This is a genomic window from Cronobacter sakazakii (assembly GCF_000982825.1).
In the GTDB taxonomy this organism is placed as follows: Bacteria; Pseudomonadota; Gammaproteobacteria; order Enterobacterales; family Enterobacteriaceae; genus Cronobacter; species Cronobacter sakazakii.
In genome coordinates, this window is record NZ_CP011047.1 from 399,168 (window position 1) to 514,510 (window position 115,343).

General features: G+C 54.3%; 99 protein-coding genes, 1 tRNA gene and 12 pseudogenes (2 of these 112 cut by a window edge). 55 read left to right on the top strand and 57 right to left on the bottom strand.

The features are described from left to right. From CSK29544_RS01860 to CSK29544_RS01885, 5 genes are all read right to left on the bottom strand, one after another. On the bottom strand, positions 1 to 560 hold the start of the coding sequence (locus CSK29544_RS01860; RefSeq protein ID WP_007891252.1) for a DEAD/DEAH box helicase. Its footprint begins 1,285 nt before the window's first position; 560 of the gene's 1,845 nt are visible here — the first part of the coding sequence; the start codon lies at positions 558 to 560; its stop codon lies beyond the left edge, outside the window. 1,255 nt (positions 561 to 1,815) lie between these two features. Beyond that, positions 1,816 to 2,391 (bottom strand): recombinase family protein, encoded by a 576-nt coding sequence (locus CSK29544_RS01865; protein WP_007891253.1) that lies wholly within the window; start codon positions 2,389 to 2,391, stop codon positions 1,816 to 1,818. 917 nt (positions 2,392 to 3,308) lie between these two features. Continuing rightward, positions 3,309 to 4,079 (bottom strand): DUF3800 domain-containing protein, encoded by a 771-nt coding sequence (locus CSK29544_RS01875; protein ID WP_029039484.1) that lies wholly within the window; start codon positions 4,077 to 4,079, stop codon positions 3,309 to 3,311. An 81-nt stretch (positions 4,080 to 4,160) separates the two neighbouring features. Then, on the bottom strand, positions 4,161 to 4,733 hold the full coding sequence (locus tag CSK29544_RS01880) for a hypothetical protein (protein ID WP_029039485.1): 573 nt from the start codon (positions 4,731 to 4,733) through the stop codon (positions 4,161 to 4,163). A gap of 537 nt (positions 4,734 to 5,270) precedes the next feature. Beyond that, positions 5,271 to 5,354 (bottom strand) — tRNA-Leu (locus CSK29544_RS01885). 214 nt (positions 5,355 to 5,568) lie between these two features. Between CSK29544_RS01885 and ahr the strand changes: the two genes are divergently transcribed. Beyond that, entirely contained in the window at positions 5,569 to 6,588 is a 1,020-nt protein-coding gene (ahr, locus tag CSK29544_RS01890) for an NADPH-dependent aldehyde reductase Ahr (protein WP_007891258.1), read from the top strand. Positions 6,589 to 7,051: 463 nt separating this feature from the next. Here ahr and CSK29544_RS01895 read toward each other — a convergent pair whose 3' ends face one another. The 5 genes from CSK29544_RS01895 to lptF all read right to left on the bottom strand — a co-directional run bounded on the left by CSK29544_RS01895 (position 7,052) and on the right by lptF (position 13,648). Next, entirely contained in the window at positions 7,052 to 8,716 is a 1,665-nt protein-coding gene (locus CSK29544_RS01895) for a DnaJ-like cysteine-rich domain-containing protein (protein WP_007891260.1), read from the bottom strand. Between the two features lie 514 nt (positions 8,717 to 9,230). After that, a complete protein-coding gene (locus CSK29544_RS01900) occupies positions 9,231 to 10,874 on the bottom strand; it encodes a dihydroxyacetone kinase subunit DhaK (RefSeq protein ID WP_029039486.1) in 1,644 nt (547 codons plus the stop codon). A gap of 60 nt (positions 10,875 to 10,934) precedes the next feature. Then, complete coding sequence (locus tag CSK29544_RS01905) at positions 10,935 to 11,402, bottom strand: hypothetical protein (RefSeq protein ID WP_029039487.1); 468 nt, start codon at positions 11,400 to 11,402, stop codon at positions 10,935 to 10,937. A gap of 64 nt (positions 11,403 to 11,466) precedes the next feature. Beyond that, positions 11,467 to 12,549, bottom strand: a complete 1,083-nt coding sequence (gene lptG, locus CSK29544_RS01910) for an LPS export ABC transporter permease LptG (protein WP_007891268.1) — start codon at positions 12,547 to 12,549, stop codon at positions 11,467 to 11,469. Further along, positions 12,536 to 13,648 carry an LPS export ABC transporter permease LptF gene (lptF, locus tag CSK29544_RS01915; RefSeq protein WP_007891270.1) on the bottom strand — a complete coding sequence of 371 codons (1,113 nt, stop codon included), beginning with the start codon at positions 13,646 to 13,648 and terminating at the stop codon, positions 12,536 to 12,538. The genes lptG and lptF overlap by 14 nt, the downstream gene beginning before the upstream one ends. 269 nt (positions 13,649 to 13,917) lie before the next feature. On the opposite strand from lptF, the gene pepA reads away from it, so the two are divergent. The 3 genes from pepA to CSK29544_RS01930 all read left to right on the top strand — a co-directional run bounded on the left by pepA (position 13,918) and on the right by CSK29544_RS01930 (position 19,009). Then, positions 13,918 to 15,429, top strand: a complete 1,512-nt coding sequence (pepA, locus tag CSK29544_RS01920; protein WP_007780838.1) for a leucyl aminopeptidase — start codon at positions 13,918 to 13,920, stop codon at positions 15,427 to 15,429. 260 nt (positions 15,430 to 15,689) lie between these two features. Beyond that, positions 15,690 to 16,151: a DNA polymerase III subunit chi gene (locus CSK29544_RS01925; protein ID WP_014729699.1), complete on the top strand. Its 462-nt coding sequence runs from the start codon at positions 15,690 to 15,692 to the stop codon at positions 16,149 to 16,151. A 2-nt stretch (positions 16,152 to 16,153) separates the two neighbouring features. Then, positions 16,154 to 19,009, top strand: a complete 2,856-nt coding sequence (locus CSK29544_RS01930; protein WP_007891278.1) for a valine--tRNA ligase — start codon at positions 16,154 to 16,156, stop codon at positions 19,007 to 19,009. Positions 19,010 to 19,125: 116 nt separating this feature from the next. On the opposite strand, the gene CSK29544_RS01935 is transcribed toward CSK29544_RS01930, so the two are convergent. Further along, positions 19,126 to 20,328, bottom strand: coding sequence for a YjgN family protein (locus CSK29544_RS01935; RefSeq protein WP_029039488.1), 1,203 nt, complete (start codon positions 20,326 to 20,328; stop codon positions 19,126 to 19,128). A gap of 194 nt (positions 20,329 to 20,522) precedes the next feature. Between CSK29544_RS01935 and CSK29544_RS01940 the strand changes: the two genes are divergently transcribed. Then, the gene (locus CSK29544_RS01940) at positions 20,523 to 21,026 is read left to right on the top strand and encodes a GNAT family N-acetyltransferase (protein WP_015387054.1); all 504 of its coding nucleotides are present in this window, start codon (positions 20,523 to 20,525) and stop codon (positions 21,024 to 21,026) included. Positions 21,027 to 21,072: 46 nt separating this feature from the next. Here CSK29544_RS01940 and CSK29544_RS01945 read toward each other — a convergent pair whose 3' ends face one another. From CSK29544_RS01945 to rraB, 3 genes are read right to left on the bottom strand one after another with little or no spacing between them, the layout of a single operon-like run. Then, entirely contained in the window at positions 21,073 to 21,879 is an 807-nt protein-coding gene (locus CSK29544_RS01945) for a hypothetical protein (RefSeq protein ID WP_007891287.1), read from the bottom strand. 44 nt (positions 21,880 to 21,923) lie between these two features. After that, positions 21,924 to 22,688, bottom strand: a complete 765-nt coding sequence (miaE, locus tag CSK29544_RS01950) for a tRNA isopentenyl-2-thiomethyl-A-37 hydroxylase MiaE (RefSeq protein WP_007854271.1) — start codon at positions 22,686 to 22,688, stop codon at positions 21,924 to 21,926. A gap of 47 nt (positions 22,689 to 22,735) precedes the next feature. After that, positions 22,736 to 23,155 (bottom strand): ribonuclease E inhibitor RraB, encoded by a 420-nt coding sequence (rraB, locus tag CSK29544_RS01955; RefSeq protein ID WP_007854269.1) that lies wholly within the window; start codon positions 23,153 to 23,155, stop codon positions 22,736 to 22,738. Positions 23,156 to 23,318: 163 nt separating this feature from the next. Between rraB and argF (CSK29544_RS01960) the strand changes: the two genes are divergently transcribed. Continuing rightward, positions 23,319 to 24,323, top strand: coding sequence for an ornithine carbamoyltransferase (argF, locus tag CSK29544_RS01960; protein ID WP_007891291.1), 1,005 nt, complete (start codon positions 23,319 to 23,321; stop codon positions 24,321 to 24,323). 334 nt (positions 24,324 to 24,657) lie between these two features. Here the strand turns inward: argF (CSK29544_RS01960) and CSK29544_RS01965 are convergent, their stop codons facing one another. Further along, on the bottom strand, positions 24,658 to 25,110 hold the full coding sequence (locus CSK29544_RS01965; RefSeq protein ID WP_007891293.1) for a NanQ anomerase/TabA/YiaL family protein: 453 nt from the start codon (positions 25,108 to 25,110) through the stop codon (positions 24,658 to 24,660). Between CSK29544_RS01965 and CSK29544_RS24130 the strand changes: the two genes are divergently transcribed. The 9 genes from CSK29544_RS24130 to ridA all read left to right on the top strand — a co-directional run bounded on the left by CSK29544_RS24130 (position 25,090) and on the right by ridA (position 33,186). Then, a complete protein-coding gene (locus CSK29544_RS24130) occupies positions 25,090 to 25,413 on the top strand; it encodes a hypothetical protein (RefSeq protein ID WP_076722181.1) in 324 nt (107 codons plus the stop codon). The two genes, CSK29544_RS01965 and CSK29544_RS24130, sit on opposite strands and share 21 nt — an antisense overlap. 368 nt (positions 25,414 to 25,781) lie before the next feature. Next, the gene (arcA, locus tag CSK29544_RS01970) at positions 25,782 to 27,002 is read left to right on the top strand and encodes an arginine deiminase (protein ID WP_029039489.1); all 1,221 of its coding nucleotides are present in this window, start codon (positions 25,782 to 25,784) and stop codon (positions 27,000 to 27,002) included. A 10-nt stretch (positions 27,003 to 27,012) separates the two neighbouring features. Further along, positions 27,013 to 27,924 carry a carbamate kinase gene (gene arcC, locus CSK29544_RS01975; protein ID WP_007891303.1) on the top strand — a complete coding sequence of 304 codons (912 nt, stop codon included), beginning with the start codon at positions 27,013 to 27,015 and terminating at the stop codon, positions 27,922 to 27,924. 36 nt (positions 27,925 to 27,960) lie between these two features. After that, complete coding sequence (gene argF, locus CSK29544_RS01980; RefSeq protein ID WP_029039490.1) at positions 27,961 to 28,965, top strand: ornithine carbamoyltransferase; 1,005 nt, start codon at positions 27,961 to 27,963, stop codon at positions 28,963 to 28,965. 48 nt (positions 28,966 to 29,013) lie between these two features. Continuing rightward, on the top strand, positions 29,014 to 30,417 hold the full coding sequence (locus CSK29544_RS01985; protein WP_029039491.1) for a YfcC family protein: 1,404 nt from the start codon (positions 29,014 to 29,016) through the stop codon (positions 30,415 to 30,417). Between the two features lie 168 nt (positions 30,418 to 30,585). Continuing rightward, positions 30,586 to 31,065, top strand: coding sequence for an arginine repressor (locus tag CSK29544_RS01990; protein ID WP_007780604.1), 480 nt, complete (start codon positions 30,586 to 30,588; stop codon positions 31,063 to 31,065). A 253-nt stretch (positions 31,066 to 31,318) separates the two neighbouring features. Continuing rightward, complete coding sequence (pyrB, locus tag CSK29544_RS01995; protein WP_004388681.1) at positions 31,319 to 32,254, top strand: aspartate carbamoyltransferase; 936 nt, start codon at positions 31,319 to 31,321, stop codon at positions 32,252 to 32,254. 10 nt (positions 32,255 to 32,264) lie between these two features. After that, positions 32,265 to 32,726, top strand: coding sequence for an aspartate carbamoyltransferase regulatory subunit (pyrI, locus tag CSK29544_RS02000; RefSeq protein WP_007891315.1), 462 nt, complete (start codon positions 32,265 to 32,267; stop codon positions 32,724 to 32,726). Between the two features lie 73 nt (positions 32,727 to 32,799). Continuing rightward, positions 32,800 to 33,186 carry a 2-iminobutanoate/2-iminopropanoate deaminase gene (ridA, locus tag CSK29544_RS02005; protein WP_004388683.1) on the top strand — a complete coding sequence of 129 codons (387 nt, stop codon included), beginning with the start codon at positions 32,800 to 32,802 and terminating at the stop codon, positions 33,184 to 33,186. Positions 33,187 to 33,238: 52 nt separating this feature from the next. Here the strand turns inward: ridA and CSK29544_RS02010 are convergent. From CSK29544_RS02010 to CSK29544_RS02025, 4 genes and pseudogenes are all read right to left on the bottom strand, one after another. Next, positions 33,239 to 34,234 (bottom strand): annotated as a pseudogene (locus tag CSK29544_RS02010) (radical SAM protein); the annotation flags it as partial. Between the two features lie 114 nt (positions 34,235 to 34,348). Continuing rightward, a complete protein-coding gene (locus CSK29544_RS02015) occupies positions 34,349 to 34,678 on the bottom strand; it encodes a hypothetical protein (RefSeq protein WP_000140246.1) in 330 nt (109 codons plus the stop codon). Positions 34,679 to 34,882: 204 nt separating this feature from the next. Further along, positions 34,883 to 36,391, bottom strand: a complete 1,509-nt coding sequence (locus tag CSK29544_RS02020) for a hypothetical protein (RefSeq protein ID WP_046622973.1) — start codon at positions 36,389 to 36,391, stop codon at positions 34,883 to 34,885. An 88-nt stretch (positions 36,392 to 36,479) separates the two neighbouring features. Continuing rightward, positions 36,480 to 37,448, bottom strand: a complete 969-nt coding sequence (locus tag CSK29544_RS02025) for an IS5-like element IS903B family transposase (protein WP_022649395.1) — start codon at positions 37,446 to 37,448, stop codon at positions 36,480 to 36,482. 153 nt (positions 37,449 to 37,601) lie between these two features. Here CSK29544_RS02025 and rclA point away from each other — a divergent pair, with 153 nt between their 5' ends. The 11 genes and pseudogenes from rclA to CSK29544_RS22275 form a co-directional block, all read left to right on the top strand. Further along, positions 37,602 to 38,927 carry a reactive chlorine resistance oxidoreductase RclA gene (gene rclA / locus CSK29544_RS02030; protein WP_007896426.1) on the top strand — a complete coding sequence of 442 codons (1,326 nt, stop codon included), beginning with the start codon at positions 37,602 to 37,604 and terminating at the stop codon, positions 38,925 to 38,927. Between the two features lie 177 nt (positions 38,928 to 39,104). Continuing rightward, a pseudogene (locus CSK29544_RS22270) lies at positions 39,105 to 39,800 on the top strand (IS1 family transposase). Between the two features lie 370 nt (positions 39,801 to 40,170). Next, on the top strand, positions 40,171 to 40,692 hold the full coding sequence (gene fecI / locus CSK29544_RS02040; protein WP_016151347.1) for an RNA polymerase sigma factor FecI: 522 nt from the start codon (positions 40,171 to 40,173) through the stop codon (positions 40,690 to 40,692). Beyond that, positions 40,689 to 41,642 carry a ferric citrate uptake sigma factor regulator FecR gene (gene fecR, locus CSK29544_RS02045; protein ID WP_004118237.1) on the top strand — a complete coding sequence of 318 codons (954 nt, stop codon included), beginning with the start codon at positions 40,689 to 40,691 and terminating at the stop codon, positions 41,640 to 41,642. Before fecI ends, fecR begins: the two co-directional genes overlap by 4 nt. 86 nt (positions 41,643 to 41,728) lie before the next feature. Next, entirely contained in the window at positions 41,729 to 44,053 is a 2,325-nt protein-coding gene (gene fecA, locus CSK29544_RS02050; protein ID WP_007898891.1) for a TonB-dependent Fe(3+) dicitrate receptor FecA, read from the top strand. A 44-nt stretch (positions 44,054 to 44,097) separates the two neighbouring features. Next, complete coding sequence (gene fecB / locus CSK29544_RS02055; protein ID WP_007898890.1) at positions 44,098 to 45,000, top strand: Fe(3+) dicitrate ABC transporter substrate-binding protein FecB; 903 nt, start codon at positions 44,098 to 44,100, stop codon at positions 44,998 to 45,000. Next, complete coding sequence (gene fecC / locus CSK29544_RS02060) at positions 44,997 to 45,995, top strand: iron-dicitrate ABC transporter permease FecC (protein WP_004118243.1); 999 nt, start codon at positions 44,997 to 44,999, stop codon at positions 45,993 to 45,995. Before fecB ends, fecC begins: the two co-directional genes overlap by 4 nt. Continuing rightward, positions 45,992 to 46,948: a Fe(3+) dicitrate ABC transporter permease subunit FecD gene (gene fecD, locus CSK29544_RS02065; protein ID WP_004118246.1), complete on the top strand. Its 957-nt coding sequence runs from the start codon at positions 45,992 to 45,994 to the stop codon at positions 46,946 to 46,948. The genes fecC and fecD overlap by 4 nt, the downstream gene beginning before the upstream one ends. Next, a complete protein-coding gene (gene fecE / locus CSK29544_RS02070) occupies positions 46,949 to 47,716 on the top strand; it encodes a Fe(3+) dicitrate ABC transporter ATP-binding protein FecE (protein WP_004152282.1) in 768 nt (255 codons plus the stop codon). A gap of 53 nt (positions 47,717 to 47,769) precedes the next feature. After that, the gene (tnpB, locus tag CSK29544_RS02075; protein ID WP_028018554.1) at positions 47,770 to 48,108 is read left to right on the top strand and encodes an IS66 family insertion sequence element accessory protein TnpB; all 339 of its coding nucleotides are present in this window, start codon (positions 47,770 to 47,772) and stop codon (positions 48,106 to 48,108) included. 49 nt (positions 48,109 to 48,157) lie between these two features. Then, a pseudogene (locus tag CSK29544_RS22275) lies at positions 48,158 to 48,416 on the top strand (IS66 family transposase); the annotation flags it as partial. A 22-nt stretch (positions 48,417 to 48,438) separates the two neighbouring features. Here the strand turns inward: CSK29544_RS22275 and CSK29544_RS22280 are convergent. From CSK29544_RS22280 to CSK29544_RS02090, 4 genes are all read right to left on the bottom strand, one after another. Next, positions 48,439 to 48,717 carry an EAL domain-containing protein gene (locus CSK29544_RS22280; protein WP_007898884.1) on the bottom strand — a complete coding sequence of 93 codons (279 nt, stop codon included), beginning with the start codon at positions 48,715 to 48,717 and terminating at the stop codon, positions 48,439 to 48,441. A gap of 113 nt (positions 48,718 to 48,830) precedes the next feature. Continuing rightward, positions 48,831 to 49,256, bottom strand: a complete 426-nt coding sequence (gene arsC / locus CSK29544_RS02080) for a glutaredoxin-dependent arsenate reductase (RefSeq protein WP_007898882.1) — start codon at positions 49,254 to 49,256, stop codon at positions 48,831 to 48,833. Between the two features lie 12 nt (positions 49,257 to 49,268). Next, the gene (locus CSK29544_RS02085) at positions 49,269 to 50,558 is read right to left on the bottom strand and encodes an arsenic transporter (protein WP_007898880.1); all 1,290 of its coding nucleotides are present in this window, start codon (positions 50,556 to 50,558) and stop codon (positions 49,269 to 49,271) included. A gap of 44 nt (positions 50,559 to 50,602) precedes the next feature. Next, positions 50,603 to 50,923 carry a transcriptional regulator gene (locus CSK29544_RS02090; protein ID WP_022649397.1) on the bottom strand — a complete coding sequence of 107 codons (321 nt, stop codon included), beginning with the start codon at positions 50,921 to 50,923 and terminating at the stop codon, positions 50,603 to 50,605. An 85-nt stretch (positions 50,924 to 51,008) separates the two neighbouring features. Between CSK29544_RS02090 and arsH the strand changes: the two genes are divergently transcribed. Next, the gene (gene arsH / locus CSK29544_RS02095; RefSeq protein WP_007898876.1) at positions 51,009 to 51,707 is read left to right on the top strand and encodes an arsenical resistance protein ArsH; all 699 of its coding nucleotides are present in this window, start codon (positions 51,009 to 51,011) and stop codon (positions 51,705 to 51,707) included. 128 nt (positions 51,708 to 51,835) lie between these two features. On the opposite strand, the gene CSK29544_RS02100 is transcribed toward arsH, so the two are convergent. The 3 genes from CSK29544_RS02100 to CSK29544_RS02110 form a co-directional block, all read right to left on the bottom strand. After that, positions 51,836 to 52,141, bottom strand: coding sequence for a PadR family transcriptional regulator (locus CSK29544_RS02100; RefSeq protein WP_004206574.1), 306 nt, complete (start codon positions 52,139 to 52,141; stop codon positions 51,836 to 51,838). Between the two features lie 10 nt (positions 52,142 to 52,151). Next, complete coding sequence (gene chrA, locus CSK29544_RS02105; protein WP_004206572.1) at positions 52,152 to 53,357, bottom strand: chromate efflux transporter; 1,206 nt, start codon at positions 53,355 to 53,357, stop codon at positions 52,152 to 52,154. A gap of 175 nt (positions 53,358 to 53,532) precedes the next feature. Next, positions 53,533 to 54,111 carry a recombinase family protein gene (locus tag CSK29544_RS02110; protein WP_016151342.1) on the bottom strand — a complete coding sequence of 193 codons (579 nt, stop codon included), beginning with the start codon at positions 54,109 to 54,111 and terminating at the stop codon, positions 53,533 to 53,535. 158 nt (positions 54,112 to 54,269) lie between these two features. Here CSK29544_RS02110 and CSK29544_RS02115 point away from each other — a divergent pair. Further along, positions 54,270 to 55,997, top strand: a pseudogene (locus CSK29544_RS02115) (Tn3 family transposase); the annotation flags it as partial. Positions 55,998 to 56,356: 359 nt separating this feature from the next. Here CSK29544_RS02115 and CSK29544_RS02120 read toward each other — a convergent pair. Further along, positions 56,357 to 57,366 (bottom strand): annotated as a pseudogene (locus CSK29544_RS02120) (zinc-binding alcohol dehydrogenase family protein). A 352-nt stretch (positions 57,367 to 57,718) separates the two neighbouring features. Here CSK29544_RS02120 and lacI point away from each other — a divergent pair. From lacI to CSK29544_RS22285, 4 genes and pseudogenes are all read left to right on the top strand, one after another. Then, positions 57,719 to 58,801 carry a DNA-binding transcriptional repressor LacI gene (gene lacI, locus CSK29544_RS02125; protein WP_007851507.1) on the top strand — a complete coding sequence of 361 codons (1,083 nt, stop codon included), beginning with the start codon at positions 57,719 to 57,721 and terminating at the stop codon, positions 58,799 to 58,801. A 121-nt stretch (positions 58,802 to 58,922) separates the two neighbouring features. Further along, positions 58,923 to 61,997 carry a beta-galactosidase gene (gene lacZ, locus CSK29544_RS02130; RefSeq protein ID WP_007894989.1) on the top strand — a complete coding sequence of 1,025 codons (3,075 nt, stop codon included), beginning with the start codon at positions 58,923 to 58,925 and terminating at the stop codon, positions 61,995 to 61,997. Positions 61,998 to 62,048: 51 nt separating this feature from the next. Next, entirely contained in the window at positions 62,049 to 63,302 is a 1,254-nt protein-coding gene (gene lacY / locus CSK29544_RS02135) for a lactose permease (protein WP_003846917.1), read from the top strand. 65 nt (positions 63,303 to 63,367) lie between these two features. Then, positions 63,368 to 63,508: pseudogene (locus CSK29544_RS22285) on the top strand (maltose acetyltransferase domain-containing protein); the annotation flags it as partial. A 14-nt stretch (positions 63,509 to 63,522) separates the two neighbouring features. Here CSK29544_RS22285 and CSK29544_RS22290 read toward each other — a convergent pair. Together CSK29544_RS22290 and CSK29544_RS02145 are read right to left on the bottom strand one after the other, a co-directional pair. Further along, positions 63,523 to 64,218 (bottom strand): annotated as a pseudogene (locus CSK29544_RS22290) (IS1 family transposase). 165 nt (positions 64,219 to 64,383) lie between these two features. Beyond that, complete coding sequence (locus CSK29544_RS02145) at positions 64,384 to 65,517, bottom strand: glutathione-independent formaldehyde dehydrogenase (RefSeq protein ID WP_017384068.1); 1,134 nt, start codon at positions 65,515 to 65,517, stop codon at positions 64,384 to 64,386. Positions 65,518 to 65,948: 431 nt separating this feature from the next. On the opposite strand from CSK29544_RS02145, the gene CSK29544_RS22300 reads away from it, so the two are divergent. Both CSK29544_RS22300 and CSK29544_RS02150 read left to right on the top strand, forming a co-directional pair. Next, on the top strand, positions 65,949 to 66,275 hold the full coding sequence (locus CSK29544_RS22300; protein ID WP_022649401.1) for a four-helix bundle copper-binding protein: 327 nt from the start codon (positions 65,949 to 65,951) through the stop codon (positions 66,273 to 66,275). Between the two features lie 464 nt (positions 66,276 to 66,739). Further along, positions 66,740 to 67,336, top strand: a pseudogene (locus CSK29544_RS02150) (LysR substrate-binding domain-containing protein); the annotation flags it as partial. A 41-nt stretch (positions 67,337 to 67,377) separates the two neighbouring features. Here the strand turns inward: CSK29544_RS02150 and CSK29544_RS02155 are convergent. The 6 genes from CSK29544_RS02155 to CSK29544_RS25140 form a co-directional block, all read right to left on the bottom strand. Next, positions 67,378 to 68,037 (bottom strand): SDR family oxidoreductase, encoded by a 660-nt coding sequence (locus tag CSK29544_RS02155; RefSeq protein ID WP_007897903.1) that lies wholly within the window; start codon positions 68,035 to 68,037, stop codon positions 67,378 to 67,380. Between the two features lie 294 nt (positions 68,038 to 68,331). Then, positions 68,332 to 69,168, bottom strand: coding sequence for a helix-turn-helix transcriptional regulator (locus CSK29544_RS02160; protein ID WP_017384067.1), 837 nt, complete (start codon positions 69,166 to 69,168; stop codon positions 68,332 to 68,334). Positions 69,169 to 69,243: 75 nt separating this feature from the next. After that, on the bottom strand, positions 69,244 to 70,095 hold the full coding sequence (locus tag CSK29544_RS02165) for a DMT family transporter (protein WP_007897905.1): 852 nt from the start codon (positions 70,093 to 70,095) through the stop codon (positions 69,244 to 69,246). A 109-nt stretch (positions 70,096 to 70,204) separates the two neighbouring features. After that, a complete protein-coding gene (locus tag CSK29544_RS02170) occupies positions 70,205 to 71,080 on the bottom strand; it encodes an MBL fold metallo-hydrolase (RefSeq protein WP_017384065.1) in 876 nt (291 codons plus the stop codon). An 82-nt stretch (positions 71,081 to 71,162) separates the two neighbouring features. Next, entirely contained in the window at positions 71,163 to 71,735 is a 573-nt protein-coding gene (locus tag CSK29544_RS22030) for a LysR substrate-binding domain-containing protein (RefSeq protein ID WP_255212330.1), read from the bottom strand. Next, positions 71,689 to 72,141: a LysR family transcriptional regulator gene (locus CSK29544_RS25140; RefSeq protein WP_071524141.1), complete on the bottom strand. Its 453-nt coding sequence runs from the start codon at positions 72,139 to 72,141 to the stop codon at positions 71,689 to 71,691. The genes CSK29544_RS22030 and CSK29544_RS25140 overlap by 47 nt, the downstream gene beginning before the upstream one ends. A 217-nt stretch (positions 72,142 to 72,358) precedes the next feature. Between CSK29544_RS25140 and CSK29544_RS02180 the strand changes: the two genes are divergently transcribed. Together CSK29544_RS02180 and CSK29544_RS02185 are read left to right on the top strand one after the other, a co-directional pair. Continuing rightward, positions 72,359 to 73,483, top strand: a complete 1,125-nt coding sequence (locus CSK29544_RS02180) for an alkene reductase (RefSeq protein ID WP_017384063.1) — start codon at positions 72,359 to 72,361, stop codon at positions 73,481 to 73,483. A gap of 95 nt (positions 73,484 to 73,578) precedes the next feature. Next, the gene (locus CSK29544_RS02185; RefSeq protein ID WP_032622084.1) at positions 73,579 to 73,887 is read left to right on the top strand and encodes an ArsR/SmtB family transcription factor; all 309 of its coding nucleotides are present in this window, start codon (positions 73,579 to 73,581) and stop codon (positions 73,885 to 73,887) included. A gap of 546 nt (positions 73,888 to 74,433) precedes the next feature. On the opposite strand, the pseudogene CSK29544_RS23705 reads toward CSK29544_RS02185, so the two are convergent. The 5 genes and pseudogenes from CSK29544_RS23705 to CSK29544_RS02210 form a co-directional block, all read right to left on the bottom strand. Then, positions 74,434 to 75,122, bottom strand: a pseudogene (locus CSK29544_RS23705) (IS3 family transposase); the annotation flags it as partial. 90 nt (positions 75,123 to 75,212) lie between these two features. Further along, positions 75,213 to 75,641, bottom strand: coding sequence for a hypothetical protein (locus tag CSK29544_RS02195; protein ID WP_017384060.1), 429 nt, complete (start codon positions 75,639 to 75,641; stop codon positions 75,213 to 75,215). A 3-nt stretch (positions 75,642 to 75,644) separates the two neighbouring features. Next, a complete protein-coding gene (locus CSK29544_RS02200; RefSeq protein WP_007897918.1) occupies positions 75,645 to 77,762 on the bottom strand; it encodes a hypothetical protein in 2,118 nt (705 codons plus the stop codon). Continuing rightward, the gene (locus tag CSK29544_RS02205; protein ID WP_007897920.1) at positions 77,750 to 79,516 is read right to left on the bottom strand and encodes a hypothetical protein; all 1,767 of its coding nucleotides are present in this window, start codon (positions 79,514 to 79,516) and stop codon (positions 77,750 to 77,752) included. Before CSK29544_RS02205 ends, CSK29544_RS02200 begins: the two co-directional genes overlap by 13 nt. Beyond that, the gene (locus tag CSK29544_RS02210) at positions 79,503 to 80,750 is read right to left on the bottom strand and encodes a tyrosine-type recombinase/integrase (RefSeq protein ID WP_007897923.1); all 1,248 of its coding nucleotides are present in this window, start codon (positions 80,748 to 80,750) and stop codon (positions 79,503 to 79,505) included. The genes CSK29544_RS02205 and CSK29544_RS02210 overlap by 14 nt, the downstream gene beginning before the upstream one ends. Positions 80,751 to 81,363: 613 nt before the next feature. On the opposite strand from CSK29544_RS02210, the gene CSK29544_RS02215 reads away from it, so the two are divergent. Continuing rightward, positions 81,364 to 81,999, top strand: coding sequence for a hypothetical protein (locus CSK29544_RS02215; protein ID WP_012477419.1), 636 nt, complete (start codon positions 81,364 to 81,366; stop codon positions 81,997 to 81,999). A gap of 135 nt (positions 82,000 to 82,134) precedes the next feature. On the opposite strand, the pseudogene CSK29544_RS02220 reads toward CSK29544_RS02215, so the two are convergent. After that, positions 82,135 to 83,304 (bottom strand): annotated as a pseudogene (locus CSK29544_RS02220) (YgiQ family radical SAM protein); the annotation flags it as partial. 123 nt (positions 83,305 to 83,427) lie between these two features. Then, complete coding sequence (locus CSK29544_RS02225; protein WP_007897928.1) at positions 83,428 to 84,192, bottom strand: siderophore-interacting protein; 765 nt, start codon at positions 84,190 to 84,192, stop codon at positions 83,428 to 83,430. Between the two features lie 239 nt (positions 84,193 to 84,431). On the opposite strand from CSK29544_RS02225, the gene CSK29544_RS02230 reads away from it, so the two are divergent. Then, positions 84,432 to 84,965 carry a PadR family transcriptional regulator gene (locus tag CSK29544_RS02230; RefSeq protein ID WP_007888414.1) on the top strand — a complete coding sequence of 178 codons (534 nt, stop codon included), beginning with the start codon at positions 84,432 to 84,434 and terminating at the stop codon, positions 84,963 to 84,965. 35 nt (positions 84,966 to 85,000) lie between these two features. Here CSK29544_RS02230 and CSK29544_RS02235 read toward each other — a convergent pair whose 3' ends face one another. The 5 genes and pseudogenes from CSK29544_RS02235 to CSK29544_RS25205 all read right to left on the bottom strand — a co-directional run. After that, positions 85,001 to 86,548, bottom strand: coding sequence for a methyl-accepting chemotaxis protein (locus tag CSK29544_RS02235; RefSeq protein WP_007888407.1), 1,548 nt, complete (start codon positions 86,546 to 86,548; stop codon positions 85,001 to 85,003). Between the two features lie 444 nt (positions 86,549 to 86,992). After that, positions 86,993 to 88,516, bottom strand: a complete 1,524-nt coding sequence (locus tag CSK29544_RS02240) for a methyl-accepting chemotaxis protein (RefSeq protein ID WP_004385797.1) — start codon at positions 88,514 to 88,516, stop codon at positions 86,993 to 86,995. Positions 88,517 to 88,707: 191 nt separating this feature from the next. Continuing rightward, a pseudogene (locus CSK29544_RS02245) lies at positions 88,708 to 89,469 on the bottom strand (diguanylate cyclase domain-containing protein); the annotation flags it as partial. Between the two features lie 11 nt (positions 89,470 to 89,480). After that, positions 89,481 to 90,178 (bottom strand): IS1-like element IS1B family transposase gene (locus CSK29544_RS23710; protein WP_095033700.1). Its coding sequence is split into 2 segments (ribosomal slippage): positions 89,481 to 89,929 and positions 89,929 to 90,178, totalling 699 coding nucleotides; the frame shifts between segments, so codons are not numbered across the junction. 56 nt (positions 90,179 to 90,234) lie between these two features. Further along, positions 90,235 to 90,372, bottom strand: a pseudogene (locus CSK29544_RS25205) (diguanylate cyclase); the annotation flags it as partial. Positions 90,373 to 90,782: 410 nt separating this feature from the next. Here CSK29544_RS25205 and ygjG point away from each other — a divergent pair. Together ygjG and CSK29544_RS02260 are read left to right on the top strand one after the other, a co-directional pair. Beyond that, positions 90,783 to 92,180 (top strand): putrescine aminotransferase, encoded by a 1,398-nt coding sequence (gene ygjG / locus CSK29544_RS02255; protein ID WP_007891219.1) that lies wholly within the window; start codon positions 90,783 to 90,785, stop codon positions 92,178 to 92,180. 178 nt (positions 92,181 to 92,358) lie between these two features. Then, the gene (locus tag CSK29544_RS02260; RefSeq protein WP_029039666.1) at positions 92,359 to 94,377 is read left to right on the top strand and encodes an NADPH-dependent 2,4-dienoyl-CoA reductase; all 2,019 of its coding nucleotides are present in this window, start codon (positions 92,359 to 92,361) and stop codon (positions 94,375 to 94,377) included. A 453-nt stretch (positions 94,378 to 94,830) separates the two neighbouring features. Here CSK29544_RS02260 and rlmG read toward each other — a convergent pair whose 3' ends face one another. Then, a complete protein-coding gene (gene rlmG / locus CSK29544_RS02265; RefSeq protein WP_004385805.1) occupies positions 94,831 to 95,961 on the bottom strand; it encodes a 23S rRNA (guanine(1835)-N(2))-methyltransferase RlmG in 1,131 nt (376 codons plus the stop codon). A gap of 85 nt (positions 95,962 to 96,046) precedes the next feature. Here rlmG and CSK29544_RS02270 point away from each other — a divergent pair, with 85 nt between their 5' ends. The 5 genes from CSK29544_RS02270 to sstT all read left to right on the top strand — a co-directional run bounded on the left by CSK29544_RS02270 (position 96,047) and on the right by sstT (position 101,134). After that, positions 96,047 to 96,559 (top strand): M48 metallopeptidase family protein, encoded by a 513-nt coding sequence (locus tag CSK29544_RS02270; RefSeq protein ID WP_007891214.1) that lies wholly within the window; start codon positions 96,047 to 96,049, stop codon positions 96,557 to 96,559. Between the two features lie 24 nt (positions 96,560 to 96,583). Further along, entirely contained in the window at positions 96,584 to 97,276 is a 693-nt protein-coding gene (locus CSK29544_RS02275; protein WP_029039667.1) for a SanA/YdcF family protein, read from the top strand. Positions 97,277 to 97,359: 83 nt separating this feature from the next. Further along, on the top strand, positions 97,360 to 98,358 hold the full coding sequence (locus CSK29544_RS02280) for a Gfo/Idh/MocA family protein (RefSeq protein ID WP_029039668.1): 999 nt from the start codon (positions 97,360 to 97,362) through the stop codon (positions 98,356 to 98,358). A 265-nt stretch (positions 98,359 to 98,623) separates the two neighbouring features. Then, entirely contained in the window at positions 98,624 to 99,592 is a 969-nt protein-coding gene (locus tag CSK29544_RS02285) for a TerC family protein (protein WP_029039669.1), read from the top strand. Positions 99,593 to 99,886: 294 nt separating this feature from the next. Then, positions 99,887 to 101,134, top strand: a complete 1,248-nt coding sequence (gene sstT, locus CSK29544_RS02290) for a serine/threonine transporter SstT (protein ID WP_004385810.1) — start codon at positions 99,887 to 99,889, stop codon at positions 101,132 to 101,134. A 32-nt stretch (positions 101,135 to 101,166) separates the two neighbouring features. Here sstT and CSK29544_RS02295 read toward each other — a convergent pair whose 3' ends face one another. From CSK29544_RS02295 to uxaC, 3 genes are all read right to left on the bottom strand, one after another. Then, on the bottom strand, positions 101,167 to 101,709 hold the full coding sequence (locus CSK29544_RS02295) for a YgjV family protein (RefSeq protein ID WP_007891210.1): 543 nt from the start codon (positions 101,707 to 101,709) through the stop codon (positions 101,167 to 101,169). 71 nt (positions 101,710 to 101,780) lie between these two features. Further along, the gene (locus CSK29544_RS02300; protein ID WP_029039670.1) at positions 101,781 to 103,268 is read right to left on the bottom strand and encodes a UxaA family hydrolase; all 1,488 of its coding nucleotides are present in this window, start codon (positions 103,266 to 103,268) and stop codon (positions 101,781 to 101,783) included. Between the two features lie 17 nt (positions 103,269 to 103,285). After that, positions 103,286 to 104,698 carry a glucuronate isomerase gene (gene uxaC, locus CSK29544_RS02305; RefSeq protein WP_007891206.1) on the bottom strand — a complete coding sequence of 471 codons (1,413 nt, stop codon included), beginning with the start codon at positions 104,696 to 104,698 and terminating at the stop codon, positions 103,286 to 103,288. Positions 104,699 to 105,168: 470 nt separating this feature from the next. Between uxaC and CSK29544_RS02310 the strand changes: the two genes are divergently transcribed. From CSK29544_RS02310 to CSK29544_RS02345, 8 genes are all read left to right on the top strand, one after another. Then, positions 105,169 to 106,470: an MFS transporter gene (locus tag CSK29544_RS02310; protein WP_007872954.1), complete on the top strand. Its 1,302-nt coding sequence runs from the start codon at positions 105,169 to 105,171 to the stop codon at positions 106,468 to 106,470. Between the two features lie 113 nt (positions 106,471 to 106,583). Then, complete coding sequence (gene exuR, locus CSK29544_RS02315) at positions 106,584 to 107,363, top strand: transcriptional regulator ExuR (RefSeq protein ID WP_007891199.1); 780 nt, start codon at positions 106,584 to 106,586, stop codon at positions 107,361 to 107,363. Positions 107,364 to 107,678: 315 nt separating this feature from the next. After that, entirely contained in the window at positions 107,679 to 108,341 is a 663-nt protein-coding gene (gene yqjA / locus CSK29544_RS02320) for a DedA family general envelope maintenance protein YqjA (protein WP_004385816.1), read from the top strand. Between the two features lie 3 nt (positions 108,342 to 108,344). Continuing rightward, positions 108,345 to 108,728, top strand: a complete 384-nt coding sequence (gene mzrA, locus CSK29544_RS02325) for an EnvZ/OmpR regulon moderator MzrA (protein ID WP_004385817.1) — start codon at positions 108,345 to 108,347, stop codon at positions 108,726 to 108,728. 152 nt (positions 108,729 to 108,880) lie between these two features. After that, the gene (locus tag CSK29544_RS02330; RefSeq protein WP_007854187.1) at positions 108,881 to 109,249 is read left to right on the top strand and encodes a DUF1090 domain-containing protein; all 369 of its coding nucleotides are present in this window, start codon (positions 108,881 to 108,883) and stop codon (positions 109,247 to 109,249) included. Positions 109,250 to 109,284: 35 nt separating this feature from the next. Beyond that, the gene (locus CSK29544_RS02335; protein WP_004385819.1) at positions 109,285 to 109,587 is read left to right on the top strand and encodes an ElaB/YgaM/YqjD family protein; all 303 of its coding nucleotides are present in this window, start codon (positions 109,285 to 109,287) and stop codon (positions 109,585 to 109,587) included. A gap of 2 nt (positions 109,588 to 109,589) precedes the next feature. Beyond that, complete coding sequence (locus CSK29544_RS02340; protein WP_029039671.1) at positions 109,590 to 109,988, top strand: phage holin family protein; 399 nt, start codon at positions 109,590 to 109,592, stop codon at positions 109,986 to 109,988. Beyond that, a complete protein-coding gene (locus CSK29544_RS02345; RefSeq protein ID WP_007872947.1) occupies positions 109,985 to 110,281 on the top strand; it encodes a YqjK-like family protein in 297 nt (98 codons plus the stop codon). Before CSK29544_RS02340 ends, CSK29544_RS02345 begins: the two co-directional genes overlap by 4 nt. Positions 110,282 to 110,405: 124 nt before the next feature. Here CSK29544_RS02345 and CSK29544_RS02350 read toward each other — a convergent pair whose 3' ends face one another. Next, entirely contained in the window at positions 110,406 to 111,056 is a 651-nt protein-coding gene (locus tag CSK29544_RS02350) for a DUF1120 domain-containing protein (RefSeq protein WP_007891172.1), read from the bottom strand. A gap of 259 nt (positions 111,057 to 111,315) precedes the next feature. Between CSK29544_RS02350 and CSK29544_RS02355 the strand changes: the two genes are divergently transcribed. Continuing rightward, a protein-coding gene (locus CSK29544_RS02355) for an IS1-like element IS1B family transposase (RefSeq protein WP_095033700.1) occupies positions 111,316 to 112,013 on the top strand; the annotation gives its coding sequence in 2 pieces (ribosomal slippage) (positions 111,316 to 111,565 and positions 111,565 to 112,013; 699 coding nt in all). A gap of 10 nt (positions 112,014 to 112,023) precedes the next feature. On the opposite strand, the gene CSK29544_RS02360 is transcribed toward CSK29544_RS02355, so the two are convergent. The 5 genes from CSK29544_RS02360 to CSK29544_RS02375 all read right to left on the bottom strand — a co-directional run bounded on the left by CSK29544_RS02360 (position 112,024) and on the right by CSK29544_RS02375 (position 114,627). Further along, positions 112,024 to 112,323, bottom strand: coding sequence for a DUF1120 domain-containing protein (locus CSK29544_RS02360; RefSeq protein WP_029039776.1), 300 nt, complete (start codon positions 112,321 to 112,323; stop codon positions 112,024 to 112,026). A gap of 68 nt (positions 112,324 to 112,391) precedes the next feature. Beyond that, positions 112,392 to 112,550, bottom strand: a complete 159-nt coding sequence (locus CSK29544_RS22340; RefSeq protein ID WP_256999317.1) for a DUF1120 domain-containing protein — start codon at positions 112,548 to 112,550, stop codon at positions 112,392 to 112,394. A 64-nt stretch (positions 112,551 to 112,614) separates the two neighbouring features. Beyond that, positions 112,615 to 113,312 (bottom strand): IS1-like element IS1B family transposase gene (locus CSK29544_RS02365; RefSeq protein ID WP_095033700.1). Its coding sequence is split into 2 segments (ribosomal slippage): positions 112,615 to 113,063 and positions 113,063 to 113,312, totalling 699 coding nucleotides; the frame shifts between segments, so codons are not numbered across the junction. 50 nt (positions 113,313 to 113,362) lie between these two features. After that, positions 113,363 to 113,860: a DUF1120 domain-containing protein gene (locus tag CSK29544_RS02370; protein ID WP_007887607.1), complete on the bottom strand. Its 498-nt coding sequence runs from the start codon at positions 113,858 to 113,860 to the stop codon at positions 113,363 to 113,365. A gap of 68 nt (positions 113,861 to 113,928) precedes the next feature. After that, entirely contained in the window at positions 113,929 to 114,627 is a 699-nt protein-coding gene (locus CSK29544_RS02375) for a DUF1120 domain-containing protein (protein WP_029039770.1), read from the bottom strand. Between the two features lie 91 nt (positions 114,628 to 114,718). On the opposite strand from CSK29544_RS02375, the gene CSK29544_RS02380 reads away from it, so the two are divergent. Then, positions 114,719 to 115,343, top strand: a protein-coding gene (locus CSK29544_RS02380; RefSeq protein ID WP_095033700.1) for an IS1-like element IS1B family transposase whose coding sequence is annotated in 2 segments (ribosomal slippage) — positions 114,719 to 114,968 and positions 114,968 to 115,343 — 699 coding nt in all; it runs 73 nt beyond the window's last position. Because the reading frame shifts where the segments join, the coding sequence is not laid out codon by codon here.

The following is a 115,343-nucleotide window of genomic DNA, read 5'->3' on the forward strand; positions in this document are numbered from 1 at the left end:
TCTGAATTGCGCATCGCTTCCAGTTTATTCATGCCCCTGTTGATGCGGTGTATAGTCTTCTCATCACAAATCAGGAACTCGCGGCAGGCTTTGAGAAAAGCATTCTGTCCGGTTGTCGCTTCCGGCACGGCGTGCTCGCGCGGTTTCAATGCGGCATCGTCGACACGCACACCGGGAAAATCTGGCGGCAGTGGGTCAATATACCGAGCAGGCTTCTTGTTGAGCCACATTTCTATCTCAGCTCGTCGGCAATGAATCGCGTCGCCGGGCTGGATGACTTGCCGCAACCCAGTGTCAGAGCGCTGTTTTTGCTTTTTAGGCTGCACGCCGTGCATCGCTCTCCACTCCCGCAGAGTCATAGCGGAACCATCAGCATTGTAATAAAACTCTTCGGTCTTTGTGTTGTATGCCGCCTTAACGGGTTTACGCTTTACGGGGCATATCTTGGAACGTCGAATAACAATCCCGTCAGCGATCATTTGCTGTACATCTGCGTCCGCAGTATTGAGCGGGTCAGCGTCGGCAGCCTGCGCAAGCAGGCGGCGTAGGTTTGTTGGCATGGTGAAATCTCCAGAAAATAGGGGTAGGGATTAGCTCAGGTTGGGTCAGCGGTACGGGTTCGGCAGACTCTCTGCCCTTTTAGAGGTTTTCATGTCAGCAACAGTGTCAGTGTCTCTGCCATAATACTTACCTTCAAAATCGGAGAATTTGTCGCGACTAGGGAGTTATTCTTTCTCCTTAGTAGATACCTTCATTAGCTCATTTTTTAGCCACCACCTCGCTAAGCCTTATTGAGGCTGGGCTGGCAATACTTAACAACGCGATTTTTGTCGGTCAAAAGCGGGTAAGTAATGCTCTATATCTCCTTATTAGTAGCTTTTAAAACAGAAAACATAAGTTACTGTAATCATTAGATAATTATGAAAGTGTCTATAGTGATATAGTATCGCTAGATACGCAGAGCGAGCGCGGCGCAGCCGAACAAGCGAGCGCGGAACGTCAACGGATGGAATCCGACAGGATGACAGACGGCAGACAGTGAACGCAGTAGGACAGTAACAGACAGTAGACCGTAACGGCGTGCCATAGCTGGCAGTAGCACAGCAGGCAGTAAGACCGATGACCAGCGGCTAAGACCTGAAAGGAAACGAACAAGGAAGATGATTGAATGCTACAGAAATGAATTGAAGATGTTATGAAGAATACCGTACCGATATCAGGATAAGATTGAATACAGAAGTAATACCGATACAGAGTACCGTCCCACTACACCTCCCCGCCGCGTTGCCTGCCACGGCAAGCACGGTTGCGTAGAGTGGCCGAGCATCAGCAGCGGGCGAAGACCGGGAATGAGCCAAAGGCGATGGAGCGGGCTGGAGCATAGCGAGAAGCGCAGCCAGTGTAGAGCGAAAAGCGATAACACTGATTAGGAGAAGGGATGAAAGGGAAGAACCCTTTTCTGTACATGTATTTTAAATGCAACTTTAAAGATACTACTAACGTGTTGACCAGCTTCAAATCTAGCTTATTGATTGGACAACGCAGCCTTTGATCCCTTCCCCTGCCCCATCCCTCGAATTGTTCAGTGATGAATCACATTCACAATCTGATCTCGATGTTCATCGTCTGGCACGGCTAAAGCCCCGCCACCTCTTCACATCGAGAGCCGCAAGTAATACGAAAATACATTATAAATCATAGCATTACGACATTAAGTATAACACAACTCTCTGAAATCAATACAAAAGCTGTAGGTCATCCATCACCCACAGCCCAGTAACGGCCAGTCGTAGCACCTTGTTCGCTTGTAGGTCATCACCCCTCGCCCTTGTTCCAGTGGCGTTTAACGGTGCTCACGCTAACGCCGAGACGCTTCGCTACCTTCGATTGAGACAGCCCCTCACTCCGCAGCTCCTGCACCTTTTGAGTGGTGTCGGTGGCTTCCTTGCGTCCCAGCTTAACGCCATTGACTTTCGCTTTCTCCAGCCCGTCCAGTGTCCTCTCACGGATACGGTTCCGCTCGAACTCCGCAAAGGCTCCGAACATGTGTCTGATTAACGTGCCTTCGGATGAAGTCAGGTCGTGCGCTGGCAGGTCAAGAGACACCACCTTCACGCCGCGTTCTAACAGCATGTCGATGGTCTGCTGCACATCGATGTTGTCACGCCCCAGCCTGTCCAATTTCAGCACGACAAGCTGATCTCCCGCTTCCAGCTTGTGCTCAACCATCGCCCGAAACTTAGGGCGCTGCATAGCCTGAACGCTGCCGGAAATGTCCTCGCTGATTACCCTGCTCTCAGGCACCGTGTACCCGGCACGCTCAATAGCCAGCACCTGATTCTGCGTATCCTGCTCGCGTGTTGAAACGCGGCAGTAGATAAAAGCCCTCATGGTTCACCTCACCCGTCTGGTATCACAAAACGGTAGCATCATTGCATTAGTGGTAGCATTTAGTCAAACCCTAAATTGATGATACCAGATAGTAATCACTCAGACAGGTAGCAAGAATCGAACGATTGATGACACCATCAAACGCTGGCAGTGTGCCCTCGGCAACACGCGCCTGCAACGGTTGGCTCGGATGAGCAAAATCTTAGGGTTTTCTCAGCGCCCCCTGACGCGCAGGCACGCACATGCGCACGGGGGCGCGGGCGAGCTATACAGTTGAGGGAGGGGCAACCATAAACATGCAATTTTTCAAGCCGGGGATTCAGCTATATGCTAACGGTAGAATGCGGCTTGTAGAGGGCTGTGCGCACATACCCAGTACAACCGCATTACTTCGTGCGCACAAGCCCCTGAGAGCCGCTTGCGGTGGGGATTGCTAACATCTTTTGGGATAAGGCTGCATTCTATTTCTAATACGGTGATACGTAGTCAGCGGGCAGTCTCTCTCGGAACCATTCCCATAAAGCATTCAGTTCAGCCACATTAGACACAGCCGCCCATTCCCTCGCAACCCCATCTCTTGCCGCTATCGCATCTGATAGCGCACTGTCTAGGTCTTCGTACAATTGTTCGAAAGAGAACCCCAACACATTCAGCGTTTCATGCCCCAGCATATTCTGACGCGTCCACAACAGCTCAAGTCTGGCCTCCTTCGTACTCGGGCAAGGGTCGCCAAAATCCCCACTGTCTGTTCTCCAGTCCATATAAGCCTTGTGATGCTTTATCAGGGCAATCTGCGCTAGTTTGGCCTCATTGCTTCTCATGTACTCCGCTTGCTGCAAGACGCGCCTTGTTGCGGGGTCTAGGTCATCGTAACTCATCAAATTTTCCACTCAGATCTAGCTTGCGATAAGGGTAGGTTAGGCCAGCTCTTCCCGCTTAACCAGCGGAACGCTGTAATCTGGACGAATACTCTTGGAACCCGGCATAGCTCGCATCTCTTGCGGGAAGTGCCAAATATTGAAATCCTTATTCGGGAACGTATCGTAATGAAACACATCCCAGCCAAGCAAAGCAGCCATCCGCTCGAAGGCAAGTTCTTTAGCCACCGACAGTTCTAACCGTGGATTCAGATACTTCATATACCCAGAGTTCACAGCCCCCGTCAGGATGTCCACCACCTGCAATCCCAGATGGTGCTTAGAATCGTGCATCGTCACCGACTTAACCAACGTCTTTATCCCGGCTCTAGCTAGCATGCGGTTAGCAATAATACCCGTTACTTCATCGTTCTTTTTGTACTTATCAATCTTCTGATCAATGATGACTTCAACATCACTCTTAATCTGCTTAGCAACGTTCTTAACAAGCATCGTGTACGTCTGGTAAAAAGCCAGCTCTCTATCCATCTGCCAGTTGTTGTACATGTTCTTCACAACGATAATCGAGTGAAAGCAGCATGAGTTCTTGAGCACCATTGCCAGCAGCTCAATGCAGATGTTTGCCTGCCCTGCGCTGTTCTTAATCTTCGACCACTTCAACTCACCGACAATACCGTACTTGTCTTTCAGCTTCTGAACGCGCTCATTAAAGATATGCAGTGTGTCTTTACGAACACACAGCAAACCAATGCCGTAACAGCGGTCACTTCCTGTCGTACCACTCTCATCACCAAAGGCCACGTATTCCATGCATAATACCCACTATTAATTTAATGGATATTTTATGTCCAACCCAAGCGGCAAGCAATGTCTTGCTTTGTCAGCTTACTGTCACTCGTGCTCAATCTTGTTGGGTATCGTAACTGGGATTTCACTGCCGTACATGAGTGGTGGGTTGAGATAGGCTATACCATGCAAGCACCCTAAAAATCCTAGCAAATACATAATGATACCAATCAACTCCAGTCCGAGCTTGCGGTCTATCCCCGGAATTTCATCAGTGATGTGAACCTGTACCTCTCTGCCAACCAATTGGCTGTACGATGAAACAAAGGACCTGAAGACTTCGGCAGCTCTTGGAGAGTCAATGCTATGTGCAAGTGCATTCCGCAACTTGTTCAATTTATCCAAAGCAGCCCAAACATTTTTGGGGAATTCCATGCCCGGTAAATGAGATCCAAACATAGCATGCACTAGGTTTAGCTTATGGCTAAAGCCGAGCTTAATATTCTCAATCGGGCCGCTATCCCGACAATGCAATTTCAAAATTTCAAAAAGTAATTCCTCAACGAAAAGATGCCCTTTTAGTATGATTGAGGTGGTATCCATACCAGCATGCAGGTGCTTCTCGTACCTTGACCATCTGGCTTCGTAAATGGCTTTAAGCCCTTCCTGTGTGCGCATCGTATTCCCTCAGCAGTACCAGTTTTCATGCAGTGTACCAAAGCTACCACATACATGATTCCATACATTCAACCATTACAAACCATTAGCCCCGTTGGTGGTAAGACAACAAGCGGAGCCTCTGGCGACTTCATCAGGGTTATGTCAGTTAGTGAGGCTTATCAGGATGACCATGTACCCAAGGGGAGCGAGGCCGAACCGCTGGCAGAGCTTGCATATGGTCTGCAAGTACCGTGACCACCATAAACCTGTTTATCCCCTGCGGCGTCTCGCGACGGCGACAGAACGGGGGCATCGGGCTAAAATGCGCTTCACTAAAAGTTTTTGGGATTGTTTAGAGACGGTGGCTACGTCATAGCTTTCAAGTTGAGTCAGTACGTGTTTGACGCCTGGAACTACACGCCGCTATGAGTTAACATCCCAATTACCACTATCAACCACAGCGGCTTTTTCAAGGGACATAACAGAGCATTTCTTACAGGCAAAAGAGACAGATTTTATTGTCTAACTAGCTGTATTGTAAGGAATTTAGTGACTTGGTGCGAAGGCCGGACTCGAACCGGCACGTATTTCTACGGTTGATTTTGAATCAACTGCGTCTACCGATTTCGCCACTCCGGCACGGAAGGGATGCGGAAAACGTTGGGATTATACCTGCTACACCCTCCTGCGCAAGCCTTATCCCCAGCCCATATCATCAGATGGTGAAAAAAACGGCATAGCTTTTTCAGGCTCTTACCCCCTTTCACACTTTGAGCCATGCTCAGTGCGTGAACAGCCTCTGTAACCTCAATGTTCTACAATCTCCGGGATATTCACAACAAAGGAAACCGCGATGACCATCATCAAAAGTTACGCCGCGCACGAAGCTGGCGCAGAGCTTGAACTCTATGAGTACGACGCAGGCGAACTGAAGCCTGAGGATGTGGAGGTTGAGGTTGAGTACTGCGGCATCTGCCACTCCGATCTCTCGATGATCGATAACGAATGGGGCATTTCAGCGTATCCGCTGATTGCGGGCCACGAGGTGATTGGCCGCGTCAGTTCACTGGGTGGCAGCGCGCAGAACAAGGGCCTGAAAGTGGGCCAGCGCGTCGGTATCGGCTGGACGGCGTCAAGCTGTGAGCACTGCGACGCCTGTATCAGCGGCAACCAGGTGAACTGTCAGCACGGCAGCGTGCCGACCATTCTGAACCGCGGCGGTTTCGCCAATAAAATTCGCGCGAACTGGCAGTGGGTGATCCCGATGCCGGAAGGCATCGACGCCGCGTCCGCCGGTCCGCTGCTGTGCGGCGGCATCACGGTGTTCAAACCGTTGCTGATGCATCACATCACCGCCACCAGCCGCGTCGGCGTTATTGGCATCGGTGGTCTCGGCCATATCGCCATCAAGCTGCTGCGCGCGATGGGCTGCGAAGTGACGGCGTTCAGCTCGAATCCGTCTAAAGAGCAAGAGATCCTGGCGATGGGCGCGGATAAAGTGGTGAACAGCCGCGATCCGCAAGCGCTTCAGGCACTGGCCGGTCAGTTCGATCTGATTATCAACACGGTGAATGTGTCGCTCGACTGGATGCCGTACTTCCAGGCGCTGGCCTGGGGCGGGAATTTCCATACCGTCGGCGCGGTGATGAAGCCGTTCGAAGTACCGGCGTTTTCGCTCATTATGGGCGATCGCAGCGTCACCGGCTCCGCGACCGGCTCGCCGCACGAGCTGCGCTCGCTGATGAAGCTGGCGGCGCGCGCCAAAGTGGCACCGCAAACCGAAGAGTTCCCGATGTCCCGTATCAACGAGGCGCTGCAACACGTGCGCGATGGTAAAGCGCGCTACCGCGTGGTGCTGAAAGCGGATTTCTGATTGGTAAAAGTAAAAAGCAAAGGCGCCGCAGGGCGCCTTTTTTAACCGTTGTAGATAGTGGGTTCGCGAGAGATTTTCCAGGGTGGGTGTGGCTGCGGATTTCATGGTGGGTGCGCTTCGCTTACCCACCCTACAAAACCCTGGCCTCACCGTAGGGCGGATAAGCAAAGCGCATCCGCCACCCAACCCATGCATGTCCTCCGTAGGGCGGGTAAGCAACGCGCACCCGCCACCCAACCCATGCACGTTTTTCCGTAGGGCGGATAAGCAACGCGCACCCGCCACCCAACCCATGCACGTTTTTCCGTAGGGCGGGTAAGCAAAGCGCACCCGCCACCCAACCCATGCACGTTTTTCCGTAAGGCGGATAAGCAACGCGCACCCGCCACCCAACCCACGCATGTCCTTCGTAGGGCGGGTAAGCGTAGCGCACCCGCCATTACTGCCACCGCCGGCAACGCGCTTACTGCCTTAACTCCGCCACTTTCTGAATCAACTCATGCACCGGCACCACGCCATAGAGCATCTCGTCCTGCGAGATCCAGACCGGAGCCACCAGCAGCAGCGCGGTGGCGATAGCCATCGACAGCACCGCGCCGAGCAGCCATCGGCTACGCAACCGCCCTTGCTGTTTGCCCCACGCGGTGAGCGGCTTGCCGAACTGGCGGTTCAGCCAGTGGCTTCGCCACAGATACCCCACCAGCGTGCCGACCAGCGCGATGCATAGCATTGGTATGCCATGCACCATCGCGATACCCTTTAGCCCGACTTCCACGTTCCACACGCCATTGATATGGCCGGGTGCCGTCAGGTAAATGCGCCCGGTATCGACGTTCATCATTCCCTGCCGCTGCCAGGTCGTTACTACCGGCAGTAGCAGATACATCATCAGCGCGGTAAATAGACTCCACTTCGCCAGCGACCAGCGCTGTACCGCGCTGACCAGACTGCCGAGGCTTTCGAGCGCCTCGTTAAGATACGGCGTGGCGAAGGCGCGGTTGAGCGCTTCACGCAGCGCGTCGCCCCGCTTGCCGCGACTATGTTCGATAAGCATCGCCTGGTGCGCTTCCGATTCCATAAACGTCTGCACCGTTTTACGGCTGGCGGCCCCTACCCGCGGGTTGCGCCGTTTGCCCGGCGTCGCCTGGCGCACCAGCATATCGAGATCGTTTTTCAGCAGCGCCTGCAATACGTGCCCGGCGTCGAGAATATGCGGCGTCACGCCGTAGAGGATCCAGCGAATCGGCTCTTCGCCCGCTTCCGGCAGCGGGCTCTCCATTCGGCCAAAGGGCACGTTCGCGTCATAGAGAACATGCACGTCGCGGCGCGCGTAATCGACATCGTTATCCATCAGCGCAACGGGGCCGTAACTGCCGAGCGACGGCACGCCTGCCTTGTATAATCCCTCGCGGATATACTCCGGCACGTCCGCCTGCGGGTAAACGAGCTGGTAGTCCGGCGTGGCGGTCGCTTTCAGCGACGTAATGTGTGAAATCATCCCGGTGCCGCTACACGGTGAGCATTGTTTGTTGCCGGAGCCGCCGCAGCCGTTACAGGTCACCCTGCCGCCGTAACAGGTGGGGCAGCTCTCGTAGTAGTTTTCGGTGCGGTTTTGTTTGGTGTAATGGTCGTAATAGCTGCGCTGGCGCATCACCTGACCGCTGCCGCCGCAGCCATAGCAGGACGTTTTTCCGGAGCCGTGGCACTGGCCGCAGTTGACCGAACCGCTGCCGTGACAGTTGTTGCAGTTTTCCGTCAGGCAGACCTGCATTGGGTGAAGATAGACCACCTCTTCGCTTTTCCAGTCGCCGTAAGGCCGTGAGAGCAGCGACGCCCGCGCGTCATCCAGCGTTTTATCGCGGGCGAGGATGGCGCTGGTCTGCGCCTGTAAGGCGCGCTCGTACTCCGTGCGCGAGTGGCAGACATCAGTATTAAGGCCCGCGGAGACCCGCCCCGCCTGGGTTGCCGTGTCGGTGCGGACATTAAAAATCAGCCGCAGGCTTATCTGGTAGTGGAAATCGATATAGTCGACAGGCACGACGCTAAGCTCACCCGGCTCAAGGCGCGTGGAGTCGCGGACGAAGTTCTGGATGGTGGTATCGCAGGCGGCAAGCCAGGCGTCTTTCATGATATCTCCTCAGGCGAAATGACCCGTCAAAATGCAGGCTGCCGTCAGAGTGGGCCGCTCATCGCTTTTTTAAGGGGGAAGAGGCGGAATGGTAGCATAGCGAGGCGCAAGGCTATGCTCCTGATTCTGGTGGGGAAGTGGGTATTGCAGTGGTGGGGATTGAGGTGGTGGGTGCGCTGCGCTTACCCACCCTACACGGGAAGTGGTGGTGGGTTCATGGTGGGTGCGCGAAGCTTACCCACCCTACACGGGAAGCGGCGGTGGGTTCATGGTGGGTGCGCAAGCTTACCCACCCTACAAGGGAAGTGGCGGTGAGTTTTATGGTGGGTGCGCAAGCTTACCCACCCTACACGGGAAGCGGCGGTGGGTTTTATGGTGGGTGCGCAAGCTTACCCACCCTACAGGGGAAGTGGCGATGGGTTTTATGGTGGGTGCGCTTCGCTTACCCACCCTACAAAACCCTGGGCTCACCGTAGGGCGGGTAAGCGAAGCGCACCCGCCTTAACGCCAGAGCTTAACCCCCCTGGGTTATCGCCTTAAACACGCCTGCGACCGCCACGGCGCCCGGATCTTCCACTCCTGCGAGGTTATCGCTCCCCACATAGGACGAGCGCCCGGCTCTGGCCTGGCCCATCTGCGCGGTGGCTTTTGCGCCCTGCTCCGCGGCCTGCGCGGCGGCGGCAATCCCTTTGTCTCTTAACGCTTCCAGCGCCGGTTGCAGGGCGTCGATGAGCGTCCGATCGCCTGGGGCCGCGCCGCCGTAATGCTTCATCTGCGCCAGACCCGCCAGCAGCGCGTCGGGCAGCGCGGCGCCATCGGCCACCTTCTGCCCGGCGGCGGTAAAGAAAATCGACATCAGAACGCCGCTGGAGCCGCCCATCACCGTCGCAAGACGCTCGCCGATGAGCTGCAACAGCGCGGCGGCGTCGTTCTGCGGCAACTGATTATTCGCAAGCTTCTGCGCGATATCCCGCGCGCCTTCAGCAAAGGTGGAGCCGGTATCGCCGTCGCCCACTTTCGCATCAAGCGCGTTAAGGTGCGCTTCCTGCGCGATAAGCGCGGCCGTGGCGCGGTCCAGAAGCCTGCGCACGTGTGGATTATCGGAAGGCGTGGCCTCAACGCTGTCACGCACCAGCGGGAGCGACTGCGCGTGCGGCTCGCCGAACGCCACCGGCACTATCCAGCCTGCGGTCTCCACCGGCGCGTTCAGCGCCTCTGTGAAAATGTCGTTGAGCGGCAACAAAGAGAGCGAAAAACCTTTCATGTCGAGCGCGCTCACGAGCGGCGCGGGGCCGATAAGCCAGTCGATGCGGTCTTTCAGCGCCGAGCGCGACAGCTCACGGGTCAGCAGCGCCATCTCCAACGCAGACGTGCCGCCGAGGTTATTGATCAGCACCGCTAGGCGCGCGTCGGCGGGCACCTGCGCTGTCAGGCTCTCCACCAGCGTCGCCACAATTTCCCGGCTGTTCTGGGTGCCGATAGTGCTGGCACCGGGCTCGCCGTGAATGCCAAGCCCCAGTTCCGCCTCGCCCTGTTTGATACGCCCGTCTTCGGTGCTGCCCGGCAGACTACAGGTCTGCAGCGCCACGCCGAGGCTTTTCACCGCGTCGCTCGCCTGCTGCGCCAGCGCGCGCACGTCGCTTAACGATTTGCCCTGTTCGGCGGCGAAACCGGCGATTTTATGCACCAGCGCCGTGCCGGCGATGCCGCGCGGCTGTTTGTTATCCGGCAGCGCGACGTCGTCGGAGACGATCACCATCTCCACTTTCAGCCCGTGGCGTTTGGCTTTCTCCGCCGCCAGGCCGAAGTTCAGCCGGTCGCCGGTGTAGTTTTTCACGATGAGCAGACAGCCGTGGTCGCCCGTCACCGCCACAATGGCGTTCAGTACGGCATCCACGCTCGGCGAGGCAAAGAGATCGCCGCAGACGGCGGCAGTGAGCATTCCCTTACCCACAAAACCTGCGTGCGCGGGCTCATGGCCGGAGCCGCCGCCGGAGATCACCGCGACTTTGCTTTTATCCCAGTCGCGGCGGGCCACGATGCGAATCGCCGGGTCGATATCAAGGCGGGTGAGGTTTTGGTGGCGGGCGCTGAGGATAAGCCCGTCAACGGCGTCGTTGATAAGGCGTTTACGGTCGTCAAAAAAGAATCTGGACATGGTTTCCTGCGAATCAGTGAACGGTATGCAAAGCATAGCTGTTTCGCAGGCAAGCGGCGGTCAGAGCCCGTATTCGCCGTAACCGCGCCGCTTTTGCAGGCGATCCAGCCAGCGGCCAGCAAAGTGAACGCCCACTAACACGGCGGCCAGAAACGCGGTGTGCAGCCAGAAGGCGACACGCCCGTCGAAGATAAAAAAGCTCAGGATGAAATACGGCAGCGTGGCGCTGGTTATCGCAAAAAGCAGGTGTTCGCCAAGCGAGAACAGGCGCAGCACCTCGTCAGCCTCTTTCTCCTGTGGGGAACCGGCGGTCACCACGCCCACCGCCAGACTGCGGCGGTCCACATGCTGCGCGAGCAGCGTGAAAAGCAGCGCCTGCACGGCGAACACGGCTCCCTCAAAGACCAGCCACGGCAGCGGATCGCGAAAATAAAAGTAAGCGCCCACTATCAGAATCACAATCAGCGCCTCAGGCACAAAGGCGAGATGGGCGAAGAACAGGAGGAACAGCGAGGCGAGTCTTTTCATGGCTTCCCGGCAAACGTGAAAAGCGAGGAACCGCACTCCCCCGAGCGAGGGAGTGCGCAAGGCATCAGGCGCGTTTCATCAGCAGCCAGAGGCTTATCAGGAAGAAGCTGGCGCTCGGCAGCAGCGCGCCGATAATCGGCGGAATGCCGTACACCAGGCTCAGCGGCCCGAAGATTTGGTCCAGCACGTAGAAGATAAAGCCGAAGCTGATACCCGTTACGACGCGCACGCCCATCGGCACGCTGCGCAGCGGCCCGAAGATAAACGACAGCGCCATCAGCATCATCACCGCCACAGAGAGCGGCTGGAAGATTTTGCTCCACATGTTGAGCTGATAACGGCTGGCGTCCTGGCCGCTCGCTTTCAGATACTTGACGTAATTACGCAGCCCGCTTATCGACAGCGCGTCTGGATCCAGCGCCACGACGCCGAGCTTGTCCGGCGTCAGGTTAGTTTTCCAGGTGCCGGTCAGCGTCTGGGAGCCGGTTATCTGCTGCGGGTTTTTGAGATTTGACTCATCCACCTGCGACAGACGCCACAGCTTGTGTTCAGCGTCAAACTTCGCGTTGGCGGCGTAGCGGACCGATTCCAGACGACGCTTATCGTTAAAGGCGTAGATGCTGATACCGCCCAGCTCGTTTTCGCCTTTTACGCGTTCGATATACACAAAATTATTGCCGTCTTTTGCCCACATCCCCTGCTGGGTCGAGAGCAGCGAACCGCCATACATCTGCTGCGCACGCAGGTTACGGGCCATCTGCTCGCCCTGCGGTGCCACCCATTCGCCGATAGCCATCGTGAAGATAACCAGCGGAATGGCGGTTTTCATCACGGAGGCGGCCACCTGCATACGGGTAAAGCCGGAGGCCTGCATAACGACCAGCTCGCTACGCTGCGCCAGCATCCCTAACCCCAACAGCGCGCCAAGCAGCGCGGCCATCGGGAAGAAGATCTGGATATCTTTCGGCACGCTCAGCAGCGTGTATGTCCCCGCGCCAAGCGCGGTGTAGCTGCCTTCGCCGGTCTTTTTCAGCTGATCGACGAATTTGATAATGCCCGACAGCGACACCAGCATGAACAGCGTCATCATTATGGTGTTGAAAATTGTTCTGCCGATATACCGGTCGAGAACGCTAAATCCCAGCATCGATCACTCCCCGACGAGCAAAGCGGGCGCGGATGCGGCGCATTGGCACCGTGTCCCACAGGTTCAGCGCCACGGCCAGCGCCAGATAAAGCAGGTTAACGGCCCACATCCAGATCAGCGGATCAAGCTTGCCTTTCGCGCCGTTGGAGCGCAGCGAAGTCTGGAGCAGGAAGAAGATAAGATAAAGCAGCATCGCGGGCAGCATCGAGAGCACGCGGCCCTGACGCGGGTTGACCACCGAGAGCGGCACGACCATCAGCGCCATCACGATGACCGCGAACACCAGCGTCAGACGCCAGTGAAACTCGGCGCGCGCCGATTTGGAGTTAGCCTGCCAGAGCGTTTTCATGTCCATCTGCTCGGCGTCGTCCGGGTCCAGCGCGACGGCCTGGTGGCCAATGATCGCCTTATAATCTTTAAAATCCGTGATACGGAAATCGCGCAGCATCGCGGTGCCTTCAAAGCGGGTGCCCTGATTGAGCGTCACCACCTGCGAGCCGTCCTTACGCTGCGAGAGTTCGCCGGAATCGGCGACAACCACAGAAGGACGCGCGTTGCCTTTCGGGCGCAGCTGCGCCAGGAAGACATCATTGAATTTGCTGCCGTTCACGCTTTCGATAAACAGCACCGCGTTACCGTCGGTCGCCTGCTGGAACTGCCCCTGCGCGAGCGCCGCCATGCCGGGGTTGGCTTTCGCCTCCGCGAGCACTTCGTCCTGATGGCGCGACGACCACGGCCCTGCCCACATCACGTTCACCGCAGCGACAATGCCGGTCAGCAGCGCGAGCACCATCGCGGCTTTCACCAGCACCGCTTTACTCAGCCCGCAGGCGTGCATGACGGTGATTTCACTTTCGGTATAGAGCCTGCCAAGCGTCATCAATAGCGCGAGGAACAAGCTTAACGGCAGGATAAGTTGCGCCATTTCGGGCACGCCCAGGCCAAGGAGCGAAAGCACGAGGTTTGTCGGAATATCGCCGTCCACCGCCGCGCCAAGAATTCTCACCAGTTTCTGGCAGAAGAAGATCAGTAGCAGGATGAACAAAATCGCCAGTTGGCTTTTGAGCGTCTCCCGAACCAGATATCTTATGATTATCACATTAAATACGCCTGTGAATACGAGTCTTTTTGCAGGAAAATCGCTTGTTTCATGGCTTAAACGTCATTTATTCTCTTGAGTCGTCGAAAAGATCGCTAAGATTACTTATCTTAACGGCTTCGCGCTTCAAGCGTTGCTGACGAGCCGAAACCAAAACAACATTCGTTAAGATTAACACGAAGTCATCGCAACAGCGGAGCAAGAGTTACGAAGTGGTCAATTCTATCTGTAGCCGCCGCCGTTGTCTTTAAGATTCAGGAGCGTAGTGCATGGAGTTCAGTGTAAAAAGCGGGAGCCCGGAAAAACAGCGCAGTGCCTGCATTGTTGTAGGCGTCTTTGAGCCGCGCCGTCTCTCTCCCATCGCCGAACAACTCGATAAAATCAGCGACGGCTATATCAGCGCCTTGCTGCGTCGCGGTGAGCTGGAGGGCAAACCGGGCCAGACCTTGTTGCTTCATCACGTTCCGAATGTGTTGTCAGAACGTATCCTGCTTATCGGCTGCGGCAAAGAGCGCGAGCTGGATGAGCGTCAGTATAAGCAGGTGATTCAGAAAACCATTAATACTCTGAATGATACCGGATCGATGGAAGCGGTTTGCTTCCTGACCGAGCTGCACGTCAAAGGCCGCAACACGTACTGGAAAGTGCGCCAGGCGGTAGAGACGGCGAAAGAGACGCTCTACAGCTTCGATCAGTTAAAGACGAACAAGAGCGAGCCGCGTCGTCCGCTGCGCAAAATGGTGTTCAACGTGCCGACCCGCCGTGAACTCACCAGCGGCGAGCGTGCGATCCAGCACGGTCTGGCGATCGCTTCCGGTATTAAAGCGGCCAAAGATCTGGGCAATATGCCGCCGAACATCTGTAACGCCGCCTACCTCGCCTCGCAGGCGCGCCAGCTGGCCGACTCCTTTAGCAAAAACGTCGTCACCCGCGTGATTGGCGAACAGCAAATGAAAGAGTTGGGCATGCATTCGTACCTCGCGGTGGGCGAAGGCTCGCAGAACGAATCCCTGATGTCGGTGATTGAATATAAAGGCAGCAGCGAGCCGGACGCCCGTCCGATTGTGCTGGTGGGCAAAGGGCTGACCTTTGACTCCGGCGGCATCTCGATTAAACCGTCCGAAGGGATGGACGAGATGAAATATGACATGTGCGGCGCGGCGGCGGTGTACGGCGTGATGCGCATGGTGGCTGAGCTGAACCTGCCGGTGAACGTGACCGGTATTCTGGCGGGCTGTGAAAACATGCCAGGCGGACGCGCGTATCGTCCGGGCGACGTGCTGACAACCATGTCCGGCCAGACGGTGGAAGTGCTGAATACCGACGCCGAAGGCCGTCTGGTGCTGTGCGATGTGCTGACGTATGTCGAGCGCTTCGACCCGGAAGTGGTCATCGATGTGGCGACGCTGACCGGCGCGTGCGTGATTGCGCTTGGCCATCACATCACCGGGCTAATGTCGAACCACAACCCGCTGGCGCATGAGCTTATCAGCGCGTCCGAGCAGGCGGGCGACCGCGCCTGGCGTCTGCCGCTGGCGGACGAGTTCCAGGAGCAGCTGGAGTCGAACTTCGCGGATATGGCGAATATCGGTGGCCGCCCTGGCGGCGCGATTACCGCCGGGTGTTTCCTGTCGCGCTTTACGCGTAAATATAACTGGGCGCACCTGGATATCGCCGGCACCGCCTGGCGCTCCGGCAAGGCGAAGGGCGCGACCGGCCGCCCGGTTGCGCTGCTGTCGCAGTTCCTGCTAAACCGCGCCGGGTTTAACGGCGAAGAGTAAGACTCTGACAGACGGTGGGCGCGCTTCGCTTACCCACCCTACCAAACACCGTCAGGTATGCTGGCGATACGGTAAACGGTGGGTGCGCTTTGCTTACCCACCCTACCAAACATTTATGTACGCTGGCGGTGGGGCAAAACCCCGTAGGGCGGGTCAGCGTAGCGCTACCCGCCATCTCCCGACAACAACTCGTCCTACCCGAATCAGGGCGACGTTTGCAGCCAACAACGAGGCAACGTGAAACACCACGGGTATCGCTTATGAAGAACGCAACGTTTTACCTGCTGGACAACGACGACACCGCCGACGGCCTGAGCGCCGTCGAACAACTGGTGTGCGACGTTGCCGCTGCGCGCTGGCGCGCAGGGAAACGCATCCTGATTGCCTGCGTCGACGAAGCCCAAGCCACCCGCATCGACGAAGCGCTCTGGAAGCGCGACCCGGACAGCTTCGTGCCGCACAATCTCGCAGGTGAAGGGCCGCGCGGCGGCGCGCCGGTGGAAATAGCCTGGCCGCAAAAACGCGGCAGCAGCCCGCGGGAGCTTCTGATAAGCCTGCTGCCGGAATTCGCAGCTTTTGCCACTGCTTTCTATGAAGTGGTAGACTTCGTACCTTACGACGAATCCCAGAAACAACTGGCGCGCGAACGCTACAAAGCCTATCGCGCCGCCGGTTTCCACTTGACCACGGCCACCTTCACGGCGCCCGGAACGACACAGTAGAAATGGAAAAGACATATAACCCCCAAGATATCGAACAGCCGCTTTACGAGCACTGGGAGCAGCAGGGCTATTTCAAACCCAACGGCGACGAGAGCCAGGAAAGCTTCTGCATCATGATCCCGCCGCCGAACGTCACCGGCAGTTTGCATATGGGTCACGCCTTCCAGCAAACCATCATGGACACCATGATCCGCTACCAGCGTATGCAGGGTAAAAACACCCTGTGGCAGGTCGGCACCGACCACGCCGGTATCGCGACCCAAATGGTCGTCGAGCGTAAAATCGCCGCTGAAGAAGGTAAAACCCGCCACGACTACGGCCGCGACGCCTTCATCGACAAAATCTGGGAGTGGAAAGCGGAATCCGGCGGCACCATCACGCGCCAGATGCGTCGTCTGGGTAACTCGGTGGACTGGGAGCGCGAACGCTTCACCATGGATGAAGGCCTCTCCAACGCGGTGAAAGAGGTGTTCGTCCGTCTTTATAAAGAAGATCTGATCTATCGCGGCAAGCGTCTCGTGAACTGGGACCCGAAACTGCGCACCGCCATCTCTGACCTGGAAGTGGAAAACCGCGAGTCAAAAGGCTCGATGTGGCATATCCGCTATCCGCTGGCGGACGGCGCGAAAACCGCCGACGGCAAAGATTACCTGGTAGTCGCCACCACCCGCCCGGAAACCCTGCTGGGCGATACCGGCGTTGCCGTAAACCCGGAAGATCCTCGTTATAAAGATCTGATCGGCAAATATGTCGTGCTGCCGCTGGTTAACCGCCGCATCCCGATCGTCGGCGACGAACACGCCGATATGGAAAAAGGCACCGGCTGCGTGAAGATAACCCCGGCGCACGATTTCAACGACTACGAAGTGGGTCGTCGTCATCAGCTGCCGATGATCAACATCCTGACTTTCGACGGCGATATCCGTGAAAGCGCGGAAGTCTACGACACCAAAGGCAACGAATCTGACGTTTATTCAAACGAGATCCCGGCGCAGTTCCAGAAGATGGAACGCTTCGCCGCGCGTAAAGCGATCGTGGCGGCCGTGGATGAACTCGGCCTGCTCGAAGAGATCAAACCGCACGATCTGACCGTGCCTTACGGCGATCGCGGCGGCGTGGTTATCGAACCGATGCTGACCGACCAGTGGTACGTCCGCGCCGACGTGCTGGCGAAACCGGCGGTGGAAGCGGTAGAAAACGGCGATATCCAGTTCGTACCGAAGCAGTACGAAAACATGTATTTCTCCTGGATGCGCGATATTCAGGACTGGTGTATCTCCCGTCAGCTCTGGTGGGGCCACCGCATTCCGGCCTGGTACGACGCCGAAGGCAACGTCTACGTAGGCCGCAGCGAAGAGGAAGTACGTCAGGAAAATAACCTGTCCGCGGACGTCGCGCTGCGCCAGGACGACGACGTACTGGACACCTGGTTCTCCTCCGCGCTCTGGACGTTCTCCACCCTCGGCTGGCCGGAAAACACCGACGCGCTGCGTCAGTTCCACCCGACCAGCGTCATGGTCTCCGGCTTTGACATCATCTTCTTCTGGATTGCCCGCATGATCATGATGACCATGCACTTCATCAAAGATGAAAACGGCAAACCGCAGGTGCCGTTCAAGACCGTCTACATGACCGGTCTTATCCGCGACGACGAAGGCCAGAAGATGTCCAAATCCAAGGGCAACGTGATCGACCCGCTGGATATGGTTGACGGCATCACGCTGGAAGAATTGCTGGAGAAACGCACCGGTAACATGATGCAGCCGCAGCTGGCGGAGAAAATCCGCAAGCGCACCGAGAAGCAGTTCCCGGAAGGCATCGAGCCGCACGGCACCGACGCCCTGCGCTTTACGCTGGCGGCGCTGGCCTCTACCGGTCGCGACATCAACTGGGACATGAAGCGTCTCGAAGGCTACCGCAACTTCTGTAACAAGCTGTGGAACGCCAGCCGTTTCGTGCTGATGAACACCGAAGATCAGGATTGCGGCTTTAACGGCGGCGAGAAAGTGCTGTCGCTGGCCGATCGCTGGATCCTGGCGGAATTCAACCAGACCGTGAAAGCGTACCGCGAAGCGCTGGATAATTTCCGCTTCGATATCGCGGCGGGCATCCTGTATGAATTCACCTGGAACCAGTTCTGCGACTGGTATCTGGAGCTGACCAAGCCGGTCATGAACGGCGGTTCAGAAGCTGAACTGCGCGGTACCCGCAACACGCTGGTGACCGTACTGGAAGGTCTGCTGCGTCTCGCGCATCCGATCATCCCGTTCATTACGGAAACCATCTGGCAGCGCGTGAAAGTGCTTGCCGGTATCGACGCCGATACCATTATGCTCCAGCCGTTCCCGGCGTTTGATGCTTCCCGCGTGGACGACGCGGCGCTGGCGGATACCGAGTGGCTGAAGCAGGCTATCATCGCCGTGCGTAATATTCGCGCCGAGATGAACATCGCGCCGGGCAAACCGCTGGCGCTGCTGCTGCGCGGTTGCAGCCAGGACGCACAGCGTCGTGTTAACGACAACCGCGGCTTCCTGCAGACGCTGGCGCGCCTTGAAAGCATTACCGTGCTGCCTGCCGATGACAAAGGTCCGGTGTCGGTGACCAAAATCATCGACGGTGCCGAGCTGCTGATCCCGATGGCTGGGCTGATTGATAAAGACGCCGAGCTGGCGCGTCTTGCGAAAGAAGTGGCCAAAATCGAAGGCGAAATCGGCCGCATCGAAAGCAAACTCGGTAACGAAGGCTTTGTGGCCCGCGCGCCGGAAGCCGTTATCGCCAAAGAGCGCGAAAAACTGGCGGGCTATCATGAGGCGAAAGCCAAACTGATAGAACAGCAGGGCGTCATTAGCGCACTGTAAGTCAGTTGAATAAAAGCCGGGGCGACCCGGCTTTTTTTATGGCGGTATTTCGCAAAAAAACGGCGCTCAACTGAGCGCCGTTATGCTTTTAGCGGGCCGAAGCCCCGCGCTCATTTTCAGAGTGCGAAAGGCAGAATGGAGAAACCACGGCCCAGCACGCTTGCCGGATCGTTACGCGGCTGTTCGTCGTGATCGACCAGCGCCAGGTTGTCCAGCTCGCCGTCAACATGGGTGTTTTCCAGCAGGTAGCGCGTCAGGCGCACTTTCGCCCACGGCCACGCCAGACCAAAGGTGATACCGCAGACCATGAAATTGCTCAGAATGATCCAGACAAAAGAACCGACGCTCGCGGTGGAGCGGAAGGTAATACCGCCTTCCAGCGACATCTGCTGATAGGCGTAGTTACGCAGTTTCACAAACGCGAAGCTAAAGCAGACCAGGATGCCAACCATATAAATGAAATACGGCAGTAAAACGCTCATAATAAGCGATATCAAAAAGCTAAGCATTTCTTCCTGGCTATTCATACCATATACACTGTAATGCAACATCTGAGTCATTACTGGCGCCAGCATAATCAAAGCTACCGCGATAAACGGCACAAACAGCAGCATCGCCTTGAGATAAATAAAGGTGCAGGTTTTTACATTCAGGTTAATCGCAAAACGGTGTTTGCCATATTGCAGGTTATTGACCAGCAGGCCGTACCACTGCGCGGCGTAAATACCCTGCATCAGCGCGGTACCCACAAGCCCCACCAGAACCGACAGCACAATACCGACAATAATACCGGTCATACTCTGGCTGGAACCCGCAATCGTAAAGACCAGCCCCATCACGGCTGTCACCAGAATCGCAATCAGCAGCGGGCAGCCGAGCATCACCCACCAGGCGCGCAGCGGGCTGGCTTTAAAGCTAAAACGCAGGCCGTTAAGCTTCGTCATCAGCAGCTGGTAGCGCAGGCCCTGCATAATAAGGAACGGCGCAAACGCGATAAACAGCAGCACCATGCAGAGGGTTAAAAAGGTATTTTCATAGACTGCATTAATCACAAATACAACGTAGAGAAGCGCAAGGCAGATCCAGCCGACGAAAATCGCGCCGCCTGTGGCGTGATAAGAAAAACGTGCGCCTGCCAGTTCGGTATTTTCGTAAAAATAACGGCGCGCGCGCACCATCGCCCAGGGTAAAAACAGCCCGGCGGTGAACACCGTTAACAGTATGTTGACCAGCCAGACGGGGAAATATCCACCGCCGCTGCCCTGAAACGAGAATGCGTGTGTCTTATTCCCTGCCAGGAATTTATTATCGTCCGACATAACAATCCTTATTCTGTAAAAAAGAAAAAAGCGCCGTTATAACCGTTAATATCTTAGGGTTAATCCAGTGCGTACTTTAGTGTAATAAAGCCCCGGAAAGAATAATAGCAGCCAATATTCCTGGGCTTGCGTCACTCTTCCTGTAGTGGTATTAAGCACAACACTATGTTGAACAGATGACATCAGAGTAAATGATGAATGTTGAGGCGCCGGTAGACATTATTATGCGCAGAATGACGGCCGCGGATAACGCGACGGTCGCCAGAGTGATCCGCCAGGTTTCCGCGGAATATGGCCTGACGGCGGATAAAGGCTACACCGTCGCAGACCCCAATCTCGACGTGCTGTATACGCAATACAGCAAACCAGGCCATGCGTACTGGGTGATTGAATTAGACGGTGAAGTCGTGGGCGGCGGCGGTATTGCGCCGCTGGCCTGTAGCGAAACGGACATCTGCGAGCTGCAAAAAATGTATTTTCTGCCCGTCGCGCGCGGCAGAGGGCTTGCGAAAAAGCTGGCGTTACAGGCGATGGATTTCGCCCGCTCGCAAGGCTATCGCCGCTGCTATCTCGAAACGACCGCCTTTTTAAAAGAGGCGATTGCGCTGTATGAACGCCTGGGCTTCGCGCATATTTCCGAGCCGCTCGGCTGCACCGGCCATGTGGATTGCGAAGTGCGAATGTTAAAAACGCTCTGAGCGTAAACGCGTGAAATAAAAAAGCCGGGCTGACCCGGCTTTTTTATTATTGCTGCATGGAGATACGAATAACCGGCCCGGCTTTTTCCGGCGGCAGCGCCAGCACGTCATGCCAGAGATCCTGCACCATATTACAGACCTGTTTTTCCTGACCGACGCCTTTTTGCGGATCGGTAAAGACCACAATCGTGTCGCCATATTTCGCCGCCAGCGACTGACCAATCGGCGCCAGCGTCTCTTCCGCCATTTTCTGCTCCTGCGGCGTCACCTTGTGCGCGTTCTGGCTGTAACTTGCCGACAGCAGCTTCGTTTCGACATCCATACGCTTCGCGATAACCTCTTTCGACAGCATCTGAACCGGGTTCACGCCGCCTTTCACCTGCGGCATCAGGAAGCGGAAACAGGCGTCGTCGCTGTGCTGCTGCATTTCGCGGGTCTGTTCCATATTGACGCGCATATACGCGATCACATCTTCATCCGGCGCGAACTGGATGCGCTGCATCTCAAGCTCGGCCATATTCGCCTGCATCGCGTCGATAATATCCTGCTGCGTTTTGCCCTGCTTCGCCATTTCCAGCGCCTGACCACGCAGGCGCGCGTAGAACGCCGGATCTTTCTCTTTAATGAGTTTATACAACGGCATACTGTTAAACACCTCGTCAAAGCCCTGCTCCGGCGACGTGTTCGCGCTTCTCAGCCACGCGATGTCAGCGATATTCCACAGCACAATGCCGACGACAAAAATCGCGACGGCCGCGAGTTTATTGACCTTGCCTTTCTTATAAAGCGCAGACGCGACGACAGCGAGCACGATGCCCACCAGCGCGGAGAGCATGACATGGTTCCAGTTCATCCTTTATCCCTTTGGTATTGATAGTTTTTATAAAGCCCGCCGGCTCACGCGCTTACCGGTACGCCGCTGTGAAAACGGAATTCGGTGTCAGGCTGATTAATCAGCCGCGCTTCCGCTTCGCCGAGCGCCTGCACGCGCGGCGCGATGTCCTCCGGCGAAATCTGCTGCGCCAGCGAGAGGTAATCCTGATAGTGGCGCGCTTCCGAGCGCAGCAGCGACAGGTAAAACTTCTGCAAATCGTCGTCCAGATACGGCGCCAGCGCGGCGAAACGCTCGCACGAGCGGGCTTCGATATACGCGCCGCAAATCAGTTTATCGACAAGCGTGGCGGGCTCATACGTGCGCATTTCGCGTCGCATCCCGCGCGCATAGCGGCTGGCGGTGATTTTGACATACGGGATGTTACGCGCCTGCATCATTTCGCGCACCTGCCAGAAGTGGTGTAGTTCTTCTTTGATAAGCAGCACCATGCTGTCGATCAGCGTCTGCCCCCACGGATCGTCGGTGTGCGGCATCACGCTCTTGCCGATGCGCTTATGCAGCGCCAGGAAATCAGGCTCCGGCCCTTCGCGATAGGTGAAATCTTCATAGGGCTGAAGCCAGCCGAGCAGTTCATCGGAACCGCTTTTATCCGCCACATAGCGGCGAATGAGCAGCATTGCGGTTTGCGCGGCTTTTAACTCGCAAATCATGTGGTCGGTCAGCAGCAGCGGTAAGTTTTCCGGCGCTCTGGCTTCATCTATCCAGGCTTGCGGGGTGGCGCAGTGAAGGAAATTTTTAACGGGGAGGAGGAGTGCGTCGTAATTCATGCGGGGTTCCTGAAATGCGGCAGCGCAGCGCTGCCGCAAACTGCGACTTAGTGACGAACACCGTCGTCGTCTTCATCCATGCCGTCGTCGTCTTCGTCTTCTTCGCCGTCCGGGTCTTCAAAGTAAGTGCCCCAGCCGTCATATTCGACGTTAAACTTCTCCGCCAGGTTCATCAGCTGTTCAACCTGGGCGTCGATAAGTTCGGCGTTCAGCGCGCACTCGCTCAGCGCGTCGCAGCAGATGACGGTTTCACCGCCCTCTTCCAGCTCCAGCTCTTCCGGGTCCGTCACTTCATAGCCAAGCTTAAACACTTCCACCGCCAGTTTCTCCAGCGTGTCGAAATCGTCTGCCGAGAAATGGTGTTCAATGGTGTACAGCGCGTCAGGATCGCTGCCATCTTCAAGCAGCTCTTCAATAATCAGACGCGTCTCTTCGCGCTGCTCTTCCAGTAATTCCGGGTTTGCCATGGCTCGTTCCTCAGTGTGTGGCAGATACCTTCTATTTTCACACACCCGCGGGAATGCCTCCACCTTTCACGGCAAAGTTTTAACACCGGGGGTTGCAAATGAATATTCATACATATATGGTGAATATTAATTCAATAAGTGGCGTCAGCCAGCGAGGGAAATTATGTCTGCGTTGTACCAGAAATCGTTTTTAAAACTGCTCGATTTTACGCCCGCTCAAATCCGCCTGCTGCTGGAGCTTTCCGCAAAGCTTAAAAGCGATAAGAAAAACGGCGTTGAAGTTCAAAAGCTTGCCGGAAAAAATATTGCGCTCATCTTCGAAAAAGACTCAACCCGCACGCGATGCTCTTTCGAAGTTGCCGCATATGATCAGGGCGCGCGCGTCACGTATCTCGGCCCGAGCGGCAGCCAGATTGGGCATAAAGAGTCAATTAAGGATACCGCCCGCGTACTGGGCCGCATGTATGACGGCATTCAGTATCGCGGTTTTGGCCAGGAAATCGTCGAAACGCTGGCGCAGTACGCAGGCGTGCCGGTGTGGAACGGACTGACCGATGAGTTTCACCCGACGCAACTCCTGGCAGATCTGCTGACCATGCAGGAGCATCTGCCGGGCAAAGCGTTTAACGAGATGACGCTGGTGTATGCGGGCGATGCGCGCAACAACATGGGCAATTCAATGCTGGAAGCCGCCGCGCTGATGGGGCTGGATTTGCGCCTGGTCGCGCCTGAGCGCTGCTGGCCTGCCGCCGAGCTTGTAGCCGAATGCCAGGCAATGGCGAAAGAGACCGGCGGGCGGATCACGCTCACCGAGGATATCGCCGCAGGTGTGAAGGGCGCGGATTTCATCTATACCGATGTCTGGGTGTCGATGGGCGAAGCCAAAGAGAAGTGGGCGGAGCGTATCGCGCTGCTGCGCCCGTATCAGGTTAACAGCCAGATGCTGGCGCAGACCGGCAACCCGAACGTGAAATTCCTGCACTGTCTGCCGGCGTTTCACGACGACGAGACCACGCTCGGCGAGCAGATGGCGCAGGAGTATGGCCTGAAAGGCGGCATGGAAGTGACCGACGAGGTGTTTGAATCCGCGCACAGCATCGTGTTCGATCAGGCCGAAAACCGGATGCATACGATCAAAGCCGTGATGGTGGCGACGCTGTCTGAGTAGCTTGCGGGGCGGGTGGCTTGCCAGAAGCTGGATGGTGGGTGCGCTTCGCTTACCCACCCTACAAAACAACGCTCACCGTAGGGCGGGTAAGCCTCGCGCACCCGCCTTGCCGTTAATTGAACGGTGGGTGCGCTTCGCTTACCCACCCTACAAAACAACGCTCACCGTAGGGCGGGTAAGCACCGCGCACCCGCCTTGCTGATAATTAAATGGTGGATGCGCTTCGCTTACCCACCCTACAAAACAACGCTCACCGTAGGGCGGGTAAGCACCGCGCACCCGCCTTGCTGATGGTGGTTAGTAAGGCGCTTCGCTTTCCCACCCTACAACTCCCTCACGCCATCAACATCTTCACGACTGCTTTACGCACGGGTGCCGGGTCGCCCACCGCACACAGCGGCTTATGCACTTCCCCCGGCCAGAAAATCACGAAATCGCCCTCCTCCAGCACCACGGTTTTCTCCTGCGCGCCTTCGGGCAGAAATGCGATATCTTTATCCGCCAGCCAGTCGGTGTCGGTCGCGCCCGGCGGTAACGTGCTGAAGGTCATCCCTTCGCGGCCCGCCAGCACAATCTGAATATCCAGATAACGCGCGTGATACTCGGCGCGGCGGTCCGCCAGCGGCTCGGTTGTGTCTTCCGAGAGCAGAAAAAAGAGGCGATTGCCGTCCAGTTCGTACTTGCCCGGCGCGGTCTGCGGCATTACCTGCTGCTTCACCTGCTCAATCGCCTCGCGAAAAGGCGCGGGCAGCCATTCGCCCAACGCGTGAATATTACCGATAATCATGCCTTCTCCTTATATAAAACAGTGTTTCATTTTATTGTGTTATACGAGCTATCGTGCCGGGGCGCTACTGCTTTCTCGGTAAAATCTGTTCTGGCGCATGGTTATCGTGCGGCGCGTTACCAGCTTGTTAATCCCCGCCAGACGTTTATGCAGGTTTTATGCATAACCCTGGCGAATACTATTGACAGCATCGCTGTAGGTGTTTGTTTTATCAGCGAGAAAATGAAAAAAGACGGCACCATCACGTTTCGTTTACCTCACAAACAGGCACAGCAGCACCATAATTATTTGCTTTATTCCTGAGTTTCAAAAATAAACGCGCGCCATAACTGCATAATCATCTTTTTTAAAAAATAAAACGCTTAATTTTCAATTAATTAATAATTTGCTTGTTTGTTGTCCAAAAACAGATTTTTAACAACACGGAATAAGCGCCGTCTATTCTGCGTAGTGATTCATATAGCCCGATAAATTAATTAAACTTTCCATGAAATAAATCATTATTACGACGGAATAATAAAATCACTGCATCGCTCGTGATATTCATCACACAATCAAATCAGCGCTCCATTACTATCTATTTCGAATTCAATCTGCACGGTAACTCGTTATGCGAACACGCGTCGCATAATGCCGCCGTTTTTATTCTGAAAATCAGCCAAGGAATAAATATGGAAAAGCATTACGTGGGATCGGAAATAGGTCAATTACGCAGCGTTATGCTGCACCGCCCTAATTTAAGCCTGAAAAGACTGACGCCGTCTAATTGCCAGGAATTACTGTTTGACGATGTATTATCAGTCGAGCGCGCGGGGGAAGAGCACGATATTTTTGCACGCGCCCTGCGTGATCAGGGTGTGGAAGTATTATTACTGACGGATCTCCTGACACGCACGCTGGATATCCCGGAGGCGAAAGACTGGCTGCTGGAGACGCAGGTTTCTGAATACCGCCTTGGCCCCTCTTTTGCCGCCGATGTGCGCGGCTGGCTTGCCGACCTGCCGCATCGGGAGCTGGCGCGGCGCTTAAGCGGCGGGCTGACGTTTAGTGAGATCCCGGCCTCGATTCATAATATGGTGGTGGATACGCACGGCGCCAACGATTTTATTATGGAGCCGCTTCCCAATCATTTATTTACGCGCGACACCTCCTGCTGGATATATAACGGCGTGTCGATAAATCCGATGGCGAAACCCGCGCGCCAGCGTGAAACCAATAATCTGCGTGCGATTTATCGCTGGCATCCGGCATTTGCCGATGGCGAATTTATTAAATATTTCGGCGACCAGAATATTAATTACGACCACGCCACGCTGGAAGGCGGCGATGTATTAGTCATTGGCCGCGGCGCGGTATTAATCGGCATGTCTGAACGCACCACGCCGCAGGGGGTGGAATTCCTCGCGAGCGCCCTGTTTAAACACCAGCAGGCGACGCGCGTTATCGCCGTGGAATTGCCGAAACACCGCTCCTGCATGCACCTCGATACCGTCATGACGCATATCGATATTGACACCTTCTCCGTCTACCCCGAAGTGGTGCGCCCCGATGTGAAGTGCTGGACCTTAACGCCGGACGGGCGCGGCGGCATCGCGCGTACCGAAGAGAAAACGCTGGTTTATGCGCTGGAACAGGCGCTCGGCATCGATCAGATACGACTCATCACCACCGGTGGCGATGCGTTTGAGGCCGAGCGCGAGCAGTGGAACGACGCCAACAACGTGCTGACCGTGCGCCCCGGCGTGGTGATTGGCTATGAGCGCAACACCTGGACCAACGAGAAATATGACAAGGCCGGCATCACCGTGCTGCCGATCCCTGGCGACGAGCTGGGCCGCGGACGCGGCGGCGCGCGCTGCATGAGCTGCCCGCTGGAACGCGACGGCATTTAAGGAGAAGACCATGGAGAAGAAACCCACGCTGGTGGTGGCGCTTGGCGGCAACGCGCTGCTGAAACGCGGCGAACCGCTGGAGGCCGATATTCAGCGTCATAACGTCGAACTGGCAGCCCATACCATTGCTCAGCTCACCCGCCAGTGGCGCGTGGTGCTGGTGCACGGCAACGGCCCGCAGGTTGGGCTGCTGGCGTTGCAAAACAGCGCTTACCTGAACGTCACGCCTTATCCGCTCGACATTCTGGGCGCCGAAAGCCAGGGAATGATCGGCTACCTGCTGCAACAGTCGCTGAAAAATCAGCTGCCGGATCGCGAAGTTAGCGTGCTGCTGACGCAGGTGGCGGTGAATGACAACGATCCGGCGTTTAAGAACCCGACCAAATACATCGGCCCGGTCTATGACAAAGCCCAGGCCGACCAGCTCGCCGCCGACAAAGGCTGGACGATGAAAGCCGACGGGCCTTATTTCCGCCGCGTGGTGCCCTCGCCCCAGCCGCAACGGATTATCGAGAGCGATGCCATCCAGGCGCTTATCGAGCGCGACCATCTGGTGATTTGCAACGGCGGCGGCGGCGTGCCGGTGGTGGACAACGCCGACGGCTACCACGGTATCGAGGCGGTTATCGACAAAGATCTCTCGGCCGCGCTGCTGGCGCGCCAGTTACACGCCGACGCGCTGCTGATCCTGACTGACGCCGACGCGGTGTACGCCGACTGGGGCAAGCCGACCCAGCGTCCGCTCACGCAAGTAACGCCTTCACAGCTGGCGGAGCTGCGCTTCGACGCAGGCTCGATGGGGCCGAAAGTGGCCGCATGTTGCGCCTTTGTTGAGCAGTGCGGCGGCATCGCAGGCATCGGCGCGCTGGGCGACGGTCTCGCCATTCTCGCAGGCGACAAAGGCACGCTGATCCGCCAGTAAGTTTTCTCACCGCTTTCACGCAACAAGGATTTCACCATGACTATCAACCTGAAAAACCGCAACTTCCTGAAACTGCTCGACTACACCCCGGCGGAGATCCAGTACCTCATCGATCTCGCCATGCAACTGAAAGCCGATAAAAAAGCCGGGCGCGAGAAGAAAACGCTGGTCGGTAAAAACATCGCGCTGATTTTTGAAAAAACCTCCACCCGTACCCGCTGCGCGTTTGAAGTCGGCGCGTTCGATCAGGGCGCGCAGGTGACGTACATCGGGCCGAGCGGCTCGCAGATTGGCCATAAGGAGTCGATGAAAGACACCGCCCGCGTACTGGGGCGCATGTATGACGGCATCGAATATCGCGGCTACGGCCAGGCGATTGTCGAGGAACTTGGCGAATTCGCGGGCGTGCCGGTGTGGAATGGCCTCACCAATGAGTTTCACCCGACGCAAATCCTGGCTGACCTGATGACCATGCTGGAGCACTCGCCAGGCAAAACGCTCCCGCAGATCCGCTTTGCCTACCTTGGCGACGCGCGCAACAACATGGGCAATTCGCTGATGGTGGGTGCCGCGAAAATGGGCATGGAGATCCGCCTGGTGGCCCCGAAAGCCTTCTGGCCGGAAGAGGCGTTAGTCGAACAGTGCCGCGCCATCGCGCCGGAAACCGGCGCGCGTATCATCCTCACCGAACATGTGGATGAAGGCGTGGACGGCGTCGATTTCCTCTACACCGACGTCTGGGTGTCGATGGGCGAGCCGAAAGAGGCCTGGGCTGAGCGCGTCGCGCTGATGAAACCCTATCAGATCAACCAGGCGGTCGTAAAAGCGACCGGCAATCCGAACGTCAAATTTATGCACTGCCTGCCCGCGTTTCATAACGAGCACACCACCGTCGGGCGCGAGATCGAAGCCGCTTACGGCCTGAAGGGGCTGGAAGTGACCGATGACGTGTTCGAGTCCCCCTGCTCCATTGTGTTTGATGAGGCGGAGAACCGTATGCATACCATCAAAGCCGTGATGGTGGCGACGCTTGGCGAATAACCTTTGCGGGCGCGCCGCCGGTGCGCCCGCCGCTTCGGAGATACCCTCATGCACAGGTTCAAATTTCCTTCCGCTTACACCATTTTATTTGTGCTGATCGCGCTGGTCGCCGCGCTTACCTGGGTCGTGCCTGCCGGGAAATACCAGATGGCGATGAACGAGACGCTTGGCAAAGAGGTGCCGGTCGCGGGTACTTATGCGCCCGTCGAGGCGCATCCGCAGGGCATTACCGCCATTCTGCTGGCCCCGGTGGATGGCCTTTACAACCATGTGACCTACACCGCAGGTGCCATCGACGTGGCGCTGTTTGTGCTGATCATCGGCGGCTTTCTGGGCGTGGTGAACAAAACCGGCGCGATTGATGCCGGGATTGAGCGCGTCACCGAGCGGCTGCACGGCAAAGAAGAGTGGATGATCCCGATACTGATGGCGCTGTTCGCCGCGGGCGGCACCATCTACGGTATGGCGGAAGAGTCGCTGCCGTTTTATACGCTGCTGGTGCCGGTGATGATGGCCGCGCGCTTCGACCCGCTGGTCGCCGCCGCCACGGTGCTGCTTGGCGCAGGCATCGGCACGCTCGGCTCCACCATTAACCCCTTCGCGACGGTGATTGCCGCCAACGCCGCCGGCATTCCGTTCACCAGCGGCATCTGGCTGCGCGTGGCGCTGCTGGTGATTGGCTGGGTTATCTGCGTGCTGTGGGTAATGCGTTACGCCCGCCGCGTGCGTCAGGATCCGTCGCGTTCTGTGGTGGCGGATCAGTGGGAAGCCAACCGCGCGCACTTTCTCGGCAGCCGCTCCGGCGAGATGCTCCCCTTTACCGCCACGCGCAAAATCATTCTGGTTATCTTCGCCGCCTCGTTTGCGGTAATGATTTACGGCGTGGCGGTGCGCGGCTGGTGGATGGGCGAGATTTCCGGCGTGTTCCTGGCCGCCGCCATTATCACCGGCGTGGTGGCGCGCATGAGCGAAGAGGCGTTCACCAGCACGTTCATCGACGGCGCGCGGGATCTGCTCGGCGTGGCGCTGATCATCGGTATCGCGCGCGGCATTGTGGTGGTGATGGATAACGGCATGATCACCCACACCATTTTGCACAGCGCGGAGAACCTGGTTTCGGGGCTTTCCACCACGGTGTTTATTAACGTGACGTACTGGATTGAAGTGGTGCTCTCGTTTCTGGTGCCGTCGTCCTCCGGCCTTGCCGTACTGACCATGCCGATTATGGCGCCGCTCGCCGATTTCGCCCACGTGGGCCGCGACCTGGTCGTCACCGCCTATCAGTCCGCCTCCGGCATCGTGAATCTTATTACGCCCACCTCGGCGGTGGTGATGGGCGGGCTCGCTATCGCCCGCGTGCCTTACGTTCGTTATCTGAAATGGGTCGCGCCGCTCATACTGATTCTGACGGTGCTGAATATGGCAGCGCTCAGCCTCGGCGCGCTGTTTTAGCCATACATGGCGTTGCGGCGCTGTCAATCAGGGGCATCGCGCCGCATGAAACGCCTCCCATTTCTGGAAAAGCCCGCGCCTCGCCAGGTGATTGTGGTTTCCCTGGACGCGGGCCGGGAAAACAATATCGTTTTTCTTCAACTTTCATCAACGCAGGAGTGACGGTCCATGAAGGATTACGGTGATTATTCCGGGAAAGAGCAGGAGCAAATGGCGGTGTGCCAGCGGCTTATCAGCAATAAAACCTACTGCTCTCAGGAGGAGATCCGGCGCGATATGCAGCGCCAGGGGTTTGACAATATCAGCCAGTCCTCCGTCTCACGCCTGCTGAAACTGCTGGGCGTGATTAAAATCCGCAACGCCAAAGGACAAAAAATTTATTCTCTAAATCCGCTGTTGCAGCCCGCGCCAGACGCCGCGCGCTCTATCTCAGAAATGGTGGTGAGCGTTGAACATAACAGCGAATTTATCCTTGTCCATACGGTGGCGGGCTATGGCCGCGCGGTAGCGAAAGTGCTGGATTATCACGCCCTGCCGGAGATCTTAGGGGTGGTGGCCGGTAGCAGTATCGTCTGGATAGCGCCGCGCGATGTGAAGCGCACCGCGCTGGTACACAAGCGCATTAATTATTTACTTCAAATGCATTAATATTCACAGCAATCGATTCCTGCGGCTAAAGTGTGCATTTCCTGCTTGTCAGCTAACCGCACATGCGTATAATGCCGGACAATTTGCCGGAGGAAGCATGGTCCAGTGTGTTCGACAGTTTGTCTTACCGTGTCGTCAGAAAGCTGACGGCCAGGCCGTTGCTCTTTCCGTTCCAGAATTGCTGTTAAAAGCCCCTCAATGAGGGGCTTTTTTTTGTCCAGCGTTTGTCCGCCGGCCTGAAGAGGAGACAAAAATGGCTAATCCGCTTTATCAAAAACATATTATTTCCATCAACGATCTCAGCCGCGCCGAGTTAGAACTGGTGCTGGAGACGGCGGCGAAGCTGAAAGCGAACCCGCAGCCGGAGCTGCTGAAGCACAAAGTGATCGCCAGCTGCTTTTTTGAAGCCTCGACCCGCACCCGCCTGTCGTTTGAAACCTCCATGCACCGCCTCGGCGCGGCGGTGGTCGGCTTCTCCGACAGCAGCAACACCTCGCTTGGCAAAAAAGGCGAAACGCTGGCGGATACCATTTCGGTTATCAGCACCTATGTGGACGCCATTGTGATGCGCCACCCGCAGGAAGGCGCGGCGCGTCTGGCGACTGAGTTTTCCGGCGGCGTGCCGGTGCTGAACGCAGGCGACGGCGCCAACCAGCACCCGACCCAGACGCTGCTCGATCTCTTTACCATCCAGGAGACCCAGGGACGTCTTGAGAACCTCACCATCGCGATGGTCGGCGATCTGAAATATGGCCGCACGGTACACTCACTGGCGCAGGCGCTGGCGAAATTCAACGGCAACCGCTTCTGCTTTATCGCCCCGGATGCGCTGGCGATGCCGCAGTACATCCTCGATATGCTTGATGAGAAAGGCATTCCGTGGAGCCTGCACAGCGCCATTGAAGACGTGGTGCAGGAGGTGGACATTCTCTACATGACCCGCGTGCAGAAAGAGCGTCTCGACCCGTCGGAATACGCCAACGTGAAGGCCCAGTTTGTGCTGCGCGCCGCCGATTTGCAGGGCGCGCGCGAGAATATGAAAGTGCTGCACCCGCTGCCGCGCATTGATGAGATCACAACCGATGTGGATAAAACGCCGCACGCCTGGTATTTCCAGCAGGCGGGCAACGGCATTTTCGCCCGTCAGGCGCTGCTGGCGCTGGTACTGAATCGCGATTTAGCGCTGTAAGGAGAAGCCCATGACCCATGATAATAAACTTCAGGTAGAAGCCATCCGTCGCGGTACGGTGATTGATCATATTCCGGCGCAGGTCGGCTTCAAACTGCTTTCCCTGTTTAAGCTTACCGAAACGGATCAGCGTATCACCATCGGCCTGAACCTGCCTTCCGGCGAAATGGGCCGCAAAGATTTGATCAAAATTGAAAACACCTTCCTGACCGACGAGCAGGTGAACCAGCTTGCGCTGTATGCGCCCCAGGCGACGGTGAACCGCATCGACGATTATGAAGTGGTAGGCAAAAGCAAACCAAGCCTGCCGGATCGCATCGAAAACGTGCTGGTCTGCCCGAATGGTAACTGCATCAGCCGTATCGAGCCGGTTTCCTCCAGCTTTGCCGTGAAAACGCGCGGCGACGCGGTGCAGCTCAAGTGCAAATATTGCGAGAAAGAGTTCGCCCGTCACGTCGTGCTGGCGGATTAATTGTGGCTGGCAATGGCCTTACGGCTCCCTATAATGAGCGGGAGCCTTACCGCTGTTAACTTCAGGAGAAATTATGTCCCGCACTATCGCCACGGAAAATGCCCCTGCCGCTATCGGCCCTTACGTTCAGGCCGTCGATCTGGGCAACATGGTTATCACCTCCGGTCAGATCCCGGTCGACCCGAAATCCGGCAGCGTGCCGGACGACATCGCCGCCCAGGCGCGTCAGTCGCTGGATAACGTGAAAGCGATTATCGAAGCCGCTGGCCTGAAAGTGGGTGATATCGTGAAAACCACGGTATTCGTTAAAGATCTGAACGACTTCGCGACCGTTAACGCCACTTACGAAGCGTTTTTCACCGAACACAACGCGACCTTCCCGGCACGCTCCTGCGTGGAAGTGGCGCGTCTGCCGAAAGATGTGAAAATCGAAATCGAAGCGATCGCCGTTCGTCGCTAATCGCGTCTGACGTAAAAGAAAAAGCACCGCGAGCGGTGCTTTTTTTATGGGCTCAGCGCGCCGTTTTCTTCGCTTTCAGTGGGCTCTGGCGCGAAACGTTTACCGGTGTGTGTTTGGTCAGCGCGGGCTGCGTGTTGCGGTAGTGACGCTTCGCCGCGCGCATCTCATCGATGGTCGGCGCAGGCACTAAGCAATCGCGGCGCGAACCAATCAGATGCTTTTTGCCCATCGCCTCCAGCGCCTCGCGAATAACCGGCCAGTTGACCGGATCGTGATAGCGCAGCAGCGCCTTATGCAGGCGGCGCTGGCGATCGCCTTTTGGCACCACCACATCTTCACTTTTGTAGCCGATTTTCCCGAGCGGGTTTTTGCCGGTGTAATACATCGTGGTTGAACTGGCGAGCGGCGACGGATAGAAGTTCTGCACCTGATCGAGCCGGAAACGATGGCGCTTGAGCCACAGCGCCAGATTCAACATATCTTCATCACGTGTGCCGGGATGCGCGGAGATAAAATAAGGGATCAAATACTGCTCTTTGCCCGCCTGCTTTGAATAGGTGTCGAACAATGCTTTAAAGCGGTCATAGCTGCCCATGCCCGGCTTCATCATTTTTGACAGCGGCCCCTCTTCGGTATGCTCCGGGGCAATCTTCAGATAACCGCCAACGTGGTGCGTCGCCAGCTCTTTGATATAGCGCGGATCTTCCACCGCCAGATCGTAGCGCACCCCGGAGGCGATCAGGATCTTCCTGATGCCTTTGAGATCGCGTGCGCGCCGGTAGAGGTTGATCGTCGGCGTATGATCGGTATCCATATGCGGGCAGATCTCCGGGTAAACGCACGACAGGCGGCGGCAGGTCTGCTCGGCGCGCGGCGACGTGCAGCGCAGCATATACATATTGGCCGTCGGCCCGCCGAGATCGGAGATAATGCCGGTAAAGCCGGGCACTGAATCACGGATCGCTTCTATCTCATTAATGATCGACTCTTCCGAGCGGCTCTGGATAATGCGCCCTTCATGCTCGGTAATAGAGCAGAGCGAGCACCCTATAATTCTGATCATTTAGAAATTTTTTTGCGTTTAAAATCAATGAATTGAAAGATTTCATTTTTCTAAGTCTGATAAAACAGATGAAAACCCAACTGACTATACTCATAAAACTCAATCTTTGCGCTGCTGTACGATACCAGTAATTACAGGTGCCGAGTTTAACATCATGAAAAGTAGCCCAATAATGAATGACGCAACGCCAGCTGCGGTGCCTAACTTCTGACTGAACACCATTGAAACAAAGTACATATTTGGGATAAAAACGGACATAGCAATCACGAAAAGTAACTTATTCAGATAATTATTTATTCGGGTCTTAACCTCAACTCTATCATAAAAAGCCATCGAAACGTAAGCAGTTATCAGTGAATAAAAAGACCATGTCATATAGTTAACCGATTCATTAAATGCCTCTCGCAAAAGCAAAGCACTTTCTGTCATTCCCTACCTCATTAAATCAATAGAAAATAAATCTGAATAATTTATTTTTAAAAGAAAAGAACACAACATAACTTCAGTAGTTATGATTAATCCCTGAATGATTATTTCTTAGCAAGATATAACATGCTTAATGTATATCAGGCAATAAAAAAACTCCCAAAGACCACCGCTGTGGTCTTCAGGTATAGGATTTAAAGAACGAACTCAGTCCGGAAACGTATCACTATCTTCTGTAACGTCCGCTTTCTCTGGTAACATTCTGTTTTTAATATACTGTGAATTCCTGCAGATGAGAGGAAAAATCTCCGAGTTATTCATTATACAACTCGTTGCCGTACGGGCGTCCTCCGGAGACCATGATGAAAATGAAAACGTCTGACGGTCAAGCCATTGAGACAATAATACATTATCAACAGAAGCGCTAAACAGCGCCGCAATAGCCCTGCGTTCAACGGCCTTCTCAGGTTCAATAAACGACAACTCATTATGAAAACGGGTAATAATCGCAATACGGCTGTCAATACGAATATGTCTTTCAAGTAAGACATCGTGCAACTCATCAAGTACAGTCTCTCTCTGGGTATCGTCGAGGCAAGACCACAGAAAATGAATGTTCTCGGCATTTGTGACAACGTCTGGCTCTGCATCACGGAACCATGATGCAAAGATACCCACACTACCTTCCATCCGGATATGCTGCCCCTGAAGTTGCATTTGTTCAAGGATAAAGCGCATGTTCACAGGAAGAACCGTAAAACACTCAATAAGCCTTTCAGAAGAACTAAATACTCCACATGCCAGGGCGTTCAGCTTTTTCTTCAAAATATCAAACTGCTCACCTGACTGATATACGTCATGGAGAAATACTGGACCCATAGCATTCACATCAGACTCAATTATTTTCTCTGACAGTGCTTTTTGACGCTCTCGCACAAATATTAAAAGAGAGGTTGCATTTGTAGCTTCTTTGATGACGTCATACTGACCTTTAACAAAGCTCAGGACAGGTATATTCACCAGAAGACCTAAATCAACAATCCTGCCAACAGCATTTTTGATGTACGGCAGAACATTTTTATCCTTAAGTGCTATAAAGATACTCTCGGCAGTACGTAGATAACGAAGATATGCAGCCAAAGCCAGGTCAAACCGTTCCTCACCAATATGTTCACTGTACGACTCGATACCGGCATAGTTACCATGGAGCACCATGTGAGCAACAGCCTGTGCAGCAAATTCCGCAGGGAAGAGATTCCTCGTCGCCGTATTATTAAGATAATATTGATTTAAAACATTATTATTCCAGTCCGGGCTCAGAACAATTTTTCTGAAATGGATAACGTCCTCAACAACCTGACGATTTTTAAGCGTCATTATTGCAGAGCTAACCTGAGCCCCACCTGTACCATCATTCTTTCCAATTACGTTCTGTACCGCCTTCGATGCAATATTGATATGCCGGATAATTCCCGGATTAAAAAGGTCTATCTGAGGTTGCTCAGCTCCATAGCGTAACATCTCCTCCCGACCGTGATTTCCGATATCTAGTGTGCCAATTTTCAGGTTTGACAAGGTCTCTTCATTATTGACAAGGTATTCCACATAAAATACGCCATCTACAAAATTCTCCATTTTATTCAGTAGTGATTCACCGGCCAGAACAGAGTATGAATCAGCTTCCTGCAGCAACGTCTTCGTGGATTCAGCCTCCAATTTTTCTGAATCCTGAATTTCATCAAGTTTACGGCTTTGTTGAATAAATCAGATTTCGGGTAAGTCTCCCCCGTAGCGGGTTGTGTTTTCAGGCAATACGCACGCTTTCAGGCATACCTGCTTTCGTCATTTTGTTCAGCGCTCGTACCAGGGCCATAGCCTCTGCAACCTGACCATCGTAGTCACGCAGTGTCAGTGAACCTCCGAACAGCTGTTTTACCCGGTACATCGCCGTTTCCGCTATCGAGCGACGGTTATAATCTGTTGTCCATTTCCACCGCGCATTACTCCCGGTCAGCCGCTGATTCGCAACAGCACGGTTACGGTCTGCATATTCACCGGGCCAGTAACCCGCGCCTTTTCGGGGCGGGATAAGCGCGCTGATTTTCTTACGCCGCAGTTCATCGTGACAGAGCCGGGTGTCGTAAGCGCCGTCTGCCGATGCTGCCCTGATTTTTCTGTGAGTCTGCCGGATAAGACCCGGGAAGGCTTCTGAGTCCGTCACATTGTTCAGCGACAGGTCTGCACAGATGATTTCATGTGTGTTGCTGTCAACTGCCAGATGCAACTTTCGCCAGATACGGCGGCGTTCCTGGCCATGTTTTTTGACTTTCCATTCGCCTTCACCAAAGACCTTCAGCCCGGTGGAATCAATCACCAGATGCGCGATTTCACCCCGGGTGGGCGTTTTGAAACTGACATTAACCGACTTTGCGCGCTTGCTGACACTGGTGTAATCCGGGCAGCGCAACGGAACATTCATCAGTGTAAAAATGGAATCAATAAAACCCTGTGCAGCCCGCAGGGTCAACCTGAACACGCGTTTAATGACCAGAACGGTGGTGATGGCGAGATCAGAATAGCGCTGAGGTCTTCCCCGTGATGAAGGCGTTGCCGACTCATACCAGGCCTGAATAGCTTCATCATCCAGCCAGAAAGTTATGGAGCCACGGTTGATGAGGGCTTTATTGTAGGTGGGCCAGTTGGTGATTTTGAACTTTTGCTTTGCCACGGAACGGTCTGCGTTGTCGGGAAGATGCGTGATCTGATCCTTCAACTCAGCAAAAGTTCGATTTATTCAACAAAGCCAAACAGAAGCCACTGGAGCACCTCAAAAACACCATCATACACTAAATCAGTAAGTTGGCAGCATCACCTTTTGCGTCTATAGTCATGATGTCAAATGAACGCGTTTCGACAGGAAATCATCATGAATAAATATCAGGCAGTTATTATTGGTTTTGGCAAGGCTGGAAAAACATTAGCCGTCACGCTGGCAAAAGCAGGTTGGCGTGTGGCTCTCATCGAACAATCAAATGCAATGTATGGCGGGACCTGTATTAATATCGGCTGTATCCCAACCAAAACATTGGTTCATGACGCACAGCAGCACACAGATTTTGTCCGTGCCATACAGCGTAAAAATGAAGTGGTTAATTTTTTACGTAATAAGAATTTTCATAATCTTGCGGATATGCCCAATATCGACGTGATCGACGGCCAGGCGGAGTTTATCAATAATCATAGCCTGCGTGTTCATCGGCCTGAGGGAAATTTGGAGATTCATGGCGAGAAAATTTTTATTAATACCGGTGCACAAGCCGTGGTTCCGCCAATTCCTGGAATTACCACCACGCCTGGTGTATATGACAGCACCGGATTACTTAATCTAAAAGAATTGCCTGGGCATTTAGGTATTTTGGGCGGCGGATATATTGGCGTTGAGTTCGCCTCTATGTTCGCTAATTTTGGCAGCAAAGTAACCATTTTAGAGGCAGCTTCGCTGTTTTTGCCTCGGGAAGATCGGGATATTGCTGATAATATCGCGACGATTTTACGCGATCAGGGCGTCGATATTATCCTCAATGCCCATGTGGAGCGAATCAGTCACCATGAAAATCAAGTGCAAGTGCATAGCGAGCACGCCCAACTGGCGGTGGATGCACTGTTAATAGCTTCCGGTCGTCAACCGGCTACCGCTTCGTTACATCCAGAAAATGCCGGTATCGCAGTAAACGAGCGCGGGGCAATTGTCGTTGACAAGCGATTACATACCACCGCAGACAATATTTGGGCGATGGGAGATGTTACCGGCGGGCTGCAATTTACTTACATATCACTGGATGATTACCGCATTGTACGTGATGAGTTACTGGGTGAAGGCAAACGTAGTACTGATGATCGGAAAAATGTGCCTTATTCCGTATTTATGACACCGCCCCTGTCCAGGGTTGGTATGACAGAAGAACAAGCCAGAGAGAGTGGTGCTGATATTCAGGTGGTGACATTGCCTGTAGCTGCAATTCCGCGCGCCAGAGTGATGAACGATACCCGTGGGGTATTAAAAGCGATTGTTGATAATAAAACCCAACGTATATTAGGGGCATCACTGCTGTGTATTGACTCCCACGAGATGATCAATATAGTGAAAATGGTGATGGATGCCGGGCTGCCTTATAGCATATTACGCGATCAGATATTTACTCATCCGTCGATGAGCGAATCACTCAATGATCTATTTTCATTAGTCAAATAAACTCAAAATCAGACGCCAGAACAAATATTCTGGCGTCTCAGAGAAAAGAATCTTATTAATTCTCTGTTACTCTATAACTTCTTAATCACTTCATTGATGGTATTTTATATGTTTAAAAAATCGGTGATGCTGCCAACTTAATGATTTAGTGTATGATGGTGTTTTTGAGGTGCTCCAGTGGCTTCTGTTTCTATCAGCTGTCCCTCCTGTTCAGCTACTGACGGGGTGGTGCGTAACGGCAAAAGCACCGCCGGACATCAGCGCTATCTCTGCTCTCACTGCCGTAAAACATGGCAACTGCAGTTCACTTACACCGCTTCTCAACCCGGTACGCACCAGAAAATCATTGATATGGCCATGAATGGCGTTGGATGCCGGGCAACCGCCCGCATTATGGGCGTTGGCCTCAACACGATTTTACGTCACTTAAAAAACTCAGGCCGCAGTCGGTAACCTCGCGCATACAGCCGGGCAGTGACGTCATCGTCTGCGCGGAAATGGACGAACAGTGGGGATACGTCGGGGCTAAATCGCGCCAGCGCTGGCTGTTTTACGCGTATGACAGGCTCCGGAAGACGGTTTGCGCACGTATTCGGTGAACGCACTATGGCGACGCTGGGGCGTCTTATGAGCCTGCTGTCACCCTTTGACGTGGTGATATGGATGACGGATGGCTGGCCGCTGTATGAATCCCGCCTGAAGGGAAAGCTGCACGTAATCAGCAAGCGATATACGCAGCGAATTGAGCGGCATAACCTGAATCTGAGGCAGCACCTGGCACGGCTGGGACGGAAGTCGCTGTCGCTCACAAAATCGGTGGAGCTGCATGACAAAGTCATCGGGCATTATCTGAACATAAAACACTATCAATAATTTTGAGTCATTACCCAGTTAGCAATAACCCCCGCTTGCGGGGGCCATACCCACCAGGAGCAAACGCAGAAAGCCCGAGATACTTCTGCTGTACCGGGGGCTGGCGACATTTCAGGCAACACTCATAGTTGACATCCTCCCCGCCCTAAAGGGCGGGGAGGATGTCAATAATAGCAGACCACATCATGATGTCATTCTGACCGACAGATGCCAGAAGCAGAGGATCCATCCCATTTTATACCTACCTTATAACACTTAGAAAAACAACATGTTAAAAATGTTTATTGGAAACAATTTTATTTCCAATTGTAATGATAACCATTCTCATATTAATATGGCTACGTGATAATTAACTTTTGATGCACTCCGCATGTCTGACCGTGCCACTTCCACAGCTTCCTTAACGTTCGAGTCGCTTTATGGCACCCATCACGGCTGGTTGAAAAGTTGGCTGACGCGCAAACTCCAGTCTGCCTTTGATGCAGATGACATTGCCCAGGACACTTTTTTGCGGGTAATGAGCAGCGAAACGCTCTCGACGATCCGCGATCCTCGCTCTTTCCTGTGCACTATCGCCAAACGCGTGATGGTGGACCTGTTTCGCCGAAACGCGCTGGAAAAAGCGTATCTGGAGATGCTGGCGCTTATGCCGGAGGGGGTAGCGCCTTCACCTGAGGAACGCGAAAGCCAGCTCGAGACCCTACAACTCGTCGACAGCATGCTGGACGGGCTAAACGGAAAAACACGTGAAGCGTTTCTGCTTTCGCAACTGGATGGCCTGACATACAGCGAGATTGCGCACAAACTCGGTGTTTCCGTCAGCTCCGTGAAAAAATACGTGGCGAAAGCCGTCGAGCACTGCCTGCTGTTTCGTCTGGAGCATGGGTTATGAATCCTTCGTTAACCGATTCCCGCCGTCAGGCGCTGCGTTCAGCTTCCCACTGGTATGCCGTGCTAAGCGGCGAGCGCGTCAGCCCACAACAGGAAGCGCGCTGGCAACAGTGGTATGAACAGGATCAGGATAACCAGTGGGCCTGGCAGCAGGTTGAAAACCTGCGCAACCAGCTTGGCGGTGTGCCTGGCGACGTTGCCAGCCGGGCGCTGCACGATACCCGCCTCACCCGCCGTCACGTGATGAAAGGATTACTGCTGTTGCTCGGCGCTGGCGGAGGCTGGCAACTCTGGCAGTCGGAAACCGGCGAAGGTCTGCGGGCAGATTACCGCACCGCCAAAGGCGCAGTCAGCCGTCAGCAACTGGAAGATGGCTCCCTGCTCACGCTGAATACCCAAAGCGCGGCGGATGTGCGTTTTGATGCGCATCAGCGCACCGTCCGGCTCTGGTACGGTGAAATCGCCATTACTACCGCGAAAGATGCGCAGCAACGCCCCTTCCGCGTCCTGACCCGTCAGGGCCAACTCACCGCTTTAGGGACAGAATTTACCGTCCGCCAGCAGGATAATTTCACGCAGCTTGACGTGCAGCAGCACGCCGTGGAAGTGCTTCTCGCCAGTGCCCCCGCGCAAAAACGCATCGTGAACGCTGGTGAAAGCCTGCAGTTCAGCGCCTCTGAGTTTGGCGCAGTGAAACCGCTGGATGACGAGAGTACAAGCTGGACGAAGGGCATCCTGAGCTTCAGCGATAAACCGCTGGGTGAGGTGATAGCCACGCTAAGCCGTTACCGCAACGGCGTGCTGCGCTGCGATCCCGCCGTTGCCGGGCTGCGCCTGAGCGGGACGTTCCCGCTGAAAAATACCGATGCGATCCTGAACGTTATCGCTCAAACGCTTCCCGTTAAAATTCAGTCTATTACGCGGTACTGGATAAACATTTCACCGCTGTAAGAAAAATAATTCTCATTTCGATTGTCCTTTTTACCCTTCTCGTTCGACTCATAGCTGAACACAACAAAAATGATGATGGAGAAGGTATGACGCCGTTACGCGTTTTTCGTAAAACAACACCTTTGGTTAACGCCATTCGCCTGAGCCTGCTGCCGCTGGCCGGTCTCTCGTTTTCCGCTTTTGCTGCACAGGTTGATATCGCACCGGGATCGCTCGACAAAGCGCTCAATCAGTATGCCGCACACAGCGGAATTACCCTCTCGGTTGACGCCAGCCTGACGCGCGGCAAGCAGAGCAACGGCCTGCACGGAGATTACGACGTCGAGAGCGGCCTGCAACAACTGCTGGACGGCAGCGGACTGCAGGTAAAACCGCTGAGAAATAACAGCTGGACGCTGGAGACCGCGCCCGCGCCAAAAGAAGATGCCCTGACCGTGGTCGGCGACTGGCTGGGCGATGCGCGTGAAAACGACGTATTTGAACATGCTGGCGCGCGTGACGTGATCCGCCGTGAGGATTTCGCCAAAACCGGCGCAACCACCATGCGTGAGGTGCTTAACCGCATCCCTGGCGTCAGCGCGCCGGAAAACAACGGCACCGGCAGCCACGACCTGGCGATGAACTTTGGCATCCGGGGCCTGAACCCACGCCTCGCCAGCCGCTCGACCGTCCTGATGGACGGCATCCCCGTCCCCTTTGCCCCTTACGGTCAGCCGCAGCTTTCACTGGCTCCCGTTTCGCTCGGCAACATGGATGCCATTGACGTGGTGCGCGGTGGTGGTGCGGTGCGTTACGGACCGCAGAGCGTGGGCGGCGTGGTGAACTTTGTTACCCGCGCCATTCCGCAGGACTTTGGTATCGAGGCGGGGGTGGAAGGTCAGCTCAGCCCAACCTCTTCACAAAACAACCCGAAAGAGACGCACAACCTGATGGTGGGCGGCACAGCGGACAACGGTTTTGGCACCGCGCTGCTCTACTCCGGCACGCGCGGCAGTGACTGGCGCGAGCACAGCGCCACCCGCATCGACGACCTGATGCTGAAAAGCAAATATGCGCCGAATGAGGTGCACACCTTCAACAGCCTGCTGCAATATTACGATGGTGAAGCCGACATGCCCGGCGGCCTGTCCCGCGCGGATTACGACGCCGATCGCTGGCAATCCACCCGCCCGTATGACCGCTTCTGGGGCCGTCGCAAGCTGGCGAGCCTGGGCTACCAGTTCCAGCCGGACAGCCAGCATAAATTCAACATTCAGGGGTTCTACACCCAAACCCTGCGCAGCGGCTACCTGGAGCAAGGCAAACGCATCACCCTCTCGCCGCGTAACTACTGGGTGCGCGGTATTGAGCCACGCTACAGCCAGAGCTTTATGATCGGCCCTTCCGCGCACGAAGTGGGCGTGGGCTATCGCTATGTGAATGAATCAACGCATGAAATGCGTTACTACACCGCCACCAGCAGCGGGCAGTTGCCGTCCGGCTCAAGCCCTTACGACCGCGACACGCGTTCCGGCACCGAGGCGCACGCCTGGTATCTGGATGACAAAATCGACATCGGCAACTGGACCATCACGCCGGGTATGCGTTTCGAACATATCGAGTCATACCAGAACAACGCCATCAAAGGCACGCACGAAGAGGTGAGCTATAACGCACCGCTTCCGGCGTTGAACGTGCTCTATCACCTGACTGATAGCTGGAATCTTTATGCAAACACTGAAGGCTCGTTCGGCACCGTACAGTACAGCCAGATTGGCAAGGCTGTGCAAAGCGGCAATGTGGAACCGGAAAAAGCGCGAACCTGGGAACTCGGTACCCGCTACGATGACGGCGCGCTGACGGCGGAAATGGGGCTGTTCCTGATTAACTTTAACAATCAGTACGACTCCAACCAGACCAACGACACCGTCACTGCACGTGGCAAAACGCGCCATACCGGGCTGGAAACGCAGGCACGTTACGACCTGGGTACGCTAACGCCAACGCTTGATAACGTTTCCGTCTACGCCAGCTATGCGTATGTGAACGCGGAAATCCGCGAGAAAGGCGACACCTATGGCAATCAGGTGCCATTCTCCCCGAAACATAAAGGCACGCTGGGCGTGGACTACAAGCCGGGCAACTGGACGTTCAATCTGAACAGCGATTTCCAGTCCAGCCAGTTTGCGGATAACGCCAATACGGTGAAAGAGAGCGCCGACGGCAGTACCGGCCGCATTCCCGGCTTCATGCTCTGGGGCGCACGCGTGGCGTATGACTTTGGCCCGCAGATGGCAGATCTGAACCTGGCGTTCGGTGTGAAAAACATCTTCGACCAGGACTACTTCATCCGCTCTTATGACGACAACAACAAAGGCATCTACGCAGGCCAGCCGCGCACGCTGTATATGCAGGGGTCGTTGAAGTTCTGATGTGTTAACGCCCGGCTTGCCGGGCTTTTAGCTGGAATGTGACTATGTTGGCATTTATCCGTTTTCTTTTTGCAGGCCTGCTGCTGGTGATCGGCCACGCCTTTGCCGCCACGGTTCAGGACGAACACGGCACGTTTACACTCGATAAAACGCCACAACGGATTGTGGTGCTGGAACTCTCGTTCGCCGATGCGCTGGCCGCCGTGGACGTCAGCCCGATCGGTATTGCCGACGATAACGATGCAAAACGCATCCTGCCCGAAGTGCGTGCGCACCTGAAACCGTGGCAGTCCGTCGGAACGCGCGCGCAGCCGAGCCTGGAAGCCATTGCTGCCCTGAAACCAGACCTGATCATTGCCGACAGCAGTCGCCATGCGGGGATTTACACTGCCTTGCAGCAAATCGCGCCGGTACTGCTGCTTAAGTCCCGCAACGAAACCTACGCTGAAAATTTGCACTCAGCGGCTATCATCGGCGAAGTGGTAGGTAAAAAACGAGAGATGCAGGCGCGTCTGGAACAACATAAAGAGAAGATGGCGCAGTGGTCCAGCCAGCTTCCCACAGGGACACGCGTGGCCTTTGGCACATCACGCGAACAGCTATTCAACCTGCATACCCAGGAGACCTGGACCGGCAGCGTGCTGGCTTCTCTGGGGCTGAACGTTCCCGCTGCGATGGCGGGCGCGTCCATGCCGTCCATCGGCCTGGAGCAACTGCTGGCGGTCAATCCTGCCTGGCTGCTGGTTGCCCACTATCGCGAAGAGAGCATTGTTAAACGCTGGCAACAAGATCCGCTCTGGCAGATATTAACCGCCGCGCAGAAGCAGCAGGTTGCTTCAGTCGACAGTAACGCCTGGGCGCGGATGCGCGGTATTTTTGCCGCAGAGCGTATTGCCGCTGACACGGTAAAAATCTTCCACCATCAGCCGCTTACCGATGTGAAATGACCGCGCTAAAACACCCGGTGCTGCTGTGGGGGCTTCCCGTTGCAGTACTTATTATTATTTTCTGGCTGAGTCTGTTTTGCTACTCGGCCATTCCTGTTTCCGGAGCAGACGCAATCCGCGCCCTGCTGCCTGGACACACGCCAACGCTACCAGAAGCGCTGGTGCAAAACCTTCGTTTGCCGCGAAGCCTGGTCGCCGTTCTGATCGGCGCAAGCCTGGCGCTCGCGGGCACGCTGCTGCAAACCCTGACCCACAACCCAATGGCCTCTCCTTCACTGCTCGGCATTAACAGCGGCGCGGCGCTGGCTATGGCGCTTACCAGCGCGCTGAGTCCGACGCCGGTTGCAGGCTATTCCCTGTCGTTCATCGCGGCATGCGGGGGCGGCGTGAGCTGGCTGCTGGTCATGACCGCAGGAGGCGGGTTTCGTCATACCCAGGACAGAAACAAACTGATCCTCGCGGGTATCGCGCTGTCGGCCTTTTGTATGGCCCTGACCCGCATCACCCTGCTGCTGGCCGAAGATCATGCTTACGGCATCTTTTACTGGCTGGCAGGCGGAGTGTCCCACGCCCACTGGCAGGATGTCTGGCAGCTCTTGCCGGTGGTGGTCACTGCAGTCCCTGTCGTGTTGCTGCTGGCGAATCAACTGAACCTGCTCAACGTCAGCGACAGTACCGCCCATACGCTGGGAGTGAACCTGCCGAGACTACGTTTGATCATCAATATGTTAGTGCTGCTTCTGGTTGGCGCGTGCGTCAGTGTGGCAGGTCCGGTGGCGTTTATCGGCCTGCTGGTGCCACATCTGGCGCGCTTCTGGGCAGGCTTCGATCAGCGCAACGTACTGCCGGTGAGCATGCTGCTGGGGGCCACGCTGATGCTGATGGCAGATGTACTCGCACGCGCGCTGGCCTTCCCCGGCGATCTGCCCGCAGGCGCAGTGCTGGCGCTGATTGGCAGTCCTTGCTTTGTCTGGCTGGTGAGGAGGCGAGGATGAAAATTGCGCTGGTCATTTTCATCACCCTTGCCCTGGCAGGTTGTGCGCTGTTATCACTCCATATGGGGGTGATCCCCGTGCCGTGGCGCGCGCTGCTGACCGACTGGCAGGACGGACGCGAGCATTATTATGTATTGATGGAGTACCGACTGCCGCGCTTGCTGCTGGCACTGTTTGTCGGTGCAGCCCTCGCCGTGGCGGGCGTGCTGGTACAGGGGATTGTGCGTAACCCGCTAGCATCACCGGATATTCTCGGCATTAACCATGCCGCCAGCCTTGCCTCTGTGGGAGCACTGCTTCTTATGCCATCACTATCCGTGATGGTGCTGCCGCTGCTGGCCTTTGCGGGCGGTATGGCGGGGTTGATCTTGCTGAAGATGCTGGCAAAGACCCACCAGCCGATGAAGCTGGCGCTCACCGGCGTGGCGCTTTCCGCCTGCTGGGCGAGCCTGACGGATTACCTGATGCTCCTGCACCCGCAGGATGTAAACAGTGCCCTGCTGTGGCTGACGGGTAGCTTATGGGGGCGCGACTGGCACTTTGTGAAGATTGCCGTGCCGTTGCTCATTCTGTTTTTGCCGCTGAGCCTGCGCTTTTGTCGCGATCTCGACCTGCTGGCGCTGGGCGATGCACGAGCAGCCACGCTCGGCGTGTCGGTTCAGCGCACCCGGTTCCAGGGGCTGATGCTGGCTGTCGCGATGACAGCAACCGGCGTGGCCGTCTGTGGCCCGATAAGTTTTATTGGTCTCGTCGTGCCGCACATGGTGCGCAGGATCGCCGGCGGGCGTCACCGCTGGCTGATGCCCGTTTCGGCCCTGACGGGCGCGTTGTTGCTGGTCATTGCCGATCTGCTGGCACGAATCATTCATCCGCCGCTGGAGCTTCCGGCAGGCGTGCTGACCGCCATTATCGGCGCACCGTGGTTTGTCTGGCTGCTTGTGAGAATGCGATAAATGAGATTACGTACTGAAAATCTGACCGTCAGCTATGGCGCACAAACCGTGCTGGATGGACTTTCTCTCGCCCTGCCTGCCGGAAAAATCACGGCCCTGCTCGGCCCTAACGGTTGCGGGAAATCGACGCTGTTGAACTGTTTTTCTCGCCTGTTAACACCAGACTCTGGCGAGATATTGCTTGATGAAAAACCCATAGCCGGTTTTTCCGCCCGCCAGCTGGCTCGCCGCCTGGCTTTACTGCCGCAACACCATTTATCCCCCGAGGGGATCACTGTACGGGAACTGGTTTCCTACGGCCGCAGCCCGTGGCTGTCGTTGTGGGGGCGACTCTCCGCGGAAGACAACGAGCGGGTCAACGTGGCAATGAGTCAGACCCGGACGCGCAATCTGGCTGACCGCAGGTTAACCCAGCTTTCCGGCGGCCAGCGCCAGCGTGCGTTTCTGGCGATGGTGCTGGCACAGGATACGCCACTCATTCTTCTTGATGAGCCTACGACCTACCTCGATATCAATCATCAGGTTGAACTGATGCGCCTGATGGTTGAACTCAAAAGGCAGGGGAAAACCGTAGTGACGGTACTCCACGATCTGAATCAGGCCAGCCGCTATTGCGATCATCTGGTGGTACTGGCAAGCGGTCGCGTGATGGCGCAAGGTGCTCCGGAAGCAGTGATGAAACCAGAGCTTCTAAAGACGGTGTTCAGCGTAGAAGCGGAAATCCATCCCGAACCGGTATCTGGCAGACCCATGTGTGTGGTGAAGTAGTCTGGCGAAGTCATAAGGATCATCACAGGACAGATAAAGGAAGTGATAACCACCTGCCAACAGGCACCAAAATCTGGCTGGTTGCCGGTATCACCGACATGCGCAACGGCTTCAATGGTCTCGCCGCAAAGGTGCAGACGATGCTGAAAGATGACCCGATATCCGGCCATGTCTTCATCTTCCGGGGCCGCAGCGGCAGTAAGGTCAAACTGCTGTGGTCCACCGGCGACGGGCTGTGCCTGCTGACCAAACGGCTGGAACGCGGCCGCTTCGCCTGGCCCTCTGCCCGCGATGGCAAAGTGTTCCTGACCCCGGCGCAGCTGGCAATGCTTCTGGAAGGCATCGACTGGCGGCAGCCTAAAAGACTGCTTACGTCCCTGACCATGTTGTAGGCCTCTTTATCCTGGTTGTCGTTGAATAAGCCTGGTAAAATGCGGGCTTATGAACAACACCTCCCCCTGACGACATCCTTCTGCTGAAACAGCGCCTGTCCGAACAGGAAGCGCTGAACCGCGCCCTGCTGGAAAAGCAGGCCGACCGGGAGCGCGAAATAGACCATCTGCAGGCGCAGCTGGATAAGCTTCGCCGGATGAACTTCGGCAGTCGTTCTGAATAAATCTCCCGCCGCATCGCGCAGATAGAAGCCGACCTGAACCGGCTTCAGACAGAAAGCGATACGCTGACGGGTCGGGTTGCCGATACGGGCCGGGCCCCGTATCGTTTTAACCCTGAATATTCATCGCAGATATTGTTTCGGGTTTTCCGGTATACCAGCCCTGAACTAGGTAACCGGGGCCAAGAGAACGGACGAATTCAAACTGTCCTGGCGTTTCCACCCCTTCAAACACCAGTGGTTTGCCAGTACCACGTAACCCTTTCACCACAGAAACAAGTAGCGCTCGCTTCACCGGGTCATCAATATTGGCAATAAAAATACGGTCTATTTTTATCTCATCGAAATCCAGTACCGTCAGCCATTCAATATGGGGGCCGCTTGGCAAACGGAAAATATCCTACGTTAAGCCTGTTTCTTTAGCTGGCATTACAAAAAGCGAGCGTCTGCATGGTACAGACAGACACCCGAATACGATAAAAATGAGACGAAAAAAACAGGTTACTTAACCCGCTTCCCCGTTTCGTCAATGATCTTTTCGCCGTCCTCTTTGGTAAACGCTCCTTTCTGACCTTCAGGTAGAATATCCAGCACTATTTCTGAAGGGCGGCAAAGACGAGTGCCAAGCGGCGTAACGACTACCGGCCGATTAATCAGGATCGGATGTTGAAGCATAAAATCAATCAACTGCTCATCACTGAATTTCTCTTCATCAAGGCCCAGGTGTTCATAAGGCTCAACATTCTTACGCAGCAATGCACGCACCGTAATTCCCATATCTGAAATAAGTTTAATCAGCTCATCACGGGTCGGTGGCGTATCGAGATAATAAATAATGGTCGGTTCGTTACCGCTGTTACGGATCATCTCCAGCGTGTTGCGTGAAGTGCCGCAGGCCGGGTTGTGATAGATGGTAATGTTGCTCATATCTTTATCTCATTACAAAGTGATGGAAAGCCGCAACGCCAGCGCGGCCAGAGTGACAAACAGCACGGGCAGAGTCATGATAATGCCCGTGCGGAAGTAATAACCCCAGGTGATCGTTATATTTTTCTGGGCAAGCACATGCAGCCAAAGCAGGGTTGCCAGACTGCCAATCGGGGTGATTTTCGGGCCTAAATCGCAGCCAATCACGTTGGCATAAATCATTGCCTCTTTGACGACGCCAGTCGCCGTACTCCCGTCAATCGACAGCGCGCCAATCAGCACCGTCGGCATATTGTTCATCACCGACGACAGGAACGCGGTCAGGAAGCCGGTGCCGAACGTTGCTGCCCATAACCCCTTTTCTGCCAGCAGGTTCAGTACACCAGACAGATACTCCGTGAGCCCGGCATTGCGCAGGCCATAGACCACCAGGTACATGCCCAGCGAAAAAATCACGATCTGCCATGGCGCACTGCGCAGGACTTTCCCTGTGTTGATGCCATGACCTCTTTTCGCCACGATAAACAGTACTGCTGCGCCAGCAGCTGCTATCGCGCTGACAGGGATCCCCAGCGGCTCCAGAACGAAGAAACCGACAAGCAGCAATAACAGGACAATCCAGCCCGCCCTGAACGTTGCCGCATCCTTTATCACACTGGCAGGCGTCTTCAGCAGCGAAACGTCATACGTTGCCGGAATATCCCTGCGGAAGAAGAGATGCAGCATGATCAGCGTGGCCGCAATCGCTGCCGCATCCACGGGGATCATAACGGAGGCGTACTGCGTAAAGCCCAGATCGAAGAAGTCCGCCGAGACGATATTCACCAGGTTAGAAACAATGAGTGGCAGGCTGGCCGTATCTGCAATAAATCCTGCAGCCATGACAAAGGCCAGTGTCGTGCCCTGGCTGAACCCCAGTGCGAGCAGCATCGCAATCACAATCGGCGTCAGGATCAGCGCGGCGCCATCATTGGCGAACAAAGCAGCAACAGCGGCACCGAGCAAGACTATCCAGGTGAACAGCAGGCGGCCACGTCCGTTACCCCAGCGGGAGACGTGCAGTGCGGCCCATTCAAAGAAGCCGGACTCATCGAGCAGCAGGCTGATGATGATGACCGCAATAAATGCCGCTGTCGCGTTCCAGACGATATTCCAGACAACGGGAATATCAGAGATATGGATGACACCGGTTCCCAGCGCCAGCACAGCCCCGATACTCGCGCTCCAGCCAATACTCAGGCCTCTGGGTTGCCAGATCACCAGTACCAGCGTCAGTAAAAATATACTCCCTGCCAAAAGCATCTCAGACCCCATCATATATGATTTTGTAAATATGTTTTCCTGCCTCAGCAGGAGGTGCAGGCTGATTTGTCCAGCCATTCACGTACATCCTCGCGCAGACACTGCCAGGTCGTCGTGATTGTCTCTGCTGCCCACGCCGGAATATGGGGTGACAGACGATAGTGGATCCATTTGCCTTCCCGACGGTCAAGAACCAGATCAGCCTCGCGAAGGATAGCCATATGTCGCGAAATTTTGGGCTGCGATTCGCAGGTGGCAACGCAGATATCGCAGACGCACAATTCTCCGGACTCACGGAGAAGCATGACGATGGCTAGCCGTGTTTCATCCGACAGGATTTTGAAAAGCTGAACAGGTTGTAGCATTTTTCACTCCGTTCCCTTTAGAATACACATATGTTAGATCATATATATTAACTTTAAAATCACCTGTTCTCTCCGGAGGAGAAAAATGGAACAATTTCCAGCCCTGAATACTGACTGTTTTGATCAACATATTGCCGAACGTCTGCACCTGCAGGAGCCCCCACGGATTCTGATCCTGTATGGCTCATTAAGGGAGCGCTCCTACAGTCGCTTTGCCGCGGAGGAAGCAGGTCGCCTGCTGACGGCGATGGGCGCGGAGGTGAAATTCTTTAACCCCTCCGGTTTACCCCTGCCGGATGATGCCCCGGATACGCACCCTAAAGTCTCCGAGCTACGCGGGCTGGTCAGATGGTGTGACGGGATGGTGTGGAGCTCGCCGGAACGGCACGGGGCTATGAGCGCGGTGATGAAGGCGCAGATCGACTGGATACCGTTGAGTGAAGGCGCGGTTCGTCCTTCGCAGGGCAAGACACTTGCAGTGATGCAGGTTTGCGGCGGTTCGCAGTCCTTCAATGCCGTGAACCAGATGCGCATTCTGGGCCGCTGGATGCGGATGTTCACAATTCCCAACCAGTCCTCGGTGGCGAAAGCCTGGCAGGAATTTGATGAGAACGGAAGGATGAAGCCGTCCTCATGGTACGACCGTATCGTAGATGTCGCAGAGGAGTTGTTTAAAATTACGTTGCTGCTCAGGGGACAAACCAGCTACCTTGCAGATCGCTACAGCGAACGAAAAGAGAGTCATCAGGAACTTTCGTACCGCGTCAATCAGGAAAAAATATAACGCCTTCTGATCGTATAAATACACACCATGAGCGTTTTCACAAAGTCTCCTTCTGCCAGGCAGCGGATAATCTTACATGTGTCTGTCGTTTTCAGAAGACGGCAGACCGGACTAAAACCATAGGCATATCATTTGCCTTCAACAAGTTCACCGAACAGCTCTTTCACCCTGTTTCTGGCGTCCGTTAGCGCTATGTGCCCTTGTCCGGTGATTTCATATACTCGCCGACTTCGTCGACCGGCCTGAACATGTCGTGAGGTGAGATACCCCTTCTTTTCCATACCGTGCAGCATCGGATACAGGGTACCCGGGCTGAGTTGATAACCGTGGTGTCGCAATTCCTCAATGATGCCCAGACCAAAGACGGGTTCTTTGGCTGCATGATGCAGGATGTGCAAACGGATCATCCCGCCGTAAAGATCTTTGTCGGTCACGCCCGGAACCTCACAGTGCTAAACTCAACAACCAACCCGCAACACCGCAACTCACTACGACCAGCCACGGCGGCAGTTTCCAGAACATCAGAGCGACCAGTGCCACAAGGGCAAGGCCGAAATCTTGCGGAGCGAGAACTGCGCTCGTCCATACTGGTTGATAGAGAGCTGCCAGCAGAAGGCCAACTACGGCTGCATTAATACCCTGCAACGCTGCTTGTGTACGGATATTGCGGCGCAGACTTTCCCAGAACGGCAATGCTCCCACAATCAGAAGGAAGGACGGTGCGAAAATTGCCAGCAGACAAACCAGACCACCCAGCCAGCCAGAAGGCACCTGGTTCATCGAAGCCCCGAGAAAGGCTGCAAAAGTGAACAACGGTCCAGGAACGGCCTGGGCAGCGCCGTAGCCAGCCAGGAATGTATCAGTGCTGACCCAGCCAGAAGGAACGACTTCAGTCTGCAGTAATGGCAGCACGACATGCCCGCCACCAAAAACCAGTGATCCGGTCCGGTAGAAAGTTTCTACCATTAACAGCGTCGGATTTGGGAATATCGCCGTCAGCAATGGTAACCCTGTCAGTAGCACAAAGAACAGCGTGAGCCAGAACAATCCGACGCGACGCCGTATTGAAACGGGCAGCGGATCATGTACCGTCGTCTGCTGAGGTTTGAACAGTAACATGCCAGTGACAGCCGCAGTGACGATTACTCCCACCTGTCCCCAGGCCGATGGCACAAGAAGCACAAAGCAGGTTGCCACTGCCATGACAGTAATACGCGGTATATCCGGGCAAAGATTTCGGGCCATGCCCCATACAGCTTGCGCGACCACCGCAACGGCTACCACTTTCAGCCCATGCAATACACCAGAGGGCATCACATCCCCGTAACTGGTCATCCCCAGCGCAAACAGGATCAGTGCAACTGCTGACGGTAGCGTGAAGCCGGCCCATGCTGCCAGCGCCCCGGTATAACCGGCCCGGGACAGCCCGAGCGCTATACCAACCTGACTGCTTGCTGGTCCCGGAAGGAACTGGCACAGAGCGACCAAATCTGCATAGCTGCGCTCGGTCAACCACTGCCGTCGCGTCACAAACTCATCGCGGAAGTAACCCAGATGGGCAATTGGGCCGCCGAAGGATGTCAGGCCAAGTCGGAAGAAAATCAGAAAGACAGCCCAGGGGCTGTGATCATTCCTGGCAGTATCGTTCATGGTCAGATCCTGATTGCTGGTTTTAGTGGCTATTATAATCGAATTTCGTTATCGAAATTCGATTATAATAGCCACTGCTCCCTGTGGATAGAATGATGTTTCATGCTTTCCAGATGTTTACTTCAAGAACAGTTTCAACTGCCTGGCCAGTTATGGGCTTTATTCACATTCAGTATTATTGCTGTCCTGCTTTTACCCGGAGTATGGTTTGCCGGGTGGTATTAAATTCTCTGGCAACCGCACTGATACTGGCCCCGGAATTAAGGCGCTCTGACACTATTTTTTTTTGCTCCTCGCTCAAGATGGGCGGACGACCGAAGCGTTTCCCGGCTGATCTTGCCCGAGAAATCCCTGAATGTGTGCGTTCAATCAGCAGATCCCTCTCAAACTCAGCCACAGCTGAAATCACCTGCATAGTCATTTTTCCGGCCGGGCTGGTTAAATCCGCACCTCCGAGAGCGAGACAATGAACACGGATATCTAAAGTAGCCAGTTGTTCAACTGTTTTTCGGATATCCATCGCATTACGGCCGAGTCGGTCAAGTTTGGTGACAATCAATACGTCACCGCTTTCCATTCGATCAAGCAACCGGATGAACCCTGGTCTTTCGCTGGCAGCAACCGAACCACTTATATGTTCCTCAATCAGCCGCTGGGGTCTGATGGCAAAACCCGCCGCTTCAATTTCATGGCGCTGATTTTCTGTATTCTGTTCCAGAGTGGAGACCCGACAGTAGGCAAAAACTCGTGACATAGGAAACTTTCCGTACGCAAAGGGTGTCCGAATTATAACGTATGTACGAAACAAATTTCGCTGACTTTCGGACATATTGTTTGCGAGGCGTACGAAACCGACCGGTTTCGGTCAGTGCGAATGATAACTTTAATGAACTATGTGCAGGGGAAGCATTTATGCCACGGAGACAAATACTCAGTAGTGAAGAAAAAGAACGCTTGTTGATTGTGCCAGATGATGACGTATTTCTGACGCGCATGTGCTTTCTGAGTGAACATGACCTCGCGCTCATTAATTAACACCGCAGGCCAGCTAACCGTCTGGGCTTTGCAGTTTTACTCTGTTATTTGCGAGGACTAGGGTTTCCTCCCGACAAAAGTATTTCACCTCACGACTGTGTTGTCTTCAGGCTGGCGGCTCATTTGAAAGTCCAGTCTGATTTGTGGGCCGAGTATGCATCAAGAGAGGTCACCCGCTGGGAACATCTGGCTGAACTCTACCGCTACCTGGAATTATCCCCTTTTAACCGGGCGCTGCAAAAAACCTGTATTCGCCACCTTTATCCCCACGCCATGCGGACAGACAGAGGTTTTTTACTTGCGGAGGAAATGCTCTCCTGGCTCCACAATAATAAGGTTATTTTCCCCTCTGTTGAAGTGATCGAACGAACCCTGGCCGAAGCAACAACACTTGCCGACAGGGCGGTTTTTTCTGCGCTTACCGCGCAGCTTGAACCAGGGCATAAAGCGGCACTGGACCGTCTGTTGGTATCTGAGGGTGAGCAACCTTCACGGCTGGCCTGGCTGCTCCAGCCTCCGGGAAAAATTAATGGTAAAAATGTCCTGCAACATATCGACCGGTTAAATGCGATTGAGTCGCTGGCACTCCCTGACGGCATTGCACTTTCCGTTCACCAGAACCGACTCCTGAAACTCGCACGCGAAGGCAGGAAAATGAGTAGCCGGGATCTGGCAAGATTCACGGATGTTCGCCGTTATGCCTCGCTGGTTTGTATCATATCGGAGGCCAGATCCACCCTGACTGACGAAGTTATTGATCTGCACGAGCGTATTCTGAGTAGTCTGTTCAGCAGGGCAAAACGTACTCAGGCCGAGCGGCTCCAGCAAACGGGAAAGCTGATTCAGAGTAAACTGAAGCAATACGTTACCGTCGGACAGGCATTACTTAACGCCAGAGAGTCCGGGGAAGATCCCTGGGCCGCAATAGAAGACGTCCTTCCCTGGCAGGAATTCATCAACAGCGTGGAAGAGACGCGGTTCCTGTCACGTAAGGACAACTTCGACCCGTTGCATCTGATCACAGAAAAATACAGTACGTTGCGTAAATACGCCCCCCGGATGCTGTCCGTGTTGCAGTTCAGGGCTGCACCCGCCGCAATGCAGCTCAGTGACGCATTGGATACCGTCAGAGATATGTATAGAAAACAACTCCGAAAAGTACCGCCTTCCGCGCCAATCGGGTTCATCCCGGAAAGCTGGAGAAAGGTTGTGATCACCCCCACCGGCATTGACCGAAAATATTACGAATTTTGCGTGCTGAATGAACTGAAGGGAGCCTTACGTTCAGGTGACACCTGGGTAAAGGGGTCACGCCGCTACAGGAATTTCGATGATTATCTGATCCCGTCAGACGATTTTGAAAAATCACTCCGGGATAACCAGTTACCCCTTGCTGTTCCGGCCGATTGCCATGAATACATCAAGAGCCGTTTGACGCTTCTTGCATCGCGTCTGGAAGAAGTTAACGCGATGGCGCTGGCCGGTGATTTACCCGATGTTGATATATCGGATAAAGGCGTGAAAATTACCCCGCTGGATAACAGTGTCCCTTCAGCAGCATCCCCTTTTGGCGATCTGGTTTATGGCATGCTCCCTCACCCTAAAAGGGGGCCGCTTGGAAAACGGAAAATATCCTACGTTAAGCCTGTTTTTTGAGCTGGCATGGCGGGCAGCTATGAGCGAAGTATAGTCATTCGCCCTATCTCTTTTGTCGCACTTTCAACAAGGGGGTCGCTTGGAAAGCGGAACGAGGTCAGTCTCCGCCCGGACTGCTCAGCTCTTTAAACAGCAAAAGAGAGGCATCTTATGAGAAGGGATTGTTCAGTATGTCAGGGCAGACTGCTTTTTCATCCGCAGGTACTGAGGGTAAATGCTCAATTCCGGTACGATTCTTACTCTATAGCCAGACAGAATTCAGCATTGTGCTGAACCCGAATCTTTTTTTACTCTGACAGGCCTGTTCATCAGAACCCTGAAAAAACAATTTTCCCGTTCACATTTTTATTTTCCATGTCCTCATGAGCCCGGCGAAGTGCTTTAGCATTCAGCCTGCCATACTCTGCCAGCAACGGAGGTTTGAGCTTACCGGAATCCAGCATGCATGAGAGTTTGTTAAGAATATCATGCTGTTTAGACATGTCCGCAGTAGCATGCATGGGGCGGGTAAACATTGCCTCCCAGTGAACAGAAACGCTCTTAAATTTGATCAAACGCAGATCCAGTGGTTCAGGGTCGTCGATGAGTCCGATACGGCCTTGTGGGGCAATAATTTCGGCCATATTTTCCCAGGCAGATGGCGTGGTGTACGTTGAGAAAATCCGGGTAATGGGAGGGAGTCCAGCAAGGCTGGCAACCTGTGGCGCAAGCGCACATGAATGATCCAGGACATAATGCGCACCAAACCCGCGAACCGCTCTGACACTCTCCTGCCGGGAGGCAGTCCCGATGATGTTCACCCGACTCAGAGTGCGGGCAAGCTGTATAGCCATACAAGGGACTCCGCCCGCACCGCCAAGCATCAACAGGGTCTGATCAGCATCTCCGTTCACTGACAACTGCAGACGATCAAATAACATTTCCCAGGCTGTCAGACCGGTCAGAGGAACCGACGCTGCAGCTTCAAAACTTAGTGCTGCCGGCTTTATCCCCGTAATGCGTTCGTCAACCAGCTGAAACTCTGCGTTGGCTCCCTGGCGATCGAGCACACCGGCATAGAAAACGTGGTCACCTGGCCTGAACAGCGTCACCTCTGGTCCGGTTGCTTCAACAACACCGGAAGCGTCGTATCCCATAACTACCGGATTGCCTGCAGAGGGACTGATGTTTCGCCGGCTTTTCAGGTCCCGTGGGTTAACCGCGACCGCCCTGACTCTGATCAAAAGATCACGCCCCTTGGGCATGGATGGGTGGGGAAGCGACAAATCTTCAATAACGGATGTACTTTCCCGGGTTGCCAGAAACCAACGGCTTTCATTCTGTCTCCTTAAAAAGGTCAGTCACCAGATAAATAAATGTAAAAGTGTGCGGAACGCGATACCCGCCAGTGCCCCCGGCAGTGCAAATCGAAAAATACGCGGAAAGCGGGCGCTGGGTAATGCTGTCAACCTGTTGATGACTATTTTAATCTGTAGTCATTCAATCCTTGTAACATCAGGATGATCCTGGTGTCAGTGAAAATACGAAATCAACACGTTGGTATCATTACCCACCTGTGAACTGACGTCGGCATTTTGAATCTCACTTCGGCGTGCCCCCTCCGAATGGCGCAAAACATTTCGTGGTATGGCATGATAGCACCCGAAGAGAGTCAATTCAGGGTGGTAAATGTGAAACCAGTAACGCTATACGATGTCGCAGAGTATGCCGGTGTCTCTTATCAGACCGTTTCCCGCGTGGTGAACCAGGCCAGCCACGTCTCTGCGAAAACGCGGGAAAAGGTGGAAGCGGCGATGGCGCAGCTGAACTACATTCCCAACCGCGTGGCACAACAACTGGCGGGGAAACAGTCGTTGCTGATTGGCGTTGCTACCTCCAGTCTGGCCCTGCACGCGCCGTCGCAAATTGTCGCGGCGATTAAATCTCGCGCCGATCAACTGGGTGCCAGCGTGGTGGTGTCGATGGTAGAACGAAGCGGCGTCGAAGCCTGTAAAGCGGCGGTGCACAATCTTCTCGCGCAACGCGTCAGTGGGCTGATCATTAACTATCCTCTGGATGACCAGGATGCCATTGCTGTGGAAGCTGCCTGCGCTAATGTTCCGGCGTTATTTCTTGATGTCTCTGACCAGACTCCCATCAACAGTATTATTTTCTCCCATGAAGACGGTACGCGACTGGGCGTGGAGCATCTGGTCGCATTGGGTCACCAGCAAATCGCGCTGTTAGCGGGCCCATTAAGTTCTGTCTCGGCGCGTCTGCGTCTGGCGGGCTGGCATAAATATCTCACTCGCAATCAAATTCATCCGATAGCGGAACGGGAAGGCGACTGGAGTGCCATGTCCGGTTTTCAACAAACCATGCAAATGCTAAATGAGGGCATCGTTCCCACTGCGATGCTGGTTGCCAACGATCAGATGGCGCTGGGCGCAATGCGCGCCATTACCGAGTCCGGGTTGCGCGTTGGTGCGGATATCTCGGTAGTGGGATACGACGATACCGAAGACAGCTCGTGTTATATCCCGCCGTTAACCACCATCAAACAGGATTTTCGCCTGCTGGGGCAAACCAGCGTGGACCGCTTGCTGAAACTCTCTCAGGGCCAGGCGGTGAAGAGCAATCAGCTGTTGCCCGTCTCACTGGTGAAAAGAAAAACCACCCTGGCGCCCAATACGCAAACCACCTCTCCCCGCACGTTGGCAGATTCCTTAATGCAGCTGGCACGACAAGTTTCCCGACTTGAAAGCGGGCAGTGAGCGCAACGCAATTAATGTGAGTCAGCTCACTCATTAGGCACCCCAGGCTTTACACTCTATGTGTCCGGCTCGTATGTTATGCGAAAATGTGAGCGGATAACAATTCACGCAGGATACAACTATGACAATGATTACGGATTCACTGGCCGTCGTATTACAACGTCGTGACTGGGAAAACCCTGGCGTTACCCAACTTAATCGCCTTGCGGCACATCCCCCTTTCGCCAGCTGGCGTAATAGCGAAGAGGCTCGCACCGATCGCCCTTCCCAAGAGTCGCGCAGCCTGAATGGTGAATGGCGCTTTGCCTGGTTTCCGGCACCAGAAGCGGTACCAGAAAGCTGGCTGGAGCGCGATCTTCCTGACGCCGATACTGTCATCGTCCCCTCAAACTGGCAGATGCACGGTTACGATGCGCCTATCTACACCAACGTGACCTATCCCATTGCGGTCAATCCGCCGTATGTTCCCACGGAGAATCCGACGGGTTGTTACTCGCTCACATTTAATGTTGATGAAAGCTGGCTACAGGAAGGCCAGACGCGAATTATTTTTGATGGTGTTAACTCGGCGTTTCATTTGTGGTGCAACGGGCGCTGGGTCGGTTACGGACAGGACAGTCGTTTGCCGTCTGAATTTGACCTGAGCGCATTTTTACACGCCGGAGAAAACCGCCTCGCGGTGATGGTGCTGCGCTGGAGTGACGGCAGTTATCTGGAAGATCAGGATATGTGGCGGATGAGCGGCATTTTCCGTGACGTCTCGTTGCTGCATAAACCGAGCACGCAAATCAGCGATTTCCATGTAGCCACTCACTTTAATGATGATTTCAGCCGCGCTGTACTGGAGGCAGACGTTCAGATGTACGGCGAGCTGCGCGATGAGCTGCGGGTGACGGTTTCTTTGTGGCAGGGTGAAACGCAGGTCGCCAGCGGCACCGCGCCTTTCGGCGGTGAAATTATCGATGAGCGTGGTGGTTATGCCGATCACGTCACCCTACGTCTGAACGTCGAAAACCCGAAACTGTGGAGCGCCGAAATCCCGAATCTCTATCGTGCGGTGGTTGAACTGCACACCGCCGACGGCACGCTGATTGAAGCAGAAGCCTGCGATGTCGGTTTCCGCGAGGTGCGGATTGAAAATGGTCTGCTGCTGCTGAACGGCAAGCCGTTGCTGATTCGCGGCGTTAACCGTCACGAGCATCATCCTCTGCATGGTCAGGTCATGGATGAGCAGACGATGGTGCAGGATATCCTGCTGATGAAGCAGAACAACTTTAACGCCGTGCGCTGTTCGCATTATCCGAACCATCCGCTGTGGTACACGCTGTGCGACCACTACGGCCTGTATGTGGTGGATGAAGCCAACATTGAAACCCACGGCATGGTGCCAATGAATCGTCTGACCGATGATCCGCGCTGGCTACCCGCGATGAGCGAACGCGTAACGCGAATGGTGCAGCGCGATCGTAATCACCCGAGTGTGATCATCTGGTCGCTGGGGAATGAATCAGGCCACGGCGCTAATCACGACGCACTCTATCGCTGGATCAAATCTGTCGATCCTTCCCGCCCGGTACAGTATGAAGGCGGCGGAGCCGACACCTTCGCAACCGATATTATTTGCCCGATGTACGCGCGCGTGGATGAAGACCAGCCCTTCCCGGCTGTGCCGAAATGGTCCATCAAAAAATGGCTTTCGTTGCCTGGAGAGACGCGCCCGCTGATCCTTTGCGAATACGCCCACGCGATGGGTAACAGTCTTGGCGGCTTCGCTAAATACTGGCAGGCGTTTCGTCAGTACCCCCGTTTACAGGGCGGCTTCGTCTGGGACTGGGTGGATCAGTCGCTGATTAAATATGATGAAAATGGCAATCCGTGGTCGGCTTACGGCGGTGATTTTGGCGATACGCCGAATGATCGCCAGTTCTGCATGAACGGTCTGGTCTTTGCAGACCGCACGCCGCATCCGGCGCTGACGGAAGCAAAACACCAGCAGCAGTTTTTCCAGTTCAGTTTATCCGGGCGAACCATCGAAGTGACCAGCGAATACCTGTTCCGTCATAGCGATAACGAGCTCCTGCACTGGATGGTGGCGCTGGATGGCAAGCCGCTGGCAAGCGGTGAAGTGCCTCTGGATGTCGCTCCACAAGGTAAACAGTTGATTGAACTGCCTGAACTACCGCAGCCGGAGAGCGCCGGACAACTCTGGCTAACGGTTCACGTAGTGCAACCGAACGCGACCACATGGTCAGCAGCCGGACACATCAGCGCCTGGCAGCAGTGGCGTCTGGCGGAAAACCTCAGCGTGACACTCCCCTCCGCGCCCCACGCCATCCCGCAACTGACCACCAGCGAAACGGATTTTTGCATCGAGCTGGATAATAAGCGTTGGCAATTTAACCGCCAGTCAGGCTTTCTTTCACAGATGTGGATTGGCGATAAAAAACAACTGCTGACGCCGCTGCGCGATCAGTTCACCCGCGCACCGCTGGATAACGACATTGGCGTAAGTGAAGCGACCCGCATTGACCCTAACGCCTGGGTCGAACGCTGGAAGGCGGCGGGCCATTACCAGGCCGAAGCAGCGTTGTTGCAGTGCACGGCAGATACGCTTGCCGACGCGGTGCTGATTACCACGGTCCACGCGTGGCAGCATCAGGGGAAAACCTTATTTATCAGCCGGAAAACCTACCGGATTGATGGAAGTGGTCAAATGGCGATTACCGTTGATGTTGAAGTGGCGAGCAATACGCCACATCCGGCGCGGATTGGCCTGACCTGCCAGCTGGCGCAGGTAGCAGAGCGGGTAAACTGGCTCGGATTAGGGCCGCAAGAAAACTATCCCGACCGCCTTACTGCGGCCTGTTTTGACCGCTGGGATCTGCCATTGTCAGACATGTATACCCCGTACGTCTTCCCGAGCGAAAACGGTCTGCGCTGCGGGACGCGCGAATTGAATTATGGCCCACACCAGTGGCGCGGCGACTTCCAGTTCAACATCAGCCGCTACAGTCAACAGCAACTGATGGAAACCAGCCATCGCCATCTGCTGCACGCGGAAGAAGGCACATGGCTGAATATCGACGGTTTCCATATGGGGATTGGTGGCGACGACTCCTGGAGCCCGTCAGTGTCGGCGGAATTCCACCTTAGCGCCGGTAGCTACCATTACCAGTTGCTCTGGTGTCAAAAATAATAATAACCGGGCAGGCCATGTCTGCCCGTATTTCGCGTAAGGAAATCCATTATGTACTATTTAAAAAACACAAACTTTTGGATGTTCGGTTTATTCTTTTTCTTTTACTTTTTTATCATGGGAGCCTACTTCCCGTTTTTCCCGATTTGGCTACATGACATCAACCATATCAGCAAAAGTGATACGGGTATTATTTTTGCCGCTATTTCTCTGTTCTCGCTATTATTCCAACCGCTGTTTGGTCTGCTTTCTGACAAACTCGGGCTGCGCAAATACCTGCTGTGGATTATTACCGGCATGTTAGTGATGTTTGCGCCGTTCTTTATTTTTATCTTCGGGCCACTGTTACAATACAACATTTTAGTAGGATCGATTGTTGGTGGTATTTATCTAGGCTTTTGTTTTAACGCCGGTGCGCCAGCAGTAGAGGCATTTATCGAGAAAGTCAGCCGTCGCAGTAATTTCGAATATGGTCGCGCGCGGATGTTTGGCTGTGTTGGCTGGGCGCTGTGTGCCTCGATTGTCGGCATCATGTTCACCATCAATAATCAGTTTGTTTTCTGGCTGGGTTCTGGCTGTGCATTCATCCTCGCCGTTTTACTCTTTTTCGCCAAAACGGATGCGCCCTCTTCTGCCACGGTTGCCAATGCGGTAGGTGCCAACCATTCGGCATTTAGCCTTAAGCTGGCGCTGGAACTGTTCAGACAGCCAAAACTGTGGTTTTTGTCACTGTATGTTATTGGCGTTTCCTGCACCTACGATGTTTTTGACCAACAGTTTGCTAATTTCTTTACTTCGTTCTTTGCTACCGGTGAACAGGGTACGCGGGTATTTGGCTACGTAACGACAATGGGCGAATTACTTAACGCCTCGATTATGTTTTTTGCGCCACTGATCATTAATCGCATCGGTGGGAAAAACGCCCTGCTGCTGGCTGGCACTATTATGTCAGTACGTATTATTGGCTCATCGTTCGCTACCTCAGCACTGGAAGTGGTTATTCTGAAAACGCTGCATATGTTTGAAGTACCGTTCCTGCTGGTGGGCTGCTTTAAATATATTACCAGCCAGTTTGAAGTGCGTTTTTCAGCGACGATTTATCTGGTCTGTTTCTGCTTCTTTAAGCAACTGGCGATGATTTTTATGTCTATTCTGGCGGGCAATATGTATGAAAGCATCGGTTTCCAGGGCGCTTACCTGGTGCTGGGTCTGGTGGCGCTGGGCTTCACCTTAATTTCCGTGTTCACGCTTAGCGGCCCCGGCCCACTTTCTCTGCTGCGTCGCCAGGTGAATGAAGTCGCTTAAGAAATTAATGTCGGATACGGCGCGAGCGCCTTATCCGACCAACTTATCAGGACGGAATGTTAAAAATGAACATGTCGATGACAGAAAAAATAAAAGCAGGCAAGCTATTTACCGATATGTGCGAAGGCTTACCTGAAAAAAGACTTCGTGGGAAAACATTAATGTATGAGTTCAATCACTCGCATCCATCAGAAGTTGAAAAAAGGGTAATGACTCCAACTTATTGATAGTGTTTTATGTTCAGATAATGCCCGATGACTTTGTCATGCAGCTCCACCGATTTTGTGAGCGACAGCGACTTCCGTCCCAGCCGTGCCAGGTGCTGCCTCAGATTCAGGTTATGCCGCTCAATTCGCTGCGTATATCGCTTGCTGATTACGTGCAGCTTTCCCTTCAGGCGGGATTCATACAGCGGCCAGCCATCCGTCATCCATATCACCACGTCAAAGGGTGACAGCAGGCTCATAAGACGCCCCAGCGTCGCCATAGTGCGTTCACCGAATACGTGCGCAAACCGTCTTCCGGAGCCTGTCATACGCGTAAAACAGCCAGCGCTGGCGCGATTTAGCCCCGACGTATCCCCACTGTTCGTCCATTTCCGCGCAGACGATGACGTCACTGCCCGGCTGTATGCGCGAGGTTACCGACTGCGGCCTGAGTTTTTTAAGTGACGTAAAATCGTGTTGAGGCCAACGCCCATAATGCGGGCGGTTGCCCGGCATCCAACGCCATTCATGGCCATATCAATGATTTTCTGGTGCGTACCGGGTTGAGAAGCGGTGTAAGTGAACTGCAGTTGCCATGTTTTACGGCAGTGAGAGCAGAGATAGCGCTGATGTCCGGCGGTGCTTTTGCCGTTACGCACCACCCCGTCAGTAGCTGAACAGGAGGGACAGCTGATAGAAACAGAAGCCACTGGAGCACCTCAAAAACACCATCATACACTAAATCAGTAAGTTGGCAGCATCACCTGGCAGCTGAAAGTATGAATAATAACGCCCTGACAGGATATTTTATTGCACCCTGTCAAAAGTCATACATTCTTTCCCGGTTTTTGCTTTCTCATACCGGATAACTCTATTTAAGGCTTAAGGATAACCTTCGTCCATCCTTCATCCCGCTCATCGAAGTGCTTATATCCGGCAGGAGCCTCTTCAAGCGAAAGACGATGAGAAATTATTTTGCCCGGACTGGCTTTATCGTGATGGATGAGGCGAGACAGCTGACGGTTATAGGCCTTAACGTTCGCCTGGCCGGTACGGATTGCCTGTCCTTTAAACCAGAAACTCCCAAAATCAAATGGCATCTTACCCTCTCTGGCAAGCTCCGATTCAGCCCCCGGATCCTGAGGAATAAAGACGCCAACCACACCAATTCCCCCGGTTGCTTTCGTCGACGCAACAAGACTGTTCATGGTGACAGAGTTATCTTCATGGCCATGTTTGTTACAGCACTGATAGCCAACACATTCGCAGCCACAATCCGTACCGCGTCCATCCGTCAGGTCGAGAATTTTTTGTACAGCTTCATCGCCAGTAGCATTGATGCCCGTCGCCCCCATTTTTTCAGCCAGAGCCAACCGGTCTGTGTGCGTATCAACCACAAACACCTGTGAAGCACCTTTAATGATCGCCGAATGAGCTGCCATCAAACCGACCGGCCCCGCGCCATAAATGGCCACGCTTTCACCAGGCTTCAATCCGGCAAGTTCTGTTGCATGCCAGCCGGTAGGAAAAATGTCAGAGAGCATCACATAATCATCTTCTTTTTCTGCCGCATCAGGGGGAAGAACAAGGCAGTTAAAGTCGGCAAATGGCACCCGAAGCAGTTCCGCCTGCCCCCCCTCCCAGGGACCCATTTCAGCAAAACCATAAGCTGCGCCTGCCGAACCCGGATTGGTAGTGAGACAAAAGCCGGTCAGACCTTTTTCACAGTTTTCGCAAAAACCACATCCCACGTTAAACGGCAGACAAACATAGTCGCCCACCTTAATACGTTCAACGCCTGAGCCAATTTCGACCACTTCACCCAGGTTTTCGTGACCCAGAATCCGTCCCTGTTCAAAGCTGGTCCGGCCCTCATACATGTGCAAGTCCGACCCACAAATGTTGGTGGTGGTGATGCGGACGAGTACATCCGTGGGGCGGACAATTTTCGCATCCGGTACGTCTTTTACTTTTACATCATAAGGACCGTTGTAAATTACTGCTTTCATGATCTTCTCCTTCTTGCGTGCGGAAAGGAAATGCTGCCCGGCGGATTGGGGTATCAATCGAGTTTAGCTGCCATAACAGATCTCGCGATCGGCGAAAGGACGATTAGGATGTTTCTTAACTAAGTGCATTGAAGTCTGTAAGACAGGTACTTACCGATGAAGGCTGCCTGGAAAACGTAAAAACATCACACGTTAATCCGGTTTTTTTAAGCAGGCAGGGGATTACGGACAGCTTTGAGCGAGAAGCGGATAAAGTAAATCTATCTCATTTCTGCATTGTGCCAGAAGTAGACATAGGTGAATTAGGTAACCCTAGAGATGCACTTTGAATCAATGATATGAAATGCTGAAAAGGTTATTAACTAATTCAAAATTTGAATAATCAGTTATCTCTTCCATGCTTAATACGTAACCTTAGCTAAGGAGAAATTATGTTAGACGAATACAAAAAATGCATCGAAGCCTGTTATCTATGTGCAACGGCATGTGATAACTGTGCGGCTTCGTGTCTCGACGAAGAGAATCTGGAGATGATGCGCGAGTGCATAAAACTGGATATGCAGTGTGCAAATATCTGCCGTCTTGCAGCTCAATTCATGACACTAAATAGCGGGTCTGCCCAGGATCTTTGCCGTCTTTGCGCTGATGTTTGTCAGAAGTGCGGTGACGAGTGTGGAAAGCATGAACATGACCATTGTCAGGATTGCTCAAGCGCTTGTCATCACTGCGCCGAACAATGCAGAAAGATGGCCGCCTGAGAAAAACTCAAATTACCAAACCCGCTTCGGCGGGGTTTTATATTCCCGGTAATAAGTCGTAGAAGGATGAGATAGATGAGTTTAAGAGTACGGGCGGGAAATAGATCTACTCGAAAGTACTAGCCTCAATGACAAATTCTGGCACAGATTATTTGATTGGCTCAATGTCCGTTTTCGCTGACAGCGGACTGCACCCCGCCGGGGTGACCGCTTCGTGCCAGAATTGGACGTTTCCAAAATCTGCATGCACTAATCGGTGGAGAGCAGATCTCACTGCATAGCCATGCAGACGCGCAGAAATCATCAGGGGCGTTTTTCAGGGGTTGGGGCAGGAAAGGTGCCGGAAACAGGCGGGAGGCCGCAGAAACGTGCTGAGGGCGCCTGCGGCGGCGCGCCCAAGGGTTGTTATGTTTAATATGGCAGAACTTTCCTGTCGCTATCATTTTGACGTCCGCTATTCGCTCATAGATATGCCTGTCGCGTTTGCGGCTTTACTTGTTATACCCAACCTGCCTGATTTTTATCGCCAGCATCCCGGAATTGAAATTATCCTGAGCAGCTCAGACCGCCGACGGAATATGCTGCATGATGGCCTGGACTGCATACTGAGGGTAGGGGAGCTGGACGATGGCGACTATATCGCAAAGAAGGTGGGAACCGTTAAAATGACGACCTGCGCCAGTCCTGCGTATCTTGATCAACACGGCACCCCGGAAACAATGGACGAGTTGCAGCAGCATCAGGCCGTCAACTGGATTAACAGCAGCAACAGACAAGTTATGCCCTGGACATTCGGGACGTCAGAGGGCTCCACCGAAATTGAACTTCCAGGCAGGCTTGTCGTGGATAACTCAGAAGCCTACATTGCAGCAGGCCTGGCGGGGCTGGGAATACTACAGGGCATGAATATTTTTTTGCAGCCTTATCTCGATCGCGGGCTGTTGGTAGAGGTTCTGCCAGATAATCCGTCCCCGAATCGCAAACTGTAACTTCTGTATCCGCACCGCCATCTCTCCCGAAAAGTACGGGCGTTTACCGACTGGCTGGAAAGTTTATTGTAAACGCCTGGGGGCCTGCAGCCTGCTGGTACGTGCGCTGCCTTTTATCGGCCCGCCAGCTTCTGTATGGCTTCACGGACAGGAGCATCGCCAGACGTCAGCTCAATGATGACGCGGCTGACGGCAGGTTGCTCAATGAGTTCAGCCAGCGTAGCCGCCACGTCATCACGGGGCACGTTACCATACGGGATGGCCAGGCCGGCACGTACATAACCCGTACCAGTCTTATCCTGCAGCGCGCCGGGGCGCAGGATCACCCAGTCAAGCTCGCTTTGTGCTAGTTCCACATCGGCCATTTTTTTAACACGCATATAATTTTCGAATGATTCAGAAGTGGTTTCTCCCCGTGCGGACTCCGGGAATGCAGAAACGAGCAGAAAGCGAGACACACCGGCACTGAGGGCGGCAGCTACCGACTTTTTCAGCCCTTCGCCGTCGACCGCATTGGTCATCTCCTGCCCCCCCTTACCGCCGGCACCGGCAGTAAACACCACTGTATCACTACCTGCAAAGTGCATCGCCAGCGCAGCTGCATCCAGCTCTGTCAGGCTCCCACTGACGGGCTCAGCACCCAGCTCGCCTAGCAATGCCTGCTGCTCTGGCTTACGGTAGAGGGCACGAACAGCATGCCCCCTTCCTGAAAGGATCCTGCACAGACGCTGGCCGATTTTGCCTGCACCACCGATAATGAAAACATGAACCACAGTTGTCTCCTTCTGGGGTTATGATGTGTCCGAAATTATAACCTGACATCAGGTCAGTTCCTTTGAGCCTGACCGATTGCACTGCATGCTGCTGCCAGCACCAGACAGCTGGTCAGATACTCAGTTGTTCTTATAGCTGAGAACAACAGCCGTACCGATTTAGCTCTCCCGTCACGATGAGAACTCCTGAACCGGTTACACGCAATGCCGGCCAATATCTTCCGTTATATTCGAAAGATCCACGCAAGTTACTGAAGTGCGAGGGACGCAATGTGTACCTTGAACGAACTGAAGTCAGCGGAACCCTGAAGGTTCGATTCCATAGCGTTCAGAAAACTGCCTGCTGAAGCTCGATACTGAATTGTAACCCACCCGCCCCGCGACCGTTTTTACCGGCAGCGTCGATGTCATCAGCAGGCGGAGAGCCTCCGCGATACGTGCATCGGCGATAACTGAGCGTAAGCTGGTTGACTCACTGGCCAGGTGGCGCCGAAGCGTGGGGCCACTGAGTCCCGTCAGATCTTCAATTTCAGCAGCACTCCAGGGATGAGCCGGTTTGTCCGCTACCATCTGACGGATTTTCATGGCCAGACTTGGCTGCCGGGCTCGCAGCAAAGCATGGTATCCCATGCCATAAAGCCAGAGCACCACTTCAACCATGGCGTGCAGGGAAAGCGGACGCTTCCCTTCCCGCATTGCGGCTGTCCAGCGGTTAAGGGGTGAAAGAAGAGCTGATACGGAAATGGCTGCGATGCTGCCGGTGTCCTGTGGTGGTGGTGCGGCAAGTAACAGCCTGGCTGCTTCAAGCTGTTCCTCCGCGAGCACCACGCTCAGGGCGACAAACTCACCACTTTGTTCTGAAGGGGCATATTCTATATCGATGCTACGGGCATTCGGGACGACCATAATCTCGCCCGGGATCACCCGGTGCCATTTCTCATTTTCACGATACCGGAATTCTCCTTCCAGCGGGAAGGAAAGGGTCGCACCTTCCACCTCGAACTTCTTTACCTGATGCGTCTGTTCTGCGCGAAGGCAATCGCAGGGAAGTGGAAAACGGGAGCGTGCCAGGGTAAGAAGCTCAGCGAGGAGATCATCAACGGGAGAATCGGAAAAGCTGACTGTTTGCATATTCATCCGGAATTTGACTTTGACCGCTATTATACGTCGCCATATACAAAAGCATACAGCGACGCGTGCGGTTGTCTATTCCCGGATGACAAAAATCAGGCCGATTATAGTTACTGCCATACCCACAAGCATAGGCAATGTAATGGCCTCTCCAAACAGCAACCACGCTTCAGCTGCCGTGAGAATGGGAACCAGGTAAAAGTAAGTAGCGACTTTGGTTGCTTCACCGCTTCGTATCATAAAAATCAGCAACATAATCGCCAGAACCGATACGCCAATAACCAGCCAGCCCAGACCCAGCGCAAATGATAAGCTCCACTGCGTCGGAGCAGATTCGAACATCAGGCTAATTGCACCCATCGATATTGTCAAAGTGACGTACTGTAAAAACGTGTTCGCAAAGATATGTCCATCTCCCTGAGCACGGCGCTGATAAAGCGCTCCGATCGTTACGCCAAATAACCCCAGCATGACCGACCCAAAAGCCACAGGATCCAGTGCAAAACTATGCTGCCCTGGCGATAGCACCAAGAAAACGCCCGCAAAGCCAATCGCAATACCCAGCCATTTCCGGGGATGCAGGGACTGACGGTGCATGAGTGAAACCAGTATTGCAGTCAGTACCGGCTGCAGGCCGGTGATGAGCGCCGCAATGCCTGACGGCATGCCACGATGGATGGCATAAAAGCATCCGCCCAGAAAGAAGCTCTGCAGGAAAAGTCCGACAATCAGGTTGCGAACCATTCCTCTGCCGGACGGAAAACGGGCCCTGAACCCCAGTGTAAGCAGCAGAAGGACCAGACAGGAAAATGCGCCACGCAGGAATAAAAGATGAAACGGCGCGCTGTACTGCACGGTAAATTTGGCTGCGACAAACCCTGACTCCAGAGGAATACAAAAAGCCAGGGCGCAAGAGTAATGAGCCATTTTTTTTGTGAGGCAGTGATATTCATAGTATTGCAGGTGGGTTCTTGTCGGGCGATATGAAAGGGGATCTCTTCCCGGTCACTATTGTGTGCACCGGGAAGGAAGGTGATCAGACTGCGGGTGACCACAGGTCGTAATTCAGTGCGAAGCTGTTACCTTCACGGATAACCTTACCGGTAGTAGGCAGGTTGAAGTGCATACCACTGACAGCCAGGTTATCGCTCGCTGCGCGGTCAAGCACTTTGCTACGGATGGCCGCCGCCGCCGCAGGATCGCTGTCGAACGCGATAGTAACGTCAGGCTGAGCAACCTGAATGTGTGGGAAGTGAACAATATCACCCCAGATGAGCAGCGACTCTTTTTCATCACCCAGCAGATAACCGGTATGTCCTGGCGTATGGCCGAACAGCGGTACAGTCTGAATACCTGGTAAAATCGCTTCCTCGCGGAATGGCACCAGTTTGTCGTCATAAGCGCTGAAGGCGTTCCTTGCTACTTCAAAGAACGGCTTGAATGCGTCAGGCGCGCCAGCGGAAATGGTTTCATCACGCCAGAAAGCGAGTTCTTTCTCATGCACAAACAACTGCTGAACATTGCGGAAAACGGGAGTCTGCAGGGGGCCTGCAAGCCCGCCGATATGGTCAGGATGCGCGTGAGTCAGGAGAAGGGTATCAATCTGAAGCGGGTCAATGCCTGCCGCGGCCAGGGCTACCTGAAGCCGACCGCCCCAGCCATTAATACCTCCGGCACCACTGTCAATCAGGATGGTTCGCTCAGGCGTCTGGATAACGTAGACGTTGATATTAATACGGGGTACTGCTGGCACACCGCGCTTCTGCAGTAAATCCTCGGCACGTGAGCCGTCAATACCAGACAGCAGCTCAAAAGATACGTCCAGATAGCCATCACTCAGCATGGTCACAGTCATGTCACCTACTTTTTTGCGATTGATAGCCGGGGCCTGCCAGTTCAGTTGTGAAGTCATATTGGTCTCCGTTACGATTAGAGGTCATCAGGTTTTACTTTAGCAATAGTAACGAAATTTCTGGTTCGAACTGCTCATCCTGCTACGTAAACCGCTCATTCTTAAAATCCGGAGCACAGCAGGTTATATTGCTTTTGCCTTTCTCATGTAAGGTGTCGGTATTATCTTTACCGGAGCCTGTAATGGACATTATTGGAATTATCATGTCGGCGGGAAAAGCCTCTGACCAGTCCTCAAGCACCCGACAATAGTGTCCCGCCTCAATCCCCGCCAGGGCAGAAGACTCCGGCAGGTAGGCCAGGCCGTAGCCATCTTTTACTGCATGAAGCATTGGATAAATGCTTGAAAAAGTAAGCTGCCCGTCCACTTTTTTCACAATATTCTCCCCCTGCCTGACAAATTCCCAGCCATACAGCGGGCCTGTGGGTGACAGACGTATATTGATGCAGTCATGTTTTTCCAGCTGAGAGGGATGTAGCGGCAGACCTCTTTCTGCAAGATAGGTGGACGATCCAATGACGACAAACCGTATGTCCGGTGCGATTCGGACGGCCACCATATCCTTTAATATGTCATCACCAATTCGGACTCCGGCATCAAAATTGCCCTCAACAATGTCGACAAAACCGTTCTGCTGCGACATTTCCACCTTGATATCCGAATATTTTTTTTAGTAACGGTGACAATCGTGGCCAGAGACATTCATGAATCATGTGATCTGATACCGTAAGTCTGACCAGCCCAGCCGGTGTATGGCGCAGTCTCTGAAGAGCTGTCACGCCCGCTTCAATGCGCGCAAGACCGGGTTCAAGCGTCAGTAATAATTGTTTACCGGCTTCGGTGACAGCCACCCGCCTGGTTGTACGCATAAGTAACGGCATGCCAACGCGCTCCTCGAGACGACGTATCGTGTGTGAAAGCGTGGATGCCGAAATCCCGAGGCGGACAGCAGCCCGTGAAAAACTGCACTCCTGTGCTACTGCCATGAATGCAACATAGTCATTAAAATCGTGACGCATACCGTTCCCGTTCAGGATCTCCGATAACATTATCAGAACCATTTAGGTTCATGATGCCGATTCTGTGAGCCATCAGGCAACCCCCCGTTCCGCTCATCCGATCATAATTTTTATAAATCTAGATATTGGTAAATCTCAATATGTGGAATAAAGTGTCGTGGTTCTGCGGCTACATCGGCCGAACGACGACATGCCAGGTCGTAAATGCTGAGACATGGCGTTTCAGTGATATTGAAAATTCGCTATATCAGGATATGTAATGAAGACGAAAAACCTGTTCTCTCCCACCAGACTAGGTCCCTACACCCTGAAGAATCGTGTTGTACTTCCGCCTTTAACCCGCTCACGGAGCTCACAACCGGGTGATATTCCGAACGAACTGATGGCTGAATATTACGCACAGCGCAGCAGTGCCGGGTTTATGGTGACCGAAGGAACACAAATCGAACCTCGTGGGCAGGGTTATGCGTGGACCCCGGGGATCTACAGCTCACGGCAAGTGGAAGGCTGGAAGAAAGTGACGCGGGCAGTGCATGAAAAAGAAGGCATCATTTTTGCCCAGCTCTGGCATGTCGGAAGAGTATCCCATAACTCCCTGCAGCCAGGTAACGCCTCGCCTGTCGCTCCGTCGGCGATACCGGCAGGGGAAAACGTTAAGGTATTCATCGAAACCGGGCCGGGAGAGGGGGCGCTGGCTACCGCTTCCTGCCCCCGCGCACTGGAAAAAGAGGAAATTAGTGAGATTGTCAGGATGTACGCCGGGGCAGCTCAGAACGCCCTTGATGCCGGTTTTGACGGTGTGGAAATTCACTGTGCAAATGGATACCTGGTTAACCAGTTCATGTCATCCCATAGCAACAAAAGAGAGGATGAATATGGTGGCTCATTACATAACCGGCTGCGGTTTCTGCGCGAAGTGACGCAGGCTGTCGCTGATGTGGTCGGTAAAGACCGTGTGGGAGTCCGTTTTGCTCCGCTCTTTCAGACCACGGATGAAGTAAGGGTCTATCTTGGCCTGGTGGAAGATGATCCCCATGAAACCTATACCGAAGCCGTTAAAATTCTTGAAGAAATCGGAATAGCCTATATTTCTCTTGCTGAAGCCGACTGGGATGATGCTCCCGAATTGCCTGAAGCATTCAGAGCTGAAGTCCGTAAATTATTCAGCGGTGTAATTATGTATGCCGGGCGATATACGCAAGAAAAAGCCGAACGGATTATCGGTGCTGGCTGGGGAGACATTATCGGATTTGGCCGCCCGTTCATAGCTAATCCGGATTTACCGCAGCGCCTTTATCATGAATGGCCACTGAATCCGGTCGATCCAACAACCATGTATGGTGGAACGGCAAAAGGCTACACAGATTATCCCGCCTTTGGCTAACCATTCTTATGAGCATCAGCTTTTCAAAAGCTGATGCTTAACGTAGAGAAGTATCGTAACATTGCAATTCCTCAATGCGACAAGTGACAGAGTTTATGCCTGATATTGATTTGAATGACGTGATTAAGGCGCTGGGAAACCCTGTTAGAAGAAAAATTCTGTATATGCTCAAGGAACCGAAAATACACTTCCATCAGCCTTATGCTGATGCGGACGAGTTCGGTGTGTGTGTCAGTATCATTCAGGAAAAGGTCGGGCTCTCACAGTCTACCGTTTCTCTTTACCTCTCAGCTCTTCAACGGGCACAACTTGTTACTTCTCAGCGCATCGGTCCCTGGACGTACTACAAACGTGACAATGATAAAATAAGGGTTGTTCTTGAGTTGCTGAAAAATACAATCTGATACAGGACTGAGCACATTCAGTGTAACAGTACCGGGGGTTCGTACTTGCGATCCCGGCAGGCATTCCATGAAAGCGCACTAATTCCTCAATATCAGGCTGCAGACCGGTCATAAGAGGCTAATAGTTTTGCAAAATATCCACCAGTTTGGGTCAAATCACTCTGTCGGTTGGTGTGCATACTCGGTGAAAGGACCTGCAGATATTTAAGATGGCGGATAGCTTGTTACAGTGCCGCTGATGACATTCCGACCCTGTTGCCGTCCGGGTAAGATAATACCTCTGACAGCGGTCATAAAAGCCCAACATAATTGTCTTTCGAGCCATATATTAATCGCTCATCGCGCTCTCTTTTTCGAAGAGGTGTCACTTAATCATGATCGGTCAGTACAAAAAGACAGTGCTTTTCCAAATCCCGGACGGTTGTATGCGAAAACGGTGAAGCTCAACAAATGGTGTCATCGCTGTGCAATGCTCTGCGGGCTCATTGTTTCAGTTAACTGTTTGGTTACAGCTTCAATGAAGTATTTCAGTTAATTCACAGCGAGGGTTTGAGGAAACCACGCTGTGATTACCCAACGCTCATCCGGAGCATCCGGATTGAACTGTCGCTGGAGCTTGTTGGGCGACACGATACTGGCCTCGCCTTTACATGCCCTCGGGCTCCGGTATCCGACCTGAGCCTTTATCCCGACACGTTTCATCAGTCGCCAGACTCTGTTCACTCCGCACTGTTGCCCGCTGTCCCGCAGATCCAGATGGATTTTGCGATAACCATAGACGCATCCCGATTCCAGCCAGAACTGTTTAATCTGTCCTGTCAGTCTCAGGTCTGCCTGATGGCGTTGTGAATGCGGCTGCTGAAGCCAGGCGTAAAAACCACTGGGATGTTCATCCAGCACCCGACAGAGCAGGCGAACAGGCCAGCAACAGGTGTTGTCACGAATAAAGGCGTACCTCAGTCGGACAGCTTTGCGAAGTACGCCGCGGCTTTTTTTAATATGTCCCGTTCGTCGGTAACCCGCTTCAGCTCTTTCTGAAGACGGCGGATCTCGGCCTGAGCATCTGACTGTTCTTTATTAGTGGAAGAATCCGGACCGTAGTTCTTTATCCAGGCGTAAAGGCTGTGGGTGGTGATATCGAGACGCGTTGCAACGCTGGCAACAGAATAACCGCGATCAACAACCTGTTTGACTGCTTCAATTTTAAACTCTTCGGGATAACGCTTACCGCTCATGGGCACCTCTCTTTAAGCCATCTTAAATGACTCTGAGGTGTCTGTTAAACCCGTGGCGATTCACCTCGCGTCCTTCCGTTCAGTATAGCCTCAGTCCCTGACACCACCCGAGAACGGAATGACGTCCCCTTTCTCCCTCCCGGTGTTGCGTTCAAGCTCCCTGACATACTGCTGTAAAAGTATAAGGTTATGTAACAGCTCTACATTTTCAGCCATCATCTTTTTGATTTCTTCCCTCAGCTCATTTCTCTGACGGCGATACTTTTCTTTCAGCTTGATCTGCTGCTCAATGCCCTGCTCATCAACCGGCGCGGTGCCCTGGCACGTTTTTTTCAGACTGCGGATAGCCTCCCTGACCTGCCTGTACTCAGGACAGTTATAATTCAGGGTGCCGTTTGCCAGCCCCGCTCGTTTTTCCACAGCATACTGGCTGATACGCTCCCCTGATAACATCAGTTCCCTCAGGGCCTGCTCTGCTCTTGCCTGTGTTTTTTTAACCCCCGACTGTTCGTTCGTCATGCTCTATTCATCCTTTTCAAAAAAGCGGACAGCATCTGCATAAAAATCTCTCTCAAGCATCAGAAAATCCCTGTCAGCCTGAGGAGCATTATTTCGCACGGCAATCTCCAGAAGGTTGTCATAATGAGCCATCCTGCGTTTCCACACGGGAACAGAATCAGCTCCGGCCAGCATGTTCTCACATCCCGGATTGCAGGACGCTGACTGAACAACCGCCTTAAACTCGCAGTCATGGCCATTCATGCAATAAAAACCGTTTCCAAGAGATACCAGTTTTTGCCCGCCTCGTTTAGCCATGCTCATCGCTTTTTTCAGTGTAGGAAACGTCATCTGATGTAAGTGCCCACCTCTCTGGGACATCAGTAACTTCCCGCCTTCGCCATAAAGCAGGCCTTCATGCTGATAAGAAACAGCCCTGGAAGCTGAGAGTTCGGTATCAACCCTTTCAATCTCGGCAGCGAATGCCTGAGGGATCGCCCGGCTAAAATGCGAAGCGTTGAGTGCACCGGACATATACCACTCCGTCATGCCTCTGATTAAGTGCTTAAACTGCCGGATAAGATCATTAGTAGAAATCAGATCAAGACGCCTGAGGTGTACAGCAAGTGAACGGCGAAACTGATGGGTTCGCAATGGCCAGAAAGCCCCCTTCCGAATCTCCATCGCAACGCGTTCATCATCACGTATGTTTGGATTTAAAAGCCTGAACTCATCAATATGGTCACGTCGGATGAACAGATGGTGTCTTTTCACAAATTTCTTTGCCCACTCAGTCTGGCGCTGCGTCCCCATAAAAGAGAGTTTTTGCTCCGAGAACCACGACCTGATATTTAAAGACAATGGAACATTGTCCAGCGTCTTCCCGTCCAGGCCTGTCATGATTTGATTAATTCTGCGTAAATGCTGAAAAGGCTTTTCCACATAGCGACAAACAACCCAGTCTTCGTGACTTCCACCTTCCGGGGCGAACTTATGCAACACCGAACGAAGTCCCAGGATATCACCATCATAAATCAGTGAACCGTGCATCACGCCAAGCACTTCGCTGTGTCTCATCCCCGACATGGCCTGTATCACATTCATGACTTTTAACGTCAGCTCAAAATGCCAGGTGTTCAGCTTTATGTGATCAACGCCAATAAAATCAGATCTCCAGCGCTTATTTTTATGTACCGAGAACCAGCCCTGCATCCCGGGGCCAAGTGTCGCGAAAAGCGCCCGAATTTCCCCGGCAACAATATTGTAGTAATACGCGGCCCGGTAATCCGGTATGCTTTTTGCTGTCCCTCTTTTACGGGCTTCCAGCATCGACGTATAGTAAGGCGAATCATAAAAACCGTTTATGATAGCGCACAGCCGGGAAAACCCGTCAAAATCGAAATCACTGATTTCAGCATCCAGTTCAGTAATCAGCCCTTCCCAGACAGACATCATAAGACTGAAAGGCATACAATATGTCTGGTTTGAATCATCCACACTGTTGTAACTGTCGAAGCTAATATCAGGAAAGTAACCGTATTTTCGAAGACGGGTATGACCTGTCAGCGAGATATCCGCCAGGTCCATAAAGTAATTACGTAATGTTCTTTCAGAACGCTTCCTGCCGTGCTCATCCTCCTCCTTCATCTTTACAATGAAAGCATTCCGGACAAGCGGAAAACGAAGCTGAAACAGACTGCGATACCCCATAGACTCAATAATACGGGCTCCCGCCACAATGTTTGCACATTTCCGGATCAGTGACTGCGTCTTCGCGGTCCTGCCGACAATCCAGAGCAGGCTGGCTGAGATGATTTTGGCTTCAAGACGCAGTTCAGGATCCCGTATGCCTGAAAAATTAACGGTTCTTAACGTTTCACCAATATGGGTTCTGACATAGCGATTGGTCCAGACATCATCCCTGAAATAAATATTCAGCGTCTCCTCATTGATAAAACGCATATCATGTTCATCTGAGCTGGCGATAACCAGGCAGTTATTCAGACGTTCAAAGCTTTTGTTTTCTAGTGCCTCACAGATGATATCCTCAGTCGGAAACTCATCCCCTGAACGAAGCGGCGTTCCGGCAGGAAACTCCGCCATTCGACTACGGCTTACCTCTTTTTTCTTCAAATCTGCCATACCGGAGCCACACCTTCTCGCTGAAGTTTAACGCGCGCTTTTTTCAGGGTCGCCTCATCTACCAGCCCAAGCCGTAAATCAATCTTCAGGAGTAACGTTTCATAACGCTCCACAGCATTGACCGAACCGATGTACAACGGTTTTCCATACTCGATAGCATGCCTGAATGACAGCAGGAGCCATACAGACTCCAGCGTTTCCACAACGCAACTTTTTGAACATTCGACACAATGAGAAAAATCCGCACAAGCCTTTGGTGTCCGGCCAAATCGTTTTTGCTTTTTTATAAAGCGCAATTCAATATCTGTAGGCGGCTCCTGCGATCGACATCCCAGGCCATTCAATAAAAGATCCACACCCTCATCGCTTCCACGCAGATCGATCCCCAGCTCATCAGCAACTTTTACCCGCTCGGATAACGCACGTGTCGCAATCCCCTGATTCATAAGCGTATCAAGTGCAGCACTGAAGTTTTCCTTCGCCCCCTGTGGGTTACCTGCAGCATAATTCCGCCTGTAAGTGCCCCAGTTATGCTGTGCTTTTTCCGCCGTAATCAGACCATTCTTTAATGTTCTGTCCGTATACTGCTCAGACGTTTTGCGCAAGCCAGAAACGGTAATTGATGGAAGCGAGGGATTAAGCTGCCGCATCGTGGCCCACGCCCCCTCAGAGTTAGAAAATTTAGTCAGATGACTGGGATTAAGAGAATAAAGCTTACGGAATTTCACCTGCGGCTCACTCAGAAACAGCGCCTGTACCGGAGGGAAGTTATCTGCGGAAACCAGATAGTTAACGATGTCGTCCCTGAGCCTGATAAAAGACAGAAACCAGTAATAGCCCGCACGTTTGGTCACATACTCCGATTTACCTATCGTCAGACGTATATACTTATTCGCTCTCCCCTTATAAACATAATCAGTGCTGATACCCTTTTCATCCAGATGTATATCATCCCGCGTCAGACCCAGAACCTGAGAGGTGTTTCCCCATGTGTGGTAACAGAACAGAAAAAAAGAAGTAAGAAAGTAATTTTCCAGAACGTCCCTGATGATGATCTCTGCCCTGCTGACCCCGTTCTCTCCCGGATACCGGAAATACGCTTCATAAACAGGTGCCAGCAAAGACGGTGAGAAATGCCGCACCCCTTTTTCCGATTTAGCGATATGCTCCCGGATACATCCCGCAAGGAACTCATTCATGGATGACAACTGCCTCAGGATCTCGGAAAGTTCATTCCTGGTATAGCTATCCCTTCCCTGCTGCTGATACGTTCCTTTCGGTAAGAATTCATATTCATACCGCCTCTGAATCTGCCCGCCCGTAAGCAAAAACCGGTTGACCACGGACAAGTAGTGTCTTGCCATCCTGACTGAAATTTTTCGCCGACGAATATCGTTCATGAGATGTTTAATATACATTTCAACGCCTTCAGCCGTGCCATAGTCATACTGATTGACTGACTGCCATATAAAAAACATATTGAGATAACGGAAAATGGTTAACCTTCCGGCGGGACGGTAAGACAGAAGAAATCGTTTCAGAGAGGCAATAAAATCGCGTTTTTCAGGGCGGGCAAGATGCGAATGTTCACTAAACCATCCGGGGAGCAACACATAATCTGAAAAATGAGCCTGAAGATAAACGTCAAGTAAATAATATCGGTTCAGATCCCGCTGAGTGATGTGTCCGCTGACCGTCTCCCATGACAGCACATTTTCGGCCATCCACGTTATCTGCGTTTCACTCCGGCTCATATATGGCTCCATCGCGACCTGCAGCACCGTCAATCAATGCGTCCATGACCCCGGCGACTGCATCAGAAATCTGGTTTTGCTGAAGAAAGACGATGTATTTCATCGTCGTATTTTCGCTTTTATGGCCCATCCAGTATTTTACTGTACCCAGCGCATTTGCGGCCTGATCGGGATAGCAACTCAGTGCCGAGCGTAAAAAATGGGTCGCAAACGTTGCCCGCAAATCATGGGGTTTATGTCTGAACACATTTCCCGGAGCAGACCGGGCCAGGCGATGGCGAAAACTGTACCAGCGGGAGTAAAAGGCTTTTTCAGACATCCGTTTCCCGTTTGCCATTAAAAATAAAGGCTCGTGCCGCCCTTCCCCACCCTGTCGTGCACGCCATTTTTGGATCTTCTTTTCATACTCCTCATCCGCCAGATAATCCAGAACCTGCTCGTACAATCGTCTGGTGATGAAGAGTTCTCGCGTCATCCCAAACTTCGTATGAACTCCGCATCTCGGACCAATATGAAGCCCCCTGATGGTCAACTCAGATACAGGGACACTGGCAAGGTACTCTTCAGTAAAGAGTGACGACGGCAGGGTCAGCATTTCATCCAGCCGTAGCCCACAATTTTTCATCAGCACAATCATTAAACTGAACAACCCGGACTCAGATTTCAGTGCCTCATCCAGGATATGAACCTCTGCATCATTCAGTGGGTTGATTGTCCTTTTTGTTGTGCTGGTTATCCTGATGGCAAGATCCGAACTTATCACCTTGCGTCGCCCGTCAACGACTTTTTCGACCAACGTAAAAAATGAGCTGGCAGCCAGCTCACCACACTTGCCCAGAAATACGTAAAACCGTCGGATAACGCTGATGTACACCGCCGCGGTGGATGAGGCGATGCGCCCCTGCCTTACGGCCCCCAGAAGATACTCCCTGAAGCCATATGTAGGGCTTTGGTATTTCAACGTTCCCGGGGTGAAAGGGTCAAGTCCGTTATCCTCCAGCCACCTTATCCAGCGTAAAAATGCCCGGGCTAAAGGCTTTAAATCCCTGGCCTGCAGGATAGCTTTATCCATAAGATAAAAGTGTACATATCGGCTCAGTTTTCGATTCTGGATGCCGCTAATATAAGGTATTTCAGCATACAGAAATCCGGGTTCAAATTTCAGTTTCGGCTCTGTTGCATCCAGTTTGCTGACACGCCCATAACGCGCATGAATGTTAGTGATTATCCTCACAGTCTGTCGCCCTGAAACGCCACCTCATGCCTACACTATAAATCCGGAAGAAGAAAAAACAAACAACCAGGTTGCCGGGAGTGAATATGCAAATCAGGAGGAAAGTAAAAGATGTAACGACACCATCACGATGCAATACATTGACCTCAACACGTTACCCGGACCATACGTGATAAACATCACAAATCCTTTGAGTGAAGAACTTAAGATGTGATTTTCATTTCCCGGCACAAACCGTGCCCTTAAAAAACAGGCAACGGATACATCTTAATGCCAGAAGTAAACCTTAATTGATTGAATACAGCCTGAGTCCATTGCAAAAATAACACACAGGGTAAATTCGCATATACAGAACCCAACGAAAAGCAAAAGAAACCTGTAACACATTTCGTTTACCTGTCACTTTCAATTGTAAAAGCCAGCAGAAAAAGCGCATATAACTATATTTATCCCTGCGGGGACTTTTGTTTGTGCTATATATTTTTTACAGAGAACCGCAACGCGTCCAAACACAAGAATATATTTACCTCTGGAAAATGGTCTGACTCCCTTTCACGTGGTTGTAGTGACCTGTTCTGTGATTCATGTAATGTCTTTTCTGGATGAGGAAAATATGTCATCACTGATATTTTATACAGACGAAGCACAAGCACTGATTGTAACAGATACCCTTGCCGTCACCGATAATGGGGAGCCGTTATCTTTTGTTTCCAAAGCAGGTTACATCCCCCAGCTAAGAACCATCATAGCAGGAACGGGGGCAGGTGGATTTTCTAACACCTGGTTGCTTGAAGCATCAACCAGAATGGTCGTATCAGGTATACAAAATCTCAATTATCATACATCGGCCTGTCTAAGGAGGCTGTGGAAACAATACAAGCATGACCATGCAATTCCCTCTTCTTCAACGGTGACAACCAGTGTTTATCAGTTCGCAATTTGCGAGGAAACAGGAAATATCGTTTCGTTCGCCTATCGCTCAGTCCATGATTTCGAATCAGAGCAATTACAATACGGAACAGGAGTAAAACCTGAGTGCCAAATCTTGGATGGGGATTTGTTGCAGACAATTCCTGTAATGATGAATGAACAAAGGGCTATACAGGCGACATACCCACACCCGGAACGGATCCATATTGGCGGTGAGATGATTGCGCATTATCTGACATCATCTATGTATCAATGCTTTAAGATTGGGGAATTTGAGGATTTCAGAACTCAGGGAGAGTATATATTGAGCAGGATTTAGGCAAAACGCGGTTCAGATAAAGTGCTTTTAACAGGCTTGCTGAACATTAAAAGGATATCTCTCAATTACGATGAATAGCTTGAATTCTAAAAATAGAAAAGTAGAGTTTAACTCTAAATACATAAAAACAAGAGTAAACGAACAGCCGCCAAAGCAGCCGCGCATAATGTTCACCGAGAAACGGATCATCTCATAAGCGGGAATGCGTTTTGTGCCGTACGCCGGGTGCGGCACGCGCTGGTACGGCAGCGCAAAGACGCTGTCCATCTCTTCGGTGGAGAGCGGGATCGCAGGCGGATTGATCCAGATATAACGATCGCCATGCTTTTGCATCAGCGCGCGGGCGCAGCCGGGGTTGGTTTCATGATGCAGAATGCGCGAGGCGTGCGCGTACAGCACTTTGTCGCTCTTCACTTTTTCATACGACGGCAGCAGGACGTAGGTTTTCTCCCACGGCTTCGGGCGCGGTGGCTGAACGGTAACGGCTTTCGTCGCCGGTTTTTCCGGGGTGTTGCCATCGGCGCACGGCAGATCGTCGCCATACGGATGCGGGATCGGATCGATGCGCCCCGGCGTGTCGAGACGCGTGGAATCCACACCCGCCCAGCCTGGCAGCGCCTCTTTCACCATAATCGCGGTGTTACGCACATCGCGGATCGACGTAATGGGCTCACCCATCGCCAGACGATGCGCCACTTCTACCAGCGGGCGCTCGCCGTTGCCGAAAATCAGCATGTCGGCTTTGGCATCCACCAGCACCGAGCGGCGCACGGTATCAGACCAGTAATCGTAATGCGCGGTGCGGCGCAGGCTCGCCTCAATACCGCCCAGAACCACCGGCACCTCGCGCCAGGCTTCTTTGCAGCGCTGGGTATAGACCAGGGTTGCGCGATCCGGGCGTTTCCCGGCTTCGTTATCCGGCGTGTAGGCGTCGTCATGGCGTAGTTTGCGATCCGCCGTGTAGCGGTTGATCATCGAATCCATATTCCCGGCGGTGACGCCGAAAAACAGGTTCGGTTTACCAAGCCGCATAAAGTCGTCTTTGGTCGTCCAGTCCGGTTGCGCGATGATCCCGACGCGAAAACCCTGCGCCTCCAGCATACGGCCACAAATGGCCATGCCGAAGCTCGGGTGATCGACGTAGGCGTCGCCGGTGACGAGAATAATGTCGCAGCTGTCCCAGCCGAGCTGGTCCATCTCCTCGCGCGACATCGGTAAAAAGGGCGCAGGCCAAAAACAGGCGGCCCAGTACTGGGGCCAGGAGAACAGATCGCGATCCGGCTGGATCAGGCTCAGGGAACTCATAGTGCTTCCGGAAAAAGGCAAAAGAATCGACAAAGGGCGGCGATTATACGTCCGGAAGCAACAAAAAAAGAAGGGTTATTCTGCGGAAAAAAGCGCCAGCGCCCTTTCCCGCACACGCCATGATTACTTGCTGTGCCAGTACGCCGCGGCGCGCATCAGCTGGGGATTCACACGCCCTTCAAACGGCTCGCTTAAGCGCTTAACCACTTTGCCTTCGCCGGTTATCCAGAGGTAGTAATCGTCCTCGGGCACCGTCAGCGCCGCCAGTTTCGCTTCCACCGCCTGCGCGTCGTGGCCGATGACCCACTGGATGTTAAATTCGCCGAGGTGCGCCAGATACCCTTTCAGCGCTTCATCCGCCACCGTCACGATAGCCTCCACCTGCACCGGTTTCGCCTGCGCGCGGAGCGCCTCAAGGCGGCGGCGCAGCGCGGGCATCCCGGATTCATCGCACACATAAAGCTGCCAGGCGTAATCTTCCGGCACCACTAACGAGCCACGTGGCCCGCCGATGCAGAGCGTGTCGCCGGGTTTGGCCGCAACGGCCCAGTCGCTCGCCACACCAGCCTCATGCACGTAAAAATCGATGGTTAACTGCTGGTTCGCCTCGTCAAACAGCGGCGTGTAGTCACGCGACGGCGGGCGCACGTCGCCTGCCCAGGCGATGCCTTCATCGGTCACTTCAGGCGGCACGAACGGCGCGCCGTCCTGCGGGAAAAACACTTTGATATGGTCGTCGAAGCCGCGCGAGCTAAAGCCCGCCAGCGCGTCGCCGCCAAACACGATGCGCTGAAAACCGCTGACGCGCTCGCTTTTAAGCACGGTAATTTCACGAAAACGCAGTTCGTTGCGTACGCGCTGCGGGAATGGAGTTTTCTGATTCATCATCAACCTGCCAACGTAAACGGTAAATTCGATATATCTAAATTGTCGTAAATGATAATGATTGCCAACAACAGAAATGGCAAGCACTTTTTAGATAGCCTGAGCAAAAACCGCACTACACGCAAAAGGTATCGTTTTATTATTTATTAAACATACACTTAAGTTTGATGGCGTTTTAATAACGACATTTTTAAGTAAAAAAGATATAGTTAAGATATATCGTTTTAAACCGGAGATTACCCATGCGCTCAGACGACCGCCACGCTTCATCCCCACGCCGTGAAGGCCGACACGGGCCGGACGGCCATCGCCGCCCGCGCTTTTTCGGTAACGGCGAACTGCGTCTGGTGATGCTGGATATCCTGTGCGCCGGCGAGAGCCACGGTTATGAACTTATCAAAGCCATCGAAACGCTGACCGCAGGCCACTACGCGCCAAGCCCCGGCGTGGTCTACCCGACGCTCGACGCGCTGGAGGCGCAGGGGTTTGTGGTGTTGCACGATGAAGAAAATGGCCGGAAGAAAATCGCGATTACCGACGCGGGCCGCGCGTGGCTTGGGGAGAACCGCGAGGCGCTGGATCATATTCAGGCGCGGATGCGGGCGCGCGCCATCGGGCATAAGCTGCGTAAAGATTCGCAGATGAAACGAGCGCTCGATAACATGAAAGCGGTGCTGGATTTGAAAGTGAATCAGGCGGAAATCAGCCCGGAGACGTTAAAACAGATTATCGGAATTATCGATCGCGCGGCGCTGGAGATTTCCCAGCTCGATTAGCAATAACGGCGGTGGCAGGCCACCGCCGCGGTTTATCAGGCGCTGAGACGGAACACTTTAATCATCTCTTTTAAGTTATGCGCCTGGTCATTGAGCGACGAGGCCGCCGCGACCGATTCTTCCACCAGCGCGGAGTTCTGCTGCGTGGTGGTGTCAATCATGCCAATGGCGCTGTTGATCTGCGAAATGCCGTCGGTCTGTTCACGGCTCGCCTGCGCGATTTCCCGCAGGATCGTGTCCATTTCTCCAACGTTCGCCACCATGCCATTCAGCAGGCCACTCGCTTTTTCCACCAGCTCCATGCCTTCGCGGGTCTGGCCGGTGGAGTCCTCGATAAGCGCACGGATCTCGCTTGCCGATGACGCGCTCTTTTGCGCCAGCTGGCGCACTTCGCCCGCCACCACCGCGAAACCCCGGCCATGCTCGCCCGCGCGCGCTGCCTCGACGGCGGCGTTCAGCGCCAGGATGTTGGTCTGGAACGCGATGGAATCGATCAGGTTGATGATGTCTGACATACGATCCGACGTGCCGCGAATGACGCGCATTTTGTCCGTCACCTGCTGCATCATTTCGCCGTTGCGTTTCACCACATCGGCAGCCTCGGATGACAGTTTCGTCGCCTCGCTGGTGTTATCCGCGGTGTTTTTCACGGTCGAGGTGATCTGCTCCATCGAGGCGGCGGTCTGCTCAACGGAACTTGCCTGCTCTTCGGTGCGCGCGGCCAGATCCTGGTTACCCGCGACAATCTGCGACGCCGCGCTGGAGATGCTTTCGGCGCTGTACTGCACCTCCTGCACAATGGCCTGCAAACGCTGCTTCATATCCATCAGCGCATTCAGCAACACGCCGGTTTCATCGCGCGACTGCACGTCCACCGAGCGGGTGAGATCGCCCTCGGCAATCGCGCCGGCAAAGCGCACCGCCTGATCGAGCGGGCGCGTAATGGCACGCACGATAAGCCAGCCCATCAGAGAACCCAGCACCACGCACAACAGCGTCAGGCCAATCGTCAGCGCACGGTTGCTACTGAAATCCTTCGCCACCGTCACGCCTGCCTCGCGCATATGATTATCCTGAATTTTAATCAGCGCCTGAACCCGCGATTTGTACTCGTTCTGGAGCGCCACCGTGGTGGACATCATCTCCTCCAGCGCCGCATTACGATCGTTGCGTTTTACCGCATCGAGAATGCGAAACCGCGACGCCAGGTACTGCTTACGCACCTCGGCTATCTGCGCCAGCGCCTGACGCGAAGCGTCATCGGTCAGCGTCTTATTGAGATCGGCCAGCAGCGCGCCAATACGCCCGCTAATGGCGCTGAGCTGCGCTTCTGACTGCTGCGTCCAGCGCTGGTTTTCGTCCATCAGCATTAATTGCTGCGTACTGACGAAGCTCTGGAAATTTTCAGTAAGCTGATTGGCTTTTACGGTCGTGGGATAATCCTCAGCGATAACCTGCTGAATATTATTATTGGCCTGGCTCAGACTACCGAGTGATAAACCGGCGCTGATAAGTAATAAAACAATAAAAAAAGCAAAAGCGAAAATAAGCTTTGTGCGGATTTTAATATCGCGGATGGACATATTCACTCCGTTGAACGGGTTATTTTGCGCTGACGAAACGGAAATCGCAGCGATGGATAACGTGATCCGCCGAACCTGCGGGGATCGACAAAGGTCGTTATCGTCCGGCCGTTTTGTAACTTTATGAGTTTGATCGTTTTTCTCTTTTAGAAACCATTAAAACAATAGTCATTGGCTATTAATAAGCGGCGATTGATCGGCCAAATGTGCGCCAGATCACTTAATCGCGCAATTAATTACAACGAAGCGGAAACGTTTTTATGTGTGGGTTCAGGAAGATGGGAAAAACAATTTAAAATGAAGGGTTTATATTAAATACATTTATTTAATTTATTTTTAACATTAACCCAACAATATAACACACCGTAAAAAGGGCACAAATTGACAAATTTTACAGCGTCATCCAGCAAGAAAAAGGCGGCATTGCGCCGCCTTTAACCAAAATTAATGCAGTACCGTGACGGCATCCTGCAGGCGTCCAGCGCGGTGTTTCACCATCGACGAAACCTGCGCGCTCTCTTCCACCAGCGCCGCGTTTTTACGGGTGATGGCATCCAGTTCGGCTACCGCACGGGTGAGATCCGAAAGGCCGTCGGCCTGCTCGGTGGTGGCCTGGCTTATCTGCCCCAGCAGACGCGTCACGTTTTCCACCTGGTTGACGATATCCTGCATGGTGCGCCCTGCTTCATGCACCTGCACCGTACCGGACGCCACTTTACTGGCGCTGGCGTCAATCAGCTTGCGGATATCGTTGGCCGCGTTCGCGCTGCGGTTCGCCAGATGACGCACTTCGCCCGCCACGACGGCAAAACCTTTGCCCTGCTCGCCCGCCCGCGCGGCTTCCACGGCGGCGTTAAGCGCCAGGATGTTAGTCTGAAAGGCGATATCGTTAATCAGCGCCGTGATGGAGCCGATACGCTGCGTGCTGTCGGCGATTTCGTCCATCGTGTTGACCACGGTTTCCATCGTCTGACCGCCAAGACGCGCCGCGTCGCTCGCCTCGCTGGAGAGTTTATCGGCCGCCGCCGCGGTGGCGGAGTTGTTCTGCACCGACGCAGCCATTTGATTCATGGTGGTGACCGTTTGCTGCACATTCACCACTGTCTGGCGGGTACGTTCGTTAAGATCGTCATTGCCGCGCGCCAGCGTCTCGCTGCCGCTGCGCACGCTGCTGACCTGCCCTGAGACATCATTCATCAGCCAGCGGCACATCAGCCCCAGCTGGCCGACCGCGCGCAGCGTCACGCCGACCTCATCAACGCGGTTAATATGCGTAATGCTTTGCGATTCGCCGGTCGCGATGCGCAGCGCCTGGCGCGCCACGTTTTCAACCGGGCGCACAATCTGCCACTCCAGCGCCGCGCCGCCGAGAAGCAACATCACCGCCGCCGCGAGCGCCGGAATCAGCATTGGTGCGCCCGTACAGGCCATCACTGCCATCCAGGCCACAAACAGTGCCGCCATCACACCGCGCAGACGCCAGCGCAATGGAACCGCCGGGAGTTTGCCCCACCAGGCGTTGCGCAGCACCAGCCCTTTGAACAGACGGCGCGGTTTACGCCCTTCACGCAGCGCTTTATAAAGCGGCTCTACCGCCGCAATCTCTTCCGCGCTGGCTCGGGTACGAATCGACATAAAACCGGTTATTTTTCCGCCGCGCACCATCGGTGCCACGTTGGCACGCACCCAGTAGTGATCGCCGTTTTTACAGCGGTTTTTAACAATGCCGGTCCAGGGCTCGCCCTGCTTCAGCGTGTACCACATATCGGCGAAAGCCGCTTTGGGCATATCGGGGTGACGCACCAGATTGTGCGGGCTGCCGGTCAGTTCCTCTGAGGTATATCCGCTTACCTCGATAAAAGCGTCGTTGGCATGGGTGATGTAGCTTTGCAGATCGGTGGTAGACATAAGCGTAGTGTCGTTAGCAAGCGTAACTTCACGCTGCGTCACGAACGGCGGAGAAGACATAACGGCGTCCTTAGGCAGGTTATCCAATTGTTAATCTTTTTTCTGCCTTGTTATGTCGGCGATATATAAATTATCTTTAGCTGTTAAATACGATTCAGCTCGCAAATTAAACATTTCGCGGTCATTTTTTTATGCACGCTGCCGATAATTTATATCCGCGATTATTTACCACGGTGAATAATACACCTGTGTTATTTCAGCGTTTCCCGCATCAGCCCGTCGAGCGTCAGAATACAGCGGTTACGTCCATTATTTTTTCCGAAATACATGGCATCGTCCGCACGACCAATTGCCTCATGCAATGTTTCATCCGGTCGTACGCATGTCAGGCCGCCTGTAACCGTCACCGTTAGCGTCTCGCCATTGAGCCTCAGCGGACGTCGACCAGGAGAGCCGCAGAACCGTAACCCCGCCTCACGCGCGGCTTGCGACGTATGTGCGTCAAGCAGCACGATGAACTCTTCTCCGCCAAAGCGATACACCCGCTCGCCGCTGCGCGCTTCGGTCTTTAACCGCTGCGCCACCTCGCGCAGCACGTCATCGCCCGCGTTATGCCCATACGTATCATTAACCTTTTTAAAGCGGTCGATATCGATTATCAGCAGCCATAGCGTCTGTTCGCGCGCATGGGCGTGCAGGAAAGCGAAATCTTCATACATTAACTGGCGCAGCGGCAACCCGGTAAGCGTGTCATGACGGTTGCGTAGTGAGATCAGCTGCTGGCGATAGCCATCAACGCTTGCCACGAACTGCTGCTGTGCGTCGTGGTAAGCATAAAGTTCATCAGAATCCACCCGTTTATTGGCAATCGACTGAATTAACGTGCGCGCATAGTCATGCATCGTTTTATGCGTTTCGCTAATATTCCCAATAAAGCGAGCGTAGCGGGAAGGAATATTATCGCACGAGACAACCCAATGGTGAAAACGGCAATAAAGATGAGACTGCGGGTAATGACTCCAACTTATTGATAGTGTTTTATGTTCAGATAATGCCCGATGACTTTGTCATGCAGCTCCACCGATTTTGAGAACGACAGCGACTTCCGTCCCAGCCGTGCCAGGTGCTGCCTCAGATTCAGGTTATGCCGCTCAATTCGCTGCGTATATCGCTTGCTGATTACGTGCAGCTTTCCCTTCAGGCGGGATTCATACAGCGGCCAGCCATCCGTCATCCATATCACCACGTCAAAGGGTGACAGCAGGCTCATAAGACGCCCCAGCGTCGCCATAGTGCGTTCACCGAATACGTGCGCAACAACCGTCTTCCGGAGCCTGTCATACGCGTAAAACAGCCAGCGCTGGCGCGATTTAGCCCCGACGTATCCCCACTGTTCGTCCATTTCCGCGCAGACGATGACGTCACTGCCCGGCTGTATGCGCGAGGTTACCGACTGCGGCCTGAGTTTTTTAAATGGCGGAAAATCGTGTTGAGGCCAACGCCCATAATGCGGGCGGTTGCCCGGCATCCAACGCCATTCATGGCCATATCAATGATTTTCTGGTGCGTACCGGGTTGAGAAGCGGTGTAAGTGAACTGCAGTTGCCATGTTTTACGGCAGTGAGAGCAGAGATAGCGCTGATGTCCGGCGGTGCTTTTGCCGTTACGCACCACCCCGTCAGTAGCTGAACAGGAGGGACAGCTGATAGAAACAGAAGCCACTGGAGCACCTCAAAAACACCATCATACACTAAATCAGTAAGTTGGCAGCATCACCGAGACTGCGGATGTATAAAGGTGTTATCAGGTTCGCTGCCTAATAATACGAGTTCTAAAAATTTGCCGCTCCACTCATAGTGTAGTTTAACGGCCTGGTTTAATTCTTTTAACGATAAATCTATCTGTTGCAAATCCATGCTAACCTCATAAAACAATAACCGCCCTGGCTATCAGGAATACGCGCAAGAATAAAGAGACGCGTGAAAAATAACCTGGCGGCAAATCAGTAAATCGCGTAATAACGCCGGTAAAATATATTTTTTGTGAATTATATACAGAAACACATTCGATGAAATAACTGCTCGCAGATGCGCCCCCGCCGCGCACCGACGCCCTGTTATGGTGCAACGCGGCATTTGGTTCCCCGCAGCGCTGCGCCCGACGGTAGCATTAAGCGCCGCAATGGTTTTTTTGGAATGATTTCGTGCCGCGCGCCCCGGTGCCTCACAGCGGTTTATCCCGATTTTCATGCCCCTCACCGATGTGGCGTAAAGGCTGCAATACTTAACATCGGTATCATGTGATACGCGATCCAAAGGGGCACATTTTGAACAGGTTACCTAACAGCGCCTCGGCTCTTGCCTGTACCGCGCACGCACTGAATCTCATCGAAAAGCGCACGCTGACGCATGAGGAGATGAAAGCACTTAACCGGGAGGTCCACGACTACTTCGAACAGCATGTCAATCCAGGGTTCTTAGAGTATCGAAAATCAGTCACCGCTGGCGGGGATTACGGAGCCGTAGAGTGGCAGGCGGGAGGTCTTAATACGCTTGTCGACACCCAGGGACAGGAGTTCCTTGATTGCCTGGGTGGGTTTGGCATTTTTAACGTGGGGCACCGTAATCCAGTTGTTGTATCCGCCGTAGAAAATCAGCTCGCGAAACAGCCTCTGCACAGCCAGGAGCTGCTCGACCCGCTAAGAGCGATGCTCGCCAAAACCCTCGCCGCGCTGACGCCCGGCAAACTCAAATACAGCTTCTTTTGCAACAGCGGAACGGAATCGGTCGAGGCGGCGATTAAGCTCGCCAAAGCGTACCAGTCGCCGCGCGGCAAATTCACCTTTGTGGCCGCGAGCGGCGCTTTCCACGGTAAGTCGCTCGGCGCGCTCTCCGCCACTGCCAAAGCGGCGTTTCGCAAACCGTTTATGCCGCTGCTGCCGGGCTTTCGTCATGTGCCGTTCGGCAATATCGACGCGCTGCGCGAGCTGCTTGGCGAGTGCAAGAAAACCGGCGATGACGTGGCGGCGGTGATCCTGGAGCCGATTCAGGGCGAAGGCGGCGTTATTCTGCCGCCGCCGGGGTATCTGCCGGCGGTGCGCAAGCTGTGCGATGAGTACGGCGCGCTGCTTATCCTCGACGAAGTGCAGACCGGCATGGGCCGCACCGGCAAGATGTTTGCCTGTGAGCATGAAAACGTGCAGCCGGATATTCTCTGTCTTGCCAAAGCGCTTGGCGGCGGCGTCATGCCGATTGGCGCGACGGTGGCGACAGAAGAGGTGTTCTCGGTGCTGTTCGACAACCCGTTTCTGCACACCACCACGTTTGGCGGCAACCCGCTCGCCTGCGCGGCGGCGCTCGCCACCATTCATGTCCTGCTGGAAGAAAACCTGCCCGCCCAGGCGGAGCAGAAAGGCGACATGTTGCTGGACGGCTTCCGCCAGCTTTCGCGTGAATACCCGCACCTGGTGCAGGAGGCGCGCGGACGCGGGATGTTGATGGCTATTGAGTTTGTCGATAACGAAACCGGCTACCGCTTCGCAAGCGAGATGTTCCGCCAGCGTGTGCTGGTGGCGGGCACGCTCAACAACGCCAAAACGATCCGCATTGAGCCGCCGCTGACGCTGACCATTGAGCAGTGCGAGCAGGTGCTCACTGCCGCGCGTAAGGCGCTTGAGACGCTCAGCACCGCCCAGAGCACAACGGCGGTCGCCACCGAAAGCTAACCCTGAGGCAGCGCGTCTTCGTTCTCATCCGACGAAGGCGCGTCGCCTTTTCCCCCGCGTCTGAAATTTGATTGCCATCACAATCAGCGGATTGTCTCTTTCCCTTTTGGCCGTCGATCGCTTAATCATTAACTCATCCGACCACATAACAATTATTTTACACTGGATGAGTGCAATCATGAGCTACCCGTCGCTGTTCGCCCCGCTCGATCTCGGCTTTACCACGCTAAAAAACCGCGTCCTGATGGGTTCAATGCATACCGGGCTTGAGGAGCACCCGGACGGCGCGCGGCGACTGGCGGCCTTTTACGCCGAGCGCGCCCGACATGGCGTGGCGCTGATTGTCACCGGCGGCGTGGCGCCGTCGCCCTCCGGCGTGGCAATTCAGGGCGGCGCGGTGCTCAATGACGCGCATCACCTGCCCCATCATCGTGTCATTACCGACGCCGTGCATCGCGAAGGCGGCAAAATCGCGCTGCAAATTTTGCATACCGGGCGCTACAGCTATCAGCCGCACCCGGTCGCGCCGTCGCCCTTACAGGCGCCGATTAACCGCTTTGCGCCCCATGAACTGACCCATGACGAAATACTCGCGCTGATCGAGGATTTCGCACGATGCGCGTCGCTGGCGCGCGAGGCTGGCTATGATGGCGTGGAGATCATGGGCTCGGAAGGCTATCTGATAAACCAGTTCCTGGCGGCGCGCACCAACCATCGCGAGGATGAATGGGGCGGTGATTACACCCGCCGGATGCGCTTCGCCGTTGACGTCGTGCGCGCGGTGCGTGAGCGCGTGGGCCAGGACTTTATCATTATTTATCGTCTCTCGATGCTGGATCTCGTCGAAGGCGGCTCGACCTTCGATGAAACCGTACAGCTTGCCCGCGCCATTGAGGCGGCGGGCGCGACGCTGCTGAATACCGGCATTGGCTGGCACGAGGCGCGTATTCCGACGATTGCCACACCGGTGCCGCGCGGCGCGTTTACCTGGGTGACGCGTAAACTTCGCGGGCTGACTCGTCTGCCGCTGGTGACGACTAACCGCATTAACGATCCGCACGTGGCGGAGGCGATTCTCGCCGCGGGCGATGCCGATATGGTTTCGATGGCGCGGCCGTTTCTGGCCGATGCCGAGCTGCTCTCCAAAGCCGCGAGCGGGCGCGAGGCGGAAATTAATACCTGCATCGGCTGCAACCAGGCGTGCCTCGATCAGATTTTCGCGGGCAAAATTACGTCGTGTCTGGTGAACCCGCGCGCCTGTCATGAAACAGAAATGGTCTCTGTGCCTGCCCGCACGCCGAAAAAGCTGGCGGTGGTGGGCGCGGGCCCGGCGGGGCTTTCGTTTGCGGTGAATGCCGCACAGCGCGGGCACGTGGTGACGCTGTTTGACGCCAGCGCGGAGATTGGCGGGCAGTTTACTATCGCCAAACAGATCCCCGGCAAGGAGGAGTTTTACGAGACGCTGCGCTATTTCCGCCGGATGCTGGCAGTGACCGGCGTGACGCTCGCGCTTAACACGCGCGTCGATGCCGCGATGCTGGCGGAATTTGACGAGGTGGCGCTCGCGACGGGCATTGTGCCGCGCGTGCCGGATATCGAAGGCATCGATCATCCGAGTGTGTTGACCTATCTCGACGTACTGCGCGATAAAGCGCCGGTCGGGCAGCGCGTGGCGATTATCGGCTGCGGCGGCATCGGCTTTGATACCGCGATGTATTTAAGCCAGCCGGGAGAAGCCACCAGCCAGAATATCGCCGAGTTTTGCGTGGAATGGGGCATCGACACCAGCCTTAACGCGCCGGGCGGCCTGCGCCCCGAAGGGCCGGTGTTGCCGAAAAGCCCGCGCCAGATTGTGATGCTGCAACGCCGCGCCGGGAAACCGGGCGACGGGCTTGGCAAAACGACCGGGTGGATCCATCGCGCGACGCTGCTGGCGCGCGGCGTGAAGATGATCCCGGCGGTGAGTTATCAGCGTATCGACGATCGTGGTTTGCATGTGTTGATCAACGGCGAAGCGCAGGTGCTTGAAGTGGATAACGTGATTATTTGCGCGGGCCAGGAGCCGCAACAGGCGCTCGCGGCGCCGCTGCGCGCGATGGGCAAGCCGGTGCATTTGATTGGCGGCTGCGACGTGGCGCTGGAGCTCGACGCCCGCCGCGCCATCGCCCAGGGCACGCAGCTGGCGCTGGAGATTTAAGGCATATGGCGGGTGCGGTGGTGATGGCGGGTGCGCTGCGCTTACCCGCCCTACGATTGAGACACCCTCAAATTATGTAGGGTGGGTAAGCGAAGCGCACCCACCGTTTTTCCCTGGCCACAACGCGGACGGCAAGGTGGATGGTTTTACTCCGGCTAAAAAAAATCGGCCCATGAGGGCCGATTTCCGCCGGGAGCCGGGATTGCAAAGGGGGCGGCGGCGAGCCCCCTTTGCACGTTCGCATGAGGAAAGCGTCCATATAAAAAAGACGTAATGGCGAACGGAACGCATTCACCACCCTGATATATTTACCCTGCCTCACCGGTCTTCTTACTTTCTGTGATGGCGGGTGCGCTTCGCTTACCCGCCCTACGATTGAGGCTCTCTCACGGGATGTAGGGTGGGTAAGCGAAGCGCACCCACCGCCCCATAAAACCCCGCAAAATGCCCTTCTCAGCGGCTTTTACGCAACTTTACCGCCTTCAACACCACAAATTTATTGTTGGTCGCGACGGTCGTGCAGTTACCGAAAATCTTCTTCAGCTTGCGGAAATAATCGAGATGGCGATTGCCGACGATGCGCAGCTCGCCGCCCCATTTCAGGCAGCGGCGGGCGTCCTGGAACATCTGCCAGGCGATATGATCGGTAATCGCGTGCTGCTGATGGAACGGCGGGTTGCAAAGCACCGCGTGAAAGCTTTCCGGCTCCACGCCCGTCAGCGCGTTATTCACCTGAAACTCGCAGCGCTCCATCGCCTCCGGCAGATTGGTTTCAACGTTCAGACGGCTCGAAGCCACCGCCATATAAGACTCGTCGACAAACCGTACCTTCGCCTGCGGGTTTTGCGCCAGCAGCGTCAGGCCGATCACGCCATTGCCGCAGCCGAGATCCACCATCTCGCCTTCCACCGCTTCCGGCAGGTGCTGCATAAAGAAGCGCGCGCCGATGTCGAGACTCGTGCGGGAAAACACGCTGGCGTGGTTGTGAATCGTCCACGGCGTGCCGTCGAGCTTCCAGCTTAAGGTTTCAGGCGCGTCGGCAAGCGCCGGGGCGCTGAAGGCGCAGTGAATCAGGCGCGCCTTTTTCCAGGCGAGCGTCGTGGTGGTCGGCCCTAAAATTTTCTCAAAAAGCGTAAGCGTTGAGGTGTGAATATCGCGCGCTTTGGCACCGGCGATAATGCGCGTCTGCGGCGTTACTACTTTTCGCAGCGCGCGCAGCTGCTGCTCCAGCAGCGCGAGCTGTTTCGGGATTTTCATCAGCACCAGCTCGGGTGCGTCGGGCAGCGGGCTAAGGCTGTCCTGCATCGTCACGAGAGAGTCGTCGATATCGTTCAGGCGCAGGTTGTGGCGCGTGGCCTGATGGGCGATGAACGAATCGTTAACGCTGACCGGACGTACATCCGCCAGCGCACAGGCGAGCGCGCCGAAACTGTCGTTGAAAATCAGTACCGGGCCGGAGGGCTGTTCGACCTGTTGCAGCAGGTATTCATCCGCTGCCTCCCAGGCCTGCAGCGGCGTCTCTTCCGGCATTGGCGGAAAACGCTGCAGCGTCAGTGTTTGATTAAGTAACTCCACCTGGCTCATCGGCCCTCCCGAATGGTAAAATCCGCGCGTTTTATCCCTTAATTACACCCCTGAGTAAACCTTTTTTTCACCCGCTGAGGCCGTGATGACCACACTGACGTATCTCCAGGGCTACCCGGAATCGCTGCTTGTCCAGGTGCGCACGCTGATTGACCAGAACCGCCTCGGCGACGTCCTTGAGAAGCGCTATCCGCACAAGCATCTGATAACCACCGATAAAGCGCTTTATGACTATGCGCAGGCGCTGAAAAACCGCTATCTGCGCAGCGCCCCGCCGCTCAATAAAGTGGCCTATGACAATAAAATCCATGTGATGAAGCACGCGCTCGGGCTGCATACCGCAATCTCCCGCGTGCAGGGCGGCAAGCTGAAAGCCAAAGCGGAAATTCGCGTCGCCACGGTGTTTCGCCAGGCACCGGAAGATTTCCTGCGGATGATCGTGGTGCATGAGCTGGCGCATATTAAAGAAAAGGAACACAACAAAGCCTTTTATCAGCTGTGCTGCCATATGGAACCGCAGTATCATCAGCTCGAATTCGACACCCGCCTGTGGCTGACCCAGCTTGCGCTGGCGCAAAGCGGCGGGCAGACGGCTTAACCTCAGCTTTTGCAAGGACGCAACGTGAAATTTTCCACTCGCTCAAAACGCGGCTTAACTCTCGCCGCCGTGATTATCCTGACTGGCGCGTTGCTGTCGGCGATGGCCATTATCGGTGCCGACCGCGCGGTCACACACGCCGCGGCTGGCCGGTTGTATGACACGGTCGACAATATTCCTGCCCGCAAAGTGGGGCTGGTGCTCGGCGCACGCCCTGACAACCGCTTCTTCAACCGCCGTATCGAGGCCGCCGCCGGGCTTTATCACGCCGGGAAAGTCTCCTGGCTGCTGGTGAGCGGCGATAACAGCCGTACGGATTACGATGAGCCGACGGCAATGGCCGAAGCGCTTAACCGCCACGGCGTACCCGCCGCCGCCATTTTCTGTGACTACGCGGGGTTTTCAACGCTCGATTCCGTCGTGCGCGCACGAGAAGTGTTTCAGGAAAACCGGATTACCATTATCTCGCAGGCGTTTCACAATCAGCGCGCCATTTACCTGGCGCAACATTATGGCATCGACGCCATCGGGTTTAACGCTGAAGATCCGGCCTTGCGCCATACGCAATATACGCTCTTGCGAGAACGGTTCGCCCGCGTACGGGCGCTGCTTGATGCCCGTTGGCTTCGCCGCGAACCGCACTTTCTTGGGCCTCAGGTAGCCATAGGTCCGAAAGACGCGCCGCGCGGCTGCAATATTTACGCTCCCACACCATAACAATCTGCGCCCGCGCGCACTGGTTTTGTCATTTTCGCGTGTTACTCTGAAAAGATATTCACTGTCGGAGAAGACACGCCTTTATGATACGTTTCGCCGTTGTTGGAACGAACTGGATAACGCGCCAGTTTGTCGATGCCGCCCACGAGACGGGCAAATTTACCCTGACCGCGATCTACTCCCGAAGCCTTGAACAGGCGCAGGCGTTCGCGAGCGACTACCCGGTGGAGCATCTCTTCACGTCACTGGAGGCGCTGGCCGAAAGCGACGCCATCGACGCGGTCTATATCGCAAGCCCCAACGCCCTGCACTTTTCCCAGTCCTGCCTGTTTATGAACCATAAAAAGCATGTGATTTGCGAAAAGCCGCTGGCCTCTAACCTGCGCGAAGTGGAAGCGGCGATCGCCTGCGCGCGTGAAAATCAGGTAGTCCTGTTCGAGGCGTTTAAAACTGCCAGCCTGCCGAATTTCATCGCGCTGCAACAGGCGCTGCCGAAAGTGGGCACGCTTCGCAAAGTGCTGTTTAACTACTGCCAGTATTCGTCGCGCTACCCGCGTTACCTGAACGGCGAAAACCCAAATACGTTTAACCCGGCGTTCTCCAACGGCTCGATTATGGACATCGGCTTTTATACGCTCGCCAGCGCCGTTGCGCTGTGGGGCGAGCCACATGAAGTGAAAGCCACCGCCAGCCTGCTGGCAAGCGGCGTGGACGCGCACGGCGTGGTTGAGATGAATTATGGCGATTTCGACGTCACGCTGCTGCACTCCAAAGTGAGCGACTCTGCGCTTCCGAGCGAAATTCAGGGCGAGGCGGGCTCGCTGGTGATTGAAAAGCTCTCCGAGTGCCAGCGCATCACGTTCATCCCGCGCGGCGGCAAACCGCAGGAGCTGACGCTGCCGCAGCACATCAATACGATGCTCTATGAAGCGGACACCTTTGCGCGCCTGGTCGAGGCAAACGAAGTGAATCATCCGGGCATCGCGGTCAGCCGTACGACAGCGAAATTGCTCACCGAGATCCGCGCCCAGACGGGCGTGAAATTCCCGGCAGATGATGTGAGCACGCCGCTTCCGGCGTAAAGCTTTGTAAAAGCGCCACGGTGAGTCATTGACCGCATAAATGCTTTGTAATAGTTTGTTACTTGCAAAGGGGAGTAACTTCTAACGCCGACGGTCGTCATTACGATGCCATGCATCCGGTCGTCGGGCAGTCAGCCTGTTATCTACATGATAACGCGGCGGCTGTAAGTGAGACCTTGCCGGAAGGCGAGGTCTGTGCGGTGCTCTTAAGCAAAGCGGCTGACGTCTTCTGACGTTAGCCGTTTTTGTTTAGAGGATTTCGCTTATGAATACTGTCGGCACTCCCTTGCTGTGGGGCGGCTTCGCCGTCATCGTGGTGATTATGCTGGCTATCGACCTTCTGCTTCAGGGGCGACGCGGCGCGCACGCGATGACCATGAAGCAGGCGGCCGCCTGGTCCATCGTCTGGGTTTCGTTGTCCCTGCTGTTTAACGCGGCCTTCTGGTGGTATCTCACCGGCACCGCCGGGCGTGAAGTGGCGGATACCCAGGCGCTCGCCTTCCTGACCGGTTATCTCATCGAAAAAGCGCTCGCGGTCGATAACGTCTTCGTCTGGCTGATGCTCTTTAGCTATTTCGCCGTACCGCCGGCGCTCCAGCGCCGGGTACTGATTTACGGCGTGCTGGGCGCTATCGTGCTGCGCACCATTATGATTTTCGCCGGTAGCTGGCTTATTACGCAGTTTGAATGGCTGCTGTATGTGTTCGGCGCGTTCCTGCTCTTTACAGGCGTGAAGATGGCGCTCGCGAAAGAAGATGAAGGCGGGATCGGCGATAAACCGCTGGTGCGCTGGCTGCGCGGGCATCTGCGCATGACGGACAGCATCGAGAGCGAGCACTTTTTCGTGCGTAAAAACGGCCTGCTGTACGCCACCCCGCTGCTGCTGGTGCTGATTATGGTGGAGCTGAGCGACGTGATTTTCGCGGTGGACAGCATCCCGGCGATTTTCGCCGTCACCACCGACCCGTTTATCGTGCTGACCTCTAACCTCTTCGCGATCCTCGGTCTGCGCGCCATGTACTTCCTGCTGGCGGGCGTGGCGGAGCGTTTCTCGATGCTGAAATATGGGCTGTCGGTGATCCTGGTGTTTATCGGTATCAAGATGCTGATTGTCGATTTCTATCATATTCCAATCGCCATTTCGCTTGGCGTGGTCGGCGGCATTCTGGTGATAACGCTGGTCATTAACGCCTGGGTTAACCACCGCAACGATAAGAGAAAGCTGGCGGAATAAGGATTTTGCCGTCATGGCTTTGACGTCGTCCGTGCTCCTGCGGACGGCGTTTTTTTATGGGTTATTCGCTCCCCGCGCTTTTGCAACGCGCCCGATGACGGAATTGCCGATATTGTCACAATAACGTTAAGAGATAGTTAAAAAACGGGAGCAATTCAGAAAATCCAGCACTATCCCCTTTCTCCGCGTAGCCAAATCCTTATACTCATCTGTGCAAACTTTTGTTACATCCTGACGCAACGTGGCACAGAACATGGCGCGGGATGCAACCACATCACTTCTGAAGGAAATAGTATGACTACGCAATCTCAGGGCGGCGGCCTGCTACACCGCCTGGCACAGGGCAGTCTGGTAAAACAGATTCTGGTGGGACTGGTGCTCGGTATTCTGCTGGCCTGGCTTTCCAAACCCGCGGCTATCGCGGTCGGGCTGCTCGGCACGCTGTTCGTCGGCGCGCTGAAAGCCGTGGCGCCGGTACTGGTGCTGATGCTGGTAATGGCCTCTATCGCCAACCATAAACACGGGCAGAAAACCAATATCCGCCCCATTCTCTGGCTCTATCTGCTGGGCACGTTTTCCGCAGCGCTGACCGCCGTGCTGTTCAGCTTTCTCTTTCCTTCCACGCTGCATCTGGTTGCAGGCGCGACGGATATTACGCCGCCGACCGGCATTGTCGGCGTGCTGCGCGACCTGCTGCTCAGCATGGTCGCGAACCCGATTGATGCGCTGTTGAAAGGCAATTACATTGGCATTCTGGTCTGGGCTGTGGGTCTCGGTTTCGCGCTGCGTCACGGCAACGACACCACCAAAAATCTGGTGAATGATATGTCGGATGCCGTCACCTTTATGGTGAAGCTGGTGATCCGCTTCGCGCCCATCGGGATTTTCGGTCTGGTCGCGTCCACCCTCGCCACTACCGGTTTCGATACCCTGTGGGGCTACGCGCAACTGCTGGTCGTGCTGGTCGGTTGTATGCTGCTGGTGGCGCTGGTGATAAACCCGCTGATTGTGTTTGCGAAAATCCGTCGTAACCCGTACCCGCTGGTGTTCGCCTGCCTGCGCGAAAGCGGCGTGACCGCGTTCTTTACCCGCAGCTCGGCGGCGAATATCCCGGTCAATATGGCGCTGTGCGAGAAGCTGAATCTGGACCGCGATACGTACTCGGTGTCTATCCCGCTCGGTGCGACCATCAACATGGCGGGTGCTGCGATCACCATTACGGTGCTGACGCTGGCGGCGGTGCATACGCTCGGGATCGCGGTGGATGTGCCGACCGCGCTGCTGCTGAGCGTGGTGGCGTCGCTGTGCGCCTGCGGCGCGTCGGGTGTGGCGGGCGGTTCGCTGCTGCTGATTCCGCTCGCGTGCAATATGTTCGGTATCCCGAACGATATCGCCATGCAGGTGGTGGCGGTGGGCTTTATCATCGGCGTGTTGCAGGACTCCTGCGAAACCGCGCTGAATTCCTCCACCGACGTGCTCTTCACCGCAGCGGCGTGCCAGGCGGAAGATGCGCGTCTTGCGAGCCACGCGCTGCGTAACTAATCCCTCTTCGGCGGTCTGCGGGCCGCCGTTTTTTATCGCTTCTGTACTATCTCTTTTTCGACCTTAAACGGATCGATGCCGCGTTGTTGCATCCGCCAGAAACGAACAATGTTAAGCCCGTTGATGATGAGAAAACTGCCTTCAATCAGCGTCCCGCCTATCGAGCCAATCCAGAAATTATGCGTGACCCAGCAGGCGGTGGAGCACCACATCACGCAGCGGGTGGTAAGCCCCGTGCAGCGAAACAGCGCCCAGGTGCTGGCGACGGTGCCGATAATCGGTAACAGCTCGATGGCGTGGTGGAGCTTCACCAACCCGAGCGTCAGCGTGAGCACGATAAACAGCGTCATAATCCACAGGCTGCGGGTGCGTAGCGAAATCACCGTGCGCAGCGCGTTGAGCTCCGCGCTCATGCCCGCAGGCGTCGCGCCCATCAGGAAAAAGTGCCCGCCGATGACGGCGCTGTAAAGCGCCAGTTGCAGCTTAAAGCGCCGCTCGTCGCGGTTGAAAAAGGTGGTGATGCCAATCAGAAAGGCGATGACCCCAACGCCCTGGGCCAGCCAATACGCGGTCATAAAGCGTCCCTCTCAAAAAGAAACGGCGCTTCATAAATGAAACGCCGTCTGATGATGACGTTATCCGGGGCCTACAGCGTCACGCCGCTCTTAAAGATGGCCAGCTCGCGGAAATCGTTTTTCTCATTGCAGGTCTGTTTGCCGGAGGCGATTTCCACAATCTTATCGACAAACATTTCCAGCAGTTGCGGCATCGCGGTGCCGTGCAGCAGCTGGCCGGCGTCGAAGTCTATCCAGTGCGGTTTTTTCGCCGCCAGCTCGCTGTTGGTGGCGATTTTCACCGTCGGTACGAAACCGCCGTACGGCGTGCCGCGCCCGGTGCTGAACAGCACCATATGACAGCCCGCGCCCGCCAGCGCGCTGGTGGCGACAGCGTCGTTGCCCGGCGCGCTCAGCAGGTTGAGGCCAGGCGTATGCAGCCGCTCGCCATAGCGCAGCACGTCGACAACCTGGCTTGCGCCCGCTTTCTGCGTGCAGCCGAGCGATTTCTCTTCAAGCGTGGTGATGCCGCCCGCTTTGTTGCCCGGCGACGGGTTTTCGTAAATCGGCTGATTGTGCGCGATAAAGTACTGTTTGAAGTCGTTCACCATGGTGACGGTTTTCTCAAACGTCGCTTCGTCGCGGCAGTGGCTCATCAGAATGCGCTCCGCGCCGAACATCTCCGGCACTTCGGTCAGTACCGTGGTGCCGCCGTTGGCGATGACGTAATCCGAGAAACGGCCAAGCATCGGGTTGGCGGTAATGCCGGAAAGCCCGTCTGAACCGCCGCACTCCAGCCCGAATTTCAGCTCGCTGAGTTTGCCCGGCTCGCGTTTGTCGTGGCGCATGACGTCATAAAGCGCGTGCAGATGCGCAAGCCCCGCTTCCACTTCATCATCCTGGTGCTGGCAAACCATAAAATGTACGCGCGCCGGGTCGAAATCGCCGAGCGTCTCGCGAAACGCGTCCACCTGGTTGTTCTCACAGCCAAGACCAATCACCAGCACCGCCCCGGCGTTCGGGTGGCGCACCATGTTTTGCAGCATGGTGCGGGTGTTGATGTGGTCATCGCCAAGCTGCGAGCAGCCGTAGGTGTGGCTGAAGAGAAACACGCCGTCGGTGCCTTCGGCGTCGTTCGTCTCTTTCAGGAAACGGTTCTGGATCTGGCGCGCGATCCCGTTGACGCAGCCGACGGTCGGCAGGATCCACAGTTCATTACGGATCCCCACCTCGCCGCTGGCGCGACGGTAGATCTGCACCTCGCGATCGCCCATCTGCTCGCCGGTGAATGGCGTTTCGGGTTGATAGCTGTACTCATCCAGATCGCTGAGATTGGTGCGGGTATTGTGGGAGTGAATATGTTCGCCCGGCGCGATATCCGCCAGCGCATGGCCAATCGGCAGGCCATATTTCACCACGTTCTCTCCCTGAGCGATGGCGCGCAGCGCGAACTTATGCCCGCGCGCCACCGGCTGCAACAGCATGACGGACAGCCCGTCAATGGCGATCACCGTGCCTTCAGGCAGATCCGCCAGCGCTACCGCGACGTTATCCTGCGAATGGATCCTGATGTATTGCATATCAACCTCAAAGGGCCTTAGTGGAGTTCAATGGCGAAGTAGTCGCGGGCGTTGTTAAAGCAGATGTTTTTGACCATCTCGCCTAACAGATCGATATCCGCCGGCGCTTCGCCGGCTTCCACCCAGCGGCCAATCATCTGGCACAGAATGCGGCGGAAGTATTCATGACGGGTATAGGAAAGGAAGCTGCGGCTGTCGGTCAGCATCCCCACAAAACGGCTCAGCAGGCCGAGCTGCGCGAGCTGGGTCATCTGACGTTCCATGCCGTCTTTCTGATCGTTAAACCACCAGCCGGAGCCGAACTGCATCTTGCCTGGCATCCCTTCGCCCTGGAAGTTGCCGATCATGGTGCCCAGCACTTCGTTATCGCGCGGGTTCAGGCAGTAGAGAATGGTTTTCGGCAGCAGATTTTCTTCGTTCTGTTTGCTCAGCAGTTTTGAAAGCTCTTCCGCGAGCGGGCGGTCGTTGATGGAGTCGAAACCGACATCCGGCCCCAGCAGTCTGAACTGGCGCTGGTTGTTATTACGCAGCGCGCCGATGTGGTACTGCTGCACCCAGCCGCGACGCGCGTATTCCGCGCCAAGCCAGACCAGCACCGCCGTTTTAAACTGCGCCATTTCATGGCCGCTGAGCGTCTCGCCCGCCAGACGGCGCGACAGAATAGCATCAAGCTCGCTTTCGCTCGCCTCGGCAAACAGCACCACATCCAGCGCGTGATCCGACACTTTACAGCCGTGGGCCGCAAAGTGATCCAGACGTTTAGTGAGCGCCGTTTGCAGATCGCTGAAGCGGCGGATATCGGTATCGGAGACTTCCGCAAGCTTCGCCATGTAATCGGCAAAGGTCGCCTGTTCAATGTTGAACGCTTTGTCCGGGCGCCAGCTCGGCAGCACTTTGACGGTGAAGGCGCTGTCTTTCGCGATGGTCGCGTGGTGTTCCAGAGAATCGATCGGATCGTCGGTGGTGCCCACCATTTTGACATTCATCTGCTGCATGATGCCGCGGGCGCTGAACGCATCCTGCGCCAGCAGATCGTTGCACTGGTTCCAGATCTCATCCGCGGTTTTCGGCGACAGCAGTTTGCCGGTAATGCCAAACGGACGGCGCAGCTCCAGATGTGTCCAGTGGTAGAGCGGGTTGCCGATGGTGTGCGGCACGGTTGCCGCCCACGCGTCAAACTTCTCGCGGTCGCTCGCATCGCCGGTACACAACCGCTCCGGCACGCCGTTAGTGCGCATCGCGCGCCATTTGTAGTGGTCGCCTTTCAACCAGATGTCATACAAGTTTTTGAAACGGTAATTTTCGGCAATCTGCTGCGGCGGTAGGTGGCAGTGATAGTCGAAAATCGGCTGGTCTTTAGCGTAGTCGTGGTACAGACGGCGGGCGAATTCGGTGTCGAGCAGGAAATCTTCGGTCATGAACGGGGTCATTTTATGCTTCCTCTGAGCCAGTATTTCAGATGCGTTAGCATGATGCTGTCAAAGTTATCACACCAATTTCCAGCGACCGAAGCTATTTTCGTGAGTCAGATCAATAAAAGCACACAAATAATCACCCCGTTCCGAAGTAAACGCCGCGCCAGCCCGCGCCACGTCTGGCTTCGTGTCGCCCCTGACGTAACCTTACAAATAAAAATGCTTTTGTGATGGCATTCAACTTTTAAAGCTGTATGACAAGTTATCGTTCTGCCGTCGCAACATATAAACCCACGGAATGTTTTAGAGGGTGTGATTCACCCCATCAGCCGGAACGGATACCGGCCTGTCCCATAAACACGGTATGGCAGGGCGTGGACGGCACCGACAAGACCTCCGGCGCGCCTCCCGTTACTGAATGAGCATCGCGCAAGCCTGGCAACATGCCTGCCTGCGCGGCGAACGATTAAACGATGAGGTTTCCAATGCGTAAAATTAAAGGGTTACGATGGTACATGATTGCGCTGGTGACGCTGGGCACCGTGCTGGGTTACCTGACCCGTAACACCGTAGCGGCCGCAGCGCCCACCCTGATGGAAGAGTTGCACATCTCCACGCAGCAATATTCTTACATTATCGCCGCCTATTCCGCGGCCTATACCGTCATGCAGCCGGTGGCAGGCTACGTGCTGGATATTCTCGGCACGAAAATCGGTTACGCCTTCTTTGCCGTGACATGGGCGGTGTTCTGCGGCGCAACCGCGCTGGCAGGCAGCTGGGGCGGCCTGGCGCTGGCACGCGGCGCCGTGGGTGCTGCGGAAGCGGCGATGATCCCGGCGGGCCTTAAAGCCAGTTCCGAGTGGTTCCCGGCGAAAGAGCGCTCCATCGCGGTGGGCTATTTCAACGTCGGCTCGTCTATCGGTGCCATGATAGCCCCGCCGCTGGTGGTATGGGCTATTGTCATGCATAGCTGGGAACTGGCGTTTATTATTTCCGGCGTGCTGAGCTTCGCCTGGGCGATGGCCTGGCTGATTTTCTACAAACATCCGCGCGACCAGAAAAAACTGACCGAAGAAGAACGCGATTACATTATTGGCGGCCAGGAAGCGCAGCATCAGACCAACAACGGTAAAAAAATGTCGCCGTGGCAGATCCTGCGCACCCGTCAGTTCTGGGGCATCGCGCTGCCGCGCTTTCTGGCGGAACCGGCCTGGGGTACATTTAACGCCTGGATCCCGCTGTTTATGTTCAAAGTGTACGGCTTTAACCTGAAAGAGATCGCGATGTTCGCCTGGATGCCGATGCTGTTTGCGGATCTCGGCTGTATCGTCGGCGGTTATCTGCCACCGCTGTTCCAGCGCTGGTTTGGCGTGAATCTGATCGTTTCCCGTAAAATGGTGGTGACGCTGGGCGCGGTGCTAATGATTGGCCCTGGCATGATTGGCCTGTTCACCAGCCCCTATGTGGCGATTGCCCTGCTGTGCATCGGCGGGTTCGCGCACCAGTCGCTCTCCGGCGCGCTGATTACGCTCTCTTCTGATGTGTTTGGTCGTAATGAAGTGGCGACCGCCAACGGCCTGACTGGTATGGCGGCCTGGACCGCGAGCACGCTGTTCGCCCTGGTGGTCGGCGCGCTGGCCGACACCATTGGCTTCAGCCCGCTGTTCGCTGTGCTGGCCGTGTTCGACCTGCTGGGCGCGCTGGTTATCTGGACGGTGCTGAAAAACAAACCGGCCAGCGAACTGGAACGAGAGACGCGAAGTGGCGCGCCCGTCACACAACACTGATCGCTTATCCTGAAAGCCGCCTGCGGGCGGCTTTTTCATGGGCGTCGAGTGGAGGGCTCCCCCGAAAAGTGGTATAACAAATCTAAGCAGTATCGTGTTCACTGGAGTCATACATGGAAATCGCAGAACCGCGCCGTCTGTATCAACAACTGGCCGCTGAGCTTAAGCAACGCATTGAAGAAGGCGTTTACCAGGTGGGTGAAAAGCTCCCTGCCGAGCGCTTTATCGCCGACGAGAAAAACGTCAGCCGCACGGTCGTGCGTGAAGCCATCATCATGCTGGAAGTCGAAGGCTATGTTGAAGTGCGCAAAGGTTCCGGTATCCATGTCATCGCCAGCCAGGCAAAACATCACGCCCCGGCCCCTGAGCAGGAATATGAATTCGCAAGCTACGGCCCGTTCGAGCTGCTACAGGCCCGCCAGCTTATCGAGAGTAATATCGCTGAGTTCGCCGCCACCCAGGTAACCAAGCAAGACATCATTAAACTGATGGAAATTCAGGAGAAAGCGCGCAACGAGAAATTCTTCCGCGACTCCGAATGGGATTTACAGTTTCACGTGCAGGTCGCACTCGCCACGCAAAACAGCGCGCTTGCCGCGATAGTCGAAAAAATGTGGACCCAGCGCGTGCATAACCCGTACTGGAAAAAACTGCATGAGCATATCGACGCGCGTACCGTCGATAACTGGTGCGACGATCACGACAAAATCCTTAAGGCGCTGATTCGCAAAGATCCACACGGGGCGAAGCTCGCCATGTGGCAGCACCTGGAGAACACCAAACAGATGCTGTTTAACGAAACCAGCGACGACTTTGAATTTAACGCCGACCGCTATCTTTTTGCCGAAAATCCGGTGGTCCATCTCGACGCGGCGGCAAACGGCGGAAAGTAATACTCTTCTTACTGCGAGGGTAAGCAAACCATATATAGTGTCAGCGTGTGTAAATACCCTCGCCAGCCTTATTCCCGGAAAGCAAAATCAACCTTCAACAAAGCACGATTTCTGTGACGCATCAGGCAGAGCTTTGTTACAATTAGACGCATTTCCTGGTGAAAAGTTAGCGCTTGCTTACTTCTCTCATTGCACACGGAGCCGTGCCAGCGCCAGGAACGCACAGAGCGCTGTTGACGTCCTTCATACCGCAGAAATGTCGCAATGCTATCTGTTCTACCCCATTGGCTTTAACCGATGTGCCAGGATCACTGAATGGAACTTTTGACACAATTACTTACTGCGCTCTGGAGCCAGGACTTCGAAACGCTGGCCAACCCCGGCATGATTGGCATGCTCTATTTTGTGCTGTTTATGATCCTGTTTCTGGAAAACGGCCTGCTGCCCGCCGCGTTTCTGCCGGGCGACAGCCTTCTGGTGCTGGTGGGCGTGCTTATCGCCAAAGGCGCGCTGGGGTATCCGCAAACGGTGCTGCTGCTGACCGCGGCCGCAAGCCTCGGCTGCTGGGTAAGCTATATCCAGGGGCGCTGGCTCGGCAATACGCGTATCGTGCAGAACTGGCTTTCGCATCTGCCCGCGCATTATCACCAGCGGGCGCATCACCTGTTTCATAAACATGGCCTGTCCGCGCTGCTGCTGGGCCGCTTTATCGCCTTTGTGCGCACGCTGCTGCCGACCATCGCCGGGCTTTCTGGCCTCAATAACGCCCGTTTCCAGTTCTTTAACTGGATGAGCGGCCTGCTTTGGGTCGTCATTCTCACCACGCTTGGCTATTTACTTGGCAAAACGCCGGTGTTTCTTAAATATGAAGACGCCCTGATGTCCTGTCTGATGCTGCTGCCGGTCGTGCTGCTGGTTATCGGCCTGATAGGATCGCTCGTGGTGTTATGGAAGAAAAAACATGGAAACCGGAGCTAAAGGATGGCTTTCACACGCGCGCTTTCTCGTCGTCTCACGCTAATGCTTTCGGCAGGCGCGCTGCTGGCCGCCATGCTGCTTTGCTGGGCCGCGCTACAAAAACATGAAACCACGCTTGAGATACGCGCGGTGTCGCAGGGTGCGACTATCCCGGATGGTTTTTCCGTCTGGCACCATCTCGATGCCAACGGTATCCGTTTTAAAAGCATTACGCCGCAGGATGACATTCTGCTTATCAAGTTCGATACCAGCGATCAGAGCGAAGCAGCCCGCAAAGTGCTCTATCGCTCGCTGCCGCGCGGTTTTGTTATCGCCCAGCAGGAAGAAAAAAGCCTCACCCCCGCCTGGCTCACTCGCCTGCGTCATGACATTCAGCGCCTGGGTTAACCCTTCCAGGAATCTGAATCTTTTCACGGACTTTGGGGTTTGCGTTATTACTTACTATGCTTGAGTAAGCGCAACCCATTGTTCTGTCCGCGCAACACAACCGGAATCGCGTATCGCCTGTGGCCTTACGCAACACAATGGAAGGTTTAATCATGAATTACCGCACAGTACTGGCCTTAGCCCTTTTTTCCTGGAATGCCGCAGCGCTTGCCGCCTCCCCTTGCGAAGAAAAAGCGCAGGAGATTGAAAAGGAGATCCGCTACGCCGAGCAGCACCATAATCAGGGGCGCATCGACGGGCTGAAAAAAGCGCTAAGTCAGGTACGAGCCAACTGCCGTGACGGCGATGTGCTCGCCGAGCACCGGCAGAAAGTGGCGAAGAAACAGGCGGAAGTGGCCGAGCGCCGCGCCGAATTGCATGAAGCGTCGCAGAAAGGCGATGCCGAAAAAATTGCCAAACGTCGCCACAAGCTCGCAGAAGCCGAGCAAGAGCTTAAGGCGCTGAAAGCTCAAGATTACTGAGCTTATGGATAACCCTCACTTATCAGGAGAGCATTATGTCAAAAGAAAATACCGACCACCTGCGCGCTGAGTTGAAATCGCTTGCCGATACGCTGGAAGAGGTGCTGACCGCCTCCGGGGACAAATCGAAGGAAGAGATGAGCAAACTGCGCAATAAAGCAGAGCGCGCGCTGAAAGACACTCGTTATCATTTAACCGAAACCGGTGATGTGATTGCCAAACAGACCCGCGAAGCGGCGGCGCGTGCCGAAGATTATGTGCGTGAAAATCCGTGGACCGGTGTGGGTATTGGTGCGGCCATTGGCGTCGTGCTGGGCGTGCTCCTGACGCGGCGCTGATTATGACGGAGCCTCGTCACGCGCAAGGGCCGGGTAAAAGCGTTCTCGGCATCGGACAACGTATGGTCAACGTGCTTGTAGAGATGGTGGAAACCCGTTTACGGCTCGCTGTCGTGGAGCTGGAAGAGGAGAAAGCAAATCTCTTTCAGCTGCTGCTGATGACTGGCCTCACGATGCTGTTTGCCGCCTTTGGACTGATGAGTCTGATGGTGCTGCTTATCTGGGCAGTCGATCCGCAGTATCGCCTTAACGTCATGATTGGCACGACCGTCACGCTGTTTGTGCTGGCGCTGATTGGCGGCATCTGGACGCTCAGGAAATCGCGCCAGTCGACGCTGCTGCGTCACACGCGTCATGAGCTGTCTAATGACCGCCAGTTGCTGGAGGACGATAAGTCATGAGTATGAGCAAAGCCGAGCGCGAAAAGCGCAAAGCGCTGCTGCTCAGTCAAATCCAGCAGCAGCGGCTGGATATGGCCGCCAGTCGTCGCGACTGGCTTGCCGCAACCGGCTCTTATGACCGCGGCTGGAACACGTTGCTGAGCCTGCGCTCCTGGGCGCTGGTCGGCAGTAGCGCGATGGCTATCTGGAGCATCAGGAACCCTAACTTCCTGCTGCGCTGGGCTAAACGCGGTTTCGCCGCGTGGAGCACCTGGCGGTTGATTAAAACCACCATGAAACATCCGCTCCCCTGAATGGTTCGCAGTTTCTGGCCACGCTAAACGTAAAACACCCTGCCGCGTTAAAGACGACAGGGTGTTTTATTTTGTGTAGTCATCACAGGCCAGCATGCACAGAGCGACTGGCAAATACCGTTGATTACAGGTAAACCAGAGAGAACGTTGTTGATCCCTGGAAATCCAGCTCATCCGTCACGCTATCCGCAACAGACTTTTCAAAGTAATAGGTGGTATCCATTTTTAAAATAAACGTCTTACCACTTTTAGGCGTCAGCTCATCCTGATTCGCAAAAGAGTAAAGCGTATTAATATGGTTTAAGGCGCGAGCCTTACTCCAGTTCTGCCCATCATTGCCAGAATAAATCAGATTTGCTGCCGCCCCGTCGATCGTTTCTGCGTTTTCATATAACTGATACAAGCCAATCGCTTTATCATCAGCGGTTTTGCCAAAACCGTATGCACCGCTATAATCGGTCACCAGTGAAGCAGGAATGGTACCTTCGTTATTATCGGTAATGGTAAAACCAACCGCCGTGTCTGCAGTACAGGTAATGGTTAAATCCATTTTCTTATGCTGGACAGAAATCGCTTCATAGGCCTTGTCATTATCGGTAGTTGTCATATTACCAATAGGAATATGACCAAGATCAATCACGCCACCATTTTCAAACGTTGGATTACAGGCGGTTAAAGTCAACGTGCCCGTGACTTTTAAATCGACGCTGTCGCTGGCATAGGCATTCATACCAAAAGCCATCATCAGCGCACTGGCTAAGACTAACTTCTTCATTTTTACTCCTTAATAAAATTACAGATAAACCAGAGAGAACGTTGCCGAGCCCTGGAAATCCATTTCATCTACTACGCTTTCTACAACAGTCTTTTCAAAGTAATAAGCTGTATCAAATTTTAATGTAAATTCTTTGCCGCTCTTAGGAACAACTTCATCCTTATTGGCAAAAGAATAGATAACATTAATATGGTTCAATGCGCGGGTGATGCTGCCAACTTACTGATTTAGTGTATGATGGTGTTTTTGAGGTGCTCCAGTGGCTTCTGTTTCTATCAGCTGTCCCTCCTGTTCAGCTACTGACGGGGTGGTGCGTAACGGCAAAAGCACCGCCGGACATCAGCGCTATCTCTGCTCTCACTGCCGTAAAACATGGCAACTGCAGTTCACTTACACCGCTTCTCAACCCGGTACGCACCAGAAAATCATTGATATGGCCATGAATGGCGTTGGATGCCGGGCAACCGCCCGCATTATGGGCGTTGGCCTCAACACGATTTTCCGCCATTTAAAAAACTCAGGCCGCAGTCGGTAACCTCGCGCATACAGCCGGGCAGTGACGTCATCGTCTGCGCGGAAATGGACGAACAGTGGGGATACGTCGGGGCTAAATCGCGCCAGCGCTGGCTGTTTTACGCGTATGACAGGCTCCGGAAGACGGTTGTTGCGCACGTATTCGGTGAACGCACTATGGCGACGCTGGGGCGTCTTATGAGCCTGCTGTCACCCTTTGACGTGGTGATATGGATGACGGATGGCTGGCCGCTGTATGAATCCCGCCTGAAGGGAAAGCTGCACGTAATCAGCAAGCGATATACGCAGCGAATTGAGCGGCATAACCTGAATCTGAGGCAGCACCTGGCACGGCTGGGACGGAAGTCGCTGTCGTTCTCAAAATCGGTGGAGCTGCATGACAAAGTCATCGGGCATTATCTGAACATAAAACACTATCAATAAGTTGGAGTCATTACCAAATTCTGGAATCCGGATTATTATCCGTTGTCATAAAGGCAACAGGCATCGCCGCGCCACAGGTGATCGACAGCGTTGCATCATAGTGCTGCGTCCAGTAAGCATTTTCGCTTTCGCTATACGTCAAATTTTTTACCGGAATGGTGCCTACGTTAATCTCATTTTTATCGAGCGAAATATCGCACGCGGCGTTGACCAGCGTACCTTTTACTTTTAGCTCGACAGAATCTGCCGCATGCGCAGCACCTGCCAGCGCTGTCATTACGACGCCTGCCAGAACTATTTTGTTAAACATGGTTTTTTCCATAAACACTAACAACAGATTGATACAATTGCGCCACTCATAAATGGCGCAGTCATTATTTAGATATACACCAGTGAAATAGTGGCAGAGCCATCCAGGTTGGTGTTATCTGTAATCGCAAGGACATCCGTGCCCTGAATAGCAGCAGTCACGATTAACGGGAAAGTAAAGTTTTTACCCGCTTTAGGAATAACAGTCCCCGCGTCAGCAATCGTCAAATAACGGTCATCGGGGGAAAAGTTCCGCACAGACCCATCTCCCGTTTTGGGTAATGACTCCAACTTATTGATAGTGTTTTATGTTCAGATAATGCCCGATGACTTTGTCATGCAGCTCCACCGATTTTGAGAACGACAGCGACTTCCGTCCCAGCCGTGCCAGGTGCTGCCTCAGATTCAGGTTATGCCGCTCAATTCGCTGCGTATATCGCTTGCTGATTACGTGCAGCTTTCCCTTCAGGCGGGATTCATACAGCGGCCAGCCATCCGTCATCCATATCACCACGTCAAAGGGTGACAGCAGGCTCATAAGACGCCCCAGCGTCGCCATAGTGCGTTCACCGAATACGTGCGCAACAACCGTCTTCCGGAGCCTGTCATACGCGTAAAACAGCCAGCGCTGGCGCGATTTAGCCCCGACGTATCCCCACTGTTCGTCCATTTCCGCGCAGACGATGACGTCACTGCCCGGCTGTATGCGCGAGGTTACCGACTGCGGCCTGAGTTTTTTAAATGGCGGAAAATCGTGTTGAGGCCAACGCCCATAATGCGGGCGGTTGCCCGGCATCCAACGCCATTCATGGCCATATCAATGATTTTCTGGTGCGTACCGGGTTGAGAAGCGGTGTAAGTGAACTGCAGTTGCCATGTTTTACGGCAGTGAGAGCAGAGATAGCGCTGATGTCCGGCGGTGCTTTTGCCGTTACGCACCACCCCGTCAGTAGCTGAACAGGAGGGACAGCTGATAGAAACAGAAGCCACTGGAGCACCTCAAAAACACCATCATACACTAAATCAGTAAGTTGGCAGCATCACCCCGTTTTGCTCCAGTCATTTGCGGCATTACCCAGGTTTTTATAAATGACATCGCCAGACGTGCCATCGATAGTCGCTTCAGGAACATTGATACCGACGCAATAAGCACCAATATTTACATTTTCTGCTGTTTTGCCTAAACCGAACTTATTCGACCCCGCGGTACAATTACTGCCATTATAAAACGCGCTATTGACTGTCAAATCAACCATAGATTCGCTCCGATTATCTTTTACATCAAAAGCAACCGGCATTTCTGAATCGCAGGTGATAGTTAATACTATCTTTTTTTGCCCCAAAGAATTCGTTTCAGTTTTAGAAAGATTACCCAGCGGAATATGCCCAAAATCAACCACGCCACCATTTTCCAGCGATGGCGTGCAGCTGCCATTCACCAGCGTACCTTTCACATTAAGATCAACCGAATCCGCTGCCTGAGCAGTGCCTGCCAGCGCCATGATTACAGCGCCCGCCAGGATCATTTTGTTAAACATTCTTTACTCCATAAACGCCGTAAATGGCATTATCAAAATGGATATCAATACAATGCCGATTATTTAGCTTAGATATACACCAGTGAAATAGTGGCAGAGCCATCCAGGTTGGTATCATCTGAAATAGCGAGGGTATCTGTACCCTGAATGGCAGCAGCGACCTTAATTGGCCAGGTAGTAACTTTCGCGGGTAACACGGTGCCATCAGAAGAAGATTCCGCTTCAACACTGTAAACACGGCTGCTATTACTTTTTACTTCGCCAGCGCCTGAAACTACCCATTTAGTCTTATCCGTCGGATCACCGTCGGTGTACATCATCTTGGCATTAACACCGTCTGCCAGGACATTGGCTTTATCCACATAGACAGAATAAGCACCGATTTTTACACCGCCTGCGGTTTTACCTAAACCGAATTCATACTCAGCGCCAGTGACATCTGAACCGTCCCATTTACCATTTTTAATGGTTAATACTTGTACGCTGTCATTTCTGTTATCAACCATGGTCCATCCGAGAGCCATGGCTGAGTCACACGTGATGGTCAGAACTAACGAGCTACGGCCTCCCAGCTGGTTTGTATCGGTTTTACTTAAATTGCCCAGTGGTGTATGCCCAAAGTCAACTACGCCATTGCCAGATAATGTTGGCGTGCAGCTGCCATTGACCAGCGTACCTTTTACATTAAGATCCACAGAATCGGTTGCGTGCGCTGCGCTAACCATTGCCATCAGGCCAGCCCCAATTAATAATGTCTTATTAAACACTGTTAATTTCCTTGCCTATTACGTATTAATACAGCCGGTGATGCTGCCAACTTACTGATTTAGTGTATGATGGTGTTTTTGAGGTGCTCCAGTGGCTTCTGTTTCTATCAGCTGTCCCTCCTGTTCAGCTACTGACGGGGTGGTGCGTAACGGCAAAAGCACCGCCGGACATCAGCGCTATCTCTGCTCTCACTGCCGTAAAACATGGCAACTGCAGTTCACTTACACCGCTTCTCAACCCGGTACGCACCAGAAAATCATTGATATGGCCATGAATGGCGTTGGATGCCGGGCAACCGCCCGCATTATGGGCGTTGGCCTCAACACGATTTTCCGCCATTTAAAAAACTCAGGCCGCAGTCGGTAACCTCGCGCATACAGCCGGGCAGTGACGTCATCGTCTGCGCGGAAATGGACGAACAGTGGGGATACGTCGGGGCTAAATCGCGCCAGCGCTGGCTGTTTTACGCGTATGACAGGCTCCGGAAGACGGTTGTTGCGCACGTATTCGGTGAACGCACTATGGCGACGCTGGGGCGTCTTATGAGCCTGCTGTCACCCTTTGACGTGGTGATATGGATGACGGATGGCTGGCCGCTGTATGAATCCCGCCTGAAGGGAAAGCTGCACGTAATCAGCAAGCGATATACGCAGCGAATTGAGCGGCATAACCTGAATCTGAGGCAGCACCTGGCACGGCTGGGACGGAAGTCGCT

Bases quoted from the DNA above. Each gene is read 5' to 3' on its own strand.
- CSK29544_RS01865 (WP_007891253.1), bottom strand. From the start codon at position 2,391: ATGAGGGCTTTTATCTACTGCCGCGTTTCAACACGCGAGCAGGATACG.
- CSK29544_RS01875 (WP_029039484.1), bottom strand. From the start codon at position 4,079: ATGGAATACGTGGCCTTTGGTGATGAGAGTGGTACGACAGGAAGTGAC.
- CSK29544_RS01880 (WP_029039485.1), bottom strand. From the start codon at position 4,733: ATGCGCACACAGGAAGGGCTTAAAGCCATTTACGAAGCCAGATGGTCA.
- ahr (WP_007891258.1), top strand. From the start codon at position 5,569: ATGACCATCATCAAAAGTTACGCCGCGCACGAAGCTGGCGCAGAGCTT.
- CSK29544_RS01895 (WP_007891260.1), bottom strand. From the start codon at position 8,716: ATGAAAGACGCCTGGCTTGCCGCCTGCGATACCACCATCCAGAACTTC.
- CSK29544_RS01900 (WP_029039486.1), bottom strand. From the start codon at position 10,874: ATGTCCAGATTCTTTTTTGACGACCGTAAACGCCTTATCAACGACGCC.
- CSK29544_RS01905 (WP_029039487.1), bottom strand. From the start codon at position 11,402: ATGAAAAGACTCGCCTCGCTGTTCCTCCTGTTCTTCGCCCATCTCGCC.
- lptG (WP_007891268.1), bottom strand. From the start codon at position 12,549: ATGCTGGGATTTAGCGTTCTCGACCGGTATATCGGCAGAACAATTTTC.
- pepA (WP_007780838.1), top strand. From the start codon at position 13,918: ATGGAGTTCAGTGTAAAAAGCGGGAGCCCGGAAAAACAGCGCAGTGCC.
- CSK29544_RS01925 (WP_014729699.1), top strand. From the start codon at position 15,690: ATGAAGAACGCAACGTTTTACCTGCTGGACAACGACGACACCGCCGAC.
- CSK29544_RS01930 (WP_007891278.1), top strand. From the start codon at position 16,154: ATGGAAAAGACATATAACCCCCAAGATATCGAACAGCCGCTTTACGAG.
- CSK29544_RS01935 (WP_029039488.1), bottom strand. From the start codon at position 20,328: ATGTCGGACGATAATAAATTCCTGGCAGGGAATAAGACACACGCATTC.
- CSK29544_RS01940 (WP_015387054.1), top strand. From the start codon at position 20,523: ATGAATGTTGAGGCGCCGGTAGACATTATTATGCGCAGAATGACGGCC.
- CSK29544_RS01945 (WP_007891287.1), bottom strand. From the start codon at position 21,879: ATGAACTGGAACCATGTCATGCTCTCCGCGCTGGTGGGCATCGTGCTC.
- miaE (WP_007854271.1), bottom strand. From the start codon at position 22,688: ATGAATTACGACGCACTCCTCCTCCCCGTTAAAAATTTCCTTCACTGC.
- rraB (WP_007854269.1), bottom strand. From the start codon at position 23,155: ATGGCAAACCCGGAATTACTGGAAGAGCAGCGCGAAGAGACGCGTCTG.
- argF (WP_007891291.1), top strand. From the start codon at position 23,319: ATGTCTGCGTTGTACCAGAAATCGTTTTTAAAACTGCTCGATTTTACG.
- CSK29544_RS01965 (WP_007891293.1), bottom strand. From the start codon at position 25,110: ATGATTATCGGTAATATTCACGCGTTGGGCGAATGGCTGCCCGCGCCT.
- arcA (WP_029039489.1), top strand. From the start codon at position 25,782: ATGGAAAAGCATTACGTGGGATCGGAAATAGGTCAATTACGCAGCGTT.
- arcC (WP_007891303.1), top strand. From the start codon at position 27,013: ATGGAGAAGAAACCCACGCTGGTGGTGGCGCTTGGCGGCAACGCGCTG.
- argF (WP_029039490.1), top strand. From the start codon at position 27,961: ATGACTATCAACCTGAAAAACCGCAACTTCCTGAAACTGCTCGACTAC.
- CSK29544_RS01985 (WP_029039491.1), top strand. From the start codon at position 29,014: ATGCACAGGTTCAAATTTCCTTCCGCTTACACCATTTTATTTGTGCTG.
- CSK29544_RS01990 (WP_007780604.1), top strand. From the start codon at position 30,586: ATGAAGGATTACGGTGATTATTCCGGGAAAGAGCAGGAGCAAATGGCG.
- pyrB (WP_004388681.1), top strand. From the start codon at position 31,319: ATGGCTAATCCGCTTTATCAAAAACATATTATTTCCATCAACGATCTC.
- pyrI (WP_007891315.1), top strand. From the start codon at position 32,265: ATGACCCATGATAATAAACTTCAGGTAGAAGCCATCCGTCGCGGTACG.
- ridA (WP_004388683.1), top strand. From the start codon at position 32,800: ATGTCCCGCACTATCGCCACGGAAAATGCCCCTGCCGCTATCGGCCCT.
- CSK29544_RS02015 (WP_000140246.1), bottom strand. From the start codon at position 34,678: ATGACAGAAAGTGCTTTGCTTTTGCGAGAGGCATTTAATGAATCGGTT.
- rclA (WP_007896426.1), top strand. From the start codon at position 37,602: ATGAATAAATATCAGGCAGTTATTATTGGTTTTGGCAAGGCTGGAAAA.
- fecI (WP_016151347.1), top strand. From the start codon at position 40,171: ATGTCTGACCGTGCCACTTCCACAGCTTCCTTAACGTTCGAGTCGCTT.
- fecR (WP_004118237.1), top strand. From the start codon at position 40,689: ATGAATCCTTCGTTAACCGATTCCCGCCGTCAGGCGCTGCGTTCAGCT.
- fecA (WP_007898891.1), top strand. From the start codon at position 41,729: ATGACGCCGTTACGCGTTTTTCGTAAAACAACACCTTTGGTTAACGCC.
- fecB (WP_007898890.1), top strand. From the start codon at position 44,098: ATGTTGGCATTTATCCGTTTTCTTTTTGCAGGCCTGCTGCTGGTGATC.
- fecC (WP_004118243.1), top strand. From the start codon at position 44,997: ATGACCGCGCTAAAACACCCGGTGCTGCTGTGGGGGCTTCCCGTTGCA.
- fecD (WP_004118246.1), top strand. From the start codon at position 45,992: ATGAAAATTGCGCTGGTCATTTTCATCACCCTTGCCCTGGCAGGTTGT.
- fecE (WP_004152282.1), top strand. From the start codon at position 46,949: ATGAGATTACGTACTGAAAATCTGACCGTCAGCTATGGCGCACAAACC.
- arsC (WP_007898882.1), bottom strand. From the start codon at position 49,256: ATGAGCAACATTACCATCTATCACAACCCGGCCTGCGGCACTTCACGC.
- CSK29544_RS02085 (WP_007898880.1), bottom strand. From the start codon at position 50,558: ATGCTTTTGGCAGGGAGTATATTTTTACTGACGCTGGTACTGGTGATC.
- CSK29544_RS02090 (WP_022649397.1), bottom strand. From the start codon at position 50,923: ATGCTACAACCTGTTCAGCTTTTCAAAATCCTGTCGGATGAAACACGG.
- arsH (WP_007898876.1), top strand. From the start codon at position 51,009: ATGGAACAATTTCCAGCCCTGAATACTGACTGTTTTGATCAACATATT.
- chrA (WP_004206572.1), bottom strand. From the start codon at position 53,357: ATGAACGATACTGCCAGGAATGATCACAGCCCCTGGGCTGTCTTTCTG.
- CSK29544_RS02110 (WP_016151342.1), bottom strand. From the start codon at position 54,111: ATGTCACGAGTTTTTGCCTACTGTCGGGTCTCCACTCTGGAACAGAAT.
- lacZ (WP_007894989.1), top strand. From the start codon at position 58,923: ATGACAATGATTACGGATTCACTGGCCGTCGTATTACAACGTCGTGAC.
- lacY (WP_003846917.1), top strand. From the start codon at position 62,049: ATGTACTATTTAAAAAACACAAACTTTTGGATGTTCGGTTTATTCTTT.
- CSK29544_RS02145 (WP_017384068.1), bottom strand. From the start codon at position 65,517: ATGAAAGCAGTAATTTACAACGGTCCTTATGATGTAAAAGTAAAAGAC.
- CSK29544_RS22300 (WP_022649401.1), top strand. From the start codon at position 65,949: ATGTTAGACGAATACAAAAAATGCATCGAAGCCTGTTATCTATGTGCA.
- CSK29544_RS02160 (WP_017384067.1), bottom strand. From the start codon at position 69,168: ATGCAAACAGTCAGCTTTTCCGATTCTCCCGTTGATGATCTCCTCGCT.
- CSK29544_RS02165 (WP_007897905.1), bottom strand. From the start codon at position 70,095: ATGGCTCATTACTCTTGCGCCCTGGCTTTTTGTATTCCTCTGGAGTCA.
- CSK29544_RS02170 (WP_017384065.1), bottom strand. From the start codon at position 71,080: ATGACTTCACAACTGAACTGGCAGGCCCCGGCTATCAATCGCAAAAAA.
- CSK29544_RS25140 (WP_071524141.1), bottom strand. From the start codon at position 72,141: ATGGTTCTGATAATGTTATCGGAGATCCTGAACGGGAACGGTATGCGT.
- CSK29544_RS02180 (WP_017384063.1), top strand. From the start codon at position 72,359: ATGAAGACGAAAAACCTGTTCTCTCCCACCAGACTAGGTCCCTACACC.
- CSK29544_RS02185 (WP_032622084.1), top strand. From the start codon at position 73,579: ATGCCTGATATTGATTTGAATGACGTGATTAAGGCGCTGGGAAACCCT.
- CSK29544_RS02195 (WP_017384060.1), bottom strand. From the start codon at position 75,641: ATGACGAACGAACAGTCGGGGGTTAAAAAAACACAGGCAAGAGCAGAG.
- CSK29544_RS02200 (WP_007897918.1), bottom strand. From the start codon at position 77,762: ATGGCAGATTTGAAGAAAAAAGAGGTAAGCCGTAGTCGAATGGCGGAG.
- CSK29544_RS02205 (WP_007897920.1), bottom strand. From the start codon at position 79,516: ATGAGCCGGAGTGAAACGCAGATAACGTGGATGGCCGAAAATGTGCTG.
- CSK29544_RS02215 (WP_012477419.1), top strand. From the start codon at position 81,364: ATGTCATCACTGATATTTTATACAGACGAAGCACAAGCACTGATTGTA.
- CSK29544_RS02225 (WP_007897928.1), bottom strand. From the start codon at position 84,192: ATGATGAATCAGAAAACTCCATTCCCGCAGCGCGTACGCAACGAACTG.
- CSK29544_RS02230 (WP_007888414.1), top strand. From the start codon at position 84,432: ATGCGCTCAGACGACCGCCACGCTTCATCCCCACGCCGTGAAGGCCGA.
- CSK29544_RS02235 (WP_007888407.1), bottom strand. From the start codon at position 86,548: ATGTCCATCCGCGATATTAAAATCCGCACAAAGCTTATTTTCGCTTTT.
- CSK29544_RS02240 (WP_004385797.1), bottom strand. From the start codon at position 88,516: ATGTCTTCTCCGCCGTTCGTGACGCAGCGTGAAGTTACGCTTGCTAAC.
- CSK29544_RS02260 (WP_029039666.1), top strand. From the start codon at position 92,359: ATGAGCTACCCGTCGCTGTTCGCCCCGCTCGATCTCGGCTTTACCACG.
- rlmG (WP_004385805.1), bottom strand. From the start codon at position 95,961: ATGAGCCAGGTGGAGTTACTTAATCAAACACTGACGCTGCAGCGTTTT.
- CSK29544_RS02270 (WP_007891214.1), top strand. From the start codon at position 96,047: ATGACCACACTGACGTATCTCCAGGGCTACCCGGAATCGCTGCTTGTC.
- CSK29544_RS02280 (WP_029039668.1), top strand. From the start codon at position 97,360: ATGATACGTTTCGCCGTTGTTGGAACGAACTGGATAACGCGCCAGTTT.
- CSK29544_RS02285 (WP_029039669.1), top strand. From the start codon at position 98,624: ATGAATACTGTCGGCACTCCCTTGCTGTGGGGCGGCTTCGCCGTCATC.
- sstT (WP_004385810.1), top strand. From the start codon at position 99,887: ATGACTACGCAATCTCAGGGCGGCGGCCTGCTACACCGCCTGGCACAG.
- CSK29544_RS02295 (WP_007891210.1), bottom strand. From the start codon at position 101,709: ATGACCGCGTATTGGCTGGCCCAGGGCGTTGGGGTCATCGCCTTTCTG.
- CSK29544_RS02300 (WP_029039670.1), bottom strand. From the start codon at position 103,268: ATGCAATACATCAGGATCCATTCGCAGGATAACGTCGCGGTAGCGCTG.
- uxaC (WP_007891206.1), bottom strand. From the start codon at position 104,698: ATGACCCCGTTCATGACCGAAGATTTCCTGCTCGACACCGAATTCGCC.
- CSK29544_RS02310 (WP_007872954.1), top strand. From the start codon at position 105,169: ATGCGTAAAATTAAAGGGTTACGATGGTACATGATTGCGCTGGTGACG.
- exuR (WP_007891199.1), top strand. From the start codon at position 106,584: ATGGAAATCGCAGAACCGCGCCGTCTGTATCAACAACTGGCCGCTGAG.
- yqjA (WP_004385816.1), top strand. From the start codon at position 107,679: ATGGAACTTTTGACACAATTACTTACTGCGCTCTGGAGCCAGGACTTC.
- mzrA (WP_004385817.1), top strand. From the start codon at position 108,345: ATGGCTTTCACACGCGCGCTTTCTCGTCGTCTCACGCTAATGCTTTCG.
- CSK29544_RS02330 (WP_007854187.1), top strand. From the start codon at position 108,881: ATGAATTACCGCACAGTACTGGCCTTAGCCCTTTTTTCCTGGAATGCC.
- CSK29544_RS02335 (WP_004385819.1), top strand. From the start codon at position 109,285: ATGTCAAAAGAAAATACCGACCACCTGCGCGCTGAGTTGAAATCGCTT.
- CSK29544_RS02340 (WP_029039671.1), top strand. From the start codon at position 109,590: ATGACGGAGCCTCGTCACGCGCAAGGGCCGGGTAAAAGCGTTCTCGGC.
- CSK29544_RS02345 (WP_007872947.1), top strand. From the start codon at position 109,985: ATGAGTATGAGCAAAGCCGAGCGCGAAAAGCGCAAAGCGCTGCTGCTC.
- CSK29544_RS02350 (WP_007891172.1), bottom strand. From the start codon at position 111,056: ATGAAGAAGTTAGTCTTAGCCAGTGCGCTGATGATGGCTTTTGGTATG.
- CSK29544_RS02360 (WP_029039776.1), bottom strand. From the start codon at position 112,323: ATGTTTAACAAAATAGTTCTGGCAGGCGTCGTAATGACAGCGCTGGCA.
- CSK29544_RS02370 (WP_007887607.1), bottom strand. From the start codon at position 113,860: ATGTTTAACAAAATGATCCTGGCGGGCGCTGTAATCATGGCGCTGGCA.